This is a genomic window from Pseudomonas sp. NBRC 111132 (assembly GCF_001320565.1).
Classification (GTDB): Bacteria; Pseudomonadota; Gammaproteobacteria; order Pseudomonadales; family Pseudomonadaceae; genus Aquipseudomonas; species Aquipseudomonas putida_P.
The window spans coordinates 1-115,343 of the sequence record NZ_BCBI01000002.1; the positions used below are offsets into that span (position 1 = coordinate 1).

Annotated in this window: 92 protein-coding genes and 5 pseudogenes (1 of these 97 running past the window's edge); 49 read left to right on the forward strand and 48 right to left on the reverse strand. The window is 62.4% G+C overall.

The features are described from left to right. Positions 1 to 171: 171 nt before the first annotated feature. Entirely contained in the window at positions 172 to 429 is a 258-nt protein-coding gene (locus APH35_RS01190) for a hypothetical protein (RefSeq protein ID WP_012272704.1), read from the forward strand. Positions 430 to 597: 168 nt separating this feature from the next. Beyond that, entirely contained in the window at positions 598 to 888 is a 291-nt protein-coding gene (locus tag APH35_RS01195; RefSeq protein ID WP_060514064.1) for a hypothetical protein, read from the forward strand. A gap of 54 nt (positions 889 to 942) precedes the next feature. On the opposite strand, the gene arsH is transcribed toward APH35_RS01195, so the two are convergent. The 11 genes from arsH to APH35_RS01250 form a co-directional block, all read right to left on the reverse strand. Beyond that, positions 943 to 1,644 carry an arsenical resistance protein ArsH gene (gene arsH / locus APH35_RS01200; protein ID WP_060514065.1) on the reverse strand — a complete coding sequence of 234 codons (702 nt, stop codon included), beginning with the start codon at positions 1,642 to 1,644 and terminating at the stop codon, positions 943 to 945. Positions 1,645 to 1,657: 13 nt separating this feature from the next. Next, complete coding sequence (locus tag APH35_RS01205) at positions 1,658 to 2,128, reverse strand: arsenate reductase ArsC (protein ID WP_060514066.1); 471 nt, start codon at positions 2,126 to 2,128, stop codon at positions 1,658 to 1,660. Positions 2,129 to 2,156: 28 nt separating this feature from the next. After that, positions 2,157 to 3,440: an arsenic transporter gene (locus APH35_RS01210; protein WP_060514067.1), complete on the reverse strand. Its 1,284-nt coding sequence runs from the start codon at positions 3,438 to 3,440 to the stop codon at positions 2,157 to 2,159. Positions 3,441 to 3,461: 21 nt separating this feature from the next. After that, positions 3,462 to 3,809 carry a metalloregulator ArsR/SmtB family transcription factor gene (locus APH35_RS01215; protein WP_012272699.1) on the reverse strand — a complete coding sequence of 116 codons (348 nt, stop codon included), beginning with the start codon at positions 3,807 to 3,809 and terminating at the stop codon, positions 3,462 to 3,464. Between the two features lie 120 nt (positions 3,810 to 3,929). Next, positions 3,930 to 5,438: a TolC family protein gene (locus APH35_RS01220; protein WP_012272698.1), complete on the reverse strand. Its 1,509-nt coding sequence runs from the start codon at positions 5,436 to 5,438 to the stop codon at positions 3,930 to 3,932. A gap of 37 nt (positions 5,439 to 5,475) precedes the next feature. Further along, positions 5,476 to 16,002 carry a VCBS domain-containing protein gene (locus APH35_RS01225; RefSeq protein ID WP_060514068.1) on the reverse strand — a complete coding sequence of 3,509 codons (10,527 nt, stop codon included), beginning with the start codon at positions 16,000 to 16,002 and terminating at the stop codon, positions 5,476 to 5,478. Between the two features lie 94 nt (positions 16,003 to 16,096). After that, a complete protein-coding gene (locus tag APH35_RS01230) occupies positions 16,097 to 18,187 on the reverse strand; it encodes an HlyD family efflux transporter periplasmic adaptor subunit (RefSeq protein ID WP_060492486.1) in 2,091 nt (696 codons plus the stop codon). Next, on the reverse strand, positions 18,187 to 19,533 hold the full coding sequence (locus APH35_RS01235; RefSeq protein WP_177335343.1) for an efflux RND transporter periplasmic adaptor subunit: 1,347 nt from the start codon (positions 19,531 to 19,533) through the stop codon (positions 18,187 to 18,189). The genes APH35_RS01230 and APH35_RS01235 overlap by 1 nt, the downstream gene beginning before the upstream one ends. Further along, positions 19,530 to 20,282 carry an efflux RND transporter periplasmic adaptor subunit gene (locus APH35_RS01240; RefSeq protein WP_012272694.1) on the reverse strand — a complete coding sequence of 251 codons (753 nt, stop codon included), beginning with the start codon at positions 20,280 to 20,282 and terminating at the stop codon, positions 19,530 to 19,532. Before APH35_RS01240 ends, APH35_RS01235 begins: the two co-directional genes overlap by 4 nt. 182 nt (positions 20,283 to 20,464) lie before the next feature. Beyond that, a complete protein-coding gene (locus tag APH35_RS01245; protein WP_060514070.1) occupies positions 20,465 to 21,472 on the reverse strand; it encodes a zinc-binding alcohol dehydrogenase family protein in 1,008 nt (335 codons plus the stop codon). Positions 21,473 to 21,622: 150 nt separating this feature from the next. After that, positions 21,623 to 22,420: an SDR family NAD(P)-dependent oxidoreductase gene (locus APH35_RS01250; RefSeq protein WP_060514071.1), complete on the reverse strand. Its 798-nt coding sequence runs from the start codon at positions 22,418 to 22,420 to the stop codon at positions 21,623 to 21,625. Positions 22,421 to 22,528: 108 nt separating this feature from the next. Here APH35_RS01250 and APH35_RS01255 point away from each other — a divergent pair, with 108 nt between their 5' ends. Next, entirely contained in the window at positions 22,529 to 23,479 is a 951-nt protein-coding gene (locus tag APH35_RS01255; protein WP_060514124.1) for a GlxA family transcriptional regulator, read from the forward strand. A gap of 14 nt (positions 23,480 to 23,493) precedes the next feature. On the opposite strand, the gene APH35_RS01260 is transcribed toward APH35_RS01255, so the two are convergent. From APH35_RS01260 to APH35_RS01275, 4 genes are read right to left on the reverse strand one after another with little or no spacing between them, the layout of a single operon-like run. Next, positions 23,494 to 23,961, reverse strand: coding sequence for a DoxX family protein (locus APH35_RS01260; protein WP_012272690.1), 468 nt, complete (start codon positions 23,959 to 23,961; stop codon positions 23,494 to 23,496). Between the two features lie 10 nt (positions 23,962 to 23,971). Continuing rightward, entirely contained in the window at positions 23,972 to 24,727 is a 756-nt protein-coding gene (locus APH35_RS01265) for an HvfC/BufC N-terminal domain-containing protein (protein WP_060514072.1), read from the reverse strand. Next, positions 24,724 to 25,557 (reverse strand): MNIO family bufferin maturase, encoded by an 834-nt coding sequence (bufB, locus tag APH35_RS01270; protein ID WP_060514073.1) that lies wholly within the window; start codon positions 25,555 to 25,557, stop codon positions 24,724 to 24,726. The genes APH35_RS01265 and bufB overlap by 4 nt, the downstream gene beginning before the upstream one ends. 16 nt (positions 25,558 to 25,573) lie before the next feature. After that, positions 25,574 to 25,861: a BufA1 family periplasmic bufferin-type metallophore gene (locus tag APH35_RS01275; protein ID WP_012272687.1), complete on the reverse strand. Its 288-nt coding sequence runs from the start codon at positions 25,859 to 25,861 to the stop codon at positions 25,574 to 25,576. A 186-nt stretch (positions 25,862 to 26,047) separates the two neighbouring features. Here APH35_RS01275 and APH35_RS01280 point away from each other — a divergent pair, with 186 nt between their 5' ends. Then, positions 26,048 to 26,635, forward strand: coding sequence for a sigma-70 family RNA polymerase sigma factor (locus tag APH35_RS01280; RefSeq protein ID WP_041166520.1), 588 nt, complete (start codon positions 26,048 to 26,050; stop codon positions 26,633 to 26,635). Then, positions 26,622 to 27,263 (forward strand): DUF1109 domain-containing protein, encoded by a 642-nt coding sequence (locus APH35_RS01285; protein ID WP_060492488.1) that lies wholly within the window; start codon positions 26,622 to 26,624, stop codon positions 27,261 to 27,263. The genes APH35_RS01280 and APH35_RS01285 overlap by 14 nt, the downstream gene beginning before the upstream one ends. 25 nt (positions 27,264 to 27,288) lie before the next feature. Here the strand turns inward: APH35_RS01285 and APH35_RS01290 are convergent, their stop codons facing one another. Continuing rightward, positions 27,289 to 28,671 (reverse strand): aminotransferase-like domain-containing protein, encoded by a 1,383-nt coding sequence (locus APH35_RS01290; protein ID WP_060514074.1) that lies wholly within the window; start codon positions 28,669 to 28,671, stop codon positions 27,289 to 27,291. Between the two features lie 121 nt (positions 28,672 to 28,792). Between APH35_RS01290 and APH35_RS01295 the strand changes: the two genes are divergently transcribed. The 13 genes from APH35_RS01295 to APH35_RS01355 all read left to right on the forward strand — a co-directional run bounded on the left by APH35_RS01295 (position 28,793) and on the right by APH35_RS01355 (position 45,549). Further along, positions 28,793 to 29,662, forward strand: a complete 870-nt coding sequence (locus APH35_RS01295) for a DMT family transporter (protein ID WP_012272683.1) — start codon at positions 28,793 to 28,795, stop codon at positions 29,660 to 29,662. Continuing rightward, positions 29,663 to 29,875 (forward strand): hypothetical protein, encoded by a 213-nt coding sequence (locus tag APH35_RS01300; protein WP_012272682.1) that lies wholly within the window; start codon positions 29,663 to 29,665, stop codon positions 29,873 to 29,875. Beyond that, a complete protein-coding gene (locus APH35_RS01305; protein WP_060514075.1) occupies positions 29,854 to 32,169 on the forward strand; it encodes a tetratricopeptide repeat protein in 2,316 nt (771 codons plus the stop codon). Before APH35_RS01300 ends, APH35_RS01305 begins: the two co-directional genes overlap by 22 nt. 93 nt (positions 32,170 to 32,262) lie before the next feature. Beyond that, entirely contained in the window at positions 32,263 to 33,237 is a 975-nt protein-coding gene (locus APH35_RS01310) for an AAA family ATPase (RefSeq protein WP_012272680.1), read from the forward strand. A gap of 11 nt (positions 33,238 to 33,248) precedes the next feature. After that, positions 33,249 to 34,199 carry a DUF58 domain-containing protein gene (locus tag APH35_RS01315; protein WP_012272679.1) on the forward strand — a complete coding sequence of 317 codons (951 nt, stop codon included), beginning with the start codon at positions 33,249 to 33,251 and terminating at the stop codon, positions 34,197 to 34,199. After that, entirely contained in the window at positions 34,196 to 34,693 is a 498-nt protein-coding gene (locus APH35_RS01320) for a DUF4381 domain-containing protein (protein ID WP_060492491.1), read from the forward strand. Before APH35_RS01315 ends, APH35_RS01320 begins: the two co-directional genes overlap by 4 nt. After that, the gene (locus tag APH35_RS01325; protein ID WP_012272677.1) at positions 34,680 to 35,654 is read left to right on the forward strand and encodes a vWA domain-containing protein; all 975 of its coding nucleotides are present in this window, start codon (positions 34,680 to 34,682) and stop codon (positions 35,652 to 35,654) included. Before APH35_RS01320 ends, APH35_RS01325 begins: the two co-directional genes overlap by 14 nt. After that, a complete protein-coding gene (locus tag APH35_RS01330) occupies positions 35,651 to 37,252 on the forward strand; it encodes a VWA domain-containing protein (protein ID WP_060514076.1) in 1,602 nt (533 codons plus the stop codon). Before APH35_RS01325 ends, APH35_RS01330 begins: the two co-directional genes overlap by 4 nt. Further along, on the forward strand, positions 37,249 to 38,559 hold the full coding sequence (locus APH35_RS01335; protein ID WP_060514077.1) for a BatD family protein: 1,311 nt from the start codon (positions 37,249 to 37,251) through the stop codon (positions 38,557 to 38,559). Before APH35_RS01330 ends, APH35_RS01335 begins: the two co-directional genes overlap by 4 nt. Before the next feature lie 44 nt (positions 38,560 to 38,603). Beyond that, positions 38,604 to 39,614 carry an HAD family hydrolase gene (locus APH35_RS01340; protein ID WP_060514078.1) on the forward strand — a complete coding sequence of 337 codons (1,011 nt, stop codon included), beginning with the start codon at positions 38,604 to 38,606 and terminating at the stop codon, positions 39,612 to 39,614. Positions 39,615 to 39,698: 84 nt separating this feature from the next. Continuing rightward, the gene (locus tag APH35_RS01345; protein WP_012272673.1) at positions 39,699 to 41,267 is read left to right on the forward strand and encodes an arylsulfatase; all 1,569 of its coding nucleotides are present in this window, start codon (positions 39,699 to 39,701) and stop codon (positions 41,265 to 41,267) included. 81 nt (positions 41,268 to 41,348) lie between these two features. Further along, positions 41,349 to 43,877 (forward strand): fused MFS/spermidine synthase, encoded by a 2,529-nt coding sequence (locus tag APH35_RS01350; protein ID WP_060514079.1) that lies wholly within the window; start codon positions 41,349 to 41,351, stop codon positions 43,875 to 43,877. A 43-nt stretch (positions 43,878 to 43,920) separates the two neighbouring features. After that, entirely contained in the window at positions 43,921 to 45,549 is a 1,629-nt protein-coding gene (locus APH35_RS01355) for a mechanosensitive ion channel family protein (RefSeq protein WP_012272671.1), read from the forward strand. 7 nt (positions 45,550 to 45,556) lie between these two features. Here the strand turns inward: APH35_RS01355 and APH35_RS01360 are convergent, their stop codons facing one another. The 4 genes from APH35_RS01360 to aspT form a co-directional block, all read right to left on the reverse strand. Then, positions 45,557 to 46,570 carry an AraC family transcriptional regulator gene (locus APH35_RS01360; protein WP_041166721.1) on the reverse strand — a complete coding sequence of 338 codons (1,014 nt, stop codon included), beginning with the start codon at positions 46,568 to 46,570 and terminating at the stop codon, positions 45,557 to 45,559. Positions 46,571 to 46,643: 73 nt separating this feature from the next. Further along, a complete protein-coding gene (locus tag APH35_RS01365; protein ID WP_012272669.1) occupies positions 46,644 to 47,312 on the reverse strand; it encodes a DUF3313 domain-containing protein in 669 nt (222 codons plus the stop codon). 50 nt (positions 47,313 to 47,362) lie between these two features. Further along, entirely contained in the window at positions 47,363 to 48,655 is a 1,293-nt protein-coding gene (locus APH35_RS01370; protein ID WP_012272668.1) for an OmpP1/FadL family transporter, read from the reverse strand. 212 nt (positions 48,656 to 48,867) lie between these two features. Continuing rightward, positions 48,868 to 50,550: an aspartate-alanine antiporter gene (aspT, locus tag APH35_RS01375; protein WP_012272667.1), complete on the reverse strand. Its 1,683-nt coding sequence runs from the start codon at positions 50,548 to 50,550 to the stop codon at positions 48,868 to 48,870. A 769-nt stretch (positions 50,551 to 51,319) separates the two neighbouring features. On the opposite strand from aspT, the pseudogene APH35_RS29625 reads away from it, so the two are divergent. Both APH35_RS29625 and APH35_RS29630 read left to right on the forward strand, forming a co-directional pair. After that, positions 51,320 to 51,529, forward strand: a pseudogene (locus tag APH35_RS29625) (PAS domain-containing protein); the annotation flags it as partial. Positions 51,530 to 51,634: 105 nt separating this feature from the next. Beyond that, a pseudogene (locus APH35_RS29630) lies at positions 51,635 to 51,799 on the forward strand (methyl-accepting chemotaxis protein); the annotation flags it as partial. Positions 51,800 to 52,008: 209 nt separating this feature from the next. Here the strand turns inward: APH35_RS29630 and APH35_RS01385 are convergent. The 7 genes from APH35_RS01385 to APH35_RS01415 form a co-directional block, all read right to left on the reverse strand. After that, complete coding sequence (locus tag APH35_RS01385; protein ID WP_060514081.1) at positions 52,009 to 55,155, reverse strand: efflux RND transporter permease subunit; 3,147 nt, start codon at positions 55,153 to 55,155, stop codon at positions 52,009 to 52,011. After that, positions 55,152 to 56,615 carry an efflux RND transporter periplasmic adaptor subunit gene (locus APH35_RS01390; protein ID WP_060514082.1) on the reverse strand — a complete coding sequence of 488 codons (1,464 nt, stop codon included), beginning with the start codon at positions 56,613 to 56,615 and terminating at the stop codon, positions 55,152 to 55,154. Before APH35_RS01390 ends, APH35_RS01385 begins: the two co-directional genes overlap by 4 nt. Continuing rightward, positions 56,612 to 57,865 (reverse strand): TolC family protein, encoded by a 1,254-nt coding sequence (locus APH35_RS01395; protein WP_060514083.1) that lies wholly within the window; start codon positions 57,863 to 57,865, stop codon positions 56,612 to 56,614. The genes APH35_RS01390 and APH35_RS01395 overlap by 4 nt, the downstream gene beginning before the upstream one ends. Positions 57,866 to 57,955: 90 nt before the next feature. Continuing rightward, positions 57,956 to 58,192, reverse strand: a complete 237-nt coding sequence (locus tag APH35_RS01400) for a hypothetical protein (RefSeq protein ID WP_306106069.1) — start codon at positions 58,190 to 58,192, stop codon at positions 57,956 to 57,958. Positions 58,193 to 58,404: 212 nt separating this feature from the next. Continuing rightward, positions 58,405 to 58,878: an OsmC family protein gene (locus APH35_RS01405; RefSeq protein WP_012272661.1), complete on the reverse strand. Its 474-nt coding sequence runs from the start codon at positions 58,876 to 58,878 to the stop codon at positions 58,405 to 58,407. Between the two features lie 401 nt (positions 58,879 to 59,279). Then, positions 59,280 to 60,575: a DUF1254 domain-containing protein gene (locus tag APH35_RS01410; RefSeq protein WP_081336933.1), complete on the reverse strand. Its 1,296-nt coding sequence runs from the start codon at positions 60,573 to 60,575 to the stop codon at positions 59,280 to 59,282. Positions 60,576 to 60,638: 63 nt separating this feature from the next. Then, positions 60,639 to 62,129 carry a DUF1254 domain-containing protein gene (locus APH35_RS01415; RefSeq protein ID WP_082425677.1) on the reverse strand — a complete coding sequence of 497 codons (1,491 nt, stop codon included), beginning with the start codon at positions 62,127 to 62,129 and terminating at the stop codon, positions 60,639 to 60,641. 181 nt (positions 62,130 to 62,310) lie between these two features. On the opposite strand from APH35_RS01415, the pseudogene APH35_RS29635 reads away from it, so the two are divergent. Beyond that, positions 62,311 to 62,400, forward strand: a pseudogene (locus APH35_RS29635) (transporter); the annotation flags it as partial. Between the two features lie 24 nt (positions 62,401 to 62,424). Here the strand turns inward: APH35_RS29635 and APH35_RS01420 are convergent. Together APH35_RS01420 and APH35_RS01425 are read right to left on the reverse strand one after the other, a co-directional pair. Next, positions 62,425 to 62,982, reverse strand: coding sequence for a GNAT family N-acetyltransferase (locus APH35_RS01420; RefSeq protein WP_012272658.1), 558 nt, complete (start codon positions 62,980 to 62,982; stop codon positions 62,425 to 62,427). Positions 62,983 to 63,093: 111 nt separating this feature from the next. Further along, complete coding sequence (locus APH35_RS01425; protein WP_177335344.1) at positions 63,094 to 63,888, reverse strand: aminoglycoside phosphotransferase family protein; 795 nt, start codon at positions 63,886 to 63,888, stop codon at positions 63,094 to 63,096. A 171-nt stretch (positions 63,889 to 64,059) separates the two neighbouring features. Between APH35_RS01425 and APH35_RS01430 the strand changes: the two genes are divergently transcribed. After that, positions 64,060 to 64,680, forward strand: a complete 621-nt coding sequence (locus APH35_RS01430) for a tyrosine-type recombinase/integrase (protein WP_012272656.1) — start codon at positions 64,060 to 64,062, stop codon at positions 64,678 to 64,680. Between the two features lie 153 nt (positions 64,681 to 64,833). On the opposite strand, the gene APH35_RS01435 is transcribed toward APH35_RS01430, so the two are convergent. After that, a complete protein-coding gene (locus tag APH35_RS01435; protein WP_012272655.1) occupies positions 64,834 to 65,235 on the reverse strand; it encodes a MerR family transcriptional regulator in 402 nt (133 codons plus the stop codon). 73 nt (positions 65,236 to 65,308) lie between these two features. On the opposite strand from APH35_RS01435, the gene APH35_RS01440 reads away from it, so the two are divergent. Then, the gene (locus APH35_RS01440) at positions 65,309 to 66,373 is read left to right on the forward strand and encodes an SDR family oxidoreductase (RefSeq protein ID WP_060514085.1); all 1,065 of its coding nucleotides are present in this window, start codon (positions 65,309 to 65,311) and stop codon (positions 66,371 to 66,373) included. Positions 66,374 to 66,493: 120 nt separating this feature from the next. Then, on the forward strand, positions 66,494 to 67,393 hold the full coding sequence (locus APH35_RS01445; RefSeq protein ID WP_060514086.1) for a DMT family transporter: 900 nt from the start codon (positions 66,494 to 66,496) through the stop codon (positions 67,391 to 67,393). A gap of 677 nt (positions 67,394 to 68,070) precedes the next feature. Here the strand turns inward: APH35_RS01445 and APH35_RS01450 are convergent. Then, on the reverse strand, positions 68,071 to 69,003 hold the full coding sequence (locus APH35_RS01450) for a hypothetical protein (protein WP_060514087.1): 933 nt from the start codon (positions 69,001 to 69,003) through the stop codon (positions 68,071 to 68,073). Positions 69,004 to 69,108: 105 nt separating this feature from the next. On the opposite strand from APH35_RS01450, the pseudogene APH35_RS29225 reads away from it, so the two are divergent. Continuing rightward, positions 69,109 to 69,318, forward strand: a pseudogene (locus APH35_RS29225) (hypothetical protein); the annotation flags it as partial. A gap of 334 nt (positions 69,319 to 69,652) precedes the next feature. Here the strand turns inward: APH35_RS29225 and APH35_RS01455 are convergent. The 3 genes from APH35_RS01455 to APH35_RS01465 all read right to left on the reverse strand — a co-directional run bounded on the left by APH35_RS01455 (position 69,653) and on the right by APH35_RS01465 (position 71,276). Continuing rightward, the gene (locus APH35_RS01455) at positions 69,653 to 70,060 is read right to left on the reverse strand and encodes an ACT domain-containing protein (RefSeq protein ID WP_060514088.1); all 408 of its coding nucleotides are present in this window, start codon (positions 70,058 to 70,060) and stop codon (positions 69,653 to 69,655) included. Between the two features lie 266 nt (positions 70,061 to 70,326). Continuing rightward, a complete protein-coding gene (locus APH35_RS01460; protein ID WP_060492518.1) occupies positions 70,327 to 70,686 on the reverse strand; it encodes a cupin domain-containing protein in 360 nt (119 codons plus the stop codon). After that, positions 70,683 to 71,276 carry a GNAT family N-acetyltransferase gene (locus tag APH35_RS01465; RefSeq protein ID WP_012272648.1) on the reverse strand — a complete coding sequence of 198 codons (594 nt, stop codon included), beginning with the start codon at positions 71,274 to 71,276 and terminating at the stop codon, positions 70,683 to 70,685. The genes APH35_RS01460 and APH35_RS01465 overlap by 4 nt, the downstream gene beginning before the upstream one ends. Before the next feature lie 283 nt (positions 71,277 to 71,559). On the opposite strand from APH35_RS01465, the pseudogene APH35_RS28020 reads away from it, so the two are divergent. After that, positions 71,560 to 71,924: pseudogene (locus APH35_RS28020) on the forward strand (EamA family transporter); the annotation flags it as partial. An 8-nt stretch (positions 71,925 to 71,932) separates the two neighbouring features. Here APH35_RS28020 and APH35_RS01475 read toward each other — a convergent pair. After that, positions 71,933 to 73,402, reverse strand: a complete 1,470-nt coding sequence (locus APH35_RS01475; protein WP_060514090.1) for an aldehyde dehydrogenase family protein — start codon at positions 73,400 to 73,402, stop codon at positions 71,933 to 71,935. Between the two features lie 203 nt (positions 73,403 to 73,605). Between APH35_RS01475 and APH35_RS01480 the strand changes: the two genes are divergently transcribed. Further along, positions 73,606 to 74,355: a class II aldolase and adducin N-terminal domain-containing protein gene (locus APH35_RS01480; RefSeq protein ID WP_060514091.1), complete on the forward strand. Its 750-nt coding sequence runs from the start codon at positions 73,606 to 73,608 to the stop codon at positions 74,353 to 74,355. Between the two features lie 55 nt (positions 74,356 to 74,410). Then, positions 74,411 to 75,358: a choline ABC transporter substrate-binding protein gene (locus APH35_RS01485; protein ID WP_060514092.1), complete on the forward strand. Its 948-nt coding sequence runs from the start codon at positions 74,411 to 74,413 to the stop codon at positions 75,356 to 75,358. Between the two features lie 71 nt (positions 75,359 to 75,429). Here the strand turns inward: APH35_RS01485 and APH35_RS01490 are convergent, their stop codons facing one another. The 4 genes from APH35_RS01490 to APH35_RS01510 form a co-directional block, all read right to left on the reverse strand. Next, the gene (locus APH35_RS01490; protein ID WP_049773300.1) at positions 75,430 to 76,479 is read right to left on the reverse strand and encodes a GlxA family transcriptional regulator; all 1,050 of its coding nucleotides are present in this window, start codon (positions 76,477 to 76,479) and stop codon (positions 75,430 to 75,432) included. Positions 76,480 to 76,590: 111 nt separating this feature from the next. After that, a complete protein-coding gene (locus tag APH35_RS01495) occupies positions 76,591 to 78,252 on the reverse strand; it encodes a choline dehydrogenase (RefSeq protein ID WP_060492522.1) in 1,662 nt (553 codons plus the stop codon). A 22-nt stretch (positions 78,253 to 78,274) separates the two neighbouring features. Beyond that, positions 78,275 to 79,438 carry an aromatic ring-hydroxylating oxygenase subunit alpha gene (locus tag APH35_RS01500; RefSeq protein WP_060514093.1) on the reverse strand — a complete coding sequence of 388 codons (1,164 nt, stop codon included), beginning with the start codon at positions 79,436 to 79,438 and terminating at the stop codon, positions 78,275 to 78,277. 344 nt (positions 79,439 to 79,782) lie between these two features. Beyond that, positions 79,783 to 80,697 (reverse strand): LysR family transcriptional regulator, encoded by a 915-nt coding sequence (locus APH35_RS01510; RefSeq protein ID WP_012272580.1) that lies wholly within the window; start codon positions 80,695 to 80,697, stop codon positions 79,783 to 79,785. Between the two features lie 206 nt (positions 80,698 to 80,903). On the opposite strand from APH35_RS01510, the gene APH35_RS01515 reads away from it, so the two are divergent. From APH35_RS01515 to APH35_RS01525, 3 genes are all read left to right on the forward strand, one after another. Further along, positions 80,904 to 81,926 (forward strand): zinc-dependent alcohol dehydrogenase family protein, encoded by a 1,023-nt coding sequence (locus APH35_RS01515; RefSeq protein WP_012272579.1) that lies wholly within the window; start codon positions 80,904 to 80,906, stop codon positions 81,924 to 81,926. A 520-nt stretch (positions 81,927 to 82,446) separates the two neighbouring features. Then, positions 82,447 to 83,832 (forward strand): hypothetical protein, encoded by a 1,386-nt coding sequence (locus APH35_RS01520; protein ID WP_060514095.1) that lies wholly within the window; start codon positions 82,447 to 82,449, stop codon positions 83,830 to 83,832. Then, positions 83,832 to 85,184 carry a GntR family transcriptional regulator gene (locus APH35_RS01525; RefSeq protein ID WP_012272577.1) on the forward strand — a complete coding sequence of 451 codons (1,353 nt, stop codon included), beginning with the start codon at positions 83,832 to 83,834 and terminating at the stop codon, positions 85,182 to 85,184. The genes APH35_RS01520 and APH35_RS01525 overlap by 1 nt, the downstream gene beginning before the upstream one ends. Before the next feature lie 111 nt (positions 85,185 to 85,295). Here the strand turns inward: APH35_RS01525 and APH35_RS01530 are convergent, their stop codons facing one another. Both APH35_RS01530 and APH35_RS01535 read right to left on the reverse strand, forming a co-directional pair. Continuing rightward, positions 85,296 to 86,597, reverse strand: a complete 1,302-nt coding sequence (locus APH35_RS01530; protein WP_012272576.1) for an MFS transporter — start codon at positions 86,595 to 86,597, stop codon at positions 85,296 to 85,298. A gap of 66 nt (positions 86,598 to 86,663) precedes the next feature. After that, positions 86,664 to 87,977, reverse strand: coding sequence for an L-fuconate dehydratase (locus tag APH35_RS01535; protein WP_012272575.1), 1,314 nt, complete (start codon positions 87,975 to 87,977; stop codon positions 86,664 to 86,666). Positions 87,978 to 88,078: 101 nt separating this feature from the next. On the opposite strand from APH35_RS01535, the gene APH35_RS01540 reads away from it, so the two are divergent. The 9 genes from APH35_RS01540 to APH35_RS01580 all read left to right on the forward strand — a co-directional run bounded on the left by APH35_RS01540 (position 88,079) and on the right by APH35_RS01580 (position 100,769). Next, positions 88,079 to 89,026: a LysR family transcriptional regulator gene (locus APH35_RS01540; RefSeq protein ID WP_012272574.1), complete on the forward strand. Its 948-nt coding sequence runs from the start codon at positions 88,079 to 88,081 to the stop codon at positions 89,024 to 89,026. A 27-nt stretch (positions 89,027 to 89,053) separates the two neighbouring features. After that, positions 89,054 to 90,007 (forward strand): LysR family transcriptional regulator, encoded by a 954-nt coding sequence (locus APH35_RS01545; RefSeq protein ID WP_012272573.1) that lies wholly within the window; start codon positions 89,054 to 89,056, stop codon positions 90,005 to 90,007. Between the two features lie 185 nt (positions 90,008 to 90,192). Beyond that, entirely contained in the window at positions 90,193 to 91,734 is a 1,542-nt protein-coding gene (locus APH35_RS01550) for a UxaA family hydrolase (RefSeq protein ID WP_060514096.1), read from the forward strand. 35 nt (positions 91,735 to 91,769) lie between these two features. Beyond that, the gene (locus APH35_RS01555; RefSeq protein ID WP_060514097.1) at positions 91,770 to 92,828 is read left to right on the forward strand and encodes an Ldh family oxidoreductase; all 1,059 of its coding nucleotides are present in this window, start codon (positions 91,770 to 91,772) and stop codon (positions 92,826 to 92,828) included. A gap of 20 nt (positions 92,829 to 92,848) precedes the next feature. After that, the gene (locus APH35_RS01560) at positions 92,849 to 94,066 is read left to right on the forward strand and encodes a fumarylacetoacetate hydrolase family protein (protein ID WP_060514098.1); all 1,218 of its coding nucleotides are present in this window, start codon (positions 92,849 to 92,851) and stop codon (positions 94,064 to 94,066) included. Between the two features lie 99 nt (positions 94,067 to 94,165). Continuing rightward, the gene (locus tag APH35_RS01565; protein WP_049773234.1) at positions 94,166 to 95,467 is read left to right on the forward strand and encodes an MFS transporter; all 1,302 of its coding nucleotides are present in this window, start codon (positions 94,166 to 94,168) and stop codon (positions 95,465 to 95,467) included. A 228-nt stretch (positions 95,468 to 95,695) separates the two neighbouring features. Then, positions 95,696 to 97,345: a VRR-NUC domain-containing protein gene (locus APH35_RS01570; RefSeq protein WP_060514099.1), complete on the forward strand. Its 1,650-nt coding sequence runs from the start codon at positions 95,696 to 95,698 to the stop codon at positions 97,343 to 97,345. Continuing rightward, positions 97,342 to 99,603 carry an ATP-dependent DNA helicase gene (locus tag APH35_RS01575; protein ID WP_060514100.1) on the forward strand — a complete coding sequence of 754 codons (2,262 nt, stop codon included), beginning with the start codon at positions 97,342 to 97,344 and terminating at the stop codon, positions 99,601 to 99,603. The genes APH35_RS01570 and APH35_RS01575 overlap by 4 nt, the downstream gene beginning before the upstream one ends. 134 nt (positions 99,604 to 99,737) lie before the next feature. Then, complete coding sequence (locus APH35_RS01580; RefSeq protein ID WP_256213697.1) at positions 99,738 to 100,769, forward strand: hypothetical protein; 1,032 nt, start codon at positions 99,738 to 99,740, stop codon at positions 100,767 to 100,769. A gap of 31 nt (positions 100,770 to 100,800) precedes the next feature. Here APH35_RS01580 and APH35_RS01585 read toward each other — a convergent pair whose 3' ends face one another. Further along, the gene (locus APH35_RS01585) at positions 100,801 to 101,982 is read right to left on the reverse strand and encodes an NnrS family protein (RefSeq protein ID WP_060514101.1); all 1,182 of its coding nucleotides are present in this window, start codon (positions 101,980 to 101,982) and stop codon (positions 100,801 to 100,803) included. 214 nt (positions 101,983 to 102,196) lie between these two features. Between APH35_RS01585 and APH35_RS01590 the strand changes: the two genes are divergently transcribed. From APH35_RS01590 to ureG, 9 genes are all read left to right on the forward strand, one after another. Then, positions 102,197 to 103,111 (forward strand): site-specific integrase, encoded by a 915-nt coding sequence (locus APH35_RS01590; protein ID WP_012272565.1) that lies wholly within the window; start codon positions 102,197 to 102,199, stop codon positions 103,109 to 103,111. Positions 103,112 to 103,384: 273 nt separating this feature from the next. Next, positions 103,385 to 104,218 (forward strand): urease accessory protein UreD, encoded by an 834-nt coding sequence (locus APH35_RS01595; RefSeq protein ID WP_060493123.1) that lies wholly within the window; start codon positions 103,385 to 103,387, stop codon positions 104,216 to 104,218. 9 nt (positions 104,219 to 104,227) lie between these two features. Further along, entirely contained in the window at positions 104,228 to 104,530 is a 303-nt protein-coding gene (locus tag APH35_RS01600) for an urease subunit gamma (protein ID WP_003253929.1), read from the forward strand. Positions 104,531 to 104,549: 19 nt separating this feature from the next. Beyond that, positions 104,550 to 104,867: an urease subunit beta gene (locus tag APH35_RS01605; RefSeq protein ID WP_012272563.1), complete on the forward strand. Its 318-nt coding sequence runs from the start codon at positions 104,550 to 104,552 to the stop codon at positions 104,865 to 104,867. Then, on the forward strand, positions 104,864 to 106,567 hold the full coding sequence (gene ureC, locus APH35_RS01610; RefSeq protein WP_012272562.1) for an urease subunit alpha: 1,704 nt from the start codon (positions 104,864 to 104,866) through the stop codon (positions 106,565 to 106,567). Before APH35_RS01605 ends, ureC begins: the two co-directional genes overlap by 4 nt. A 10-nt stretch (positions 106,568 to 106,577) precedes the next feature. After that, positions 106,578 to 107,075, forward strand: coding sequence for an urease accessory protein UreE (ureE, locus tag APH35_RS01615; RefSeq protein ID WP_012272561.1), 498 nt, complete (start codon positions 106,578 to 106,580; stop codon positions 107,073 to 107,075). Positions 107,076 to 107,093: 18 nt separating this feature from the next. Next, entirely contained in the window at positions 107,094 to 107,639 is a 546-nt protein-coding gene (locus tag APH35_RS01620) for a HupE/UreJ family protein (RefSeq protein ID WP_012272560.1), read from the forward strand. Next, entirely contained in the window at positions 107,639 to 108,313 is a 675-nt protein-coding gene (locus tag APH35_RS01625) for an urease accessory protein UreF (protein WP_012272559.1), read from the forward strand. Before APH35_RS01620 ends, APH35_RS01625 begins: the two co-directional genes overlap by 1 nt. Positions 108,314 to 108,324: 11 nt before the next feature. After that, the gene (gene ureG / locus APH35_RS01630) at positions 108,325 to 108,948 is read left to right on the forward strand and encodes an urease accessory protein UreG (protein WP_010953755.1); all 624 of its coding nucleotides are present in this window, start codon (positions 108,325 to 108,327) and stop codon (positions 108,946 to 108,948) included. Between the two features lie 18 nt (positions 108,949 to 108,966). On the opposite strand, the gene APH35_RS01635 is transcribed toward ureG, so the two are convergent. From APH35_RS01635 to APH35_RS01660, 6 genes are all read right to left on the reverse strand, one after another. Then, entirely contained in the window at positions 108,967 to 109,695 is a 729-nt protein-coding gene (locus APH35_RS01635; RefSeq protein ID WP_012272558.1) for a DUF899 domain-containing protein, read from the reverse strand. 94 nt (positions 109,696 to 109,789) lie between these two features. Then, a complete protein-coding gene (locus APH35_RS01640) occupies positions 109,790 to 111,991 on the reverse strand; it encodes an LTA synthase family protein (protein WP_060514102.1) in 2,202 nt (733 codons plus the stop codon). Between the two features lie 136 nt (positions 111,992 to 112,127). Further along, complete coding sequence (locus APH35_RS01645; protein ID WP_012272556.1) at positions 112,128 to 113,408, reverse strand: hypothetical protein; 1,281 nt, start codon at positions 113,406 to 113,408, stop codon at positions 112,128 to 112,130. 46 nt (positions 113,409 to 113,454) lie between these two features. Continuing rightward, entirely contained in the window at positions 113,455 to 114,207 is a 753-nt protein-coding gene (locus tag APH35_RS01650; protein WP_012272555.1) for a hypothetical protein, read from the reverse strand. A gap of 45 nt (positions 114,208 to 114,252) precedes the next feature. Then, positions 114,253 to 114,933, reverse strand: coding sequence for a C39 family peptidase (locus APH35_RS01655; protein WP_012272554.1), 681 nt, complete (start codon positions 114,931 to 114,933; stop codon positions 114,253 to 114,255). A gap of 62 nt (positions 114,934 to 114,995) precedes the next feature. Beyond that, on the reverse strand, positions 114,996 to 115,343 hold the end of the coding sequence (locus APH35_RS01660) for a hypothetical protein (RefSeq protein ID WP_060514103.1). The gene runs 1,104 nt beyond the window's last position; 348 of the gene's 1,452 nt are visible here — the last part of the coding sequence; its start codon lies off the right edge, out of view — the gene reads right to left on this strand; the stop codon is at positions 114,996 to 114,998.

The window sequence follows — 115,343 nt, forward strand, 5'->3', positions numbered from 1 at the left end:
GGCCCCGATCGCTTGTCTGGCTTGCGCTCGTTCAAGCCAGAACATCCACGCGGCTACGCCGAAATAGACTACCCTTTCAGCCGAAGCCCGCCGTAATGGGCTTTCATCCTGCTATCGTCGCTCTGGCGATTCACACCGGCGGACCAGATTCGGTCCCAAGAGGGTGCACCGATGGCGACCATCGAAACTCAGGCCCTTGAAAAAGGCCTGCAGCAGGTTGAAGCCTGCTGGCAAACGTATACCTCGTCACAGCGACTTGTCGAAGGCCTGAAGGGGAGTGACCTGAGCGCAGCCGTTGACACGGCCAAGCGAGATTTCACAAGGTTTCAGAACCAATGCCAACTTTTCTACGCCGAGGTGCGCAAGCGGGCAGCGGACGCGGACAAGCTGGAAAGCGACATGGCACGGTATCCCCATCACTACCCGTAGACGCCGGATTCGATCCAGCGGCGCATCGGTATTTAGCGTGGCTCAGTATCAAGTCACTGCATTTGGTATCGCTCATCGGAAACGTCGGGAATAGATGCACCCACGCCAGCAAACCCACAGTCGTACAAACACACAGGCCTTTCTGTGTGTGACTTGAGGTAAGCGATCATGGCTAACAATCAAGACAAGGGCGGCAATCAGGGCAATACCAACACCGGTGCGGGCAACAACACCGCGGGTGCTGGCCAACAAGCTGGTCAAGGCTTGGGTGGCGGTAGCCAAACCGGACAAAAACCTGACGACAAGATGAACAGGGAAGGAGACCGCGCTAGTGATACTGGCAGCAAGGGAGGCAGCCCTGAACACCGCGGGACCGACAAGCAGAATGTGACGGATAAAGACCGCATGGGCGGCCAGCAATCGCAAACCGATAAACCGCAGTGGGACAAAGACCGCTAATCGGTGCTCATGCGCACCGGGGTGGGATAACCACTCCGGTGCGAACGGAACGCGTCAGATTGAGCGCTGATTGACGCGGGCAGATAGCTGCTCGGCGCTTTCCTTGCGCTCCGAATAACGATCCACCAGATACGCCTGGCGGTCGCGCAGCAGTAGGGTGAACTTCACCAGTTCTTCCATCACATCAACCACGCGATCGTAATACGGCGAAGGTTTCATGCGCCCGGCGTCATCGAATTCCAGATAGGCCTTGGGTACCGACGACTGGTTGGGGATGGCGAACATGCGCATCCAACGGCCCAGGACGCGTAGCTGGTTGACTACGTTGAACGACTGCGAACCGCCACACACCTGCATCACGGCCAGGGTCTTGCCTTGGGTTGGGCGCACCGCACCCAGCGCCAGGGGGATCCAGTCGATTTGCGCCTTGAACACGGCGGACATCGCCCCATGACGCTCCGGCGAGCACCACACCTGGCCTTCCGACCACAGCACCAGTTCCCGCAGTGCCTGCACCTTGGGGTGCTCCACGGGCGCATCATCAGGCAACGGCAGGCCTGATGGGTCGAACGTGCGGGTTTCGGCTCCGAAGTGCTCCAGTAGGCGCGCGGCTTCCTCCACCAGCAAGCGACTGAAAGAGCGCTCGCGGGTCGAGCCGTACAGCAGCAGGATGCGTGGTTTGTGTTCGCAGGTTCCGGCTGCCGCTGGCGGCAGGTCGAACAGCGTGAGGTCGAGGTTAGGCAGTTGCTCGGACATGTATTCCTCCTGCTCAGAGCGTGCCGATGCGGTCCAGCTCATGCTTGAGCTGCTCGCGGTCGAGGGTGCCGAAAGGCAGAGCGAAGAAGGCCTGGCAACGGTACTCGATGCGGGCCAGAGTGGCGCGGAAAGCCGCGTCGACCGACGCCTCGTCCCCCTTCACATCGGAGGGGTCTTCCAACCCCCAATGCGCCTTCAGTGCAGGGCCGAAATACACCGGGCAGGCTTCGCCGGCAGCCTTGTCGCACACGGTGATGACGATGTCCGGCGGATTATCTTCGAAAGCATCGTTGCCTTTGCTGGTCAGGCCTTTGGTCGAGATGTTGGCGTGCTGAAGTGTGGTCAGGCTGCGGGGTAAAACCTGCCCCTTGGGAAAGCTGCCGGAGCTGACTGCCTCGAAACCGGGCGGCGCCAGGTGGTTGAACAGCGCTTCGCAAAGGATGCTGCGGCAGCTGTTGGCCGTGCACATGAACAGGACTCGCATGGAGGGTTCCTCGGTTTGATGGCGGACGTCAGAGGCTCAGGCGCAGTGCCAGGGCCGAGAGGGTGATCAGCAAAACCGGCAGGGTCAGCAGGAGGCCGACAGCAAAGTAGTAACCCCAGGTGATGCGCATGCCTTTGCGCTCCAGCACATGCAGCCAAAGCAGCGTGGCGAGGCTGCCTATCGGGGTGATTTTCGGACCGAGGTTGCAGCCGATGACGTTGGCGTAGATCATCGCCTCACGTATCAGGCCCTCTGCGCCGCTGGCCTGGATCGACAAGGCGCCGACCAGAACGCTGGGCATGTTGTTCATCACCGAGGACAGCAGCGCCGAAACAAGGCCGGTGCCGATGGCAGCACTCCATAGGCCTTGTTGCGCAAGCCGGTCGAGCAGGTGAGTGAGCATGTCGGTGAGGCCGGCGTTTTTCAGGCCATACACCACCAGATACATCCCGAGCGAGAAGATCACCACCTGCCACGGGGCCTCTCGCAGCACGCGACGCGTTGAAATACGGTGACCGTAAGCAGCGACGGCGAACAGAGCGGCGGCACAGGCTGCGGCCACCGCACTGATCGGGATACCCAGCGGCTCCAAGGCGAACAGGCCTGTAAGCAGTGCCACCAGTACCCACATTCCGACTTTGAAGGTGGCGCGGTCGACAATCGCCTCGCTCGGTTTCTTCAGCGCATCGAGTGCATACCGCCTTGGGATGTCACGGCGGAAAAACAGAAAAAGCACCACCAGGGTGGCTGCCACGCTGGCGATATTCACCGGCACCATTACCGAGGCATATTCGGTGAAACCCAGGCCGAAGTAATCGGCCGAGACGATGTTGACCAGGTTGGAGACCACCAGCGGCAGGCTCGCCGTGTCGGCAATAAAGCCCGCAGCCATGACAAAGGCCAGTGTCGCAGCAGGCGAGAAGCGCAATGCGAGCAGCATCGACATGACGATTGGCGTAAGAATCAGCGCCGCGCCATCGTTGGCAAACAGCGCCGACACGGCGGCGCCGAGCAACACGCTGAAGGCGAACAGGCGATAGCCGCTGCCGTTTGCCCAGCGCGCAACATGCAGCGCGGCCCATTCGAAGAAGCCGGCTTCATCGAGCAGCAGGCTGATGATGATGACGGCGATGAAGGTGGCGGTAGCGTTCCAGACAATGGCCCACACGGTGGGGATATCGTGCAGGGAAACCGCCCCAGCCAGCAAGGCAATGACGGCACCCAGCGCGGCACTCCAGCCGACGCCAAGCCTCTTTGGCTGCCAGATGACGAGGGTGAGGGTGAGGACGAAGACAGCAATGGCGACCAGCATGAACATCTCGCTTGGTGAGGATCAGCAGCAGGCGGAATCACGAACGGGGCGCCCGTCCATGTTCTTCAAGCGAAGGGAATTGTCTGCCAGCCACTGCGAATTGGCCTGCAGGGTGACCTGCAACATTTCAAGTACCCAGGCGGGCAACTGTGGATTCAGGCGGTAATACACCCACTGGCCCTGGCGGCGATCCAGCAACATGCCGTTGCTGCGCAGTTGCGCCAGGTGGCGACTGATCTTGGGTTGGCTGTCGTCCAGCGCGCACATCAGTTCGCAGACGCACAACTCCCCCAGACTGGCGATCAGCAGGGTGGCACGAGCGCGAGTCTCGTCTGACAGGCTTTTGAAAACTTCAGGTGGAGTGATCATGGCAGCACCAGACATATGGAAAAGCGAATATACGTTTATCCATATGTTTGGTGCAAGCGCAGCTTGGCTGAAGCTCAGGCGAGGGTCACCCACTGGCGCAGGATAACCTGCGCCGGTCGGTCACTTTGCAGCGGATATCAGGTTTTCCTGGCTCTGCTGCTCGACCGTTCGCTGGATCTCCCGCGCCAAGGTCTTCACATCATGCTGCTCGATTTCCTTGGGCATCACTTCAAAGCCAACCGAGTTGTACAACCGCCCCCAGGCGGCCTGTGCATCGGAGTAGGCCGCCTCGCGCTGGTAGCGTGACAGCAGCAGGCGGCCTTCGGCGCGGATCAGTTCCAGCTCGCTACCCAATGCGGCGCTGCGCGAGGAACGGGCGTAGTCCAGCAGGCTTTGATCGACGCGCAGGCTTTCGTCGGCGAAGTCCACTTCCTGGCGGGCCAGCTGGTAGCGCAGCAGGCCCACGCGGACCTGGGTGAGGATGGCCATGGACAACGCCGTGCGGCGCATGTCGTCGGTCTTTTCCTGGCTTTTTTCCGCAGCGGTGATGTCGGGGTATTGCAGCAGGCGCAGCAGGTTCAGCGAGACATTGATGCCGGTCTGGTTCCAGTCGCTGTTGTACAGGTACTTGTTGGAGTCGTACTCGTAGCCGTAGTTGAAGCTCACGTTGGGCCACAACTGGGCCTTGGCGATCTTCAGGTCGTTCATACTCACGCGCTTGCGGTACCACTCTTCCATGATTTCCGGGCGGCGCTCCAACGACAGGCGTTCGAGTTTTTCCATGTTGCCGTTGAGCAGTGGCAGCGGCTGCTCGTTGGTGTCGGCCAGCACCATGCGGGTGTTCGGCGGCAGCGACATCAGCGCGGCCAGTTCGGCGCGGGCGAACTCCAGGTCCTGGCGGCGCACGGTGAGCATGTACACCGAGTCGAGCAGGGCGCGTTGGTAGGCGAGGATGTCCTGGCGCGGCAGCAGGCCACGGCCCTCGGCTTCACGGGCAGAGGTCAGGGCACGGTGGGTACGCATCAGCAGGCCGTCCACTTCCGGCAGCAGGCGTTGCGCACCGAGGGCACGCCAATAGGCGTTGCGCACGTCCTGCAGGACGTTTTGCGCCACCTTTTCCCGGCGTTCCTCGGCCATCAGCATCTGGTCGTTCTTTTGCTGGGTGCGGAAGTAGGCAACACCGAAGTCCAGCAGGCTCCATGACAGGCCGAGGCTGTAAAGCGTGCGGTAGCGCTCCTCGGAGGTGGATGGGCGCAAGCTGACCTGGCGGTCTTCGATGCCGATCGAGGTGCCGCCGGAATCGTTGTTGCGCCCGGCGTAGCCGGCGGAGGCGACCAGGCGCGGCAGCATCTCGTGGCTGGAAACATCGCGCAGGTCCGAGGCCAGGGCGCTCTCCAGCAGTTTCAGGCGATAGTCGAGGTTGTATTTCAGGGCCCGCGCCGACGCTTCGTAGAAGGTAATCGGCCCGTTGACCGGTTCCTGTTCCTTGTACATGCGCGCCTGGTCCTCGATGACCCGCTGACGCATTTCGTCTTCACTGTAGGGCTTGGGCTCGAAGGCCGAGCAGGCGCCGAGCAGCAGGCCGAGGGCTGTGACGGTGCTCAGGCTTTTCAATGTCGATACGGGCATAGGCTGTCCTTGTTCAATCCGTGATGAGACATCGGCGTCATGGTGCGTTGCTACCGCGACGCTGCGCGGCTTCGCGCAATTGTGCGCGGAAGCCGTTCGCCGGCTGCGCGCGTTGTTCAGGCGCCATGTCACGAGGCAGAGGTGCCCACAGTGACGGGTCTGGCAACAGGCCATCGGCACTCAGGCTGATGACGCCCTGGCGGCCGTCGACCCAGTCCTTGTCCTCCTCGCTGGCCAACCGGCTGGCGGCCACTGCCTTGGCGACGAACTGGCCGTTGACCAGGCCAAGCTGGGCGCCGAGGGACTGGCTTTCGATTTCGGGTGTGGCGAACAATTGAACGTTGCTGCCATCGGCTCCCCAGGCCGACAGGGTCAGGGACTGGTTGATCTGTTCCACCACCGGCGTGACGTAGATCGCTGGCGTAACCTCCGGCAGCGGCAAGCCGCCCAACCTTTCCTGGCTGTCGCGGTCCAGGTACGGCCCCGGTGGAATGTAAGGCGTGGAAATATCCAGGGTGATGGTCAGCTGGGCCTGGTCGGTTGCACCGGCCAGGTCGCTGACGGTGTAGGTGAAATAGTCCTGGAGCACTTGCCCCAGGCCCGCCGCCGCCAGCACCTCGCGGTTGCTCAGGTCGATGGTGTAGGTGTAGCTGCCGTCGGCATTGAGCACCAGGGTGCCGTAGCGGCCGGCGATGGGTTGGCCAATGACACCGGCAGTGCCACTGGCGCCTTCCTGGCCGCTGCGGATACCCGTGACGGTCAGGCTATCGCCGCCGTCCACGTCGCTGTCGTTGGGCAGCACGTTACCGCTGGTGTGCGGCGCTGGTACCTGGTCACTGGCAGTGTTGCTGTCATCGCGGGCCACCGGGTTGTCGTTGGCCCCCTGGACGGTCACGCTCAGACGTGCCTCGGAGGTGGCGCCAGCGGTATCGCGCATGCGGTAGGTGAACACTTCGCGTAATGTTTCGTTCGCACTGCGCATGGCCTGCACGATGGGGTTGGTGTTGTCGACCAGGTATTGGTAACTGCCGTCAGCACTGATCAGCAGGGTGCCATACAGGCCTTGCAGCAGCTGGCCTGCGCTGGCGGTCTGGCCGTTTTCGGCGCTGTACTGCAGCACGGTCTTGCTCTCACCGTACTGCACGCCGTCCACGTCGGTGTCGTTGTCCAGCACGTTGCCGCGCGGGTCTACCCCCGCGCCGGTATTGTTCACACCGCCGGCTTCCACGGCGATGGCGGTGTCATCGTGGGCTACCGGGACGTCGTTGCGGCCGTCGATGGTAATGCTCAGCAGGCCGTTGGCGGTGCCGCCCCAGAGGTCGGTGAGCAGGTAGGTGAAGTTGTCCACCAGGGTTTGGCCGCTGACACGCAGTGCCTGCACCGTCGCCAGGCTGTTGTCGAGCACGTAGCTCCAGCTGCCGTCGGCGTTCAGGGTCAGGTCGCCGTACTGGCCGCGCAACGTTTGCCCGACTGCGGTGGGGCTGCCTGGCAATGGCCCGTCGCCGCTCCAGAACGCCAGCACTTCGAGGGTTTCCGGCACGATGATGTTGATGGTGTCGGGGTCGCTGTCGTTTTCCATCACGTTGCCGGACGGGTTGCTGCCGGGGATGGCGTTGTCCAGGCCGCCGGCTTCGATGGCCAGGCCCTGGTCAGGGTTGGCCACCGGTGGCTGGTTTTCACCGCGGATGAGCACGAAGAGGGTCGCGGTGTCGCTCAGGCCGCCGCCGTCGGTGACCTGGTAGGTGTAGCGCTGGATGACGAAGCCCAACGGGCCGAGTGCGATGATGTCCGGGTCGCTGGAGTTGACCACGAAGCGGTAACTGCCGTCGGCATTGAGGGTCAGGGTGCCGTAGTTGGTGGTGACGGTGGCGCTGCCGGTCAGCGGGTCGAGCGTCGGGTTGCTGCTTTCCTCGCCCACACCCACGGCGGTGACGGTCTTGCTGTCATTGGCATCCACGTCAGTGTCGTTGTTCAGCACATTGCCGGTGGGGTTGCGCCCGCCATTGCCATCGTCATCGGTGGCCACCGCGTACGCCAGGTCATCATGGGCCACGGGGGTGTCGTAGCGCCCTTCGATGGTGATGGTGATTTGTGCCTGGGAGCTGGCACCTTCGGTGTCGTGCATGCGGTAGCTGAAGGTTTCAACCAGGCTTTCGCCGGCCTTGAGAGCCTGTACGGCCGCCAGGCTGTCGTTGACGGTGTAGACGTAATTGCCGTTGGCATCGATGCTCAAAGTGCCGTAGCTACCGGCGACCTGCGTGGCGCCCGCGCCAACCTGGACGAACGTACCGCCGGCGGCGAGGGTGCCCAGGTAAACACCATCCAGCGTCTTGCTGTCACCGGCGTCCACATCAAGGTCATTGCCCAGGGCATTGCCGCTGCCGGCCTGGCCTGGCGTGCCGTTGTTCACGCCACCGGCTTCGACGGCGATGGCGCTGTCATTGGCGGCGATCGGCGTGTCATTGCGACCGTGAATGACCACGGTAAAGGTGGCGGTGACGGTCTTGCCGTTACCATCGCTGACGCTGTACTGGAATACCTCGGTGAGCCGGTCGGCATCGGTACGCAGGGCCTGCACGGCGCTGTTGGCGTTGTCTACCACGTAGCGGTAGTTGCCCTGGCTATCCAGGACCAGGCTGCCGTAGTTGCCCGCCAGTGGTTGCCCGAGAATGCCTGTCACCCCCGTTGGGCTGAGCACGCCGCTGATGCTCAGGGTATCGCCGTCGGGGTCGCTGTAGGCAGCACTGATGTTGCCGCTGGGATCGACGCCGGCGATGGCGTTGTTCAGGCCGCCGGCTTCGATGGCGTCGATGCTGACGGCGTTGACCACGGGTGGGTCGTTGACCCCGGTGACGGTGATCACCAGCTGCGCCTGGTCCGTCAGCCCGCCGCTGTCGTGGATCTGGTAGGTAAAGATCACGTCGAGGCTTTGCCCGGCCGCCAAGGCACGTATGGCAGGGTCGGCACTGTTGACGATGAAGGTGTAGGTGCCGTCCTGGTTGAGGATGAGCTGACCGAAGTTGCCGCTGATCAGGCTGTTGTCGGCCAGCCGGGCCACGCTGCCGTCGATGGCTGCGGGGCTGCCGGCGCCGACCGGGGTGAGTGCACCCCCGGTGCTTTCCAGGCCACTGCGCACACCGTCGACCTTGAGCTGGGTGGCGGTCGGCTGGTCAAGGTTGTCGACGTCGGTGTCTGCGCCCACGCCACCGTTGCCGGTGATCACGTTGCCACTGGCATTGACCGGTGCTGGGCTGCCATCGCTGGCACCGGCGGTGGCGGTGCCATGGTCGTCCACGGCCACCGGCGCGTCATTGGCACCCTGGATGGTGATAACCAGCACGCTGATGGAACTGAGGCCATCAGTATCGGCCATCTGGTAGCTGAACTGTTCGACCAGGGTCTGGCCGGGGGACAGCGCCTGGACGGCAGCGTTGTTGTTGTCGACCACGTAGCGGTAACTGCCGTCGGTGTTGAGGGTCAGGGTGCCAAAATTGGCCACCATGGTGGTCGACCCACCGCTGGGCAGGGGGATGATGCGCCCGCCGCCCGGGCCGTCGAAACGTAGGGTGGTGACATGCTTGGTTTCGCCCAGCGCTGGGGAGTCCACGTCAGTGTCGTTGTCCAGCACGTTGCCGACTGCGTCCTGGCCCGGTGTGCTGTTGTTGGTGCCCCCGGCTTCGATGGCAGTGGCGACGTCGCCGTGGGCGATCGGCGTGTCGTTGGCACCGTGGATGTTGATCTGCAGCACCGCGCTGCTGCCCAGGCCGCCGGTGTCGACGATGTCGTAGCTGAAGAACTCGCTGATGAACTGGCCAGCGGTGCGCAGCGCCTGCACAGCGGGGTTGTCGTTGTCGACAATGTACTGGAAGCCCCCATTGGGCCGCATGACCAAGGTGCCGTAGAGGCCCTGCAAGACTGTGACGAGATTGTCGCCCACCGCCACACCCCCTGGCGTGAGGTTGTTGGCAATGCGGGTGACGGTAAGCACGTCGCCGTTGGTCTGGATATCGACGTCGGTGTCATTGAGCAGCACGTTGCCGGTCGGGTTCACGCCCGGGTCGCCGTTGTTGAAACCGCCGGCCTCCACCGCGATCGCCAGGTCGGCGTTGGCGATGGGCGCGTCGTTGACCGGGGTGATGATGATGTTCATCACGTCGGTGTCGGTCAGGGCATCGACCGGGTTTTGCCCAGGAATACCGTCGCCGTTGAGCGGGTGGTCGCCGTAGTTGCCCTGGTCGTTGGTGACCATGGTCAGGGTTTCGGCGGTGCGTGCGGTGTTGAAGTCCTGGTCGCCTTTGTAATAAAGCTGCGCGAGCAGTGCGTTCAACTCGGCCAGGGTGCCAGTCAGTACCAGGCTGCGTCCGGCACCGGCCGGTGGTGTGGCATTGGCTGCCGGTGGGGTGGCGCTTTGCCAGAGCACCCCGTGGAGTACCGACAGGGTAATGGTCATGACCCCGTCGGCATTGCCAGCATTCACGTCCACGTCGCTGATGGCCAGCCCCGTGAGGTGCAGCACCGTGTCTTCCAGCCCCTGTTGGTCGGCCACGGTGTTGACCGGGGCTTCGTTCAGGTGCACGTAGCCGGCATCGGCGGTGCCAGTCGAGCCTTCGCCCAAGGCCAGGTTGATGCCGCCAAGCCCGCTCGCGGCAGTGCCGGTATCGCTGTCGATGCGTAACCGGAAGTTGTTGTTCGCCGCTGCTTGATGGTCTTGCGCCACGGCCACCAGGTAGCTGCCCGAGGGCAATAGGGCGAACTGGTACAAACCGCCATTGGCGGTAACGGTGGTGAAGGTGCGATCGTCAGCGGTGCCGAACTGGCCGTCGTCTCCGGCCCAGGTCAGGGTCACGTCGATGCCGTCCAGGCCTGGGCCATCGGGGGTGACGCTGTCGGTGGCGCTGCGGGTGTCGTCCCATAGCGTGCCTTGGATCACGCCCATGCCAGCCCCTTCGCTGAGCACGTAGTTGTTCAGGCCGTTGGCACCGTCCTGGCCGTTGCGCTCACCGGTGGCGCCACCGGCGATGGCGGGCAGCGAGCCGCCCCAGCCGTTGTTCTCGAAGTCGGTGGGCAGGCTGGTCCAGGTCAGTACCGCAGAACTGGCAGCATTGTCGGCGATGGTGACGTTGGGCAGGGTGACCGTGTAGATCACCTGCACGGTGTCGCCTGGCGCCAGGCGATCGAAGTCCAGTGAAATCCCCGTACCGTCGCTGAAGCTGACGCCTGCCGGCAGGTTGGCCAGGTCCAGGGCCGCGCCGTTTAGCAGAATGCTTTGTACCTGGTAGTTGCTGCCGTTGGGGAACTGGTCGGCCAGGTGAGTGTTGTAGGCGGGCACGTCACCGTTCTGGGTGAAGCTTACCGAAACCGTGGCGTTGGTGGTGCCGTTGCCTGGGCTGACGTCGATGACCGATTTGTCCAGGTTGACGAAGCTGGGCTCGACCACCCGCTCGAACAGGGTGTCGCTCTTGCCCCTGTCCACGCCGCCGTTGAGGCCGACGTGTTCGTGGGCCGACACGCCCAGGTTGGCACCGGCCTGGTTGCTGGCCACGTTGCTGACGCGCACGTTGAATTCCAGCACCACGCCTTCGACATCGGGGTCGTTGATTTCGTTGTTGATCAGGTTGCCCAGGCTGAACGTGACGGTCTGGCTGCCATCTGCATGGGTGGTAATGACCAGCCGCCCATTGTTGATGTCGAACACCCCGGTCGGTACGGCGCCGGACAGATCTGGGTTGATGCCTTGCGCCACATCGCTGAGCTCGTTGCCCGGCATGCTCAAGGTGCCGCTGCTGATCAGGTTGGTGGCATCGGTGGTCAGCCCGGTAGGGGTGTTGGACAGGAAGGCGATGAGGATGTTGTTGAGGCTGGCGGGAATGAACTCCAGGCCTGCGGCGAGTTCGATGCGGATCTGGTAGTCAGGGTTGTCGCCGGTGGGCACCAGCACAGCCACGCGATAGCGCACGATTTCACCGACCACCACAGTCTCGGAAACACCGCTGGTGTCGGTCACGCCGCTGCTGTTGGTGGCGGGGGGCGTGTCGGTGACGCCGCCTACCCGAGAGATGCGCACGCCGTTGCTGACCTGGAAGGTGAGCAACGATGCCAGTCGGTAATCGTTCAGGCTGCCGCCATTGAGCAGGCCATCTTCGCCACTGCGTTCGCCATTGACGGTGTCGATCGCATTGCTGCTGCCGTCAAGGCTGGTCCAGCGCACCTCCACGGCGTTGGCAAAGGCCGCTTCACCGGCTGCCGTGGCGTTCACGGTGCCGGTCAGTTGCAGCACGATGCGACCGCCGTTGGCGATGTCGATATTGGCCCCGCTGACGCTGATCAGTTGGCCACCCTGGATGATGAAGTCCGCGCCGCCATTGTTGGTCGCACCACCGCTGTAGGTAATGCCGGTAATGCTGACGCCAGAGAGTTCGGTGGGCAGGCCGTCGAGCAGGCTGATATCGAAGGCGTTGGTACCCGAAGTGTTGGTGATGACGATCTCGAAGGTGACCACGTCGCCGTCTTCGTAACCTCCGAACACCGGCGTAGAGGTGATCTGTTGCGTCACCGTCAGCGTCGGCTCGACGATGGTGACGCTCGGTTGCTGTGCGCTGACCACGTTGCGCTCTACCGGCGTGGCGCCATTGGGGGTATCGCCGTCGGGGTCGCTGTATACCAGTTGCGCCCCGTTGTTCAGCGTGGTGCCTTGCTGGTTGCCAGTCACGTTGCTGGCCACCAGTACCAGGCGGATGACGAAGCTGTTGTTGCCGGTTACGTTGTCGGCGTTGGCACCGGCACTGCTGAACACCAGTTGCAGGTCGGCACCGTCACTGCCGTCCGGCGTGAGCGGGTTGATACTGACGCTGCCATTGAAGTCTGCGGTCAGCGCCGCGCTGCCGGCCACCGTGGTAATCAGCTGGTAGCCGAGGTTGCCATTGAAGCGTGGGTCCAGGCGCAGGCCGGGCGGGATCAGGTCGTTGAGGCGCAGGTTGCTGGTCACGCCTTCGGGCAAGGTGATGACGATGTCGTAGGTCATGCTTTCGCCGACCACCAGGTTGCTGCCGGTGGTGTGCGCGGCACTGGAATCATCGTCGCTGAGGCTGCCGTTCTGGTAGGTTTTGCTGATGCCAGGGGCGGCGACCTGCTGGTTGGCGACTTCCACCAGGTCGGTTGGGGTGAAGTCCTGGCCGCCATTGACGCTGGCGTAGTTGGTCAGCGCTGCGCTGCTTTGCAGGGTGCTGGAGGCGAGGATCGCGTCGTTGACAGTGACGTCGTAGGTGATGACCACCACGTTGGCACCGGACAAGTCGCTGGCGGTGCCTGCACGGCCAGCCAGGAGGGTGGCCTGGCCATTGGCGTCGAGGAACGTGATGGTGCTGCCGTTGACGCTGTAGTCGGTGCCGGCCACCAGCAAGGTGCCGTCGCCACGGTAGATTTGCAGGTTGGCCGCCGCCAGGCTGCCACCGACAAAGGCAAGCCCGGTGGGCAGGGTGATGCTGGTGCTGACATCGTAGGCACCGCCGCCACCGGTGTTCTTGAGGGCGGTGGCCAGGCGCAGGGTGTCGGCGCCGTCGATGCCACTGACGTTGCCGTCCACCGCCGCCAGGCTGGTGACGCTGCCGCCGAACGGCACGCCGCTGGTGCCGGGTGCGTTCCAGCTGCCCGTGGTGCCGGTGACCGTGCCGTTGCTGCTGGAGACAACCCCGTGCTTGATGTCCAGCACCGGTTCGGCCACCGACTCGATCACCGCCACGTCCGAGGAGACGAGCACGGTTTTGTCCACCGTGGTGGTCTGGCTCGATTGCGCCAGCACGTCGAGTTCACGCTGGTCGGCGAACGGCTGGTCGCCGACCACCATGGTGAAGCGCACTTGCACCGTGCCGCCATTGAGGCCGCCGGAGGCGTAGTTGCCGAAGTCGAAGACGATGGAGTTTCCGGGGCCGGTGGTGACGCTGTCCGGCACGTCCAGAATGGTGTTGCCGCTGCCGATGCTCCATTGCCCGACACCGGTGCCGAAGCTCCAGCTGATGCCGCTGGCATCCAGCAATGGCAGCGGCAGGTAGGCGGTAAGCTTGAAATTCTCGTAGTCGGCTATCAGCAAGTCGTAGCTGATGGTGAAGGTCACCACATCGCCTGGGCGCAGCTCACCGTTGGCGGGCGGGTTACCGCCGTTGACCTGGGTGAGCTCGATATCGACGTTGGAGGTTTCGATGGTGCTGAGGGTGCTGGAACCATCCGTCTGGGTGCCGCCGATGTTCAACGCATCGCGCAGCACAGTAGCGGCCACGATGGCATTGTTGCCCACGCTGTCGCCTTCGTTGAGTTGGTCGTGGGGCGGGTGGTCGGTGGTGTAGGTGGTGTCGACAGTAGCGTCATAGACGATGCGCAGGCCGGTAGCGCCGTTCTGTTCGGTATCGTCGTAGAGGTCACCGAACAAGGCCGCCACGCCGGGGCCGGCGATTGCCTGGCGAATGGATTCGGCAATGTCGAACACCAAAGTGGTGCTGCCGTCGGCGTTCACCGTCTGGGTAAAGACCAGGGCGATGCTCAACGACGTGCCGTTGCCCTGCAGCAGCAGGGTGGGTGGGTTGGCTGAGCTGAACGTCAAACCGTCGCCAAGCTGGTCGGTGACGGTGAACTGGCCTTGCTCGAGGATGTTTTCGCCGAAGGCGAAGAAGTCGGAAATGGCCACGTCCATGGTGTAGCGCAGGGTATCGCCGGGGGTGAGGCCGACGCTGCCGACGTCGTTCTGCAGGTCGACTTGCTTGAGCAAGGTGATCGACTTGGCGACGAAGGTCACGCCCTGGCCATTGCCGGTTTCACTGAACGGGTAGCCGTCCGGGTCCAGCGGGCGGTCGCGCGGGTCGAGTGGGTTCCAGCCGCCTGTGACGCTGGCGGTCCCGAAATTGATGGTGACCGGGTTGCCGGTAGTCGGGTCGAGCACTGGGCGGCCATTGGCGTCGATTTCCGGCACATAGAAGCTGACCTGGGTTTCGCTGGCGGCGCTCAGGCTGTCGTAGTGAATGGCATAGCTGGCCACGAAAGCGTTGGGGTTGGCCAACGCTGCTGCGATCAGTGCGGGGTCGGTCAGCACCGTGCCGTCGTGCAGGGTGACCGACGTCAGTGTGCCACCGGGGCCTGGGGTGATGGCGCTGACATGGACCTGATCGGGCACCGTCTGGGTCACGGTGACGTTGGTCAGGGTCTGGCCGGGGGCCGGGGTCACGGTGACCGTCTGGGTGCGGGTGTAGTTGGGGCCGGTGACGGTTTCGCCTTCGGGCATGTTGACCGTTTGCGTGACCTTGAGCAGGGTGGGGGTGATGATGAAGCTGTGCAGCGAGGCTTCGACCAGGCTTGGGTCCTGAACCGGGTTGTTCAGCGAGTCGTTGCCGTACTCGAAACCGGCCCTGGCATTGATGGTGAGGTTGGGCGCGCCATCGGAGTAACTGGTATCGGCCAGGTTGCTCAACAGCCCGGTTACCTGGATGTCGATGCTGGGCTGGCCATTGGTCACGCTGGCGTAAGGCAGTTGCAGCACCACCATCTGGTCACCGGGCTTCATGCCGACACTGGCGGCATTGATTACCAGTGCATTGCCACTGGCATCCTTGGCCAGCGGGTGGCTGGCATTGCCGTTGGCATCGAAGGTGATCACGAAGCTGTTCACCGCCTGTCCCAGATAGGTAGCGGACACGAATGTGGCGCCATCGTTGCCGTCACGGCCAGTGGCGGGCATGAACAGGTCGAGATAAGGGGCGTAGCCTTCCTGGGTCGAGGGGTTGGTGAAGCTGACGGTAAAGGTGAATTGTTCGCCCAGCTGCACTTCGGCGCCACCGCTGCCAAGGCTTGCGGTGGGGCTGGCATCGGCCAGCAGGCCCTGGAAGCTGGTCAGCGTGGAGGCGGCCAGGGCGATGGTCTTGTCCACGTCGCCGCTGCGCACTTCCAGGCGCCAGTCGCCACCGGCCAATTGGCTGCCGGTGGCATTGTTCGAGGCGCCGACATCGGCGCCGGTCCAGCGCGCCAGTTCGTCAACCAGCGCCTGGCCGCTGCTGCCGGCGCCGACGTCGCAGCCGTACAGCTGGATGTCGGCCCCGGCATTGAGTTCGCCGCGCCATGCGCTGAGGCGCTCGCCCAGTTGCTCGACGGATTGCTGGGTGAACACCTGGTTGCCCAGGGTGAACTGGCCAGCGGCGCCGTGGGAGAACACCTGAATGGAATCGACCTTGCCCAGTTGCGCCAGGGTATTGCTGATGGCCGCGATGGCGTCCTGGCCTGCGTCCACGACCAGTGCGGTGGTGCCGGCCGGCAGGTTGGCGACGAGCTGGTCGCGGTTTTCCACGCGGGCGTCGACCACCACCAGGTTGCGCGGCTGGGCGGCGGGTGCGGCGGTGGTTTGCGCTTCACTGGCGGTGGGGGCGGGGTGGCTGGTGTCCTTGGCCTCGGCGTGACCGGGGTCGCTGTGCTGCTGGTCGACAGCGGCAGCGGCTGCACCGTCGAACAGAATCCGTTGTTCGAGGGCCAGGGTTTGTGACCGGGGGCGCAAGGTAGCGCCGATACCGGCTCTGTTCTTCATGTCCATGATGAATACCTGCTCGCAGAAACGTCACCAGAATCGGGATCTCAGCAAGCGTAGTCGCTTCCCATTCTGGTGCAAGCATGGCCGGTGCGGTCGTTCAGAAGCCGCTTTCGCGCAACACTACCGATGCCAGCCAGGTGCCCAGTTCCCCTAGTACGCTGCGCCGCTGCCCTTCGATCTTCAGCCTGCCACGCATCTCGTGCAGGCTTGCAGGAGGCTCGTCCAGTGCGATCAGTACTTGGAACATGGCGTTGTTGGGCACCAGCGGTTGCGAGCCGGTTGGTACCGGCCCGCCGAAGTGCGAAGACAGCATGCGGTGGGCCAGCTGGCTGGCGCGCGTGCTGCCGATGGCCAGGACCTTGCCGCGCAAAGCGCTGGCCTGCCCCTCGGGATAGAACAGTACGGGGTTGCCGACGGCCAGGTGGTGAACCTGGTCCTGCGCCACATAGGCATCGATCTGCCAACGGCTGGGGTCGATCAGGATGCCCAGGGGCTCCTGGCGACTAACCCACTGGCCGGGGCGCAAGTCCTGGTCGTGGTCCAACCAGGTGCCTGCGAACGGCGCTTGCAGGTTAAGCCGGGCGATTTCGTTGCGTGCGGCACGCGCCTCTTCGTTTTGCACACTCAGGCGTTGCTGGGTGGCCGCGTCCACGCTCAGCCCGGCCGGGTCGGCCAGCAGGCCGGACAGGCGTGCCTGATAACTGCGGGCGGTGGCTTCGCTGCTGCGCAGGCGTGAGTCCAGGTCGGGTTCGTCGAGCACTGCCAGCACTTCGCCGGCCTTGACCGGGCCCTGTTCACGCAGGGTTTGCAGGCGCGCTGGGTAGGGCGTGTAGACCCGCAGTTGATGCTCGGCGCGGGCCACCCCTACGGCATCCACCTGGCTGTGCCAAGGGATCGCCAGCGCCAGCACGGCCAACCCCAGGCCCAGGTAGAACAGTTGCTTGCGCCGCCCCGGGATGCGTGTACGTTGCTGCCACCAATGGTTCAGCTCGCGCTTCACCGGCAAGGCAATGAACCAGGCGATTTCAACCATGAACAGAACGATCCCCAGCAATTTGAAGAAGAACAGGTACACCGCCACGGCGATACCCAGAAACAGCACCAGGCGGTACAACCAGGTGGCGAAGGCGAATGCCACCAGCAACCGACGTTGCCCGACAGGGAACGGCTCTGGCCACGCTTCCTGCAGCCCCAACAGGTTGCGCCGCAGGGCAACCCGTGCCAACGCGGAAGCGCGTTCGTGCAGGTTGGGAAAGTCGAGCAGGTCGCTGAGGATGAAATAGCCGTCGAAGCGCATGAACGGGCTGGCGTTGAGCGCCAGTGACAACACCCAGCTGGTGGTCGCCAGGTACAGCAGGGCATTGCGCAGCGGGCCGTCGTCACATAGCGCCCAGCCCAAGGTTGCAAGGCCCGCCAGGGACAGTTCGGTGGCGATGCCTGCCGAGGCGATCGCCAGTCGCTGGCGGGGACGTTTGAGCTTCCAGCTTTCGCCGGTATCGGTGTACAGCATGGGCCACAGCACGAGAAAGGCCACGCCCATGTGCCCGACCCGCAACCCCAGGCGTGTGGCCACCAATGCATGGCCCAGCTCATGCAAGGTCTTGGCGACGATCAGCGCCAGGGCGAAGCTCAACAGCCCTTCGCTGGAGAACGACTCCACCACCGCATGGGTGAAGCTGTCCCACTGTTGCATCACCAGGATGATGCCCAGCAAGCTCAGCGCGACCACCGACAGGCCGGTCAGTGGGTGGAACAGCCAGCCCAGGGCTTTGGCCAAATGCTGCAGCGCCACTTGCGGGCGCAGCAGCGGGATGCGAAAGAACAGGTAGTGGTGCAGCCACCAGCGCCAGCTTGACCAGGTGCGCGCTTCGCTCTGCGCCTGCAGCCGGCCCAGTTGCTCGCTGCCGGGGCGCAGCAAGTGGTGTTGTTCGAGAAACGCACGCAGCTCCAGCACCTGTTCCACATCCGGGTTCAGTGCGCTGTCGCGTGACACTTGGGCGCTGATCTGGCGGGGCGACTGGCCCCAGCGCAGCAGGCATTCGAATTCCAGCCAACCGATGCGGTAGAAGCGGTTGATGACCGTGTCGTGGATCATCCAGGCAGGCTCGCCGTCGCGGTTGTCGGCCGCTTCGCACAGGCGCAGGTCTTCGCGCAGCGGCGGCAATGGCAGGTCGGCGGGATCGAGCATCACCAGCCGCTCCAAGCCCGCAGGCTGGCCAACGGTCGGCGCAGCAGGTAATAGCCGAGTATCACCCGTTCGCCGTAGAGCTTGGCTGTGCCATGCAGGCCAAGGCGGGCATGCGCGGCATGCTCGTCGATGCTGGCCAGCAGGCGGTAGGCCACTACGCCATCGTCGGCAGGCCTGGCCTGGTAGCTGGTTTCAAGGACTTTGCCCTTGAGCGGGCTGAGCGGGTAGGCGGTGAGGAACAGGGTGACTTCTGCACCCGGCTCCAGGGCGATGGCATCGGCCACGGCGAGTTGAATCTGCATCGCCGGTTGCGCAGGGTCGGCGACTTGCATGATCCGTTCGCCGGTCGAGACAGGTTTGCCGAGCCAGTCGTTGGGGTCACTGAATACCACCACGCCGGCCCGTGGTGCCAGCACCTGGGTACGCTTGAGCTGCGCCTGTACGGCAGCAAGCTCCGCGCGCCGCTGCTGGGCCCGGCCTTGCAGCAAGGTCAGTTCGCCCTTGCTTTGCGGGTTGTCGAAGGCGCGCTGGCTGGCGGCCACAAGCTCGGCATCGGCCACTGCAACTTCTTTGCCGAGCACATCGGCGCGGCTTCGCAGGGTGGTTTCGTCCAGGGCGAACAAGGGTGTACCGGCCTCGACCGGTTGGTTGGGGCGTACCTGTACCTGGTTGATCACCCCATCGATCGGTGAAGTGACGATCTGCGCCTGGCGCGAAACGATTTGCGCCGGCGCCAGTGCAGTCTGGCGCACGGGCACCAGCAGCAGGGCGCCGAACAGCAGCGCGACCAGCAGCACCTGGCGGCGGCTCGGGCGCCAGCGGCCGAGGCGCTGGCGGCGGGTCAGGGCGCTCCAGCAGTAAGCCCAGGTACGGGTCAGACCGTCCAGGTGCTGGTACAGCGCAGCGGGCGGGGCTTCTTCGAGCAACAGCACCAGCACGCCCAGGCGTTCACCTTCTTGCGTATGCAGCGGCACGCAGAGCAGGCCAGACGGCCACCATTCCGACCAGCCTTCGGCAATGTCTGGCGGGGGCGTGGCCGTGGTCTGGGTCAGCCACGCAGGTGTTCGATCGGTCAACTGCTCAGCCAGCCAGCGGCTGGAGCGCTTGAGCCAGACCAGGTAGGGCGAGTCTTCGCTGGGGCGCGCCAGGCCCGATACGCACAGCAGCTCGAGCGCCCCCTTGGCCTGCCTGAATACCAGCGCTTGGTGAAACGGCAGTAGCGGGTAAAGGTCGTTGGCCATACTGAAGGCAAGGGCATTCAACGACTCGGCGGCCATGGCCTTGTCGCGCAAGGCGTCCAGTTGCAGCAACAGCTGCGGGTGGGGCAATGGCTGGTTCATGGTCATGGCGCGAACCGCGCCGTGCCGCTCATGCCCGCCATCAACTCAGGGAACGGCTGGTCGAAGCGTGCTTCCAGTTCTACGGTCTGAGCCACCGCGTCGACCCTGGCGTTGATCACACTGACTTTCGCCGGGTAGGTCTTGCCGGTTTCATGCACCTGCACTTGCAGCGCTTGGCCGGGGCTGAGTGTCTTCAGTTGGCTGGAGGGCACATTCAAGCGCACTTTCAAGGCGCCATCACTGACCAGGTCGAACAGTGGCGTGCCAGCGCTGACCGTCTGGTAAGGCTTGACGTAGACCTTGGCGACATGGCCGGAGAACGGCGCTTGTACCTGGCAGTAACTCATCTGTGCCTCGCCCATGGCCCGCGCCCCGTCGGCTTTCTGCACTTCGGTGTTGGCGGCGGCCACTTCGATATCGCCCACGGCATCCAGCTTGCGCAGCTGCTTCTTGGCCTCCAGGTTCTGCCGGGCCATGGCCAGTTCGGCCACCGCCACCTTGCCCCGTGCCTGGGCTTCGCTGCAGTTGAAGCGGGCCAGGGTCGCGCCCTTGGCCACCCGTTCACCGAAGCTGGTTTTCAATTCGCCCAGCGTGCCGTTCATCTGGCTGGACAGGGTGGTTTCCAGCTCGGCGGCGAGCAGTACACGGATCGGCTGTGTGCCCTCGGCCGGTATCTCCTGTTCGGCATAGGCACAAAGGCTGGTCAGGGCCAGCAGCATGGGCAGGCAATGACGGGCAACGACGGGTATGGGCATTCTCGGTTCCTTGTCGAGAGGCGTCGGGACACGCAACAACAATGCTGCAACGCCTTCATACTAGAAAGGAAACCGATTTTTGCCCAATTGCCTCCAACGTTTTTGCAGGGCGCAGCCGATCAGCACAGGGTACGCAGCGGCAAACCGGCTGGCAGGTTCAAGCAAGGTGAGTCAACACACGATCAGAAGCCTTCCAGAACGATCTTGCCACGTGCTTTTCCACTCTCGATCATGGCGTGGGCACGTTTGAGGTGCTCGGCGCTGATCGTGCCGTAGTGCTCGCCGAGGGTCGTCTTCAGCACGCCCTCATCGACCAGCTGCGAAACGCGCTCGAGCAGTTGATGCTGCTTGATCATGTCCTCGGTCTTGTACAGCGAGCGCGTGAACATCAGCTCCCAGTGCAGGGACAGCGACTTGCGCTTGAGCGGCACCACATCCAGTTGCGCCGGGTCGTCGATCAGTGCCAGCTTGCCTTGTGGGCGAAGCACTTCGATCAGCTGGGTGAGGTAGGTGTCGGTGTGCGTCAGGCTGATCACATGGTCGACCGGGTCAAGCTTGAGCGTTTCCAGTTGCAGGGGGATCGATTCGGTGTGGTCGATGACATGATGAGCCCCCAGTGCTTTGACCCACGCTTGGGTTTCAGGCCTTGAAGCGGTGCCGATGACGGTCACCTGGGTGAGCTTGCTGGCGAGCTGCACCAGGATCGAGCCAACCCCGCCAGCGGCACCGATCACCAAAAGGCTTTGGCCCTGGCCGCCGTTTTCTTCAACGCCCAGGCGGTCGAACAGCAGCTCCCAGGCGGTAATGGAGGTCAGGGGCAGGGCAGCGGCACTGGCGTTGTCCAGGCTGCGGGGCTTGTGCCCGACGATACGCTCGTCCACCACATGGAATTCGCTGTAGCTGCCAGGGCGGTCGATGGCGCCGGCATAGAAAACTTCGTCGCCGGGCCGGAACAACGTTACTTCTGGGCCGACTTCGCGGACAACGCCGACCGCATCCCAGCCGAGGACCTGTGGTTGCTCTCCACCACGGCTTGCACGGATCTTGGTATCGACCGGGTTGACGGCGATGGCCCTGACTTCAACCAGAAGGTCTCGGGCGCCAGGTTTCGGTGTGGGCAGTTGTGTGTCGTACAGCGACTGTGGGTCCTGGATCGGCAACCCAGGCTGGGTGTAAACGACGGCCTTCATTGGCGCTACCTCATTGGGGATTGGAAAGTGGGTTCAGGCTATGCGTTTTGATTGAGTCGATAAACAGCTTGAATAGCGCAAGACTTTCTCTCTTGAAATGAAAGTTGCATGAAGCGCTGGCGGCAAGGTCCCAGCGCTCCACGCCAGCCCTTACTCAACGCTGTAACGCGGCGCCAACTGGTTGCTGGACAGCAAGCCGAACAGGGCCTGTCGGCCAGCTTCGTACTGGTCGAAGGCTTGCAGGTCGTGCAGTGATGGAAGGGAGATCAGCACGCCGTTGTCGAAGTCCTGCAGCGCGCCGTCCACCAGGTCCTGGGCCGACATCACGATGGCGGGGTCGAGGTTTTCGACCGGCAAGCCGCCGATTTGCCAGAAATCAGTGGCGGTGGCCCCAGGCAGTACCGCCTGTACCTTCACACCCTTGCCCGCCAGTTCCTTGTTCAACGCTTGGGTAAAGGCGGTGACATAGGCCTTGCTGCCGCCGTAGACGCCGTTGAGCAGCTCTGGCGCCAGGCTGACGACGGACGAGATGTTGATGACCGCACCTTGCCCGCGAGCGACAAAACCAGGTACAGCCGCATAGGTCAGGCGGGTGAGGGCGGTAACGTTGAGGGTGATCATTTCGGCCATGCGCTCGACATCGCTGTCCAGCAGGCTGGTATGGGTGCCGATGCCGGCATTGTTTATCAGCACGCTGATGCTGGCGTCTTCGCGCAACTTGCGTTCGACCTTGGCCAGGTCATCGGCATTGGCCAGGTCTGCCGGGAGCACTTCCACGTTCTGTCGGGTTTCGCTGGTGAGCCGGCCGGCCAATGCGTTCAGGCGCTCCCGGTTGCGTGCCACCAGCACCAGGTCATAGCCGCGGCGTGCCAGCCGCTCTGCGTAAATCGAACCGATGCCGGTGGAGGCGCCTGTGATGAGCGCGGTGCCTTTGAATACCTGTGTCATGGTGATACTCCGTTGTTTGGGTATGTGTGGCCATGATGCAGAAGGCGCTGATTGTCTTAAACGACGTATATGGTAGTGTTTCAGGACATTGCGCAGAGGGCTTCCACCATGCACCGGGTCGGCTATTTGATCACCGAAGGCTTCCAGATCATGTCACTGGCCACGCAAACCGTGTTCGAGCTCGCCAACATCGTCGTGGGCAGCGCGGTTTACCGGATCGAGAATTTTTCCATCGAAGGCGGCATGGTGCGCTCCTCGCTGGGGATGCATATCGACACGCTACCCATGGCCGCCCCGGGCCTGGCGGACACCTGGATGGTCACTGGCACGTTGACGCCCTGGACGCCGCCCGGTGCAGAGGTACTGGCCTGCGTGCGGGGCTTCGTCGATGCTGCGCGGCGCACAGCAGGGCTTTGCACCGGCTGTTTCGTGCTGGCGCAGGCAGGCGTGCTGGATGGGCGACGCGCAACGACCCACTGGGCCTATGCGCCCAAGCTGCGTGAATTGCACCCCAAGATCGATGTCGAGGAAGACCGGATTTTCATCGTCGATGGAAACATATGGACGTCTGCCGGCATGACCGCCGCCCTGGACATGGCGTTGGGCATGGTGGAAAAGGACCTGGGCGCCGAGATGGCCAGGTCGGTTGCGCACAAGATGGTCATGCACCAACGCCGTTCCGGCGGGCAGTCCCAGCACTCCGAACTGTTGTCGCTTGCGCCCAAGTCGGACCGTATCCAGAGCGCGCTGGACTACGCACGCAAACACCTAAGCCGCCCATTGAGCGTGGAGGAGCTTGCCGAAGTGGTGCACCTGAGCCCGCGCCAATTCACCCGTGTGTTCACCGCCGAGACCGGGCAGTCACCGGCCAAGGCCATCGAGAGCCTGCGCCTGGAGGCTGCCCGGCTGATGATCGAGCAGAGTCGGCACAGCCTGGATGTGGTGGCCAAGGAGGCTGGCTTCAGGGACCGTCGCCATATGCGCGAGGTGTTCATCCGTGGGTTTGGTGTACCCCCTCAAGCCGTGCGAAGAGATGCTCGGCAGGTGCCGGCCCTCTGACAGGGAAGGCCACCTCAACGCAGCCCCAGTCGGCGATCGAGCGACAGGGCACCCGCTCCACGCCCGATCAGCAGCAGCAACAGGCCGGCCCAGGACAAATGGGTCGGCCAGGCATCGGGGTAGACGAACACCTCGATCACTGTGGTCATACCCAGCAGCGCGAACGCCGAAAGCCGTGTGAACAGGCCGAGCACCAGCAGCAGCGGGAACAGGTGTTCAGCGTAGGTGGCCAGGTGGGCTGCCAGCCAGGGCGATACCAGCGGCAGGGCGAACTCGCCTTGGAACAAGTCGTATGTAGAGGGAGTGATGGTCAGCAAGCCCTCGACTTTGGTGCGGCCAGAGAGAAAGAAGATCGAGGCGATGGCAACGCGCGCCACCAGGCACAGCAGGGTGTCGCTCAACAGCGGCTGCACCCGGTCGGCAAGGTGGTTCCAGCGCTGGCGCAGGCCATTGCCGGGGTGGGAGAGGTGAGTGGTGTCCATGACGCCTCCTTCAGGCGAATGACAGGGGACGAAAGACCTGTGCCGCCAGCAAGCGGCTGAGTAGCTGTGTGAAGTCCAGGTCGGGCTGGGCCGACAGTGCGGCCTGTGAGGCTTGTTCCAGGGGCAGGCCTTGGGCGCAGGCATCCAGGAAGGCGCAGCCGCCGACTTCCAGTGTTTGTTTGGCGACACCTTCTGCCGTGCCGCTCAACAGCGCGCCCTCTGCGATCCAGGGCTGCTCTGGCGGCCAGGCCAGGCCCTCGCGGCTGTAGTGCCACAGGGTGAAAACCGGGTGCTGTGCGAACCAGTGCCAACGCACGCTGCTTCGTGGTACCAGGCAGCTGTTTGCCAGGTCTGCGGCGGTCATCCCAGCCAGGTCGGTCAATACAAGGCAGGGCTCCAGGGGCGCTGCAAATGCTTCGCACCAGGCAAAATCCAGGCGGGCGACATCGGCCAGGTAAGGCATGTCGTAGTGGCGCTGCAGCGGTTCGAGAAAGTCGGCGAAGGCCGCGCCATAGTGGATCAGCCGTGGGTCGTCTGGCGGCATTCGTTGTGCGTAGGCCGCGGCGACCTCCTGCATCCAGGCCTGGCCGACCAGCGCTTCGACGCTGGGGAAGTTGCCGCGCAGGGCTTCGACAGCACCTGCCAGCACGCTGTTGCGGTACACCGAGAATGCAGCTTGGCCCGCCAGTGCGGCCAGTTGGGGGGCAGGGCGGTGATACAGCGCGTCGATGAAAGCGTCCTGAAACTGGCCAAGGGAAAGTGTCATGGTCGTGTACCTGCCTGATCGAGCAGCGCCTGGGCGGCGTCACGCTCTGCCAGCAACTCATCGAACGCAGGCAGGTTGCCGTCGCGCTCGACCAACGTCGGGCGGGGGCCGATACGGGCGATCAACTGCTGATACAAGGCCCAGACTGGCGCGGTAATGGCGGCGTCATGAGAGTCGATCAGCAGGCTGCCCTCGGAGTCGTGGCTGTGGCCGGCCAGGTGTATTTCGCTGATGGCCGCAGCCGGAAAACGTTCAAGGTACGCTGCCGCGCTGAACCCGAGGTTGTGGGCACTGACGTATACATTGTTGACATCCAGCAACAGGCTGCAGCCAGTGCGACGCACCAGTTCGTTGAGAAAGCCGATTTCATCCCAGTCATGCCCCTCCAGTCGCAGGTAGTGGCTGGGGTTCTCCAGGGCGATGCAACGCCCCAGGGCATCCTGGGTGCGCGAGATGTTGTCGCTGATGCGGGCCAGGGCCTCGTTGCTGCGGGGGAAGGGCAGCAGGTCGGGGTGGTACAGCCCGCGCCAGGTCGACCAGGCCAGGTGCTCCGACACCAGCGTCGGCTGCACCTCATCGACCAGCGCCCGCAGGCGTTGCAGGTGTGCCGCATCCGGTGCGGCGTCCGCCGCCAGCGATAGCGCGACACCGTGCAGCGACAGCGGGTGGCGCTCGGCGAAGCGTTGCAGCCAAGCCCTGCGCGGGCCGCCGACCATGTAGTTCTCCGGGTGCACTTCGAACCACAGCCCACTGGCCTGGCACGGCAGGGCGTCGGTGTAGTGCTCGGCCTTCAGCCCGAGCCCGGCGCCCAGAGGCGCGATGCTATTCATGGTCGGCGGCCTGCGCTCAGGACTTGATCGGGGTCAGCGAGCCCATGCCGCTGGGTGTCTTGATGGACGTGCAGGTGCCTGCGGGCACGTTTTTCCAGTGCATGCCGTCGTAGTCCTTCTTGGCACTGCCGGCACAGGTGGTGCCGGCACCAGCCTTGCAGTCGTTCTTGCCGGCCATGGCGACGCCGTAGCATTTCTCCATGGCAGCGCCAGCGCTGGTGGTGTTGGCCGGGTCAGCGGCCAGCGCAGCACCGGCCAGCGAAGCCAGGGCGAGGGCGGCGGTGGCGAGGGCGAGGGTTTTCATGATGCGGTCTCCGGAAGATGGGGCCGCGGCGTTGTACCGGCGGCTCATGGAGTAGTTCGCCCGCTGGGCCGAACCGGTTACAGCACCTTGAAAAAAAAGTGCGGCCGCGTGACAGTCGCCTACCGTATGAAGGCGGCAGGTTTTACGCGACAAAAACTTCCACGGTGGGTGTAACCCGGGTGGCCGATGCAACGAACTATTACTCAGGAGGCACTTGGCGCACGCGAGGCCCAGTTGCAGGCGTTGCTGCTGCAAGGGCTGACCGGCGATGCGGCGGCCTATCGGATGTTCCTGGCGGCGTTGGCCGTGCACGTGCGCAGTTTTTTGTCACGGCGCCTTGCTCAACGCCCCTGCGAAGTCGAAGACCTGCTGCAAGAGGTGTTGTTGGCCGTGCACAACGCCCGCCACACCTACCAGGCGCAGCAACCGCTGACCGCCTGGGTGCAGGCCATTGCCCGCTATAAACTGGCGGACCACTATCGCAGTTACGCCCGCCACGATGCGTTGCACGAAGGGCTGGAGGATGACAGCGACCTGTTTGCCGCCAGCGAGCAAGAGGCGGCTCAAGCCACTCGGGACCTGGCCAAGCTGTTGGCGCAATTGCCAGAGCGCCAGCGCTTGCCCATCGTCCATGTCAAGCTGGAGGGGCTTTCGGTGGAAGAAACCGCGCGCATGACCGGCCTGTCCAGCTCGGCTGTGAAAGTGGGCATTCACCGGGGCCTGAAGGCATTGGCCAAGCTGATGGGAGGCAAGGGCGACGATGAAGACCGATGACCTGATAGCCCTGCTGGCCGCCGGCGAAGGGCCGGTGCAACGCCATGCGCTGGCCCGACGCCTGGCGCTGGCGGTGCTGGGCGGTGCGTTGGGTGCGGTACTGATGACTGTGGCCTTGTACGGTGTGCGCGCCGACCTGGCATTGGTGGCGCACACCCCGCTGTTCTGGGCCAAGCTTGCCTTGCCCGGTAGCGTGGCGCTGCTGGCGCTGTGGCTGACCCAGCGGTTGGCCAGGCCTGGAGTGAAAGGCGGCGCGCTATGGGGGCTGCTTGGTTTACCGCTGCTGTTGGTCTGGCTGGGGGCTGCGACGAGCTTGCTCGGTGCCCCAGAGGGTGCCCGTGCCGAGTTGATCCTGGGGCGCACCTGGCGCACCTGCGCCTTGAACATCGCCTTGCTGTCGGTACCCACCCTGATTGCCATTGGCTGGGCGCTGCGTGGCCTGGCACCCATTCACCTGCGTCAGGCGGGCGCGGCGGGCGGTCTGCTGGCAGGTGCCACGGCTACCCTTGCCTATTGCCTGCATTGCCCGGAAATGGAGGCGCCGTTTTGGGGGCTCTGGTATGTGCTGGGCATGCTGGTGCCGGCTTTGGCGGGCACCTTGCTCGGGCCACGCCTGCTGCGCTGGTGACCGAGGCAGCTTTGTGGCCTTGCGGCTAAGCACCCAGGGCCCGTTTCAACACGTCGTAAACTCTGGCGTCACCTGATTGAGCAACGTTGAAACGAAGGAAGTCGCCTGCCGTCATGGACTGGCTAAAAGCATTTCCGGGCGCAAGCACTACACCGTAATTCAAACAGGTTCTCGCCAGCGTTGCTGCGTCCTTGCCTTGTGGGAGCTGGCACCACACGTACATACCTGCCTGGGGCGTTATCCAGGGTTTGATACCAATGGCCTGAAGCCTGGCCACTGTTACGTCCATTTGCTCGGCCAACCGGAGGCGAACGCTTTCCATGTGTTTGCGGTACCCGCTATCGGTAATAGCGTGATGGATGATGTCCGCGGCCAAGCGCCCACCGCCGAAGGTTGTCGCAATCTTGAGGTCGACCAGGCTGTCGATCCATTCACCACGCGCAGCGATATAGCCGCAGCGGACAGAGGCGGAGATAGTCTTGGAAAAGCTGCCGATCTGGATGACGCGAGAGAGGCCATCGAAGGCAGACAGGCGTGGCGCGGGCGTATGTTCGAAGTCGGCGAAGATATCGTCCTCCACGATCACCAGGCTGGAGTTGTCGGCCAGCTTGAGCAGGCGGTGCGCCGTGACCGGAGAGAGGGTGGCCCCTGTTGGGTTGTGGATGCCGGAATTGGTGATGTACAACCGGGGGGCGTGCTCGAGCAGGGCAGTGCCGAACGCCTCGATGTCTGGGCCCGTTGCCGTGTAGGGTACGCCTACGATGTTTACCCTGTGCGCTTTCAGAAGTGCGTGAAAGTTGAAATAGCAGGGGTCGTCCACCAGCACCGTGTCGCCCGGTTCCAGCAGAAAACGGCAAATCAGGTCGATGGCGTGCGTGCCCGATTCGGTGAGCATGATCTGTTCAAGAGGGGCTTCGATCCCGATGCCAGCCAGCCGCCGTGACAAAAACTGCCTGAGCGGCGGATGCCCAAGCGGAGAAGCGTATTCAGTCAGTTTGGCCGTGTCTGAACGGGCAACGACCCGAAGCGCTTTACGCATGCCCGCTTCGAACATCCAGGAGGGCGGTAGCCAGCCGCATCCCGGTTTCAGCGCATCGCTGGAGGTTTCCAGAGACTGGCGCGAGATCCACAACGGGTCGACCTCAAGATCAAGTTTTGGGCCAAGTTCGGTGAGTGCCAATGGCGCCACCGGCCCGGCTACGTAAAAGCCCGAACCAGGGCGCGAGCTAAGTACACCCTCTGCCATTAACCGCTCGTAGGCCTCAAGGACGGTAGAAACCGAAAACTGCATTGTCTGAGCCATTGCGCGGACCGAAGGAACTCTCGCACCCGGTGTGTAGGCCCGAGAGGCTATCCTGGACTGGATCTCACCCATGACCGTTCGAATTCGCGTGCCATTGCGCTTCATCGCATCCTCAACTGTGCTGGATTAATGTGCATAACAGTTCTGTTGAATTGTATTGGATTGTACGTGGCCTTGGTGAGCCTGTCAGTGATGTACTGAGCCCTGACTTATCGAGGGCTTACCGATGGAAAGAACAACAAGCGGGTGGATCAACGGCTTCATTGGCGTCGCGATCTTTGCGGGCTCGTTGCCCGCCACCCGTGTGGCAGTGGCGGCCTTCGAACCTACGTTTCTGACCTGTGCCAGGGCAACGATTGCCGCCACGGTGGCTGCGTTGTTTTTGATCGTGCTACGGCAGCCGCGACCTAAACGTGGTGATGTGTCCTCCTTGGTGGTTACCGCGCTGGGTGTTGTTATCGGTTTTCCGCTACTGACGGCGCTGGCCCTCCAGCACATCACCTCGGCACATTCCATTGTTTTTGTCGGGCTGCTGCCACTGTGTACCGCAGCGTTTGCCGTTTTGCGGGGCGGTGAACGACCTCGGCCACTGTTCTGGCTGTTCTCGTTGACCGGTGCTGGGCTGGTCGTTGGCTATGCGTTGATGAATGGCGCAGAGGCGTCGGTGGTGGGCGATTTGCTGATGATGGCTGCTGTAGTCGTTTGTGGCTTGGGGTATGCCGAAGGGGCGCGTCTTTCGCGAACATTGGGCGGGTGGCAGGTGATTAGCTGGGCGCTGCTTGTAGCCTTGCCGTTCATGTTGCTGCTGACTATCGCCAATTTTCCAGCACCTGATGCCTTTGCCAAGGTAAGCGGCCCTGCGTGGTTCAGCTTCGGCTACGTTTCACTGTTCAGCATGCTGATTGGCTTTGTGTTCTGGTACCGAGGGCTGGTCCAGGGTGGCATCGCGGCAGTGGGTCAGCTGCAACTCTTTCAGCCGTTCATGGGGCTTGGGCTGGCCGCATTGCTTCTGCACGAGCACGTCAGCTGGCTGATGCTTGTGGTAACGCTGGGTGCGGTTATCTGTGTTGCCGGGGCCAAGAAATACGCGCAGTAAATGGCTGACGCCGTTTTCATCCAGACGATACCGGGGCGCAATTTTCTTGCGGCGCTGCGCCTGTACGGCAGTGAAGATGCCTTCTACGATCAGACCTGGAAGTCGGACGCCGTCGCGAACGTCAGACAAGGGGCACGACACGCGACAGCACTGAAAACAGCCCGGGACAGGGCGGAGCGTGGAGCTGATGAATGGGATGGCGTGCACAGGTGATGCAGGGCGGTTGGGTGGCGCTCTGCCTGGGGGTCCTATTACTCATTGCAAGTGGTGTCAGCCTTGGCGCGGCAGCTGTTGGTGAAGGCCAACTACCTGCCTTGGCCAAGGACCGCGAGGGCTACGCCGATGCCGACAGTTGCCAGGGCTGCCATGCCCAGCAGGCCGGGCAGTGGCAGCATTCCGACCATGCCTGGGCGCTGCGCGACGCCAGCGCGGCGAATGTGCTGGGCGATTTCAACGATGTGCACTATGACCAGGACGGGGTCAAGGCACACTTCTATCGCAAGGGTGGCGGGTACTTCGTCAACATCGAGGGCGAGGATGGCAAGCCTGCGGACTTCCAGGTGCTGCATACCTTTGGCTACGCGCCGCTGCAACAGTACCTCGTTGCCTTGTCGCGCGGCCGCCTGCAGGCGCTGACCATTGCCTGGGACAGCCGGCCAGCGGAGCAGGGTGGGCAACGCTGGTTCTCGCTGTACCCCGGGCAGCGCTTTGCACCGGGCGATCCGCTGCACTGGACCGGCCGCTACCAGAACTGGAACGGCATGTGCGCCGATTGCCATTCGACGCGGCTGGTCAAGCATTACGACGATGCCAAGGACAGTTTTGCCAGTACCTGGCAGGAGAAGACCGTTGGCTGCCAGGCTTGCCATGGCCCAAGCCAGGCCCATGTCGACTGGGCCCGCGAGCATCCCGGCGCTTCGCCAGCCCAAGGGCTGAGCGTGGACGTCAAGGCGTTGGGCAGCAGAGGCCAAGTGGAGCAATGCGCCTACTGCCACAGCCGTCGGCAGAGCCTGGGCACTGGCCAGATGCCTGGCCACCCGCAGTTGGACCAGAGTTTGCCGGCCACACTGCGCACCGGCTTGTACCATGACGACGGGCAGATCGACGGCGAGGTCTACGAGTACGGGTCCTTCACCCAGAGCAAGATGTTTGCCGCCGGGGTCGGTTGCACCGATTGCCATGATCCCCATACCACCCAGGTGCGTATCGAAGGCAACGGCTTGTGCCTGCAATGCCACAACGCTCAACCCAACACCGCGCGCTTCGCCGGCCTGCAGGCCAAGGACTACGACAGCCCCGCACACCATCACCATGCCGCCGGCTCACCTGGGGCGCAGTGCGTGAACTGTCACATGCCAAGCAAGGATTACATGGTGATCGACCCTCGGCGTGACCACAGCTTGCGCATCCCTCGGCCTGACCTGGCTGCCCAGGGCATTGGCCCGGATGCTTGTACCACCTGCCATCAGGGCCGCGAGCCGGCGTGGGCTGCCAGTGCGATCGATAGCTGGTTCACCGCACCCAAGCGCGCGGCCCATTACGGGCAAGCGTTCCATGGCGTTCGTCAAGACCCAGGCACCAGCCTCAGCCGGCTGGGCTACCTCCTCGCGGACAAGCACAACCCTGCGATGGTGCGGGCAACGGCTGCCCAGCAACTGGCCGATCTTGGGCCTGCGGCCGCCAGCAATCTGCGCTGGGCGTTGCAGGACAGTGACGCGCTGGTACGGGCCTATGCCGTGGGCAGCTTTACCCGTTTGCCGGCTGAACAGCGTATTGCGCCGTTGCTGCCGCTGTTGCAGGACCCCGCCCTGGCGGTACGCGATGAAGCCGTGCGGGCCTTGGCCGATGTACCCGCCGCACAGCTTCCCGAAGCCAGCCGCGCAGCGTTCACCACTTCGCTTGCCGACTACGAGCAGCGCTTGCGGGGTAATGCCGACCTGCCTGGTGGGCGGCTCAACCTGGCGGTGCTGATGCAGCGCCAGGGCCATGACGCGCAGGCCATGGAGCAGTACCGCCAGGCGTTGCACATGGACCCGTATTTCACACCGGCCAGGGTCAACCTGGTGACCCTGGCCAGCAGCAGCCAACGTCTGGATGACGCCGAAACACTGCTGCGCGAAGGCGTTGCGCTGGACAAGATGCCGGCAACGGACCGTGGCAACCTGGCGTACATGCTGGCCCTGTTACTGGTCGAGCGGAGCAAGCCGCAAGAAGCGGTCGACTGGATGGAGCAGGCAGCTGTGGCGCTGCCGGGCAATTCGCGTATTCGCTACAACCAGGGCCTGTTGCTGTCCCGCATGAACCGCCGCGACGAAGCGCTGCAGGCCTTGCGCAGCGGCCTGCAGCAAGCGCCTGAAGATGCCGACTTGCTGTATACGCTGATCTACCTGCATGCCTTGGCCGGTGAGCGTGAACAGGCCTACCCGTATGTGCGGCGAATGCGCGAGGCCGCGCCCGACGATCCACGGTTGCAGGCGATCGAACCTTACTGGCGCAACAACCCGTGAGTGCTGCCATGTTCTCTTCACGACACCCCATTGCAGCCTTGCCGTGCGCGTCTAGATTTACCACACCGCTCATCCCATCGAAGGACCGTTGCCGTGAATACCCACGAACACGTCCAGGCACTGGAAGCATCGGTCGCGGAAAAGGTCCTCGGCCAGGCTGATACCATTCGCCATGTCCTGTTAGGCCTGCTGGCCAACGGTCATGTCCTGCTCGAGAGCCTCCCAGGCCTGGCCAAGACCCGCACGGTCAAGGCACTGGCGACGCACCTGGACGCGCAGATGCGGCGCATTCAGTTCACCCCCGACCTGTTGCCCTCGGACATCACCGGTGGCGAGGTGCTGCAGCAGACGGCCGAGGGCAACACGATCAGCTTTCAGCCTGGCCCGTTGTTCGGCAATGTGATCCTGGCCGACGAAATCAACCGTGCTCCGGCCAAGGTCCAGGCAGCCTTGCTCGAGGCCATGGAAGAGCGCCAGATCACGGTGGCCGGGCAGAGTTACCCGATGTCTGGGCTATTCATGGTGCTGGCGACCCAGAACCCGATCGAACAGGAAGGCACCTACCCGTTGCCCGAAGCGCAGATGGACCGCTTTCTCATGAAGCTGCAACTCGATTATCCACGCCCTGAAGATGAAACCCAGGTACTGCGCTTGGTGCGGGAAGAGGACCAGGCCGGTCATGAGGCGGCGGCGCAACCTGCGCGCCTGGCCCAGCAGGTGATCTTCGATGCCCGTCGCGAGGTGGCGCGGGTGCACGTATCGCAGGCCATCGACCGATACCTGGTCGACCTGATCAATGCCACGCGCTATCCCGCCACGCATGACCCTGACCTGGCGCGCTGGATCAGGATCGGTGCCAGCCCGCGCGGCGGCATCAGCCTTGACCGGGTGTCGCGCGCGCATGCCTGGCTCAACGGCCAGGATTTCGTTTCGCCCGACAATGTGCGTGCCGTGGTGCACCCGGTACTGCGCCATCGCCTGCAGCTTTCCTATGATGCGATCACCGATGGCGTGGCGGCCGACCAAGTCATCGACCGGTTGTTGGACAAGGTGGCCATTCCCGCCTGACGGACTTGCCCATGGATGCGAACATGGTAGTGCCGGATGGTTTCGCCTATGCCTCGCTTGCCGAGTTGATGGCGCTGGAGGCCCGTGCCCAGGGGTTGAGCTTTGTCGCGCGCCAGCCGCTTGCGAGCATCCTTTCCGGCAACCATGCCTCACGCCTGCGAGGCAGGGGCTTGAGTTTCGACGAGCTGCGCCGCTACCTGCCCGGCGATGACCTGCGTCACCTCGACTGGCGCGCGTCGTTGCGCTATGGCAAGCCCTTCGTGCGCACCTTCACCGAGGAACGTGACAGGCCCACCCTGGTGCTGGTCGACCAGCGCATGAGCATGTACTTCGGCTCGCAGCGTTACTTCAAGTCGGTCAGCGCCGCGCAGTTGGCGGCGATCTGTGGCTGGGTGGCCTTTCACGCCGGTGACCGGGTGGGTGGCATGGTCTTCGATGGCCAACGGGTAGAGTATGTAAGGCCCCTGCGCAGCCGAGCACGGGTTGAAGCGTTGTGCAGCGCAGTGGTCAAAGCCAATCATCGGCTGTCAGCCTATGCCGCTGATCAGGAAAACGATGCACAGCTGGACAAGGTGTTGCGTAGCTGCGCCGCCAGTGCCGGTCACGACCACCTGATCTGCATCATCAGCGATTTTGCCGGCACTACGGCCGAAACCTTGCCGTTGTTGCGCCGGCTGAGCCTGCACAATGATGTGATCGCCATCCAGGTCTATGACCCGATTGCCCTGCAGGTGCCGGACAAGGGGCGGTTGAATGTCACCCAAGGCGCCGAGCAGGTCGAACTGGCGGTGGGCCAGCGGCGTATCAACCGGCCGTTGGCCGAGTTTCTTGCCGGGCGCCTGCAGGGTGTGGCCGAACTGCTGCGCCGTAGCCAGGTGCCATTGATGCGGGTCAGCACCGCCGATGACAGCCTGCAGCAACTGCGCCGCGAGCTGGGCCGCCTGGCTCAGGTGCCGCGATGAACGCTGCCGCCCCCTCCATCGACCAGTTGCGCGAGCTGACGCCGGGTGTGCCGCCGTTCAGCTACCTGCCGCAGACCTGGGCCTGGTGGGTGCTTGGCGTACTGGTGCTGTTGCTGGCCTGCCTTTGTGGGGCGCTGCGCTGGCACCGTTGGCGGCGCGACCGGTACCGCCGTGAAGCGCTGGCCCGGCTTGATGAGCTGGCAGCGAGTGAGGGTGAACAACGGCTTGTGGCGTTGCGTGAACTGCCCGAATTGCTCAAGCGTGTGGCGCTGTCGATGCCGGATGCGCCGCCCGTGGCGAGCTTGGCCGGCGCGCAATGGCAGTGCTTCCTCGACCAGCGCGCCCGCCGGCCGCTGCCATCGGGCTTTGCCGACACCCTGCAGTTGCTTGCCTACGCGCCGGACGCGACCTTGCGCCGGCTGGACACGCAGCAGGCGAACGCGTTGTTCGGTGCCAGCCGTGGCTGGATCGAGGGGCACCATGTGGCGCTTTGACTACCCGTGGGTGTTCCTGCTGTTGCCGCTGGCGTGGTTGGCCTATCGTGCGCTCAGCCCGTACCAGGAAGGCCGTAGCGCGTTGCGGGTACCCTTCTTCGCAGCCATGAGCCGCGCTGTCGGCAAGCAGCCCGGGAGGGCCAGCAGCGGGCAAGGGCATGTACTGCTGAACCTGCTGGTGTGGTGCCTGTTGGTGGCCGCTTGCGCAAGGCCTGTGCTGGTGGAAAAGCCGATCCAGCGCGAGCAGCCAATCCGTGACCTGATGCTGGCCATCGACATTTCCCAGTCGATGGAAGCGACCGACTATACCGACGCCAATGGCGCTAAAAGCGACCGCCTTAGCGCGGTGAAGTCCGTGGTGCGCGACTTCATCGCCCGGCGCAAGGATGACCGCATTGGCCTGATCGTGTTTGGTACCGGTGCCTATCCGCAGGCGCCGTTGACCCTCGACCATGCCAGCCTGTTGCTGTTGCTCGATGAGGTGGGGATCGGCATGGCTGGGCCAAACACCGCGCTGGGCGACGCCATCGGCTTGACCATCAAAGCCTTGGAGAAGACCCCAGAGCAGGAGAAAGTGCTGATCCTGCTGACCGATGGCAATGACACCAGCAGTGCCATTACCCCTGACCATGCGGCCCACCTGGCCCAGGCCAACGGTATCGTGGTACATACCATTGGTATCGGCGACCCGCAGGCGACTGGTGACGCCAAGGTCGACCTGACGACCTTGCAGGCAATCGCCCGCACCACCGGCGGGCAATTCTTCCGCGCCGACGACCGCCAGGCGCTGCAACAGGTGTATGCCACCCTCGACCGCCTGACCCCGCACAAGGTGCAGACCTTCAGCCACCAGCCCAAGCGTGACTTGTTCGTCTGGCCATTGGGTATGGCAGCCGGTTTGCTACTGGCGGGGCAACTGCTGGCCCTGGTCCGGGCACGGCTTGCGCAGGTGCAGGCATGACCATCGACCTTGCGGCCTTTCACTTCCTTCGCCCCTGGTGGTTGCTGCTGATCGTGCCGGGTGTTGTGCTGCCCTTGGTGTGGTTGCGCCGACACGATCTGCGGCATCAGTTGAGCGGCATCATCGCTCCACACCTGATCAAGCACCTGATGATCACCCCGGCCCACGCGCGGCGGCTGCGCCCGGTCCACCTGCTGGGGGCGGCACTGGTGTTGAGTGCCATTGCCGCTGCCGGGCCGACCTGGCAGCAGGACACACCTGATTTTCTCGACGACCGCGCACCGCTGATCGTTGCCGTGGACCTGTCGCCCTCGATGGATGCCGACGATGTGCCGCCCAGCCGGTTGGCCGCAGCCCGACATACCTTGCACGACCTGGTCATGCGCCGTGGCGGCGCGCGTACCGGCCTGATCGCCTATGCCGGCAGTGCGCATCTGGTGCTGCCTTGCACTGAAGACCCAGGCTTGCTGGATACCTTTATCCAAGCCTTGTCGACCGACTTGATGAGCGCGCCCGGCAAGAATGTATTGGGCGTGATCGACGAGGCCTTGAAGCTGCTGGGGGCGGAAAAGTCCCCTGGAACCTTGCTGCTGTTGACCGATGGCGCCGATGCCAGCCAGTTCGACGCCATCGCCAAGCGGCTGGCCGGCACGCAGTTGCAAGTGTTGGTGCTGGCTGTCGGCAGCCAGTCCACCGGCCCCCTGCGCAACGCCCAGGGCATGCCGCGCCTGGATACCCTGGGCCGGCCGGTGCTAGGGGGCTTTGACGTTCAGGGCCTCAAGGGCCTGGCCAAGGCTGCCAGTGCGCCCTTGGGCAGTTTATCGCTGAACGATGACGACCTGGATTGGGTCGAGTTGCATGCCCAGCGGCACTTCAAGGCCGCCAGTGCCGAAGCCGACCAGGTGCACTGGAAAGATGCCGGTTACTGGCTGTGCTGGCCGTTGTTGCTGGTGGTGCTGTTCAGCGTGCGACGTGGCTGGCGGGTGAACTGGCTGCCGGGGCTTTTGTTGGCCGTGCTGCTGGGGACAGGCGCTGAGCCCGTCAGGGCCGGGGGATTGGCCGATGCGTTTTTCACGGCTGACCAGCAAGGGCGCTGGGCATTCGAGCATGGCCGTTACCCGCAGGCCGCCGCGCACTTTCGCGACCCTTACTGGAAGGGCGTTGCCGCCTACGAAGCGGCCGACTACCCGGCCGCGCTGGCGAACCTGGGCAAGCTGGACACGGCACCGGCCTGGTTCTATCAGGGCAACAGCTATGTACGGCTTTTCAAGTTCCCGCAGGCAATAGCGGCATATCGCCAGGCGCTGCGCCTGCAACCTGACTTTGCCGAGGCCAAGGCCAACCTGGCGCTGGCCGAGGCGTTGCTCAAGGACTATGAGGGCCAGCAGCAAGCCGGCACGCCTGACGAAAAGGCCGACAAGGTGGTGGAGGATCAGACACCCGCCGCCGGCGACCAGCAACAACAGCAGAAAACGCCGCAGGCGGCCTCCGACCAGCTGTGGCTGAACAACCTCACCACGTCCCCTGCGCAGTTTCTCAAGCGCAAGTTCTCGATCCAGGATGCCGCCGCGCAGCAAGCGGCCAAGGAGGCGCCATGATCCGCCTGGTGGTGCTGGTGCTGGCTGGCCTGGCAACCGTTGCCATCGCCGCCGAGCCCGAGGTACGGGTGCAGGCGCGCTTGGTGCCGGATACAACGGTCATGGTCGGGGCCAGTGTGACACTCGAGGTCGATTTGCTGGTCGACACCTGGTTCACCGCGCCGCCGGAGCTGCCGGTGTTGCAGTTGGCCGGTGCCGTGGTCAGCCCGCCCGGTGGCGAGGCTGAGCACCTCAATCAGCGGCTCGATGGCAAAGCCTTCTTCGGCCTGCGCTACCGCTATCAGATCACACCGAGCGTGGCGCAGTCGTTCACGGTTCCGGCACTGACAATCCGTGTCCATCCTGGCCAGGCCAGCGCTGCGCAGACAGTGCAAAGCCAACCCTTGTCGTTTGCCGCCAAAGGGCAGGCCGGTGGCGATGGCGAACAGCGCTTGGTGGCACAGGCGCTCGACGTCAGCCAGGCCATCGAGCGCTCGCACACGCCGCTGCGCGCCGGGGACAGTATCACCCGCCGTTTGCACATCGTGGCCCGCGGGGGCCAGGCAATGCTGATTCCGCCGCCGATCTTTGCCGAGGTCGATGGCCTCAAGCGCTACGTGCAGACCCCAATCGTGTCACCGGTCAGCGACGGGCGCGGTGGCACCCTGGGCGGCCAGCGCGAGGACAGCGTGACCTATGTGGCCGCTGCCGCTGGGCACTATCGGCTGCCTGCCATCGAAGTGACGTGGGTGGACGCTGCGAGTGGTGAACCGCGCACGGCCTCGGTGCCAGCGCTGAACATGGAGGTGGGCAAGGGCAGTTACCAGGCACCGTTCTCCTTGAGCGAAGATTTGCGCGCACTTGGCCGAGGCGCGCAAATCAGCATCGCCAGCCATTGGGTAGTGCTGGTGCTGCTGGCGTTGCTGGTGGGCGGGGTGGGCTGGGCCGGTCGCGCTTGGGGGCAGGGCGCCTTGTTGCACTTCAAGCGCTGGCGGGCTGGCCGCCAGCAGGCCTGGCTGAATTCACCGAACTACGCCTGGCGTCAGGCTCGTCGACAGTGCGCCAGCGAGCCGGCACGGCTGGATGCCATGTATCTGTGGCTGCGTCGGGCCACAGGCCAGCGCACGCTGTCGTCAAGTGAACATCTTCGTGGCAGGCAAAGCGAAGGGGCTTTGCTAGCCTTTTTGCAGGATTTCTATGCTGCCGGGCGCCTTCGGCCACCCCCCGCCGATGCCAGGCTGAGCCTGTTGTACAGCCTGCGGCAACAGGTTGAGGCGCACCCAGCCAAGCCTGTCGGCAAGCACGCGCTCAAGCAACTCAATCCCTGACAGCCTAGCTGTCAGGTCGGCAACTCAAGCAGGGATGATTGGCCATGCGCAAGGTCCTGGTGAGCACCGCTTCCGTTCGTGCGCTGTTATGTGTCTTGCTGCTGGTGCCGGCCCTGCAGGTGCTGGCCGCTGAGCCGTTGGCCTCTTGGCGTGACGGGCCGTCGCGCCAGGCCATCGAGGCTTTTGTTGGCGCGGTCACCCAGCAAGGTGGCCCCGACTATGTCGCCCCGGCCGAGCGCATCGCGGTGTTCGACAACGATGGCACGCTGTGGAGCGAGCAACCGTTGTATTTTGAAGTGCTGTTCGCCATGGATGAGGTCAAGCGCCTGGCGCCGCAGCACCCGCAGTGGCGTAATCAGCAGCCGTTCAAAGCGGTACTGGAGAACGATCACCAGGCGCTGGCGGCGCAAGGCATGGACGGCATGCTCAAGATCGTCGCGGCCACTCATTCGGGGATGAGCAGTGAGGACTTCATTGCCCGCAGCCGCAGTTGGTTGGCCAGTGCCCGTCACCCACGCACCGGCAAGCCGTACACCGAGATGGTGTTCCAGCCGATGCTCGAACTGCTGGGCTACCTGCGTGACAACGGCTTCAAGACCTACATCGTGTCAGGTGGCGAGGTCGCCTTCATGCGCGCTTTTGCCGACGAGGTGTATGGCATCCCGCCGGAGCAGGTGATCGGCACGACCCTGGAGGCTTCGTTTCAGGACCAACAGGGCAAGCTGAGCATCCAGCGCTTGCCCAAGGTGGTGCACAACGACGACGGCCCGGGCAAGCCGGTGAGCATCGATTCGATCATTGGTCGCCGGCCACTTCTGGCGTTCGGTAATTCCGACGGCGACCTGCAGATGCTGCAGTGGACTAAAGCGGGCAAGGGCCGACGCTTTGCCGGGCTGGTCCACCACACCGATGCCCACCGCGAGTGGGCGTATGACCGCAAGAGTTCGGTCGGTCGCTTGGACAAAGCGCTGGACCAAGCCACGGCCAAGGGCTGGACCGTGGTCGATATGGCCACTGAATGGCGCCGTGTCTACCCCTTTGAAACACCGCAATGATTCATCAACCAGCCGCAGCAGCACGGTGATCGCCGTGCCAGCAGTCGTGGACGACAGCAGTGACGTGAAACGGAGAGCGTAGCTATGAAGTCCAGTAGAGCATGGTTGTCGGCGGCCGCCCTCGCGGCAACGGCAACGTTCGGGGCGGGGCTGGCCAGTGCGGCGGACAAGCCGAACATCCTGGTCATCTTCGGTGACGACATCGGCCAGACCAATATCAGTGCCTATGGCAAGGGCGTGGTCGGCTACCAGACGCCGAACATCGACCGCATTGCCAAGGAAGGCATGATGTTCACCGACTATTACGCGGAAAATAGCTGCACCGCCGGCCGGTCGACGTTCATCACCGGTCAGTCGGCATTGCGCACCGGCCTGTCCAAGGTCGGTATGCCTGGCGTACCGGTGGGCCTGCAAGCACGCGACGTTACCATCGCTCAAGCGCTCAAGGCACATGGCTATGCCACTGGCCAGTTCGGCAAGAACCACCTGGGGGACAAGGACGAGTACTTGCCGACCAACCATGGCTTCGACGAGTTCTTTGGCAACCTGTACCACTTGAACGCCGAGGAGGAACCGGAGCGCCCTTACTGGCCCAAGGATGATGCCGAATTCGTCAAGGCCGCTTCACCACGCGGTGTGATCAAGTCCAGCGCCGACGGCAAGATCGAAGACACCGGTGCGTTGAACAAGAAACGCATGGAAACCATCGACGACGAGACCACCCAGGCGGCGATCAACTTTATCGACAAACAGGTCAAGGCCGACAAGCCTTTCTTCGTGTGGATGAACACCACGCGCATGCATGCCTTTACCCATGTGCGCGAGTCGATGCAGGGCCAGAGCGGCATGGTGGGTAACGAGTATGCCGACGGCATGCTTGAGCATGATGGCGACGTGGGCAAGCTTTTGAAAACCCTCGACGACCTCAAGGTGGCTGACAACACTATCGTGGTCTACACCACTGACAACGGCCCGAACCAGTGGTCCTGGCCGGATGCGGCGACTACACCGTTCCGCAACGAGAAGAACTCCAACTGGGAAGGGGCCTTCCGTGTACCGGCTATGATTCGCTGGCCAAACCATGTCAAGGCGGACACCGTCTCCACCCAGATGATGTCGGGGCTGGACTGGTTCCCGACGCTGCTTGCGGCCATTGGTGACACTGATATCAAGGACCGCTTGCTCAAAGGGGCCGATGTCGGTGGCAAGAACTTCAAGGTGCATCTGGACGGCTACAACCAACTCGACTACCTCACCGGCAAGAGCGACAAGAGTGCACGAAACGAGTTCTTCTACTTCAGTGACGACGGCGACCTGGTAGCGATGCGCTACGACAACTGGAAGATCGTTTTCTGCGAGCAGCGTGCGCCAGGTGGTCTGAAGGTATGGAGCGAACCGTTCACCTGCCTGCGGGTGCCGAAGCTGTTCAATCTGCGGATGGACCCATACGAGCGGGCAGACGTAGTGTCTGACCAGTACTACGACTGGCTGACCAAAAACGACTATCTGATATTCAACGGCGTGAAGAAATCGGCGCAATTCCTGCAAACCTTTGTCGAGTACCCACCTAGCCAGCGGCCGGCCAGCTTCAGCATCGACCAGATCCGCGCTGACGTGGACAAGAAAATTGAAGAAAAGATGAACAAACAGTGAGGTCTACACTGTAGTGCCATGACCGCAGGGGCGGGCGTGCTCGCTCCTGCATCTTTACCCGCATGCACAAGGCGCTCATTCATGGCATCACCTGCAGCATCTTCCGCTGTTTCCCGTGAGCCTCGCACCCAGTCCCGTCCACTGCTCGCATTGCCTGCCACGCTGCTGTTCCTCTCCGGTGCTGCCGGTCTTGTCTACCAAGTGCTGTGGATCAAGCAACTGTCATTGGTCGTGGGCGTGGAAGTGCATGCCGTCGCCACCGGTATCAGTGCCTTTTTTGCTGGGCTTGCCTTTGGCGGCCTGCTGTTCGGGCGTTGGGCCGACCGCCTGCAACGCCCAGTGCACCTGTACGTTTATCTTGAGCTCGCCGTTGCGCTGCTGGGGCTCGGCGCCACCCTTGGCCTGGCCCATGCCGCCGGACCGTTCGCCCGCCTCGAGGCCAGTGCCGGCCTGCTGGCCTGGGCACTGCCCTTCGTGCTGGTGGGCGTACCGGCCTTGCTCATGGGCGGTACCTTGCCCGTACTGGTGCGCGCGCTGGCGCCTGTCACCGGGCAGTTGGCAGAGGCGGGTGGGCGCTTGTACGCGGCGAACACTGCTGGCGCGATTGCCGGCACGCTAGCGGCGGCCTTCGTACTGTTGCCGCGCCTTGGCGTTACAGGCAGCGCCTGCGCAGCTGCCAGCCTGAACCTGCTGGCAGCATTGGGTGCCTGGCTTTCTTACCGGCGAGAAGTGAGCTTGCCGCCGCTTGCCAATGCCTCGTCGACATCACGCTCGCCGCAGGCACGCCTGGCCATCGCCCTGTATTGCATCGCCGGGGGAGTGGCGCTGGGCTACGAGGTGGTGTGGAGCCAGTCGATCGTGCCCTTCATGAGCACCCGGTCCTATGCCTTTGCCGTGGTGCTGGCCACTTACCTGGCCGGGCTGCTGGCCGGTAGTGCGCTGTATGCCAGGCGTGCCGACCGAATTCGTGATCCTTGGGGTGTGTTCGGGCTGTTGATTGCCATTGCCGGGCTGCTTGCCCTGTTGCAGCTTGCCGGGCTGGGCCGCTGGCTGGTGCAGGCCCAGACGCAGGCCGAACTGTTCGCCCTGCAGCTGACTGGCAACGAACTGCTCGGCATGTGCGCGCGTTTCGCGGTGGCGGCCGCGTGCATGGTGTTGCTTCCAACCACATTGCTGGGCGCCGCATTTCCACTGGCCTTGCGCCTGGTGGTGGACAGCGGTCATGTGGGGCGGGATGTGGGCGCGGTGGTGGCGCTCAACACCCTGGGTGGCATCGCCGGCGTGCTGCTCACGGGGTTCGTACTGGTGCCGCAATTGGGCCTGGTACGTGCCTTGGGGGCGCTTGCCGCAATGGCCGTGCTGGTAGGGTTGGTGGCGGTGTGGCGTGGCCAGGGTGTACGTCGCCCTGCTGCGTTGGCCGTGTGCCTGGTGGCCCCTGCAACCGTGCTGGTGGTGCTGTTGATGCCGCCGCAGCGCCTGGCCGAGCTGCTGCCAGGCGCACGCAACGGGCAACTCACCTACTACCATGAGGGCAAGGGCGGCACGGTGGCAGTGGTCACCCAAGGGCGCCAGGGGCAAACCTTCAGCCGCCTTTACATCCAGGGTGTTTCCAATACCGGCGACGCCATGCCATCGCTGCGCTACATGCGCTTGCAAGCCTTGCTGCCGTTGCTGATCCACAATGGCGAGCCGCGCTCGGCCTTGGTGATCGGCTTTGGCACCGGTATCACCGCCGGGGCGATGCTACGTTACCCTGGACTGGAGCGCCCGGTGGTGGCCGAATTGCTGCCTGAAGTCTTGCAGGCGGCGCCCCGTTTCAAAGGCAACTATGCCGCGGTGGCGGACCCACGCCTGGACATTCGCTTGCGCGATGGTCGCCGTGAGTTGCTGCGCAGTGAGGAGCGCTACGATTTGATCACCCTGGAACCACCGCCACCCTCGGCGGCCGGCGTGGTCAACCTGTACTCGCGCAACTTCTATCAGCTGGCCGCCGCCCGCTTGCAACCTGCTGGCCTGGTCGCGCAGTGGCTGCCCTTGCCGACCCAGAACGACGAAGACAGCCGCTCGCTGGTGCGCAGCTTCATCGATGTCTTCCCCCATGCCACGCTGTGGACCACTGAGTTCCACGAAATGCTGCTGATCGGCTCATTGCAGCCATTGCAGTTGGATGTACCGCGTATCCGCCAGCGCCTGGCGCAAGCGAGCGTGGCCCAGACGCTGGCCGAGGTGGGTGTCGCTTCGCCAGAGGCCTTGCTGGCCACCTGGATTACCGACCGTGCCGGGCTTGAACGTTACGCCGGCAATGCATTGCCAGTGACCGACGATCAGCCACGCATCGAGTACGCGCCGTGGGTGCGCCCCCGGGAAATCACCCGTGTGCTGCCAGCCTTGCTGGCCCTGCGCAGCACGCCACCGCTGCAGGGCGCGGAACCAGGCTTCGCCAGCGCGGTGAGTGACCAGTGGCGCAGCCTGGCACTTTTCTACAGCCTCAGCTTGCATGCCTACAACGGCAACCGCCAGGCCTGGGCGCGGGAAGCCCGCGAACTGGCCCGCAGCGACGGCGGCAACCCGTATTATCGCTGGTTCCTTGGCCCCAGTACCGGCCAGTGAAGCCTGTGCTATCACTACAGGACTATCGGCCAGGGAGTGAGCAATGAACCGTCTGTTGACTGCGCTGTTGATGCTGTGTGCCTTGCTGCCGCTGGCGGGGCATGGCAAGGATGCGGTGGGTAGCGCGACCGATGGCGTGCCGGGTGAACCGGCAGAACTGCGCATCGCCAACCGCAGCATCTTCACCTTCCACGCCACCTTGCTCGGCGAGACCCCGGCCGCGCGCGCGCAGCGGGCGACGGCGGTGATCGATGAGGCATTGCGCGGCACCGACGAGCTGAAAGTCAGCGTCGACCCCATCGTCAACAGCCACCTGGTGCTGCTAGGTGGGCGGCGGGCCTTCATCGTCGCCCCGCAGGACCTGGGCGTGGAGGGTGGCGACACCCGGGAGGCGGCCGAGCAGGCTGCGGCCACGTTGCGTCAGGTCGTGGATGAAACCGGCGAGGCGCGCAGCCTGCGTTTTCTGCTCAAGGCGCTGGGCTTTTCCGCCGTCGCGACACTGGTGTTCGTGCTGCTGATCAAGGCTGCCAACCTGGGCCGACGCAGACTGCGCGGCCGTTTGCCGCAATTGATGCGAGAACGAGCCCGGCAGATCAAGGTAGGCCAACTGCCGCTGTTCGACATGCAGTATGTGTACTTTGTGATCGACCGGCTGCTGCGCCTGATGTACTGGGTGATCGTCTTGCTGCTTGGCTACCAGTGGCTGAGCTTCGTGCTGTCGCAATTCCCCTATACCCGGCCGTGGGGCGAAAGCCTCAACGTGCATCTGCTCGACCTGCTGCGCTACCTGCTCGACGGCATTCTGCATGCCATTCCCGGTATTGCCGTGGCCGTCATGATCTTTTTCATCGCCCGCGGCATCAGCGGCTTCAGCCGCCGCGTGCTGGAGCGCATGGCCCGCCCGGGTACGCTGAAGTGGTTGACCGAAGAAACCTTGCAGCCCACCACCCGGCTAACTTCACTGGCGATCTGGCTGTTTGCCCTGGTGATGGCTTACCCGTACCTGCCGGGCTCTGGTACCGATGCCTTCAAAGGGCTTTCGGTGCTGTTGGGCCTGATGATTTCGCTGGGTGCCTCCAGCGTGGTCGGGCAGGCTGCGGCGGGGCTGATCCTGACGTATTCGCGCACACTGAAGGCCGGTGAATACGTGCGGGTAGGGGATAACGAAGGCACGGTGACCGAGGTGGGCATGTTCAACACCACCATCCGCACCGGTTTGGGCGAGGTGTTGACGCTGCCCAACTCGATGATCACCGGGTCGGTGACGCGCAACTATTCACGGGTGGTGCAGGGCCAGGGGTACATCGTCGATACGGTGGTCACCATCGGCTATGACACGCCCTGGCGCCAGGTCGAGGCGATGCTGGTGGAGGCCGCGCAGCGCACCGAGGGCATTCTTGCCAAACCCAGGCCGCAGGTGTTCCAGACCGGGCTCTCGGACTTTTACCCCGAATACCGCCTGGTGGGCCAAGCGGTGCCCAGCGAGCCACGGCCGCGCGCCGAGCTGTTGAGCCTGTTGCACGCCAACATCCAGGATGTATTCAATGAATACGGCGTGCAGATCATGTCGCCGCATTACCTGGGCGACCCGGCTCAGGAGAAGTGGGTGCCGCGTGAGAAGTGGTTTGCCGCGCCGGCGCGGGAGCCAGGTGGCGATGGCAAGGACGCCTGAGCGTTACTCAAAGTGCGGCAATCACCGGGTCGCCGTATTGCCGTCGATGCTCAAGCGGCGTGATATCGAACCAGCGCAAATGCGCACGGCAGAACGAGGTGGTACGACGATAGCCCAGCTCGTTGGCGATCTGCCCGACAGACAAGGTGGTCTTGCGTAGCATCTGTTGTGCCTGGCAGCGGCGAATACCGTCCAGATAGCCTTCGAATTCGATACCATCGCTGGCCAGGTGCCGTTGCAAGGTGCGTGAATTCATGTTCAAGGCCAGCGCCACCTGTTCCAGGGTGCAGCGTTGGGCGGGCAGCAGCATCTGGATCTTGCGCTCTACCGAGGCCAACAGGCTGTCGCAAGGGACGGCCTGGTTCTCCAGGAAGTGGCGGACGATGGCATGCAGGTCGGCGTCATGGTGCACGCAGGCTTCTTGCAGTACGTCAGCCCCCAGCACCAGGCTGTTGTGGGCCTGGCCGAACAGCACCGGGCAGTCAAAGTAACGTGTGTAGCCCGAGGCATCGCCCAGCGCGGCGTGGCGCAAGGTCACCGCCCGTGGCCGCAGTGGCGCGCCGCGCAGCTCGCCAATCAGCAGCCGCGCCCCCATCACTGATTTCTCGACAATTTGCGGCGTCTGTTCGGAACTCGGCAGGCCGTTGTCGAAAAACAGCATGGCTTGCCCGGCGCGGTGTTCCAGGCGAAAGTGGATAGCCGGGCTGTAGTGGCGCATGTAACGGATTACCGCCACCAGGGCGTGGCCTACGGTGGGGGCGGAGTTGGCCAGGTGGCGCAGCGGGCCGACCAGGGTCGAGCCTTGGCGCAACGCCAGCTCCAGGCCGAAGCGGGGCAGGCTCAGGGCGTGCGCGCTGCCTTCGAACAGTTGCACCAGGCTCAGGTAGGGTAGGTGCTTGCCGTAGTTGCCGACCACATCCGGGGCAATGTGCAGCGGGGCCAGAAAGTCCCGCTGCGCAGCACCGTGTTCGACCAGTAGCTGGTCATATTGCAGCAATGCGCTGCCGCGAATGCTGTCCATGGAATCGCGCCTCATCAGTGACCGGGGGCGGGCCTGCACGCTCCTGGGCAGGGCCGTGCTTGAGGGAAGCGGCCTATTTCCGCAATGCCTGGAAGGAGCCGACCATGTCCTTGGCCCAGCCATCGAGTACGGCTTTGGCGTCTTTTGCCTGCATGACCTGGGATGAGTCATCCAGCTCGGTACCTGCACCTTTGCGCACCACTTCGGCCACCACCTGGTTGCTGTCACCATCAAGGAACGCCGCTTCGGTGGCGATGCTGGTGTCCTGGTCACGGATACCGGTGGCGGTGCTGATGCCTGCGGCGATCAACGCAATCGGAATGACTTCATAAGGGCGCAGGCTTTTGGTCTGGGCGCTCACCGCCGTTATCGCCGGGCGCACCACCAGTACGCGCGGACCAGGGCTGGTGGCCAGCGGTAATACCTGGGAGAAGTGGTTCTTCAGGGTCTGGTCGTAGTACTGGGTGATCCCCGTCAAGGTCGATTGCGGCACTTTGTCGGTCGGTTGCGGTTTGGGGTAGAGCTGGCTTGGCTCTATATACACGCTGGTGTAGCGCTTGGCATCGACCCCGGGCTTGATCCAGCGCATGACTGGCGCGCCGGACGGCGACTTGTCTTCCTTGAGGATGCTGTAGTCCTTCAGGAACCCTGAATACTGGTCGGACTCCACGTACTTGCTGGCGCACCCCTGCAGCATGAGGGTTGCAAGGCACAGCGATGCAGCCAATGTCTTGGTGTTCATGCAGCTTCTCCTTCGTTGCGTTGATCAATGCCCACCGCTTTGCCGGGGCGTCAGAAGCGCCAGGTGGCGCCACCGCCGATGATGTGCAAAGCGCTGTTGTCATAGCTGCCTGACAGCGTGTTGCCCGAGCGCGCCTTGGTCTGCTCGACGTCCATGTCGCCGAGCCACACCAAGGTGTAGGCCAGGTGCAGCTCCAGGCCCTCATCGACCTGGTAGTTGACCCCGGTAGCCAACCGCCAGGCCTCGCCCATGGGGTTGTCGACCGTGCGGTCCTTATCGTCCACGGCCGAGCTGTCGTAACCCAGGCCGACGCTCCAGCGCCATTGTCGGGTGGCCTGGTACTGTGCGCCCACGGAGGCATGCCAGGTGTCCTTGTATTGGCGGTCGACGGTGCGGCTGGTGCCGCCAGCGTCGCTGTCCACCTCCACGCCGACGTCGCCAAAGTCGCTCCAGTCCTGCCAGTTGAGGCTGCCGAGCAGGGTCCACTGGTCGTCCAGCTCGTGGGCGATGCTGAAGGTGACGGTTTGCGGCACGTTGAGGTCGAGCTCCAGCGAATCTACGTCGAGGCGGCGCAGGGCGACGTTGAGCAGCGGGTTGTCGATGTCCTTGAGGTGCGGCTTGTCCTCGAACTCCAGCTTGACCTTGCTGGTGTAGGCCAGGCCCACACGGGTGCGGGCATCAAGCTGGTACAACAGGCCCAGGTTGACGCCTACGCCGACATCGGTGTCCTTGTACTCCAGCTGGCCATCGGGCCGGTCGGCCAGGCCCAGCAGGTTATTGTTGATGGCCATCTCGGTGCGGTAGTAGCCGACCATGATGCGCGGGCCAACCCCGATGGACAGGTCGTCGGTGAACTTGTAGGCCCAGGTCGGTTGCATCGAAACGCCAATCACTGCGGCCTCCTGGGTGAAATAGCGGCCGGCCCAGTCGTCGTCGTAGTCCAGCGCCAGGCCAAAGTTGCCATACATGCCGAAACCGATGGCAGAGCGCTCGTCGAGCTGGTGGCTGATGAACAGGCTGGTACCGGGCAGGTATTGCAGCGCATTGCCGCCTTCGTTGCCGTCGAACTGGTTGCCGGCGTCGCGGGAAAAACGCAGGTCGCCAAGAATGACCTGGGCGTTGGCGCTAATTTGAGTGCCTTTAAGCCGGGTGATGCCCGCCGGGTTGCTCATCAGCACGCTGGGGTCGGTGGCCAGTGCGGCAGACCCGGCATTGGCCAGGCCGTTGCCCTCCTGGCCGGCTTCATAGATGAGGATGCCACCAGCCCAGGCCGCATTGCCGAACAAGGATGCCGTGCAAAGCAACAGGGCTGCTGAGCGGCGCAGGCAGTACAACGATTCCATCAGACGCTCCTTGTGACTGAAGCGCTGTACCGTTTTATGGCAACTACCAGCGAACGTTGAGGCGTAGTAGAAGCAGGGTAGCCATGTTGAAATCAGGCAGCTGGCGCCGGGCACACTCTTTTCACGACAATTTCACATTCTGAATGAGAAGCAGCTGCTGGCACTGTGAGTCAGTACTTTAGACGACACTTGCCGGCGGGCAAGTCGAGGCGTCAGGCAAAGGCGATGATGATCGGGCCACATACTGCGAGCAGCACATTGGAGACGGCATAGCAGACGGTGAAACCGATGACTGGGGTATTGCTTCCCGACTGCTCGATGATCTTGTTCATCGAGGCCGCTTCGGTCTGTGCTCCGGCCAGCGCGCCCAACAGGATCATCGGATGCAAGCGCAGCACGTAGCGGCCAACGTAGAGTGTGACCAGCGGCGGAATGAGGGTCACCAGTGCGCCTGCCAGCAACAGTGCCATGCCTTGTTCCCTGACCGCCGTCAGCGCCGCCGGCCCGGCCAGCAAGCCCACGACCGCGCCGAAGGCGGTCAGGCCAAACTCGGAAAACGCCCACTGTGCGGCAGGTGGCAGGGCGCCGAGATCGGGATGTCGCGAGTTGTACCAACCGATCAACAGCCCGGCTAGCAACACGCCACCGCCGATGCCGAGTTCCACTGGAATCATGCCGATGTGAGTAGACAGCAGCCCCACCAGTGAACCGGCAACCAGGCCCAGCGCATGGATGGCGATATCGCTGCGGTAGCTGGCGTGTCGGATCCGGCCCAGTTGCGCGGCCAATGCGTCAACACTGCTGGCTCGCCCAGTAAGGCTGATGACATCGCCCCGACGCAGAATGGTTTCCGGCAAAAGGGGCAGGGGCAGGCCTTGACGGGTGATGCCCGTGAGAAAGCAACCCATGCGCTCGGAACCGGTAAGTGCGGCCTTCACCTGATGCAGGCTGCGACCGGCCAGGTGGCGGCTGGTCAGCACGATGTCGGCGCTGCGGGTGGCGAACGACAGGCTTTGCGGGTGATCCACTTCCGGGCCTATCCAGCCGTGCAGATCGCTCACAGCATCGCGCAGGGCGTATATGCCCAGGATGTCGTCACGTTCAAGGCGCAATGCCGGGTCGCGCTCCAGGTGTTGCCCGGCGCGGGTGACGCGTTCGATGCTCAGCGCCGGGTGCAGCGCCTCCACATCGGCGATGGTTGTGCCGGCTGCATGGGCGGCCGTGAGCCGATGGGCGCGCACGACGATGCGGGTATAAGGGATGCTGATGGCGTCTTCATTGCGTTCAATGCCCAGTTCACGCTCCAGCGCCTGGGCGCTGCTGCGCAAGTCCACCCCGAGCAGGCGTGGCGCCAGGCTGCCGACGAAGACGATCAGCCCGACGGTGCCGAATACATAGGTGATCGCATAGGCTACAGCCATGTGGCTGTTGAGCTCGGCCTTGGCTGCCGCGTCCAGCGGTAATTGGGCGATCGCGCTGCTGGCCGTGCCCATGATCGCCGTGTCCGTCAGGGCGCCGGCGCCCAGGCCTGCGGTAAAGCCTGCATCGAAGCCGTACAGCGCGTTCATCGCCAGAATCACTGCCAGGGCAGTGCCGCACAGCACCAGCGAGAGAATGACCAGCTTGAACGTGCCGCGGTTGAGGCTGCCGAAGAATTCCGGCCCACTCTTGAAGCCGACCGCATAGATGAACAAGGCGAAGAATACCGATTTCAGTTCGTGGGGCACTTGCAGGCCGATCTGACCAATCAGCAGCCCCATCAGCAGTGCGCCAGCGACAGAACCCAGATGGAAACTGCCCAGCTTGATACGGCCGAGCAGGATGCCCAGGGCAATGGCGAGAAATACAGCGATTTCGGGATTGTCTCGCAGTGCATCCATGACCCGGTCAAGCATGGTGGCAACCTCCTGAAGCGGCGATGGCGGACATGTCTTCATGAGTATGCGTGCAATTAGCTGATGCACGGTGCATGTCGCCAAATGCGCATGCTCTGGTGGACCGCATGAAAGTCACGCAGGGACAAGCTGGCTGGCAGGTTCAAGCAAGCAATAGGGGCTGGCAGTAGAGGATAGTGGCGCTGCCTCACCAGGCGATCTCTTACTTCATACGTACTGCATTTGAGCGCCGGCCTCCCGCCGGCGTTTTTTTGTATGACGTCCAGAGCGCGTACGCCTGTACGTCGAAAACCACAGCAGGAGCGGGTGCATGTTTTTCAGGAAAGTCCACTGGATGCAGGCGTTTTCCCAGGCACTGGCCCAGGCCCAAGCGGGGCAGGTGCCACAGCGCTTTGATTACCCGCTGCTCGCGCGTTGTCCCGAGGTGCTGCAAGGTTTGAGCGAGGTGGTTGCGCAGCGCCAGCAGAGTGCTTTGGCGTTGCGCCGGCTGGAAGTGTCGCTGGGAGCCCGAGAGGTAGAACTGGAGGCCGCTCGCGCTAGCTTGCGAGCAGCGGAGCTGCGTGAAGCTGGCCTTGTCGAGCGCAATCGTGAACTGGACGCACGACGTGTCGAGCTTGCGCAGCAGGCGCAGGTATTACTGGATCAACAGCAGCTTTGGGCGTTGTTGCAGACCACGCTTACCGAAGGGGTGTGGGATATCTCGGTAGCCCATGGCGATGTCGGGCACCCGTCCAGTCACATGCGGTTTTCCGACCAGTTCCGCTGCCTGATGGGCTATACATCCGAAGAGTTGCCTGATGGCTGGCAATCTCAGGTCGACATCACTCATCCAGACGACCTGCCGGGCATCATGAGCGTCTTCGATGCCGCGATCATCGCGCCGGTTGAGGCGGCGGAGTACGTGTTCGAATACCGCATGCGCCACAAGCAGCGGGGTTATATCTGGTGCCGCGAGCGAGGGCGCGCAGTGCGAAACGAGCAAGGGCGGCTGGTGCGCGTGATCGGGGCTGTGCGGGATATCAGCGATGAGCGCAGTGTCCAGGCCAGCCAAGCGCAGATGCGCCAGCAGAATCAAGCCAGCTACGAGCGTATCGCACAGATGATCAGCGTCATTCGAAGTATCGCCGAGCAGACCAACCTTCTGGCGTTGAATGCGGCCATCGAGGCCGCCAGGGCGGGCGAGGTGGGGCGAGGGTTTTCGGTGGTTGCCGATGAAGTGAAGAAACTCGCGCAAAGTACCCGCCAGGCGACGCAACAGGTTCAGGACATGCTCAATGGGCTTTCCTAGCCGGTTGCCAGGCCGTGCAGATGACCGACACCTGCGTGGACTGCACCCAAAGGTCACTTGAAACTCATCCTGTTTGCTGGGTTCTGGCAAACAGGATGAGCAACCGGAGGGTTAGTGCTTGCGGATGTCTTCGATCGTCGCAGCGCTCCCCTCCATAGGGAAATCGAACCTCACCTTGCCCCTACCTTCAAGCCGTCAACCTGTCGGCGTCGGATCATCCAGTACGCTGCGGGGATGACGAACAGCGAGAGCAAGGGTGCAGTCAGCATGCCGCCCACCATCGGTACAGCGATTCGCGCCATCACTTCGCTGCCGGTGCCGTCGCTCCAGAGAATCGGCAGCAGCCCTGCGACAATTACCGCCACGGTCATGGCTTTGGGGCGAATACGATGCACGGCACCCTCGCCAATCGCGTCCAGCAGCGCTGCTTGCGTGTGCTCGCCTTTGGCTAGGCGCTCGGCCCAGGCGTTGTTCAGGTAGAGCAGCATGATGACGCCGAACTCCGCGGCCACCCCTGCCAAGGCGATGAAGCCGACACCCGTGGCCACCGACAGGTTGAAACCCATCAGATAAAGCAACCACACACCACCGGTGAGGGCGAAGGGCAAGGTACCCATGATCAGCAGCGCTTCTTCCATACGGCCGAAGGTGAGGTAAAGCAGAACGAAAATGATCGCCAGCGTTGCCGGTACCACCCACGTCAGGCGAGCATTGGCACGCTCCAGATACTCGAACTGGCCGGAGTAGCTGAGGCTCATGCCGGGTTCAAGCTTCACCTCGCGCTCTACCACTTGGCGCAGGTCGGCCACCACGGACGACAGATCACGACCGCGTACGTCGATGTAAACCCAGCCCGAAGGGCGGGCGTTCTCGCTCTTGAGCATCGGTGGACCATCGGTGATGCGCACCTGTGCGACGGTACCAAGGGTGATCTGCCCGCCCTGGGCTGTGTAGATCGGCAACTGACGCAGTGCATCGGCGGAGTCTCGCCATTCCCGTGGGTACCTTACGCTGATGGGATAGCGCGCCAACCCTTCAACCGTTTCGCCAATGGTTTCACCACCGATGGCTCCGGCAACAATGGCTTGCACGTCTGCGATGTTCAGGCCGTGGCGCGCTGCCGCCTGACGGTCGATATCGAGGTCGATGTAGCGCCCGCCAGTCAAGCGCTCAGCCAATGCCGAGGTCACGCCGGGCACCGTTTTCGCTGCCCGCTCGACGGCCAGTGTCACGCGATCGATCAGCCCGGGGTCGCTGCCAGCCACTTTCACGCCAATGGGGCTCTTGATGCCGGTAGCCAACATGTCGATCCGGTTTCGTATGGGCGGAATCCAGATGTTGGTCAGCCCTGGTACCTGAACTGTCCGGTCGAGCTCTTCAATCAGCTTCTCGCTGGTCATACCCGGTCGCCACTGGTCTTTCGGCTTCAGGCGCACGATGGTTTCGAACATCTCCAGCGGCGCGGGGTCGGTCGCCGATTCGGCGCGCCCGGCTTTGCCAAATACGCTGGCCACCTCGGGCACGGTCCGAATCAGCTGGTCGGTGCGCTGCAGCAACTGTGAAGCTTTTTGGGTGGATAACCCAGGAAGCGCAGAGGGCATGTACAGCAGGTCGCCCTCGTCCAACGGCGGTAGAAACTCCCCGCCTAAATGGTTCAATGGCCACAGGCTGCTGAGGAGGATCAGCAGTGCACCCATCAGCGTCATGCCTGGTCGGCGTAACACAACCTCCAGCGCGGGGCGATACAGCCGAATCAGCCCGCGGTTAAGCGGGTTGCGCGCCTCCGCTGGCAGCGGGCCGCGAATCCAGTAGCCCATCAGCACCGGTACCAGCGTCACCGCCAGCCCTGCGGCAGCAGCCATGGCGTAGGTCTTGGTGAACGCCAACGGTGCGAACAACCGTCCTTCCTGGGCCTGCAAGGTAAAGACCGGAACGAACGACAGTGTGATGATCATCAGGCTGAAGAACAGGGCCGGCCCCACCTCGACTGCCGCCTCGGTCATGACCTTCCAGTGTTGTTCGCCCTGCAGCTGGCCCCCCGGGTTGCGGGCATGCCAGGCCTCGACATGCTTGTGTGCGTTTTCGATCATTACCACTGCCGCGTCGACCATTGCACCGATAGCGATAGCGATGCCGCCAAGTGACATGATGTTGGCGTTCATCCCCTGATGGCGCATGACGATCAGTGCAATCAGCACCCCCACTGGCAGGGAGACGATCGCCACCAGTGATGAACGCAGGTGCCAGAGAAACGCCGCGCACACCAGTGCGACCACGATGAACTCTTCGAGCAGTTTTTGGCTCAGGTTGTCCACGGCGCGGTCGATCAATTGGCTGCGATCATAGGTGGTGACCAGCTCCACCCCGGCGGGCAGGCCCTTCTTCAACGCTTCGAGTTTTTCCTTGACGCGGGCAATGGCTTCCCTTGCGTTTTTGCCACTGCGCAAAATGACCACACCACCCACGGCCTCGCCCTGGCCATCCAGTTCACCAATCCCTCTGCGCGCCTCTGGCCCAAGCTGTACGGTGGCGACATCGCCAAGCGTTACTGGTGCGCCATTGGTGGCCAGACGCAGGGGGATGGCGCGCAAATCATCGAGTGTCTTCAGGTAACCCGAAGCACGAACCATGAATTGCGCCTCACCTTGCTCAAGGACACCCCCGCCGGTTTCCTGGTTGGCCTTGGCGATGGCATCCGTCACCTGCGCTTGGGTAATGCCAAGCGTGGCCAGGCGCAACGGGTCGAGCACCACTTGGTACTGCTTGACCATGCCGCCGATACTCGCCACTTCGGCGACATCAGGCAGGGTCTTGAGCTCGAAGCGCAAGAACCAATCCTGCAGGCTGCGCAGTTGCGCCAGGTCATGACCACCACGGCGGTCGACCAGCGCGTATTGATAAATCCAGCCCACACCTGTGGCATCTGGCCCGAGTATGGGTTTGGCCGACGCAGGCAGGCGCGATTGCACCTGGCTCAGATACTCCAGGACCCGCGAGCGTGCCCAGTAGAGGTCGGTGCCATCCTCGAACAACACGTAGACGAAGCTGTCGCCAAAGGCCGAGAAGCCGCGCACTGTCTTGGCGCCAGGCACTGAGAGCATGGTGGTGGTCAGTGGGTAGGTCACCTGGTTTTCCACAATCTGTGGCGCTTGCCCAGGGTAGGAGGTGCGAATGATGACTTGCACGTCCGACAAGTCCGGCAACGCGTCGATTGGCAGGCTACGCACCGAGAGCACGCCCCAGGCCACCAAAAACAACGTGGCGAATAGAACCAGCACCCGGTTGCCCACCGACCAGCGTATCAGTTGCGCAATCATGGCTGACTCTCCTGCGCATCGATCTGCTCGATCACCATGCCTTCGTCACGTTCGCGGATACCAAAGTGAATGCGACTACCCACTTTCAGCCCGGCGAGCATCACGGAGTCGGCCACCGGGAAGGTCATGGTCATTCCAGGCATGCCCAAGGTGATGAAAGGGCCATGGGCGATGGTGAGCTGCTTGCCGTCTATCTGCACAATTTGCCCGTCTGCCTCGTGCAGTGGCGGTTGTGCAGGTACCAGTGGGGTCTCTTGCGCAGTTGCAGCCTCGATGCCCTTGAGGCTGGCCTCGGAGTCAATTAGAAATTGCCCCGACGCCACTACCCGCTGGCCTGCCTGCAGCCCTTGCAGCACGGCGACCTGGCCACCGCTTTCCTGGCCCAGCACCACTTCGATCGGGCGGAAGTGGCTTTGATCTTCGGCAAGCATCACCACATTGCGTTTACCGGTACGGATCACGGCCTCGGCAGGTATCAGCAAGCTGTCATCGGCTTGCCCAACCGGATGCAGGGTGACCTGGGCGGTCATGCCAGGGCGCAATCGACCCTCGAGGTTGGGCAGCTCGATGCGCAGCCGCAAGGTACGGCTTTGCAGGTCCGCATCAGCCAGCAGCGCTGTCAGCTTGCCGGTCAATGCATGGCCGGGATAGGCGGGCAGTTCGGCTTGCACTGCCAAGCCTTCACGCAAGCCCTGAGCCTGAGCTTCAGGTACTGCTGCCTCAAGCCAGACGTTGGTCACACCGTTGATGCGCGCCAGGGTAGCGCCAGGTAGTACGGTCATGCCTGGGCGTAGCTCCAGCGCCTGGATGACACCGGCGGTGGGGGCAACCAATGTCACCAGGGCCTGCACCTTGCCGCTGCGTGCGACCCGGTCAATCAACGTCGCCGGCATTCCCGCCAGCAACAGGCGCTGGCGGGCGGCTGCCTGCAGGCCGGCATCACCCGAACGACGCAGCGCCAGAAACTCTTCTTGCAACCCTACCCATTCTGGCGCAAGTACATCGGCCAGCGGTGCCCCCTTGGTCACTGCATCACCTGTGGCGCGCCCGTAAGTGCGTTCGACGAACCCTGCGGTTCGCGCTTGCAGCACACTGAAGTCGCGCTCGTCGAAGGCCAGTACACCGCTGACCTGCAGTGTGCGCTCAAGGCGACCCTGGGTAACTGTCGCCAGCCTGACCCCAAGGTTCTGCTGGATACCCGGCGTAATCTGCACAGCGGGCCGTGTGTCATCCGGGGTGCCTCCCGCGTATTTCGGCACCAGCTGCATATCCATGAAGGGCGACTTGCCTGGTGCGGAAAAGTGTTGCTGCGGGTACATCGGGTCGTACCAGTAAAGTGCCTTTTGCTCCTCTGAACTCGGCGCCTTGGCACTTTGCCCGCGTGCTGCCAACCAATAGCCCGCACCGCCACCCAGAGCCAATGCAACGGCTGCGATCAGACCGATAGACGTACTTTTCATGCCCGCACCTCGCCGTACGCGAAATGCAAACGTGCCGCTGTCGCTGCCAGTTGGCCTTGCAGGTCTAAGTCCTGTAACCGCGCGTCTACCCGCTGCCGCCGCGCCGCGAGCACTTCACTCAAGGCCGATTTGCCTGCTCGGTAATCTGCCAATGCCAAACGCACGCGTGCCTCGGCGAGCGGTAGCAGGGTGTCTCGGCTTCGCGCCACTGCACGCTGCAGGCGCTGGTATTCAGCCATGTCTGCCTCCAGCTGCGCGGTATGCTCCCGCAGGGCCGCGTCTTGCTCGTCCTCCAGCTGGCGCACCTGTGCACGCCGGGCGGCGATCATCGGGTCTTGCCGAGAGCCTGCGAACAAGGGCAATTGAAAACTGACCTGCACACTCACCATGTTGCTGAATGCCGGCCCGCGCCGTTGGTAGTCCAGTTGCCAACCCCAGTCAGACTTCTTCTCGGCTTGCGCCTGATGCACCTGGGCTTCGGCTTCTCGGCTCATGGCGCCATAAACCGCCAGCGCAGGGTGGGCGTGTAGCGCATGCAGGTAGTCAGTTGCATTTACCGCCCACTGAGGAAATGCGCGTGCTTGCACATCTGCGTCCTGGCCGGTCCAGCGTTTGAGGGCGGCTCGCGCCTGGCTCGCCTGGCTTAGCAGCAGGTCTTTCTGCGCGTCCAACTGAGCCATTTCCTGGTTTGGAGCAAGTGCATCGGTTGCTGCACCGCCTCCGCCGGCCAGGCGGGCGTGGACGGCCGAAGTCAGCAGCTGATTCTCTTTGTAGAATTCGTCGAATTGCTGCAGCTTTCGCTGCACCGTGTAGGCCGCCAGCCACGCCTGTGCCGTCGCTGCGCGTACGTTTTGACGCTCCAGGACCGCCTCGGCATCGGCGCGTTCAACCGCTGCCCGCGCGGTTTCGACCCGTGCCTTGCGTTTGTCTCTGTTGGGCACGTCCTGGGACAGGCCAACCACCTGCATGGTCATGAAGTCTCGGCTTGTGCTCCAGCGATCACTGCCGTCCACCGGCAGGTTCTGCAGCCCGAGATTCAGCCGAGGGTCGGGCAGTTCACCCGCAGGCAGGATCGCGCTGCGTGTCGCCGACACCTGCTCCTGGCGTGCCTGAAGCGAAGGGGCATTGCGCTCTGCCAGTTGCAGCGCATCGTCCAATGAAAATGAAGCGGCCTGCGCCGATAGCGTCGGCAGCAGGATTACCAGGCCGAGCGCAAGCGTCCGTCCTGAATGCAAACGTAGGGGAGTCATGAGCATGATTCCTCGAAAAAACCAGCGCGCACGCGCATGCCATCGTTCGGCCGCCAAGGCAGAACAATCGTGTGAGGTTTTACGAAGGAATCAGGCCCGAGGAGGGCGCCAGTGGTCAGGCGGGGCGCTGGCTACCAGGCTTTCGGTATAGGTATCGGCAGGGTGCGAGGTAGCGAAGGTCAACACAGGCTCCAGCATGCTGACCTGGAGCGCAGTCGCCGTTCGACATTCCTGGCCGACCTTGCAGGTTTTGGTGTCGTGATGGGAGGACTTGCCCTGATCTTGCTCCTGGCAGCAGTCGTGCTCCATGCCGGCCATCATTTGCATACCCATGGCCTGCATGGGGCACGGTTCTATAGGTGAGTCGATACCCGCCATCCCGTTGAAAGGAAGCGCGATAACCAGCAAGAAGAGGGTAACCAGTCGCAAGAAGCGGTTCATGCGGCGAGTGTAAGCGAAGTCGATTAGCGCTGCATTAACGTTGCTTGGCGCGATACCGGGCACGGTGGCATGCGCCAGCTTGCTGACCCACTGGGAATCTAGCGCTGATGGTGAATGACAGCCCTGCATTTGATGGGGAAGTTGACCGAGTTGGCAATGAAGCACTCATGATGAGCATCGTCATGCAGACGCATCGCGAGGTCGATATCCGATTGGCTGCTGATGACGATCTGAGGCCGCAACTCTGCGTCCTTGAAATGCCCCTTTTGCTGTGCATCGCCCTCAACCATCCGGGCCACTGGGTAGTCGACGTACTCCAGCACGTTCACATTGTTGACCGCACACAAATGGAGATACCACAGTTTATGGCAGGCCGAGATCGAGGCCAGCAACATGTCTTCTGGGTTCCAACGATTGGAATTGCCGCGAAAGGCCGGGTCGGCGCAGCCGAGGATTTGTGGCTTGCCCAGGCCTTCTACAGTGAAGTCCCTCTGGTAGGACGTATAGCTGGAAGTACCTTCACCCGTGTTTCCCGTCCAGTTTACGGTAACAGCGTATGCGTGTTCTTTCATCGTAGCGCCTGTGTTGTAAAAGCTGCCCGGAAGATAATGTTGGCCCCTGCCTGTGCTGAAAGTATCTTGCACGCGCTAGGTGGCTTCGCACCAGCACCTGATGATTGCAGTGGTGCATGCTCTTGCGGTGCGTACGCACAGCGTCTTCCAGCGTTCTGGCCTGTTGCTATCCTTGCTGACCGGCAGCTCTGGGTTGATAACGGCTAACCCTGATCACACAAGACGCCTCCAGCAGTCAGCTGGGGCGGGGGTTAATTTGCGTGTTTAGAAAAAGTTTCTTTTGCGTCAAGGGAGCAATCAAGGTGTGAAAGGGCCAGGCCCGAAGACGTCTGCGTAACTCAACGGCTCCTGAGCGCACCCTCAGAAGCCTTTACCAGAGAATGCAATACCCTCCGCACGAATCAGTGCGAGGTCACTTCGACGGGCGGGAACTTGTACCCGCCGCCTTGCACTGCCTTGCTCGGGCCATACAACCTCAAGACAATGTAGGCATCCTTTTCCGGAATTGGCAGGTAATTGGGGTTGCTCTCTTCACCCTTGGCGCTCAGCTCAATGGTGTATTCGCCATTGGCATCCGGTTTGAGTGTGCGGTCGCCGCGGCTATGGCGATTGATGGCGTTGTGGGCCATCAGGCGGTTGTCTGAGGCGTAGACGGTAAAGGACCAGAACTGGCTGACCTCGGGCGCCTTGAAGTGCATGGCGTACGACTTACCATTGGCACCATTGATCGGCTTACCGTCGGCAGCGGTCTCGGTGCGCAGGTAGATACTTTCATCTGGGGGCAGCCCCCACTGGCCGATGTAGGTGCCCTCGGCGAACAGGTCACGGGGGCCGTCACCCAACTGCTCGCGGGTGCCCAGCAGCTTGCCGGCGTCGGTCATCTTCGGAGCGAGGTCCTTGATGTGCTTCATGCCCAGTTCCTCACCCTTCTTCGCAGCTGCCAGCTGCTCCTTGGTGAAGTTTTCTTTGCAGGGTTCGACGCCGACTGACTTGTACTGGTCGAGCCATTTCTTGTCGGCCTGGCCCATGTTGCCGTCACACAGCACGAAGTTCACCCGTTGCAGCCAATTGGTCTTGGCTGGGTCGGGGTAAGTGCGCTGCTTGGCTTTTGGGCCGGGCTCGCCCAGGTAGGCCGAAAGCGTACGGACGTTCCAGTCATCCATGTAGGCAAGCGCCTTTTTCTGGTCCTCAGGCCCGGTGGACATGATCCTGCCCATCAATTTAACCAGGTTGGACTCGACACGGATCACTTCGGTGACACTATCGGGCACCGTGCCCTTCCACTGGGGTGAGGCGAACATGAAGTGGCCGCCTTTGGTGTCCCGCGTGCGGGAGCCGATCATGGACGTCGTGTAATGGCCCATGTCCATGGTGTGCAGGATCCAGTAACGACCTTTTTCCATGTCCGGAACGCTGACGATCACGGGTTCTGCGGCGATATCCAGCCAGCCCATCAAGTGCAGCGTGTCATTGTTGATGGTCGGGTGATCGACGTAGGTGTCATCGGCCAGGTGGCGGATGTTCTGAAAGCGATTGAGCGGCGTGTTGGTCTTGACTGCCGTCTCATAGAAGAACTTGTAGGCCTCGTCCATGGAGTAACCATAGATGTAGGCATCTTCCGCCAGCTTGTCGGGGATCTGTGCGAAGGCCGGCACGGCAAGCGAAAGCAGGGCTGCTCCAAGCACCATGGGTTTCATCAAGTCTCCTTGGGCCAGCGGGCCAGCCCCTTTGGTTTGGTTTTTCAAGGTTGTAGGCAGTGCTCAGGGGATTACCCGTTCGAAGTCGGGCAACTTGAAAGTCTTGTTGTTGAACGCTTCGGTGGGACCGTAGAAGCGCATGGCCGGCAATGGGCGCTTGCCGGAGGTGGGAATCCAGTTGGCTTCCTCGCCTTGCGGGGCCGTCGGCCCGACATAGATCGTCACGCCGCCATCGGCATTCTTCTTCATCTTGTCAACGTCGAACGACGACAACGTGGTGCGGTTGCTGTCGCTGTAGATGAACGAGAACGTGGCGCGGTCATATACGGTCAGCGCCCAGAACTGCTTGACCGGCATGTCCTTGGGTACATCGAGCTTGTAGAGCTGGCCGGCTTCCAGTGGTTTGCCGTCCTTGTCGGCCATCGCCATCTGGTACGACGTCGCCGGCGAGGCGCTGAGGACTTTAGGCATGTAGGTGCACCAGAAGTACTCCGCTGCCCGTTCGAGCAGGTCGATGCGATCATCGTAGATGAACGTGAACTTGTGGTTGGCATCCGGCTGCAACAGCGAGACGTAGTGCCGATCCGGCCAGTACACGCGCTTGGACATCTCGGTGTCGAACCATTGCTGGAGGAAGAACCAGGCATCGATGGCGGCCTGGTGCATGGCCTTCTTGGCGGTTTCGTCCGGTGCGAAAGGTTTGCCCTTGACGATGCCCAGGGACGACAGCATGCCCATCATGACCTTGTCGTGTTCGCGCACTGGCTCCACGCTCATGATCGCGTGCATGTCTTCGAAGTGACGTTCGTCGTAGAACGGCAGCGTCGGGTAGCGCTCATGGGCTGGGTCGATGAACTTCTGCTGCGGTGGCGACTTGGCTTCAGCCAGGTAATACATGCGCAGGCGCTTGGCGTATTCGTAGGCGTCCTTGGCGGTCTTGCCCGCGGGCGGCACCGAGCGAAACGCCAGGGCGATACGGTAGTTAGGCGAGGCCACATGGATATAACCCTTGGGTACCTCACCCTTGTAATCAGGTGCCGTGAACAGGTACTTGCCACCTTTGCCTTTGTCGAGCCCTGCCGGGCCTACATCGGCGATGGTGAGTTGCCAGGCATCCACCACCTGGCCATAAAGGCTACCGTCCGCAGAGGCTGCCGGGATTTCCAGCACCACAGGGCCTTTGCGCAGGTCCGTGTAGGCTGCGATGTAAGGCGTGGTGCTATTGGCAGTAATGGCTTCAAGTTGTGGGCTAGCCGTTGCCGAGTAGGCAATGATGTCATTGTCCTTGTAGCCAAGATCCTTTTCGGCAGCACGGCGGAAGGAATAGATGGCAATCGCCGGCATGTTCCAGAGGATGGCTTCGAACGCACGCTGGTACTTGATCTGGTAGTCGAAGTCCTTCACCGAAGGGGTGGCTCCCGCTGGGGGTTGCCCGCCCAAGGGTTCGGTTGCTGCCTGCGCGGTGACGACAGTACAAGCGGCAATGGCTGTGACTAGCAGGCAAGGCTTCAGACAGGTGACCATCCGAGTCATCAATCCCTCAATGGCATCCATGAGGATCTCCTGTGGGCAAGAGACTGCCGGTAGCCCGCTGCTTTGCAGCATGGCCGCCTTCATCGAACTTGAAGCAGTGTAGGTGAGGTTTTCTGGACAATCGGGAAAATGCTTACGTTTTGAACCCGTTCTTTAACGCCGCTGCGGTGGCACGGGTTGCATCACTCGCCAAGGCTGCACCACCACTTATGGCATCACGGAATCGACCTATGACTGGCATTCGCGCGAGTGGTCTATCCCCATCAATCTGACCGTCACCCAACTGCTCAGATGGCGGCGACTGAGTGCATAAAAACTAGCGGCCGGCAATTGACCTTTCTAACCAGTCAGCACGAGTCATCTCCCATATTTCGACCTCCATCAGTCCAGATACAAATTCTCCTGCCCGCACGTCTACCAAGCGCATACCCTCATGTTTCGAGACCCTGCGAGATGCGTCGTTGGCAACAGCTTTGGGAACCTGCATGACCGGACGCGACAGTGTCTCGAACCAATAGGCATTGATAATCCGGCATGCCTCACGCATGTAGCCCTTTCCCCACCACTGTGGTGCGAGCCAGAAGCCTCTGTTGTTTCCAGGCTGATCATACAAACTGATGCTACCCAGGGTGCAGCCAGCATCGTTGCGCATGCGGATCATCCAGTGCCTTTCACGACCTGCTGCCATAGCAGGCAGGGCGATATCTCGGACATAAACCAGCGCCCCGTCTTCTGGATACGGCCATGGGACACGACGATCCAGGTAGCGAACCACCTCCCAGCAGGGGAATAGCTCCTGAATGATGGGTGAATCCTCCAATTGGAGAGGGGTGAGAACCAGCCGATCGGTGATCAGCGTCGGAAGACAGTCCATGACATTCGTTCCCGGGCATCCCTGTGAGACGTTGATTATCAGTACAGGGCTTGCCTGTGTCGAACGCTCTCTGATTTGTGAAACGTCACTGGCCTCGCCCTACCGTAAAACTCACAAACTGAGCGCCAACGCTGCAAGCTTCGCCACCTCAAGGGGTACATTCGGATCAATGTCGTCCTCGAGCATCCAGGCTGCTGACAACCCGGTCCAGGCGAGCACCCATTGCAACAACCTGCGGCGATCAATTTCGGAAGCTTGTGCCACGACCCCTATACGGCGCTCGAAACAACCTGGAGCCAAAGCGCTTTTGATATCCGGATTGCAGAAAATATTCGCGTAATCGAAGCCGCGCTCACCGTACAGTCCCTTAGGATCGATAGCGAGCCATCCCTTGGGGCCAAAGTCCAAGACATTTCCGTGATGGATATCGCCATGCAGTACCGTGACTTCGCGAGGGCACCTAAAAAGTTGGCGGGCGGTTTCTGCGCTTTGTTCAAATACACCTCTGTGCGTTGCCGCTGCGCTCCATAAGGCTTCGAACCGTTTAACCAGGGGGACCAAAGCAGGTAGCGGTTTTGTACGAGGGATGTGGAGGCGGCGGACCACCGCACAGATAATACGAGTAGCCTCGTCGTCCTGGCCGCAGCTTACCATGTGCCCAAGGGAGACCGAGCCGTTCGCCCGCTCCATGAGTAAGGCCTCACCGTCATGTGCCAGCACGGGAGCTGCTCCTTCACCGTCCCACCAAGCCATAAGCAGGTTGCCTGCTTGCTCTTCTAGCGCTTGCGAGATTTTGAGCATGGCTGGCAGGCCGTGGTGGCGAACGGGCAGTAGATGTCCATTCAGCGAGGCGAAAGCATCACCGTCGATGGTCAGCTCCCATCGTTTCAAGTATTGATCAAACATAAATTTATTAACTTTCGCATTTTCCAGAGCAGCATCATGAATGATTGAGACATAAGACGAAATGTCTGCTCAGGTCAGCACTGCTGACTTGTCCCTCGGGTAGCTTTGGGTCGGTTAGCGCCCCTGGATCGGGATGACCATCCTTGTCCTCCCTCACGTGGAGGACAAGCCATGAACACCATTACGACCGGCAGCCATCAACCTTGGAACAAAGGAAAATTGGTCGGGCAGAAAGCCCCGCTCCGACTCAAAGATATCTGGGCCATTCGGGTAAGGCTCCAAATCGCGGAGGAAACTCGTGATTTAGCTCTCTTCGATCTGGCCATCGACAGCAAGCTACGAGCCTGCGATTTGACCAAGCTTCGTGTACGCGACGTTGCGCATGGGGAGCACGTGTCATCGCGAGCAATAGTGATGCAGCAGAAAACCCAGCGCCCCGTGCAGTTTGAGATTACTGAGCAAACGCGGGTGGCTCTGGAGGCCTGGATACATCAAGCCCATCTCCATAGCGAGGATTGCCTTTTTCCAAGCCGGCTACACGCCTCACTGCACCTCTCTACCCGGCAATACGCCCGAATCGTCAAAGCTTGGGTAAAAGCTATTGGCCTTGATCCAGCCATGTATGGCACCCACACGATGAGACGTACGAAGGCATCGCTGATCTATCGCAGGACGAAGAATCTGAGAGCAGTTCAGCTCCTGCTAGGCCATACGAAGCTTGAGAGCACGGTGCGATACCTGGGCATTGAGGTCGATGACGCATTGGAGATGGCGGAGCAGACGGAGGTCTGACAACTTACAGCGGCGGTCGAGGTATGACCGTCGCTATCCGACCCATAGCGACCATTCGACACCGGCAGTAATTGGCTGATTGGCCGCAAGGTTTCCCGGCAGGCCTGTGAAGGCCTGGAAGCAACTGGTCTTGCGAATGGCCTTGCCGGGAGGTTATGGCGTAGAGGCATGCAGATGTGCAGCTAAGGGAGTAATCAGACCGTTGGCAATGGCACTGGCTTCAAGCTTCGCATGCTCTGCGTTCAGAAAGACATAAGCGGCTTGAAGGGTGGCGATTTTCGCTTGAATTTCGACCATCTTGCTGGCAACTAAAGCTGCGCCTTGCGCGCAATCGATCTTATTGCCTCGCTTGGCTGCAAGAATTTCTCCAATCTCAGCGAGGGAAAAACCGCCACTCTGGGCGCTCTGAATAAAGGCCAGGTCAACAACCGTCTGATCGCTGTAACTGCGGTAATTGTTGGCTTGTCGTTGTGCCACGATAAGCCCGAGCTGTTCGTAATAGCGCAATGTATGCCGACCGACGCCACTGCGGCGCTCTAATTCTCCAACGTTCATACTAAAAACTCCTTGACTGTAGAGCGTGCTCTACACCTTAGCCTGCACCCATTATCCAAACAAGGGATCAGGCATGAGCGTGGAATGCTTCGTCACAGGCGGCAGTGGATTTGTGGGGCAACATTTACTGGCCCGTCTTACTGCTGCAGGGTACAAGACCTGGGTGCTTATGCGCACCCCTGGCAACATTGAGCGTCTTAGAAAACAGGTAGGTCAACTGGGTGGTAATCCCGCCTATATCCATGCCGTTGAGGGCGATATCAGCATAGAGGGGCTTGGGCTCAGCGAAGCGGACAAGCAGTGCGTGTCATCGACCTCTGTGATCTTCCACCTCGCAGCGGAGTTTTCCTGGGGGCTGACAATGGAGCGCGCCCAATCAGTCAATGTGCTTGGGGCGCTGAGGGTCGCCAAGCTTGCGGCGAGCCAGAGCATCCGATTGCTGATGGTGGGCGGCTTTATGCTGAAAAACCTTAACCACCTTGCCAGTATCGGTGTTGATATAGAGTGCCCTGAAAACACAAGTTGGCACAAAGTCTACGGCCGTGTAGGTGGTTACGAAGGAAGCAAGATCGAGTCACATTTTGCAGTCATCCGTTATATGCAGGATGCGGGCGCGGACTACACGATCGTTCATCCTGCTACGGTGTGTGGCCACAGCGAGAGTGGGCACATACTGGAGGGACAACCTCTGGTCGCACTCATTCGAAATCTGGCACAAGGTCGGTTCAAAGCGGTCCCCGGTTCCCCCAGGCACTGGTTGCCATTAGTCAGCGTTGACTACCTGGTGGCGATGATGACCTATGTGGCGTTCGATCCCTCGATGGCCAACCGGCAGGCGCTGGCGCTCTATGAATACACATTGAGCCTGCAGGGGATGCTTGAGCAGATCGCAAAAACGCTGGAGGTCAAGGCGCCCCGCCGGCATGTACCGATAAGGTTGCTCAGGTGGCTTTTGACGATTCCCGGGCTGGCAGCACGATTTGCGATCAGCGACGAGTCATTGGACTTCATCCAGACGCAGCGCTTCGACATGAGTGATAGCGAGCAATTGGAACGCCAGTATCAGTTAACTCATCCCGATATGGCGCGCACGTTGGAGAAGACGGTGCACTACGTCAAGGATCAGTTTCTCCACTAAAGCAGGCCGGCCGTAATGGCTCAAGAAATACGTAAAACAGCGAGCTCGCGTTCGAAGCGCGTGGCCCTATGTCAGCAAGACCTCTCCGTACTCTAAAGACCCGTGACAAGGAATGTACTAATGCAATCCTATTTTGGCAAAGGCGTCCTCTTTGCACTCTGCGCCGCGGCCCTGAATGCGACAATCGGCGTACTTAGCAAGGTGTTGATGAACAGTGGGTTCAACTCCAGCAGCATCGCCTTAATTAAGACAGTTCTCGGCTGCCTGCTACTGTCAGTCCTGCTCCTGTTTCTCAAGCGACCCGCGACCACTGCCAAGTGGTTTCACGCAGCCATTTGTGCCTTTCTCGGCATTTTCGTGTTGTTCCACTTTGAAACCTCGGCCTATAGCCATTACGCGGCGGCGGGCGTCGTCGTCATTCTGATGGCGAGCGCCTCCATATCGTCGATTCTCTTTGGACGCATGGTCCTTCATGACCCCATTACCGCCAACGCAATGGTTGGCGCCGGCTTGGCCATCGCCGGTATTACGGTGATTTTTGGCGCCGACCTGGGACAAGGCTTCACGCTGCAAGGCGCAGTGCTTGCTTCGATTGGTGGATGTGGCTACGGGGCCTTTTCGGTTGCCATGAAAAGGATGGGGGTATCGGGAGGGCTGCATTTCACCCGACAATTGTTGTTCTTTGGCAGCCTGTACCTGCTGATGCCGGCTGCGGCCGATGGTTTCGTGACAGGAGAGCTGTCGCTGCTGGCGATCGCTGTACTGCTGGCGCTGGCCACGCTGCCGACAGTCCTGGGTTTCTTCTGCACCACCAAGGCCATCGAGTATCTCAAACCATCACAAGTGCAGGCGCTGGAGCTGACCGAACCCCTGTTCGCCGCGCTGCTGGCATTTGTGGTGCTCAATGAGGTACCGCGCGAAAGCCTGTACGTGGGAGCGGCACTGATCATCATCGGACTGTGCTTCTCCAATGAACTAATCCGCTTGGGCGGCAAAGTATCTGCCCCTTCGACCGAATGAGTTTTTTCGGACCCTGATAACTTCAACAATCAGTTATTTGAAGTGGCTCAGGAGGCTGGCCGTTGCTGGCCGAAAGTGGACATCCTCCGGGCTACCCAACCTCCAGGTGCTGGCTATCGGCCAAGTTGCTGTCGAGTGACAGGGGAATGGTTGGTCGCTGCCAGGTGGTTTGCAGTGCCGGTGTTCGCGGCTAAACCTACTCCCACGAAGATTGCTGATGAGCTCTGTGTCAGCTTTGGGTCGAAAGTGGTCTGTCGTGACCGGCTGCTTTCGACCCATAGGAGACGCTCAGCAGTGTTCAGGGAGTCCGGGGCGATTCGAGGTAAAGCCGTCATATAGCCAGGCTTTTCACCTCCGTCAGCTCTGGACTTGCCGCAAGGTTATCGATGTGCAACTGGTCGTTTTATCCAGGTTTCAGTCAGGACCCGATAGCGCTCCATGTTGCGATAGACCATGAAAGCAATCGACGTCAATTATCCAGGCTTTGCTGCCGCAGGCGGCGGCGTCCAAGTGCTTAGCCCTAGTTTTCGGCCTGAAGCGGAGCTCACCCCCGGAAATTGAACCTTCCTACGTTTTCGGTAGCTCCCGAAATACCACGGACAGCGGCGCTCGCCTGTACCGATCTGCACTGGCGAGCGCCGCTGGGGGGGGCATATGCCAGGAGCGGGGCTAATCCCTCAGGAATGCTCAGGCTTCTTCGCTAGATTTGAAGCTGCGTCTATTGCCTTATCCAATAGCTTACTGGCTGCTCCAGAAATCGCTGGATCTACAGCACCTGCTTCTGCTTTCGAGAACGCACTTTGTCCGCTTATGTTCCAATGGGCGAATGCCTCTTTAACTTGCTCCCACTCTGCGTTAGCACCATAAGTGTCCAAGTAGAACTCACCAAAGCGGATTGCGTGAGCGCGCTCTCCAACTTTTAAAGATTCATGCATATAAGAATTGCTAAACACAAATGCATATCGAGATAGCACACCGCAAAGCCCTACAACCACCAAACCTCTGAAGAGATGGAAGAAATAGTAAGAAAGGCTAGCTCCGGGTGCTTGATGATAGCTATCTGAACTGCTAATCATAGTAACAACAGCGATGATGACACCAGCCAAAAGCGACAAGGCGCCAGCGATTGCCCAGACAACTGATATCACATGAAATCTATCCTCCTTGTCTCCCAACAGAGAAAGTGCGGACTTAACGAATTTCTTGGAGTTATCTTGCAGAGTCTGCTGAGCATCTTCGGTGAGTCTTTGTTTCTCTATCTCTAAAGTCCGCCGAAAATCGTCCAAGCTCTGCATTTGCTGCAGATACTCTTGGCGCCTTTTTATTGTTTCGTTACGTTCCTCAGCAAGCTTTCGCTCTAGTTCCTCTTGGCGAAGAGCGATGGATTGCTCCTGCTCTGCAAGGTTTTGAACACGCTTCTCGACTGAGTCGAAAAGTTCCTTTTCCCGCCGCTCAAGCTGACGCTTATCATCGAGTAATCGCTTCTCAATTATTGCCTCACGCCGGGCTAATTGATCACGCATTGCGTCCAGCTCTTGCATCTTCTCATAGAGCAATTTCTGCTGCGCACGCCGATCTTCTTCTTCCTTACCCAAATCACGAACGGCCATATCTAATCCTTGAGTCGGGGCTTTCTGATGGGAGAGATGTTACTTGAATAGTGCCGTACTGAGCAACGCCTAGAGCGCCAAGCCCACGGTGTCAAGTAGGCCTAAGCCGCTGGCAAATATCAGGGCCGGCCGATCGATGAAAATCTTCACAGTCGCGTTACGAAACTGCTCCGTGCAGGCCTTGGCATTCCCGCAAAAGCCGGACACGGAAATTGCTCTACTACCACATCCCTGAGGATCAGGGACCTGAAAGACCTTTTCATCCCCAAGTTGCCCCCAGATTGCTCAGGTAAAACGGAGACTCTAAGCGTATAGATGTTTGGTATTTCGCCCGAACATGCGCAAAGCCTAGAAGCAGAAGCCTTAATTGGAATTGATTCCTAGGGGGAATGTAGATGGCTTGGAAAGGTGAAAGCAACAGTGCGAGCGGTTGTGACTACATGTATCAATGTCGGGGCAGTTAAAAGTTCTTCAATAGAGCGTCGGCGGTTCAGGTCTAGCGAAGCATCACGCCATTTTGCTGCCTCGCCATTTCTGGCAGCTATGGGTCGATTGCGGCCACTCGCGACCGTCTGCTTTCGATCCAAGGCGGGCGCTCACCATTGGCACATTTCGCCAATAGGCAGACTTGAAGCATCTTGGCTAGGGGCTAACTGGATTCGCCTGCGCGAGATAAAGCTTGGAGGACATCGATGGCTTTAGCGGCATCATCCTTGGCCACGAAAATGTGATCATGGTAGAACGCGGCGATCACGTTGCAACTGATGCCAGCCTTTCCGAGTGCGGTCGCGAATGCGGCCGTCAAACCCACCGCATCAAGCGCTGAGTGGATCGTGAGCGTGATCCAAGCCGCCACAAAATTGTACTCAAGGCCCAGTGCATCAGCGCGTTCGCGCTCAATGATGACAGTGAAGCCTTCTTTTTCGCGGAATGTACCAAGTACATCGGTACCCAGAAGCGCGGACGCGTCCGCCACTGTGCAGAATACAAAGTCGCCTTCATTGAGGACTGGGCTCATGCCGCGGAGCAGGGCTGAGATGGATTTTTCGCCTGACATAGGGTTACTCCCGCTTGAAAGGCAGTAGTGTGCATTTCAGCGGGTCATTAGTTTAATCAATTCTACTCATTATCGATTAGTTCTACTTATGCAAGATCCCGCCCAAGTCACCTTTCGTTCACCAGGCTAGACCAGGTCTGCCAGACGCGAGTGGCGCCATGCAGTAGAGGGCTGTTGTAGCCTCCTGTGTAGAGCATTCGAGCGCCGCCAGTAGGCAAGCATGCAAACTGTCCTTGCGCTGCGCTCGATGAAACGCAACCCCGTGCCTAGTTCGTGGGCAAGAGGATCACGAAGTTCTTTTTCATATCTTCCAGCACGGTCCATTTCCCCTTGGCGCCCGGCTCGATAATGAACGTGTCGCCAGCGGCCAGTGTGAGGGGGGCGCAACCTTCAAGTTCAATGACGCAGCATCCACTCAGGACATGGCAGAACTCCCAAACTTTGTAGTCGATGCGCCACGCTCCGGTGCTGGCTTCCCATTCTCCAGAAATGCGACCTTGCTGTTCATCGTGATAGTACTTGGACGTCAGCGTATGAGGGGCGCCTTCCACGACCTCTTCAAAAAAAGGCAGGTCGCGCACCGGTTGGATATCCAGTTCGCGGAACACGGTCAGTTTCTTGTTCATGGTTTTTTCTCGAGCACGTTGTGGGTAGGGCGATACATCAAATAGGCTTCGCCGGTTACGCTCAGCATGGGGTGCGGAACGATCTGGCAGGTTTTAACAATTTGAAAACCGTGACGTTCATAGAAGCGGCGTGCACCGTGGTTTTCTGCATAATCGATCAGGCATAGCCCATCCAGGCCAGCGTCGTCGGCGCGCTGCTGGGCGTGGCGAAGAAACTGGACGCCCAGCCCCTGGCTGCGCCAGGCCTCATCTAACGCCAGGCTGGATATGTATAAGGTGGCGGGTATTTCCATGTCGGAATAAGGCGCGAGGACCGGGTCTGTCTCGACAGGCCTGTCAGGGGTCTCGCGCAAGGCATAGCTATGCATCATGCCGATGACGCGCCCTTCGAAAGTGGCCATCAAGCAGTTCTTGTAGGAAAAGTCACCCTGTTCCCTGGCATAGCGAGACGCACCAACACTCAGCAATGCTTCTCCTGGCACGGCAAGCTTGCTCCATATGTAATCGGCCATGCCCTCCGATGTCAGTTGAAAGAAGCGCGCAATATCGTGCGCGTCCGCGGCTTGAGCGGGTCTGAATTCGATAGACATGTACGGTGCTCCCATGGGATCGGGTAGTTCGTTTTCAAGGATTACGCCTTTGACAGGGTGGCAGGGTAGGCGGGTTTAACGCTTCCCATCATGCTCTGGGCGAACACCGTCAGCATGGTGTGCGACGCTATCCCACGATCAAAGGCTCGTGGCCGTCTAATGGCTCAAGCCTGGGAAATCGATCGATCAGTTGCCGGAGGTGGTGAGGCGAGAAGCAGGGCAACGTGTACTTCCATGGCGGGATGGCAGGATTCAGCGCGGGTTTGCCTCCTAGTGGGGGCGTCTAGGGGCCGCACTGGCTATCGCTGGGATTTCGGTAATCTTCGGTGGCGACCTGCAGCCGGTTTTAGCCTGCAAGGTGCTGCGCTCACCTCCATTGCCGGCACCGGCTATGGGGCCTTTTCGGTTGCCATGAAACGTATGGAGGTATCGGGAGGGCTGCACTTCACCCGACTGTTGTTGCTCTTCGGCAGCCTGTATCTGCTGATGCCGGCTGCCGCCGAAGGTTTCGTGATCGGCGAGTTGTCGCCGCTGCTGGCGCTGGCTACGCTGCCGACAATCCTCGGTTTATTCTGCACCACCAAGGCCATCGAGTACCTTAAGCCATCCCACGTCCAAGCGTTGGAGCTTACGGAGCCACTGTTCGCCAGAAGTCGTCATGTGAACCAGTTCAACGCCCGAGGCTCGCAATTGAGTAGCACGTGTTTGAGTTCACTGAATTCCTCCAGGCCCGTCGCCGATAGCTCGCGGCCGATGCCGCTGGCCTTGAAACCACCCCAGGGCGCCTGGGGAAATGCCAGGTTGTAATCGTTCACCCACAGTGTCCCAACCCGCAGCCGCCGGGCCATGCGATTGGCGCAGCCCAGGTCGCCGGTCCAGACCCCGGCCGCCAGGCCATAGGGCGTATCGTTGGCCAACCGCACGGCATGTGCCTCGTCGGTGAAGCGTTCGACGGTGATTACCGGGCCGAAGATTTCTTCGCGAGCAATGCGCATGTCGGCCTGCACGTCACTGAGCAGGGTAGGGCGTAACCAGAACCCCTTTTCCAGGTGCGCATCCGTGGGGCGCTGGCCGCCGGCGCGCAGGCGAGCGCCTTCGCCTTGTGCCGCCTGGATCAGCGACAGCACGCGATTCCGCTGGGCCGCCGATATCAGAGGCCCCATGCGCGTGCGGCTGTCGAAGCCATCGCCGAGAACAATAGCGTCGATGCGTTCGACCAGGCGCGCGACGAAGCGATCATGCACGGAGGCTTGCAACAGCAGGCGCGAGCCGGCCGAGCACACCTGCCCTGCGTTGAAGAACACGGCGTTGAGCGCCTGGTCCAGGGCCACGTCGAGGTCGGCATCAGCAAACACGATATTTGGGTTTTTGCCACCGAGCTCCAGCGCCAGGCGCTTGAAGTTGCCACTGGCGGCCTGCATCACCTTGGCACCGGCTTGGGCGCCACCGGTGAACGACACCATGTCCACCCGGTCGCTGAGCGCCATGTGGTGGCCTACGGTGCCATCGCCGCAGACCAGGTTGAACACCCCGGCTGGCAGCGCCAGGGCGGCCAGCAAAGCCGTCAGGTGCAAGGCACTTAGCGGCGTCAGTTCGCTGGGCTTGAGAATCACCGTGTTGCCCGCAGCCAAGGCGGGGGCGAGCTTCCAGGCGGTTTGCAGCAGAGGGTAGTTCCACGGCACGATCAACGCGCAGACACCTACCGGCTCATGGCGTGTGACGCTGATGACGTGGTCGGGGGCATGCGGGTGAGCGCGATCGGTGCGCGCTTCAAGCAGCCCTGCGTAGTAGCGGAAGGTGGCCACCACGCAGGCCATATCGGCCTCGCTCTCGCACAGGGTCTTGCCGGTGTTGAGGGTTTCCAGGCGCGCCAGTTGCGCGGCATCGGCTTCGATGGCTGCCGCGATGCGCTGCAGCCAGGCGCTGCGCTCACTCGGTGGCAACTGCGGCCAAGGGCCGTGGTCGAAGGCGTGACGGGCGGCGTCGATCGCGGCGTCGACATCCTGGGCGCCGGCTTCTGGCGCCAAGGCCAGCAAGGACTCGTTGGCGGGGTTGAGGATTTCCCGATAGCGGCCGCTGTGTGGCTCACGCCATTGCCCTGCGATGAATAGCGATTGATGGGACACACTGAGTCTCCTGGCTTGCCTATGTATGGGCACACCATAGACAGGCAGCAGGGTGCGAACTTGACGAAATACGACAGGGCCAGTGCTGCGCTCGTTCGCGACAAGGCAGGTCGCATCGCATCAAGTCAAAAGCGTCGCCATCCCTAGACTCGAAGGGTATGAACGCGCCCCCGAGGGGCGCGCCTGCCGCCCGAGGAGCTGCCATGCACAACTCATCCATCGCTGTTCTAGACGCCCATGCCCAGGCCCGCGTCGAGCTCGCCTGCGCATTTCGCTGGACCGCCCGCCTAGGGATGCACGAGGCGATTGCCAACCATTTCAGCCTGGCTGTTTCCGAGGATGGCCGGCGTTTTCTGATCAATCCCTATGGCCGGCATTTTTCCAGGATCCGCGCCAGCGACTTGCTGCTGCTCGATGCCGACGACCCCTCGGCGTTGCAACGCCCCGGGGCGCCGGACATCACTGCCTGGGCCCTGCATGGCGCCTTGCACCGGCGGCATCCGCATGCGCGCTGCATCCTGCATGTGCATTCGAAGTACGCCACCGCCTTGGCCTGTTTGGCCGACTCGCGCCTGCCACCGATCGAGCAGAACGCCATGCGCTTCTTCGAGCGCGTGGCCATCGACGAGGGGTTCGACGGCATGGGGCTGGGGGATGAAGCCGAGCGGGTAAGCCGCCAGTTGGGCGACAAGCCGATTCTGCTGATGGGCAACCACGGTGTGCTGGTGGCGGCCCCAAGCGTGGCCCAGGCCTTCGACGACCTCTACTACTTCGAGCGGGCCTGCGAGCTTTACCTCACCGCGCTTGCCAGCGGCCGCCCTCTGCGTATCGCCAGCGATGCCGTGGCGCGCAGGACAGCCCGGCAATGGCTTGATTATCCGGATTTCGCCGCCCGCCATTTCGCTGCGCTGCAGGAAATCCTCGATGAGCAGGAGCCGGACTATCGCAGCTGAGTGCATACGCCCGTGCATTGTCACGCCCACCCTGAACCGTTCTGGAGTCGCTCGCATGCCAAAGAAAACATCAGTGCCCGTGCTTGCCGCATCGCTGCTCGTCGCGTCCATCGCCACCGCCCAGGCCAGTGACCCCGCTGCCTGCCAGACAGTCAACTTCGCGGAGGTCGGCTGGGCTGACATCGCCGCCACCACTGGGCTCGCGACTACCGTCTTGCAAGGCCTGGGTTACAAGACCAAGACCCAGATGCTGTCGATCCCGATGGCGTACCAGGCCATGGAAATGAAGAGCATCGACGTCTACCTTGGCGCCTGGATGCCGTCGATGGCGGCAATTTCCACGCCTTTTCTGGAAAAAGGCAGCGTCGAGCGGGTACGCACCAACCTGACCGGTGCCAAATACACCCTGGCCGTGCCGGACTATGCCTACGAGGCCGGGCTCAAGCGCTTCGAGGACATCGCCCGGTTCAGGGACGAGTTGCAAGGGCGCATCTACGGCATCGAGGCCGGCAATGATGGCAACCAGATCATCCAGGGCCTGATCGACAAGGACAGCTATGGCCTCAAGGGTTTCCGCCTGGTCGACTCAAGCGAGGCCGGCATGTTGGTGGAAGTACGCCGGGCGGTGCGCTCGAAAAAGCCGATCGTGTTCCTGGGGTGGGAGCCGCACCCAATGAACAGCCAGCTGTCGATGCGTTATCTGAGTGGTGGCGACGCTGAGTTCGGCCCGAACTACGGGGCTGCAGTGGTCGACACCCATACGCGCAAAGGCTTCGGCCAGGAATGCCCGAACGTAGGTGCGTTATTGTCTCGGATGGCGTTTGAGCTGGGGATGGAAAGCCAGATCATGGGGGCCATTCTCAACGACAAACAAAAGCCTGCGCTGGCATCACGGGAGTGGCTCAAGCGCAACCCACAGGTGCTGGAGAACTGGCTGGCGGGGGTGACGACGTTCGATGGCCAGCCAGGGGCATCGGCGGTGCGCAGTTACCTTGGGCTTTAACCTATGGCCCTGGGGCGCTTTGCGCCCCAGGGCGGCGATGCATCTGTGCAAGCCCGCGCAATGCACCGAGATCAGATCGCCAACGGCTGCCGGTCATGCCCCAACGGCTGGCGCATGACCGGGGCGCTCAAACTCTGCGAACGGTCGTTGCTCGGTGCACAGCCGAATTTGGCGCGGTAGGCACGGGAGAAGTGTTCCAGCGAGCCGAAACCTGCACTGGCTGCAACCTGGGCAACGCTCATGCGGGTTTGCTGCAACAGGTTGTGGGCGCGCGCCAGGCGCAGGCTGAGGTAGTACTTCAGCGGCGTAAGGCCGGTGTGCTGCATGAACTGGCGCTCCAGTTGGCGACGCGACAGTGCCACACGCTCGGCGATGGCCTCGCAGCTCAGCGGTTCTTCCAGGTGCTGTTCCATCAACTCGATGGCCCGCCCCATCTTGCCGGCCTGGGCATGCAGGTTGCGGCGATAGCCTTCGGCTTGCTGGACCTGCGGCTCGCGTACCTGCTCGATGAGCATGTGCATGGCCACTTCGCGTGCCAGGTTGCCACCGGCCAGCCGGTCCAGCCAGCTGAGCACCATGTCCAGCACGGCAGTGGCGCCTGCGCAGGTCAGGCGCTTGCGGCCCAACGAGTAGAGCTGCGCGCAGGCTTGCACCCTAGGGTAGCTTTCCTGGAAACCTTGCAGGTTGTCCCAATGGACGGCGGCCGGGTGGCCGTCGAGCACACCTGCCGCAGCCAGCAGCTCGGTGCCGGTTTCGATCCCTACCATGACTGCGCCGAAGGCCGCCTGGCGCTTGATCCAGGCCTTGAGGGCCGGGTTGCGCGCGTGGCGGTGCACATCGAAGCTGGCGATCACCACGCAGGCATCGAATTCGCTGTGCTCGCCGATGCCCGCCTGGGCACCGGCGAGCAGGCCGTTGCTGGCGGGCACCGGCTGGCCGTCTACCGAGAGCAGGGTCCACTGGAACAGGTTGCACTGGGCCAGCCAGTTGGCGATCGAAAGCGGCTCGATCAGCGAGGCCAGGCCGAAGTTGGAAAACGAAGGCAGCAACAGGATGCCGATGCGCAGCGGAGGGCTGGCAGGGCCCTGCCACTGAAGGTCAAGGGTTTCGGATCGTTTCATGGTTGCACCAGGCTCGGCAATGGGCGCCGGCTGCATTGGCCGGCACCTCGTTCACAGGAAAGGCCCGCTGCGCCTATGCAAGCGCAGTGGGCCGGCTTTGGCAAGTACCCCTCAACGCTGGCATTCGCGCCAGCGTGGGTGAACCCACACAGGTGCATCGCTTGCGGTAAGCGCGGTGAGGCCACGGATCAGGTCGCTGGCCTTCTCGGCGATCATCACCGTGGGCGCGTTGGTGTTGCCGCTGACGATCTGCGGCATGATCGAGGCATCGACCACCCGCAGCCCGCGAAGACCGTGCACGCGCAATTGTGGGTCGACCACTGCTTCGGGGTCGCTGGGCGGGCCCATCTTGCAGGTGCCGCTGGCGTGGTAGCCAGTCTCGGTGATGCGTCGCGCCCAAGCGTCGAGCTGCGCATCGCTCACCTGGTCGGCACCGGGTACCAGCTCGTCACCGGCATAGGCGCGCATGGCCGGCTGGGCGAGGATCTCGCGTACCAGGCGGGCGCCTGCACGCATGTCGGCGCGGTCGCGCTCGGTGGTCAGGTAGTTGAAGAGGATGCGCGGCGCCAGGTGCGGATCGGTGCTGACCAGGCTGACGCTGCCCAGGCTGGTGGGGCGCATCAGGTCGATGTGCACCTGGAAGGCGTGCTCGGGCACCAGGTCTACGCTGCCTGGCTGGACCGCCAGCGGCATGAACGTCAGTTGCAGGTCGGGAAACTCCACCCCGGCCCGCGAGCGGATGAACGCGCCCGCCTCGAAATGGTTGCTAGCCGCCAGGCCATCGTGGCTGGCGAACCAGCGCGCGCCGATCAGCCATTTGCCCGGTGCACGTGTCCAGGGGTAGAGCGACACCGGCTGCTTGCAGCGGTACTGCACGACGGTATCGGGATGGTCGTTCAGGCGCTGGCCTACTCCCGGCAGGTCGCGTACCAGGGGGATGCCCAGGCGCCGCAGATGCTGGGCCGGGCCGACGCCAGAAAGCATCAGCAGTTGCGGTGAGTTGATGGCGCCAGCACTCAGTAGCACCTCTTGGCGCACACGCACCTGGTGCACCACGCCGTCCATTTCGAACTCCACCCCGTAGGCTTGTTCGCCGTCGAAGAGAATCCGCCGGCTCAGCGCCGAGGTGGCGATGGTGACGTTGCCGCCTTTGAGTGCTTCAGCCAGGTAGCCGCGCGCGGTGCTCCAGCGCTTGCCGTCGCGGGTGGTGCGGTCGACCGGGCCAAAGCCTTCCTGGCGGTGGCCATTGAGGTCGCTGCTCACGCCATAGCCGGCTTGCTGGCCGGCCTCGATGAAGGCCTGGCACAGTGGCGGCGAGGTATCGCCTGGTGTGACGTGAAGCAGCCCGGTTGCGCCGCGGTAGGTGTTGGCGCCGTCCCGATGGTTTTGCGCCCGCATGAAGTAGGGCAGCACCTCCCGATAGCTCCAGCCTTCGCAGCCTTGTGCAGCCCAGCCGTCGTAGTCGCGGGCATGGCCACGAATGTAGACCATGCCGTTGATCGACGACGAGCCGCCCAGGGTGCGCCCGCGTGGTGTGCCGATGCGTCGGCCGTCCAGGCCCGGCTCCGGTTCGCTGGTGTAGCTCCAGTTGAAGCGGGTGCCGCCTACCACGATGCCCACTGCCGAGGGCATGTCGATGGTCCAGCTGGCGTCCGGCGGGCCGGACTCCAGCACCAGGATGCGCAGGGCCGGGTTCTCTCCCAAGCGCTTGGCCAGCACGCAGCCGGCCGAGCCGGCACCAATGATCACATAGTCGTATTCATGCCCGAGCATAAAGGCTCCCCCATGACAGTGGTCAGCGGCGTGCGCCGATGCCGTCGAACACCAGCTTGTGGAAGTGATGCACCAAATGCTCGCTTTCGTTGCTGCGCTCGGCGTCGATCATGTAGCGGCCCTGGTCGTAGCCGAGCGAACGCAGGCCTTTCTGCACGCTGATGTTGAGCTCGATGTCCTCGGGGCCGAGGTCCTCGTTCATCCACTTCATGCAGGCGTGGGAAACCTCCGGGACCTGCTCGTGGGGGCTGTAGTAGCCAAAACGCAGCAGTGAGCGCTCGGCGTCCAGCGGGATCATGATGAACGTGCCGAGAAACGCCGAGAAGGGGAAGGTATAGAAGGTGTTGTTCGGCCACAGCCCGATGTTGAAGAAGCGCTCGTCGGGGTTGCGTGGCCCGCTCAGCTTGACGCCGTAGGCTTCCTCGGCCTGCTGGTTGGCCGGTGCGATGTACGTCCACCAGTTGTCGCGCTTGGTCAGGCGGTAGCCCTTGAAGTCGATCAGCTTGGCCAGGTCGATATGGCAGGGCCCGGACAACTTGAAATGGTACCCCTCGATGGAGTTGTCCATGATCACCTTCCAGTTGGCCGGTACGATCACGTCCTGCTCTTCGATCAGGCGCATCTTGCCAAGGTCGGGAAAGACCGCGCGCATTTCCTCGTCGGCACCTGGGAACAGCTCCGCCAGCGACGGCGCGTCTGCATCAAAGTTGAAGTAGACGAAACCGCCGAGTTCTTCGACGCGGACCTTGGGAATGTTGAATTGCTGCTTGTCGAAGGCTATCAGCCGTTCGCTGCGTGGCGCACTGCGCAGGCTGCCGTCCATTTCGTAGCACCAGGAGTGGTAGGCGCAGCGCAGCACTCGGGTGTCGTTACCACGACGCACATCCAGCAGGCGATTGCCACGGTGCTGGCAGACATTGTGGAAGGCATTGATCTTGCCATCGTTGCCACAGGCCACCACCACGCTCTGGTCGAACATGTCGCACACCACGAACTGACCAGGCTCGGCGAACTCGTTGCGATGGCCGGCCAGGTGCCAGGCACTCATGAAGATACGGTCGCGTTCGGCAGCGAAGATCTGCTCGTCGAAAAAGTACCGCGAGGGCAAGGTGAAGGCGTGTTCCGGGCGCTGCTCGGCCCAATCTGCAATGGAAGTGCTGTGTTTGAACTGCTCGACGGATTGCATGGCTGGTCTCCTCCAGACACTGCCCCTGGGGTTCGATCAGGGGCTCGCTCGGGAGTTAATCTAGGGGAGGGTGAGGGGCTGCTCTTGATGGAAAGCGACAACATACGCCGATGTGCGCGGTGTCGAGGCCAAGCCTGAGCAGCACAGGCCTTGAGCAGGGGCAATGGGCGTCAGAGGATGGCTGTGCCTTGCGCATCAAGGGCACCGGCAGCGTGACGACGGTGAAGCACGCCATGATCACGCAGGGAATGCGTCGGCGTAGGTCAGGCTTTGTGCTTCGCGTGAACAAGCCCGACGCGAGCTTCAAGCGTGCTGGATGTGAAGACCCACGTTAGGGGTGCGAATCAAAGGCTGTCCGGATCCCCGAAGAACATCTGTATCCGCGACCGCAGCCACCGCTCCGCCGGGTCGTTGTCCTGCGCCCCGCGCCAGGCCATGTGCAGTTCGAAACTGCGCACGGGTATGGGCAAGTCCTCGGCGCGCAACCCGCCCGCCGCCGTCAACGCCTCTGCGGTGTAGTCCGGCACCGTGGCGACGATATCGGTGCCCGCCAGCAAGCTCCCCAGCCCGTTGAACTGCGGCACCGCCAGCACGACATGCCGCTTGCGGCCAAGTTCTTCCAGGGCTTCATCGATGAAGCCAGACAGGTCCCCGGCAAACGACACCAGTGCATGCGGCCGTGCGCAGAAGTCGTCCAGGGTGATGTTGCCGGGTACGCTGTCGGCCCGCAGCAGTTTAGGCATGCTGCGGCGCAGCACCTTGCGCTTTGCATTGGCCGGCAGTTCGCTGGTGTAGCTGACACCCACCGAAATCTCGCCCGAGGCCAGCAGCGTGGGCATCAGCAGGTAGTTGACCCGTCGCACCACCAGCACGATACCAGGGGCTTCGGCGCGAATACGCTTGAGCAGTTGCGGCAGCAAGGCGAACTCGGCGTCATCCGAGAGGCCGATGCGGAACACTGCGTTGCTGGTGGCTGGGTCGAATTCGGCGGCGCGGCTGACCGCCGTGGAAATCGAATCCAGCGCCGGCGACAGCAGGGCGAAGATCTCGTGGGCCCGTGCCGATGGCTCCATGCTGCGGCCGGTGCGCACGAACAGCGGGTCGTCGAACAGGTTGCGCAAGCGCGACAAGGCTGCGCTGATGGCCGGTTGGCCGAGGAACAGTTTTTCCGCGGCACGGGTCACGCTGCGCTCGTGCATCAGCGTTTCGAACACGATCAGCAGGTTGAGGTCTACGCGACGCAGGTCGTTTCGATTCATCGGTGTGCTTCGCCTAAAGTGGGGCAGGGGTGAATCTTAAGGCCAAAGGCTGTTACCCTGCACGGGTTTAGGGGGACCAATCGCAGGGAAAGTCAGGTGCCCAATCGATGACAAGCATGTCGACTATTAATGACCACTGATGGTCTAACGAGCAAAGCCCGGATAAAGTCAGTGGTAATTAGAGGTTCACAAAGGCGAGGTATGCGATGTCCCGCATGATCCGTTTCCACAAGTTCGGCGCTGCCGATGTGCTCCGTTGCGAGGAGCAGGCCGAACCGTCACCCGCTGTCGACGAGGTACAGATCCGCGTCGAGGCGATTGGCGTCAGCTGGTATGACGTGCTTTGGCGCCAGAACCTGGCACCATCCCAGGCACGCCTGCCAGCGGGGATCGGCCACGAAATGGCTGGGGTGGTGACTGCGGTCGGTGAAGGGGTCGAAGACATTGCCGTCGGTGATCGGGTTGCCAGCTTCCCGGCCACCAGTGCCAACGACCACCCGGTGTATGGTGATGTCATCGTGCTGCCGCGCACTGCCATTACCCGCTACCCGGATGTACTCACCCCCATTGAGGCCAGCGTGCACTATACGCCGCTGCTGATCGCCTATTTCGCCTACGTCGACCTGGCGCGGGCCAAGGCGGGTCAGACTGCGTTGGTCACCGATGCCAGCCATTGCGCCGGCCCTGCTTTCGTGCAACTGGGCAAGGCACTGGGGCTGAAAGTGTTCGCCGCCACCAAGGAAGCGGAGCAGCGTGAGTACCTGCTGGGCCTGGGTGCCGACAAAGTGATCGTTACCGAAGAGCAGGACCTGCTGCTGCAGATTGGCAAGTACACCGATGGCCGTGGCGTGGACATGGTCCTCGATGGCATGGGTGGGCCGCAGATGTCGCTGCTGGGTGATGTGCTGGCACCGCGTGGCAGCCTGGTGCTGTATGGCCTGCAAGGCGGCAACCAGACGCCGTTCCCGGCCTGTGCGGCATTTCAGAAGAACATTCAGTTCTATGTCCACTGCATCGGCAACTTCACCGGCAAACCAGAACTTGGTATCAGCCAGGATCAGGTGGCACTGCAGCGTGCCTTGCGCGATATCAACCAGTTCACTGCCGACCAGTTGCTGACACCGCAGATCATCAAGGTGTACCCGTTCGAGCAGGTGGTGGACGCGCATCGCTATATGGACCAATGCCCGTGTGGCGGACGTGTGGTGCTGGACATGGCACAACACTGACGGTTCTTTGTGTTATCGGAAAGCCCGGGCAGCGTCCCGGGTTTTTTTATGCGTGGGGTAAAATGATTTAAGTCTTAAAAAGTAGGAGCGTTCCTACAATTAAATACGACATGGACTACATTCTGGTCGATGACTTTCGGGGTGTTGGAAATATTGCGCCAAGTATTCAGGCTTGAACTCTTTTTCTCTGGGGTGCAATGTGGGATCGCACTTTTGCTGAATGGTTTTTTTACCGTGAACTGTGTCTTCAATTCGCTCTGAATTCCTCTCGATAATGGCCCAATGATAGTTTGCGCAAGGAGCGTGGAATGAGCATGGCTATGCCTGGAGTAGGGCGGTGTGTGGCAGCGGCTGGCCGTCGCAGTGGTGGTTATTTTTCGATGGCTTGGCGACAGTGAAGGGTTACGTCATTACTTTCATTTTGTTGTAGGAAATTTCTTCTGGAAAAGTTCAGGGTATGTCGAAGCGCCAGTGTTTGGCTCGGCATTCGCTGGCCGCATGAAGTTGATGAGGTGATTTCGTGACTGCTATTCACGACCAGGCAATGCATTATATCTACCAGCAAGTGCTCGAACGCTTGCTGAGCCACATGTCCCAGGCACAACGTGCTTCCCTGCAGTTGCTGATACAACGGCTGCTGGTTGCTGCCGGCGGGCCCGAATACATCGGTACCTTCCGTTTGCAGGTATTGCAAGGCAGTGATCCCCAGGGCACCCGGCTGCTGGCCATGCTGCGTGCCGCGCAACTGAGTATTGCCCTGCGTGCCCCGGAAACCTTCCAGTTGCGGGTGCTGGTGGTCAGCCTGCCGGTTGTCGATGGTGCCACGCTGGGGGCTCACGAGCGCAGTTTCAGCGCCTTGTTCATGCAGGATGACCCGCGGGTGCAATTGCAGATGATCGAGGGGTGCACGGTTGTGCCGTTCAGCCGTCGGCCCTCGGCAACGCCCGAGCATTGGCTACTGGCAAAGGACGCCATGTTGATGTTCGGCCACCTGATCGATGCCAGGCCCGAAGCCCTGCTGGGTAGCCGCTTGCACCTGGAACTGGCGGGTGCCGTTGGTTTTGCGCTGCTGGCAGAGGCGCCCGCCGATGCATTGGTCACGGCTATACCCGCCTTTCAGCGCCGTCGATACCTGGCGTGGGCGAGGCGTAGCCTGCGCCTTGCCGGGGAGCGCGGTCCGTATGCGGTACACCAGTGCCTGGCGGCGCTGGTGAATGGCTTGGGCCGGTTACATGGCGCTGCCGGTGGCGCGCAGGGTAGCCTGGCAGAGCCGGCATTGGGTGCTGCACCGGAAGGGGCGACGGTGCGGCTGTTAGCCCTTGATGACTTGCTGCCGCACTTGCTTGAAGAGCAGCCGCTTGATGCCATGCTGGGGTGTGGTTTCGAGGCCGTCCCGGATGCTTTGCCACTGTCGGAATTCGTCGACTCGCTAACCATGGCACAGTTGCACCAACTGCGTGCGCGCAGTCTGGAGCCACAGGCTGGTCGTCCAGCGCTGCGGCTGGCAGGGCAGGTGGCCGGTAGCAAACAGCGTGAGGCACATCAGTTGCAACTCGGCAAAGCCTACGGCATCAATCAGACCCAATTGGTGTGCTTGCTGTTCAGCCCCTTTGCCAGGCAGGGGAAAAACCTCGAGCGGTTCTTGCAGTGTCGGCATGCCGACATGCTGGTAGCGTTGCCGTACCTGCACAGGGCCTTGCAAGGCAAACCCTGCCCCGATGCGGTAAAAGCCTGGTTGGTGAACACAAGTGGCATGCCGCTGGGCCAATTGCGGGCGATTTATGCCGGGCAGTTGCCGCTGACTGCCTGGCGTCTGCTTAACTATCTGGCCCGCCGCGATGTGCACCTGAGGTTGTTGCCGCGGCAGGCGTCGGGGCGGCGGCGCGGCTTTGTGGGGCTGCCTTGATGGGGCGAGCGACCGCCGGCGAGTTCGCGTATCGCAAGGTGTATCGCTACCTGGAAGCATTGATCGATCAGGCTGCTGGCGATGGCCCATGCCGGTTACCGTCATTGCGTGCGCTGTCCCGGCGGCTGCGGGTGTCGTTGGCCACGGTACAGAATGCCTATAGCCTGCTGGAAGAAGAGGGCCGCGTGCACTGCCGGCCGAGGTCGGGCTATTACGTGGATAACGCTGGCAAAGAACAGGCCGTGGCTACGCACAGGCAGCCTCCCTTGCCGGCGCAGCCGCTGTTGGAGCGCATTCTGCTAGGCCACGAGCGGCGCCTGGCCCGCCAACGTGACTGCAGCGTTGCACCCTGGGATGCGCTTGGCAGCACCCGATTGCGCAATGCCATTGCTGAACGCTATACCCGCTCCTCCAGCCAGTACTGGCGTGCCGATGATGTGCAACTGGCCCCCGATGTGCTGGCGTTGATCGAGACACTGCTCGCGGCGCTGGCCTTGCATGGCGGTACTGTGCTGGTACATTCGCCCTGTTGCTGGCAGGTTTTACGCGCCTTGGCGCGTGCTGGCATGCGCGTATTGGAGGTGCCACTGGATGCTCAGGGCAACCCAGACCTGCCTGCCTTGGCCAGGTTGCTGGGGAGCGAGCCGGTAAACATGCTGGTCATGCCATCGTGCCTGGGCATGCCACAAGGGCGGCTGCTTTCACCGTACTATCAGCAGCAGCTTGGTCTATTGCTTGGCCAGTACCCTGTGTGGTTGCTGGAAAACGACCTGGACAGCGAACTCTGTTACAGCGGGCCACCGAACAAACGCTTGCGCGACTGGGTGGACCCGCGTTGGCTGTTGGTGATGGGCACGTTCGAGGCTGCGGTGGGGCCCGAAGCGCCGTATGCCTATTTACTGAGCCGTGACGCCGAGTTGGCCAAGGCGTTCGCCGAGCGAGCATTTCGGCTGGCGCCGCTACGCTTGCAGGCGCTTGCGCACATGCTGGGCAAGGGGGAAATCGAGACGCAATGGGTACAGTTACGCCTGGACCTGCAAAGGCGCACGCAATGCCTGGCGCGTGTGCTGGCGTTGCAATTCGGCCAGCGGGTGGTGCTGGAGATGCCGCAAGGCGGGCAGATGCTGTGGGTGCGCTTTCGTCAGCCGCTGGTGTGGGAGGGTATTAACGCAGCGTTGGCAGGCTCACCGTTGCATGTGCTGTCCGGCGAGCAGTTCAGCCTGCAGGGGCGCTACACGCAATACCTGGCATTGATGTGGTTGGGGGGGCACCCGGATGATCTGCAACAGGCGGTAACGCGCTTGGCACAGGCGTTGGAGCCGCGTTGCGGGCGTCGTACTCGCAACCTGTAGCAGTAGCCTTGTGCTGCGAAAGGGTCGGCATGCCAAATAACTGCATGAGGCATTCATGGCTTTTTCGTAACACAAGGCTGCTCCTGGCAGGGGCGTGAAATTGCGTACTACTTAGTGTTGTTCCTGCCCTTGGCGCAAACGGGTACTGACCAGTGCCGCCAATACGAGCAATGCTGCAATGATCCATAGACCATGGCGGGTGCTACCGGTGGTCTGCTCGATCAACCCCATCACCGACGGCCCGACGAAGCCACCCAACAGGCCACAGGTGGTGACGAAGGCCAGGCCCGCCGCCAGTGCGTTACCGCTCAGACGGCTGGAGGGGAAGACAAAGATGATCGACTGCACCACGAACAACATCAGTGCGGTAAGGGAAAAACCGATCAGGCCAATGAAGGAGCTGCTCAGCGATGCCAGCAGCAACCCGGTGGCCATGGTCAACAGGCCGAAGAACAGCAGCGTGCGGCAGCGGCGCGGTGAGGTGGCCAGGCGTGGGAAGGTGGCGGCGCCTATGGCAGCGGCAATCCAGGGCACTGCTGTCAGCAGGCCGACCTGGAAGGGTGATAGGGCAGCGTAGGTGCTGATGATGCCGGGCAGGAAGAAAATCACCGTGTAGATGGTGATCTGGTGCACGAAGTACACCCCGATCGCCAGCCAGATCTGCCGGTCGCGGAACATCTGCCCCAGCTTGCTCTGCTGCGGTGCGGCAGCCCGTTCGGCGGCCAGGCGGCGTTCGATGTCCTGGGCGTCGGCGGCCGACAGCCAGGGCGCCGAGGCCGGGCCGTCCGGCAGCTTTTTCCACACCACGAAGGCCAAGGCCACGGCAGGCAGGCCCTCGAGCACGAACAGCCACTGCCAGCCGTGCCAGCCCAGCACACCATCCATTTCCAGCAGGGCACCGCCCAGCGGGCCACTGAGGATGTTGGCCAGGCACACGCCCAGCAGGAAGTAACCGGTGGCGCGGGCGCGCTGTTCGCGGTCGAACCAGTAGGTCAGGTACAACATTACACCGGGGAACAGGCCCGCTTCTGCCACCCCCAGCAACAGGCGCATGATGTAGAACGACGTTTCACCCTGGACGAAGGCCATGCCCGCCGAGAGCAGGCCCCAGGTAATCATGATGCGGGTGATCCAGAAGCGCGCGCCCACCCGGTGCATGATCAGGTTGCTGGGCACTTCGGCCAGGGCATAGGTGAGAAAGAACAAGCCAGCGCCCAGGCCATAGGCTGCTGCCGAAAGGCCCAGGTCGATGCCCATGCTGGCTTTCGCCAGGGCGATGTTGGTGCGGTCAAGAAAGCTCATCACGTAGACGACGATGAGCAGTGGCATCAATCTGCGTAGCAGCAAGCTGTTCAGGCGCTGTTCGTTCGTGGCGGCAGGGGCCGAAGCCGCTGCGCGGGTGAGGGTTGTCATTGTTTTTTTCCCCATGAAAAGTGCTGGTGGCGTGCCGTGTGGCCACGGCACACCCAGGTCTGTGGGTCAGGAGCGGTTGATGTCGAGCCACACTGCGCCATTGGGGTACTGGTAGCGCTCCAGGGTCTCGGCGTGCATTTCAATGCTGTAACCGGGGCGTTGTGGCGGCATGTAGCGCCCGCGTCGGATCACCACCGGGTCGATGAAGTGCTCGTGCAGGTGGTCGACATACTCCAGCACCCGGTTGTGCAACGAGGCCGACACCGCGATGTAGTCGAACAAGGCAATGTTCTGCACATATTCGCACAGCCCGACGCCACCGCCGTGCGGGCACACCGGCACGTCGTACTTGGCCGCCATCAGCAGTACGATCAGCACTTCGTTCAGGCCACCCAGGCGGGCTGCGTCCAGCTGGCAGAAGTCCAGCGCACCGGCCTGGAACATCTGCTTGAACATCACCCGGTTATGGCAATGCTCACCGGTGGCCACGCCAATCGGCGCGATGCGCTGGCGTATGGTGGCGTGGCCGAGGATGTCGTCGGGGCTGGTCGGCTCTTCGATCCACAGTGGTTCGAAGGCAGCCAGGCGGCGCATGTTGGCAATAGACTGCTCCACGCTCCACACCTGGTTGGCGTCCATCATCAAGGTGCGGTCCCAGCCAATTTCTTCGCGCAGGATGCTGGCGCGGCGGATGTCCTCTTCCAGGTCGGCACCGATCTTCTGCTTGATATGGGTCCAACCGTCTGCCACGGCCTCGCGGGCCAGCGTGCGCATTTTCTCTTCGCTGTAGCCCAGCCAGCCCGGTGCAGTGGTGTAGCCTGGGTAGCCTTCACGCAGCATCTGCGCCTCGCGCTGGGCTTTGCCCGGTGCCTGACGGCGCAGCAGGGCGATGGCTTCTTCGGGTGTGAGCACATCGGTGACGTAGCTGAAGTCCAGGCAGTGCACCAGCTGTTCGGGTGTCATGTCGGCCAGCAGCTTCCAGACGGGCTTGCCCTCGTGCTTGGCCCACAGGTCCCATACGGCATTGATGATGGCGGCAGTGGCCAGGTGGATCACGCCCTTTTCCGGGCCCAGCCAGCGCAGCTGGCTGTCGCTGACGGTAAAGCGATGCCAGAAAGCGCCCATGTCGGCGGTGATTTCTTCAAGGGTAAGGCCGACGATAAGGGGGGCCAGCGACTGCACCGCTGCCGCGCAAATCTCGTTGCCACGGCCGATGGTGAAGGTCAGGCCGTGGCCTTCAAGGGCTGCTGCGTCAGTGTGCAGCACCACGTAGGCCGCCGAATAGTCGGGGGCGCTGTTCATGGCGTCGGAGCCATCCAGCGACAGCGAAGTGGGGAAACGGATGTCACGAACGCTCAGGTGGGTAATACGTATGCTCATGGTCGGCTCTTGTTCTGTTCAAGCACTGGGAGCGCTGACTGTAGGTTGTCGAGCGATACAGGCATAATCGCCAAATCTTAACCAGCGATACCGGATTCGATATGTCTCGCTCGTCAACCGACAACACCCAGGTGCCTGCCAGCCTCGGCGCACTGAAGATCTCCAGCCGGCAGATCACGTTGCTCAATGCCTTGGGCGAATTCGGCAACCTGCGCCGTGCGGCGGCCGCGATGCACACCACGCAACCGGCTGCCAGCCTGTTGCTGCAGCAGCTCGAGGAGCGCCTGGGGGTGCGTTTGTTCGAACGCCTGCCACGGGGTATGCAAGCGACGCTGTATGGCGAGGTGATGATCCGCTATGCGCAGAACGCGTTGCATGAGTTCGAGCATGCCCAGGCGCAAATTGCCGAACTGGCGCGCGGGGCTTCGGGCCTGGTGCGGGTGGGCAGCGTCATGGGCCCGGTACCGGGTGTGCTGACCAAGGCGGTGCTGGCCTACAAACGCGACCACCCCAACGTGCGCATCGCCCTGGAAGTAGGCACCAGCGATACTTTGCTGCCCGCCTTGCTGCGTGGCGACTTCGACATGGTGGTGGGGCGCCTGCCGGACCAGAGCGACAGCCAGGCGTTGAACATCGAGCTGTTCGAAGGCGGTGAGCAAATGCGCGTGATTGCCCGCGCAGGCCATCCCTTGGCTACAGTCGCCTGTCTGCAGCTAGCCGACCTGGTGCACTTGACCTGGATTCTGCACCCCATCGGCAGCCCGATGCGCCGCCGCGTCGAAAGCGCATTGCAGGCCGGGGGCATGGTGCAGTCGCTGGATATCGTCGAAACCGCCTCGATCCTGGCGACCACTGCCATGCTCGAAGCGTCTGAAATGATCGCGGTGGTGCCCAATGACGTGGCCCAGCACTATGCCCGCTATGGCATGGTCGCCATCCTGCCCGTGGAACTTCCTCTGGCCATGGCCAACCTTGGCGTGCTGACCCTGCGTTCGCGGCCCAACTCGGTTGCCCTCGATACCTTGCTGGGCTATTTGCGCGCTCAATAACTTTCACCCGCACGAGGCCCTGCGTCTATGCCGCCGGACATGACCCATTCCAGTTTTTGCAACTGGATCCGCTACAAGCACCTGGTGCTGATCGATACCCTGGCGCGCACGCGCAACATGCACGCTACTGCCACACGCATGAACCTCAGCCAACCAGCACTCAGCAAGATGCTGCGTGACCTTGAGGAGCAGTTCGGCTTTGCCCTGTTCGAACGCCTGCCACGCAGCATGCCGCCCACCGAGCTGGGTGAATACGTGGTGCGTTACGCCCAGGGTGCGCTGGCCGAGTCGCAACAGTTTGTCGACCAGGTCAACCGCCTGCGTAACGGCGGGCATGGCTTTATCCGCGTTGGTGGGATCTTTGCCGCAACCGCCTTGGTGCTGCCGCAGGCCATCGCCGCCATCAAGGCACGCAGCCCATTGCTGTCGATTGAAGTGGTGGAGCATTCCAGTGATCACCTGCTGACCATGCTTGAGCAGAACAAGCTGGACATCATGATTGGCCGTTTCACCGAAGAGCGTTTCAGCCAACTGTTCGACTTCCAGCCGCTGGAGCCCGAGCCCTTCAGCCTGGTAGTGAACAGCGAGCACCCGCTCAACCAGCTCGACAGCACGCCACTGGAAGCACTCGGCGACTGGCCGTGGGTGCTGTACCCGGTGGGCACGCCGATCCGCAACCGCCTGGAGCAGGCGTTTCGGGTGGCCGGTATCGCAACGCCCGCCGACAGCGTGGAGACCATCTCCATGCCGATGTTCCTGCAACTGCTGCAATCAGCCCCGATGATCGCCATGTTACCGCGCTCGATGGTTGCTGCGCAGTTGGCCAGCGGGCAGTTCAAGGAGCTGCACAGCCCCTTGCATGTGCCGGCGCTGGAGTATGGTGTGGTCACCCGCAAGGATGAACCGCTGAGTGCTTCGGCCCGCGCGTTTGTCGAGATCTTGCTGGAGGGCGCACAACGTCGCAGGGCAGCGCTAGCATAGGAAGCGGGGGGCTGCTGCACGACCCAATGGCCCCCATAGTCGATTGAAGATTTCGCACCGATATCTTGTTGCGATAACGCCAGGTTATCGTTCGATCGGATCATCTCATTGGGAATGTTGCGCAAGGCTTCTTACAGTGGCGACAGCCATAACAAGAAGTCAGCCGCACCGCCCTGAGAGGTCCCATGCAACTGATTGCCAAATCCGGTGACCCAGCCGTCATCCGCCTCAACCCGCTGGACAATGTGCTCATTGCTCGCCAGGCCCTGCCGCAAGGGCTGCGCCTGGATGCCGAGGCGATCACCGTGCGCCAGCCAATTCCCTCGGGCCACAAGCTCGCCACCGAGCGTGTGGAGCAGGGCCAGCCGCTGCGCCGTTATGGGCAGATCATCGGCTTCGCTTCGCAGGCTATCGACGCTGGCGACCATGTCCATGTGCACAACGTGCAGATGGGCGATTTTGCCCGTGACTATGCCTTTGGTGTCGATACCCGCACTCAGCCGGGCAGCACCGCACAGTTTCAGGGCATCGTGCGCGCCGATGGCCGGGTCGCTACCCGCAACTACATCGGCATTCTTACCTCGGTGAACTGCTCGGCGACCGTGGCCCGCGCCGTGGCCGACCATTTTCGCCGTGACATCCATCCCGAGGTGCTGGCCGACTATCCGAACATCGACGGCGTGGTGGCCCTGACCCACGGTGCCGGTTGCGCAGTGGACCCCAGCGGCGAAGCCCTTGGCCTGCTGCGCCGCACCTTGGCCGGGTATGCCGTTCACCCCAACTTCGCTGCCGTGCTGATCATTGGTTTGGGCTGCGAAACCAACCAGATCGAAAGCCTGCTGGAAACCCAGGGCCTGCAGGCCAGCGCGCAACTGCGCGCATTCACCATCCAGGGGATTGGTGGCACGTCGAAAACCGTCGCAGCCGGTATCGCACAGGTCAAGACGCTGCTGGCCGAGGCCAATCAGGTGCGGCGTCAGCCGGTCAGTGCCCGGCACCTGGTGGTCGGCCTGCAGTGTGGCGGCTCCGATGGTTACTCGGGGATTACCGCCAACCCGGCATTGGGCAATGCTGTCGACCGCCTGGTGGCAGCCGGTGGCACCGCGATCCTCTCCGAGACCCCGGAAATCTACGGTGCCGAGCACTTGCTGACGCGCCGCGCGGTAAGCCGTGAGGTGGGCGAAAAGCTGGTGGCGCGCATCCGCTGGTGGGAAGACTACTGCCAGCGCATGAACGCCGAACTGAACAACAACCCCTCGGCCGGCAACAAGGCAGGGGGGCTGACCACCATCCTCGAGAAGTCCCTGGGGGCGGTGGCCAAGGCTGGCTCCAGCAACCTGGTCGATGTGTACCAGTACGCGGAAGCCGTGCGTGCCCAGGGCCTGGTGTTCATGGACACCCCTGGCTACGACCCGGTATCGGCCACCGGTCAGGTGGCCGGGGGGGCCAACCTGATCGCCTTCACCACCGGCCGTGGTTCGGCCTACGGCTGTGCCCCGGCACCGTCGATCAAGCTGGCGACCAACAACCGGGTGTTCGAGCACCAGCAAGAGGACATGGACGTCAATTGCGGTGGCATCGCCGACGGCTCTACCAGTATCGAGGAGCGCGGCGCATTCATCTTCGAACAGATGCTGCGCATTGCCTCTGGAGCACGCAGCAAGAGCGAACAGCACGGCTATGGACAGAACGAATTCGTGCCCTGGCAGATTGGGGCAGTGACCTGATCGACCGCTCCCGTCCCCTTTTCGAGGTAACTGCCATGACTCAAAACACGCAGTACGACGCGCAAGCACTGACCACGTTTGTCGAGCGACTGTTCACCAAAGCCGGTGCCGATGCCGATGTCGCCCAGGCGGTGACCCGGGTGCTGCTCGAAGGCGAATTGCTCGGCCATCGTACCCATGGCCTGAACCTGGTCAGCCGCTACATCGACGGTATGCTCAGCGGGCACGTCAAGGCCCGCGCGCAGGCGCTGGAACAGGTCGCGGACAGTGGCATTTCCAGCTTGTTCGACGGCCATTATGTGTTGGGGCCGTATTGCGTCAGCCGGGCCCTGGACTGTGCGGCCAAGGGCGCGACCGCACAGGGCATCGGTATTGCAGTGGTGCGCCGTGCGGCGCATATCGGCTGCCTGGCTGCCTACCTCAAGCCCTACACCGACCAGGGCTTGGTGGCCATGGTTTACTCTTCGGACCCTTCGTTGGGGCTGGTTTGCGCCCATGGCGGCATTGACCCGGTGTACACCCCCAACCCGATTGCTGCCGGTATCCCGACCCAGGGCGAGCCGATTCTGCTCGATGTCAGCATGTCCACCGTCACCCTCGGCCTGGTCGGCCAATGCCGCGATGCCGGCAGCCGCCTGCCGCACCCGGTAGTGGTGAGCAATGAGGGGCAACTGAGCGACGACCCAGGTGATTTCTTCACTCGCCCGCAAGGCAGCATCCTGCCCTTGGGTGGCCAGGCCTTTGGCCACAAAGGATTCGCCCTGGCGCTGCTGGTTGAAGCCCTGACGTCGGGCTTGGGCGGCCACGGGCGCAAGGATGCACCAGAGCAGTGGGGTGCCTCGGCTACTGCCGTGGTCATCGACCCGCGCTTCTTTGGCGGCCTGGAAGCGTTCACCGATGAAACCAGCTTCCTGGGCCGACTGGTACTTGCCAGCCGCCCGCTCGACCCCGAGCGCCCGGTGCGTTTGCCTGGGCAAGCTGGCCTTGCCCTGCGTCGCCAGGCCCTGGAGCAGGGCGTGAATCTTTCGCCTCAGGTGGTGGCCGACCTTGACCGCCTGGCCGGGCAGTTGCAACTGCCGGCACTTTCCCATTGATGCACATTAAGGGTACACCGATGACTGAACGATCGAACGCCAATCAACCGCTGACGCTAAAACATGATGCCAGCGTGTTCGATAACGGCAGCTGGGTAGGGCGGGTCTGGTTGCCGGACCAAGGGCCGGCGGTGGTGCTGGTGAAAGCCGGTGCCGTCTACGATATCAGCACCCACGTGGCGACTGTATCGGCCCTGCTGGAAGTGGCCGACCCGGTGGCCTACCTGCGTGCCTTGCCGTTGGCCGAACCCTTGATTGCGTTGCCGGCATTGCTGGGCAACAGCGACCCCGCCCAGCGCGACCCACGCCAACCCTGGCTGCTGGCGCCGATCGACCTGCAAGCGGTAAAGGCCGCAGGCGTGACCTTCGCCACCAGCCTGCTGGAGCGTGTGGTGGAAGAACAGGCCAAGGGCGACCCGGCCAAGGCTGACGCTATCCGTGACACCCTGGCCAGCCGCATCGGGGCCGATTTGTCGCAGATCGTACCTGGCTCGGCCCAGGCCGAAGCGCTACGCAAGGTGCTGGTAGAGCAGGGCCTGTGGTCGCAGTACCTGGAGGTGGGCATCGGCCCGGATGCCGAAGTGTTCACCAAGGCCCAGCCGCTGTCGGCCGTTGGTCACGGCGCCGACATTGGCATCCACCCCAAGTCCAGCTGGAACAACCCAGAGCCCGAAGTGGTACTGGCGGTGTCGAGCGATGGCAGCATCAAGGGCGCCATGCTCGGCAACGACGTCAACCTGCGTGACTTCGAAGGGCGCAGCGCCTTGCTGCTGTCCAAGGCCAAGGACAACAACGCGTCCACTGCACTGGGCCCGCTGCTGCGGCTGTTTGACGAAAGCTTTGGTCTGGACGATGTGCGCGCCGCCGAGGTGGACCTGCGGGTCGAAGGCATGGACGGTTTCATCCTGTCCGGGCGTAGCTCAATGCGGCAGATCAGCCGTGACCCGCAAGACCTGGTGCAGCAAACCCTCAACGAGAATCACCAATACCCCGACGGCCTGGTGCTGTTCCTCGGTACCCTGTTCGCTCCCAAGCAGGACCGCGATCAGCCGGGTAACGGCTTTACCCACAAACCGGGTGACGTGGTGAGCATCAGCAACCCGCAACTGGGTACTCTGTGCAACCGCGTGACCACCAGCGATCTGGCACCGCAGTGGGCCTTTGGCCTGCGCGCGCTGATCGACAACCTTGGCCAACGTGGCCTGTTGGAGGTTGCAGCCACCGCGCGCCAGTTTTGAACGACACGCTGCGTCAGGGAGGGGCGCAGCAGCATCGAGGGATCGTCAAGGCGCTGATAGCGCGGCAACAATAATAAGAAAGGTCATCACATGAACCCTATGAAGAAGTACCAGCGCATCACCGTCGTGTTCCTGCTGCTGATCGGCATCGTCAACTACCTGGACCGTAGTGCGCTGTCGATTGCCAACACCTCCATCCAGAAAGACATGATGATCAGCCCGTCGCAGATGGGCATTCTGTTGTCGGCGTTTTCCATTGCCTATGCCTTTGCCCAATTGCCCATGGGCATGATCATCGACCGCCTGGGCAGCAAGATCGCCTTGGGTGCCTCGTTGCTGGGCTGGTCGGTAGCCCAGGCAGCGTTTGGCATGGTCAATAGTTTTGCCGGATTCATGGGCCTGCGGGTATTGCTGGGGATTGGCGAGGCGCCGATGTTCCCATCGGCGGCCAAAGCCTTGTCGGAGTGGTTCGACGCCAACGAACGCGGCACCCCGACCGGCGTGGTCTGGTCGTCGACGTGCCTGGGCCCATGCCTGGCGCCACCCTTGCTGACGCTGTTCATGGTCAACTTCGGCTGGCGCGGCATGTTCATCATTACCGGTGTGATCGGCGTGGTACTGGCGGTGTGCTGGCTGACCTTCTACAAGAGCAAGGCCCGTTACCTGGCAGAGCTTGCGGCCGAAGGCAAGCCATTGCCGGGCGAGCACCAGGCGCCGGTAACCGCTGCAGCCACGCCGAAGGCATCCTACTTCGCCGGCTGGCTCGACCTGTTCAAGCACCGCAGTACCTGGGGCGCGGTGCTGGGTTTCATGGGGGTGATCTACATGCTCTGGTTGCACCTGACCTGGCTGCCAGGCTACTTCGAGCGTGAACATGGGCTGGACCTGTACAAGACCGCCTGGGTCGTGTCGCTGGCCTACGGTTTTGGTGCCGCGGGTACCATCGTTGCCGGGCGCTTCTGTGACTGGCTGGTAAAGCGTGGCATGAGCGTGCTGGGTGGCCGCAAGTTCAGTGTCATCACCGGCCTGGTGCTGGCCGCGCTGTTCACCTTGCCCCTGTCCTTCGTCACCGGCCTGACCGGCTGCATCATCCTGCTGTGCCTGGCGCTGTTCAGCATCAACATGGCCAGTGCCACCGCCTGGATGATCGTCAACACCATTGTCGACAGCCAGCGCGTGGCGTCGTTTGGCTCGATCCAGAACTTTGGTGGTTACATCGCCGGTTCCGTGGCACCGATCGTGACCGGGTTCAGCATCCAGTATTCGGGCTCGTTCACCACGGCGTTCATGATCAGCGCGGTGGTGGCGTTGTGCTCGGCAGTGGCGTACTTCCTGCTGCTGCAGGCGCCGATCGGCAGTGCCAAGGTCGAGGCAGAGGGGATGGTTCCAGCAACCAAGTAGTTTGATACGTCACGCAACCCCTGTAGGAGCGGCCTTGTGTCGCGAAAGGGCCGCCAAGCGGCCTCAGTGATATTGGCGTTGTTCTCGATATCCGGGGGCTGCTGCGCAGCCCATCGCGACACAAGGCCGCTCCTACACAAAGCACCATCGAGCTGACCCACGGCGCTTGTCAGGCATGCTTGTCTGTATGTATAACCAGTGCCTGTTACCACAAACTGACCTTAGCCCGTGATCGCCCATTCCGTCGACGACCCGTTCTACTACCTGTACAACTTCCGCCAGGTTGTGCTGTGGGTCGAACAGCGCTACCAGGACCTGCTCGAAGACCAGGAACTGGCTTTCATCCGCGCATTCAGCCAACTGCAAGCACCAGCCCAAGCCTTGATGGTGCGTATGGTCATGCGCAAAGGCGAGTTGTTTCGCAGCGACCGGCTCGACTACGCCGAAATCGGCGACACTGCGCTGGCGCTGCAGCCATTGCAGGCCCTGGGCTGGGTGCGGGAACCCGAGCAACTGGAACTGGAGCAGCTGTTCGCCTTGCTACGCAAGGACGAACTGGCCCGTTGTTTCGCCCGACAACTGAGCCGCCCGCGTGCCGCCAAGCATGAGCTGTTGGCACAGCTGAAGCCACTGGAGCTACGGGCCCGGCCTTTGGCCGAATGGTTTCCCGACAGCGAGGTGCGCATCCTTCAGTGGTGCTTGCAGCCTCTGTGCGACCGGGTGCGTTTGTTGTTCTTCGGCAACCTGTACCAGGACTGGTCAGACTTCGTCCTCGCCGACCTTGGCCTGCTGCGCTACGAGCAGGTGCCGTTCAGCAGCGATTCCCGAGCCTTGCAACGGCGTGACGAGCTCGACCTGGCCATGGCGTTGCACCAGTGCGCCGAGCGCCTGGAGCAGGGTGGCGACCCAGTGTCGATCCTCGCGACCCTGCAAGGGCTGAACAGTGAAAACCCTTGGCTGGCCCGGCGCCATGCGCGGCTGCAATTCGCCTTGGGCCAACAATGCGAGCGCCAGGGTGACTGGGATCTGGCCATGGCCGTGTACGCGCAGTGCGACCATGCCCAGGCACGCATTCGCCAGGTGCGGGTACTGGAGCGCAGCGAACAGTGGCCCCAGGCCCATGCACTGGCGCTACAGCTGGCTGCGGCACCGGCCAATGCGCTGGAAGTGCAGGCCCTGGAACGCATGCTGCCACGCCTGGCGCGCAAGCTTGGCGGCCCGCCACAGCGGCGCCAGCGTGTCGCGCCGCTGGAGCTGATCGAACTTGAACTGCCCCGCGAGCACGCGGCACTGGGCGTGGAAGAAGCCGTGCGTCAGCACCTGGCGCTAGAGGGGGGGCAGGCACATTATGTGGAGAACACGTTGTTCAACAGCCTGTTTGGCCTGTTGTGCTGGGAGGCCATCTTCGCCCCGGTGCCCGGCGCATTCTTCAACCCGTTCCAGGCTGCGCCACAGGACCTGCACGACAGCGACTTCCAGCAACGGCGCAGTGCACTGTTCCAGCGCTGCCTCGGGCGGCTCGATGACGGCAGCCATCACCAGGCGATTCTCGACTGCTACAAGGGCAAGCAGGGCCTGCAGTCGCCGTTCGTGTTCTGGTCCATGCTCAGCGAAGACCTGCTGCAACAGGCTTTGGCTTGCCTGCCGGCCGCCCAACTGAAGCAGTGCTTTCTGCGCCTGCTGCAGGACATTCGCAGCAACCGCGCCGGCATGCCGGACCTGATCCAGTTCTGGCCCGAGCAGGGCCGTTATCGCATGGTCGAGGTCAAGGGGCCCGGTGACCGTCTGCAGGACAACCAACTGCGCTGGCTGGAGTTCTGCAGGCAACACGGCCTGCCCGTCGCGGTGTGCCATGTGCGCTGGAGCGAAACGCCTTGAGCTACAGCGTGGCAGTGCGTGCCTTGTGCGAGTTCAGCGCCAAGGTCGGTGACCTGGACCTGCGTTTCACGCCGTCGCCCACCGCCCAGGAAGGCATTGAAGGGCATCAGCGGGTAGTGGCCCGGCGAGCTGCGGGCTACGAGTCCGAAATCACCCTCGAAGGCCAATTCGAAACCCTCAAGGTGCGGGGCCGCGCAGACGGTTATGACCCTGGCAGCAATCGCCTGGAAGAGATCAAGACGCACCGAGGCGACCTGGCGCGTCAGCCGGCCAATCACCGCCAGTTGCACTGGGCACAGGCCAAGGTCTATGGCTGGCTGATGTGCCAGGCACGCCAACTGCCGAGCATCGAGGTGGCGCTGGTGTACCTGGACGTGGACAGCGATGGCCAAACGCTGTTCAGCGAGCACTACACGGCTGCCGAGTTGCGGGAGTTCTTCGAAATCCAATGCCAGCGCTTTCTCGGCTGGGCCCACTATCAGCATCGACGCCTGGGTGATCGTGATCAAGGCCTGCAGGCACTGAGCTTCCCCTATCCACAATTCCGCCAGGGCCAACGGCAGCTGGCTGAAACCTTGTACAAGGCGGTGAGCACCGGCCGTTGCCTGATGGCCCAGGCCAGCACTGGCATTGGCAAGACCCTAGGCACCTTGTTCCCGCTACTGAAGGCCATGGTGCCGCAACAGCTGGACAAACTGTTCTTCCTCACCGCCAAGACCCCAGGCCGGGCGTTGGCCCTGGACGCCATCCGTCAGATCACCGATGCCACGCCGCAACCTGCCTTGCGCACACTGGAGTTGATCGCCCGCGACAAAGCCTGTGAGTACCCGGACAAGGCTTGCCATGGCGAATCCTGCCCATTGGCTGCGGGTTTCTATGACCGTTTGGCGGCAGCACGCGAGGCTGCGGCCGCACAGCCGTTGCTCGACCGCGCCAACCTGCGCGAAGTGGCGTTGGCACACCAGGTATGCCCGTACTACCTGGGCCAGGAGATGGCGCGCTGGGCCGACGTGCTGGTTGCCGACTACAACTACTACTTCGACGCGCATGCCTTGCTGTTTGGGCTGACCCAGCTCAACCAGTGGCGCGTAGCGGTGCTGGTGGACGAAGCGCACAACCTGGTCGAGCGTGGGCGCGGCATGTACAGCGCCAGCCTTGACCAAGGGCAACTGCTGGCCTTGCGCCAGAGCAAACCGCCCGGGCTGGTCAGTGCGCTGGACCGCCTAAACCGGTACTGGAACGCGCTGTATAAAGAGCAGCGTGCGCCGTACCACGCCAGCGAGTCGCTGCCCGACGGGCTGTTGCGTGCTTTGCAGCAGTGCATCGGGCTGATTCAGGAGCAAATGAACCAAGCGCCGGCACACGTGGACCCGCAGGTATTGCAGTTCTTCTATCAGGCCTTGCAGTTCAGCCGGGTTGCCGAACTGTTCGATGAGCACTTCCTGTTCGACATCAGCCAGCGCCAGGGCCCGCGCAAACGGCGGCTGGCCACACTGTGCCTGCGCAACGTCACCCCGGCGCGCCTGCTGGCCCCACGTATGCAGGCGGCGCGCAGTGTGACGCTGTTTTCCGCCACGTTGAGCCCACGGCACTTCTACAGCGACCTGCTAGGGATGCCCGCTGACACCGCCTGGCTCGAAGTGTCCGCGCCGTTTCGCGCCGAACAGCTGGAAGTACGCATTGCCAGCCAGGTGTCCACCCGCTACCAGCAGCGCCAAGCCTCCCTGGCACCTATCGTCGAGCTGATTGCCCGACAGTATGAGCGCGTGCCGGGCAACTACCTGGCGTTCTTCAGCAGTTTCGAGTACCTGCAACAGGTGGCCCGGCTGTTGGCCGAGCAGCATGGCCAGATTCCACTGTGGGCTCAGGAACCGGGCATGGACGAGGCGGCCCGCCAGGCATTCCTCGATCGCTTTGTCACCGATGGCCGAGGTGTGGGCTTCGCCGTATTGGGCGGTGCTTTCGGCGAAGGGGTGGACTTGCCAGGCACGCGGTTGATCGGCGCGTTTGTCGCCACCTTGGGGTTGCCCCAGGTCAACCCGGTCAACGAACAGTTCAAGCAGCGCCTTGGGCGGCAGTTTGGCGCGGGGTTCGACTATGCCTATCTCTACCCGGGCGTGCGCAAGGTGATCCAGGCGGCTGGCCGGGTTATCCGTGGCGACCAGGACCGCGGGGTGTTGGTGCTTATTGACGAACGTTTCGCTGAGCCCAGGGTTCAGCAGATGTTCCCTGGGTGGTGGCCGGCGGCTATCGTCTAGCGGTTTCTTGCCTTGGGCGATCACTCGCAATTCGACTGACTTGTAGGACGTATCTGAATTTCAACGGGTGACGATTACAACTCCCTTGCTGATGTTAGGTTTTCCAACCTGGACCATGCACAGGGAGTTTGTTTATGCGAGCCAATCTGGAAGGACAAGGTCAGGCAGTCGACGCATTGCCTGGTACGCTGGAGCCTGGCTTTTACGTGGTTCCTCGACGCATGTCGTTCCCCCAGGTGCTGCTGCAACTGGCCGAGCACGCTGCCACGTTGCCGATTTCCCTGTTACAGCGGCTCAACCCGACGTTCGAACAAGGGTTCAAGGCAGGTGAAATCTTCGTCATGGGTGACCCTGACAACGAACATGCCTGCGCGCGCGAGGAGCGAGAACTGATGGCAGCTGCACAGCACGCGCGGTGCGCGCTGAAGGTGCTCGATTTCGCTGAAGCGGACTTCATGATGCAGCACCAGGCCGATATCGCCGGTTTGCTCGGCAACGCCAGCCTGTCCATGGGCGTGGGGAGGGACAAGCTGGATCAAGGCTTGGAGCGGGTCAGTCATACATTGATGGGTATCGAGCAATTGCACATCAACTACAGCCCGGCTTTCTTTGCCGAACGCCGGCAGTTACTACAGCAGTTGGATGGTCAGCTGAAGGCGGCATTCCTTAACAAGCAGTTGAATCTGGGGCGCTATGAACGGCTGAAGAATCGTTTGAATATTTCGACCAAGTGCCTGGTGCACCATTGGTCGAAAGCGGGAGGCCCGGGGCAGATTGCGGGGTATGCGACGCATTTGGATAAGGTGGCGCGGCTCGGTAAGTACCTTAAAGAGGGTGGGCATGCTGCAATTGGGCTCGGAGGTACTTCGTCTTGCATGAACATTCAGAAGGTTTGCCGGGCCGGTGAGACGCAGGTGTGCAAAAAGACCCGAATGACAGAGGCAGTTAGTTTTGCCGGAAGCCTTGGGTTAAGTGCGCTCGTTTCCACTGGCGCTGGATTGGCCGCCGGTACGTTATGCGCGGCTTTTGCGGTTGGGGCTGGCGGCATCAGCGTTCCAGTGTGTGGGATTCTACGGGTCGGAGCTGAAGGGGCTGTTGGCGGCCTCGAGAGGGAAGTGCTTGGTGAGAAGGTAGGTGAATTCATCTACGCGGCTACAAGCGATTGACGTTAACGACTGGCCCATCTCGGCGAGCCCGTTAGCCCGGCATGCCGTCTGTCCTCGGCTGCAACAGGATGGGGAGATAATGGCGCAGGAATAGCAGCAGTGCCAGGCACCAGCACAGTGCCGAAAGGCTAACCCCCAGCGATGAGAACAGCGGCAGAACCACCCGCGCCAAGGTCGCCAGTTGCATCAGGGCAAAAGCCCACGCCATGCTGGTTGGCACCTGCAATGGCCTGCCGGTGTGGCCCAGGCTGACCCGCGCCATCATGGCCAGGATCAGCCCGGTCATGGCCCCGACCGTCAGGGCATGGGTCACCAGGCTAGGGTTCAGTGCCACCCCGGCGTGCCACAGTGCCATGCCCAGGCAGGCGAGGGCGATCCAGGCGTAGGCCAGGTGCAGCGACCACAGCAGCGGTACGTGCCACAGGCCACGGTCGTGCCACAGCACCAGGCGGGCCGAGTGCAGCGTGAACAGTGCAAAGAACAGCACCGCCAGGCTGGCACGCGGTGTATCGGCAAGGCCACTGGTAAACGCCAAAGGTACGGCCACGCTGAACAACAAGCAGGCCCGGTCCAGCCATGGGCGGGCAGGGGCCGCGCTCATGTTGCCCAGGCCTCGGCGGGTAAAGAACGGAATGACCCGGCCGCCGAGCACGGTCATCATCGCCGCCACCAGCCACAACCCGGCAAACACGCCCCGGCGTTGCCACAGTTCGTCCTGGCGCAGCCAGCCGGCCAAGGTTAGCCACTGGCAGGCGGCGATCAACATTACGAGGCCGACGATCGGGTAATTGTTGCGCAGGCGCCGTTGCACGATCGGTCGCGCCAGGCTAAGCGCCACCAGCGGAAGGAAGCTGCCTTCGATCAGCACAAGCAAGCCACCCGGTAACGGCAGGAACCAACTTGCCCGGCCCAGCAGCCAAAGCAGGAACACACCCTGCAGCGCCCGCCCGCTCAAGCCAGGGATGCCACTCCAGTTCTGCACGGCGGTCAGCAGGAAACCCGCGATAACGGCAGCGGCGAAGCCGTAAAGCATTTCGTGGCGGTGCCAGGCGAGCATGCCGCCCGGCGGGGCAGGGGCCAGCGCCCCGGTCAGTACACCGACCCACAACAACAAGGCGACCAGCGCAAATAAACTGCCCCCCAGGAAGAACGGGCGAAAACCCAGGCCCCAGACGGCCTGGCGTGGGCGTGAAGCGATCGGTTGCACGAGCATGGGCGGTCCTTGGTTCGTTCAGTAGGCTTCAATTGGGGTAAGATCACGATCCGTGCCAATTGCAAAGCCCTTGAATATCAAGGTGATGGCACTGCTCAGGGTCCGAATGACATGCGCGTTTCGCGGTCATTGGGACTTGCATGTATGTCGTTTTGACTTGCTTCAGGGTTTGCCGGTTTGCTCCCGGCTGACGCTTCGCTACAGGATTCACGCTTTGTCCGACCTCTCGAAAAATCCGCTGCTGCAGTACATGGCCCGCCTGGCCCCATCCAGCCAGCAAACCATGCGCTACATCCTTCAGGACGCCGCCGATCGGCTCGGCTTTGTCGACTGCAACATCGTCGATGTGCCCTGGCATCGGCTCGAGCCCGGCCATGTGATCGCGCTGGTGGCGGCGCTGCGGGCCGACGGTTACGCGCCCAACAGCTCATCGCTGTATGTCAACGCGATTCGCGGGGTGATGAACGAGGCCTGGCGCCAAGGCCTGATCGACCATGAGCTGCTGTTGCGCATTCGCGAGGTCAAACCGGCCACGGGCACCCGCCTGCCGCCAGGGCGCAACCTGCGGCGCAGCCTGATTCGCGAGTTGATGGACGTGTGCGCGGCCGACCCCAGGCCACAGGGGGTGCGTGACGCGGCGATCATTGCCTTGCTGTACGGCACAGGCATGCGCAAGTCGGAGTCGGTCGACATCGACCTCGACCAGGTCGACTTCCAAGCGCGCAGCTTGCAGGTGGTGGGCAAGGGCAACCACCAGTTGGTCAAGTACGCACCGCCGTGGGCGTTCGAGAAGTTGCAAGCCTGGCTTGACCTGCGCCGCCAGGACCTGCCTGCCGGGGCGGAAGATGACCCGTTCCTGTTCAACCGCATCCGTCGTGGCAGCCACATCACCCGAGCGCGAATCACCAAGCATGCGATCTACTACATCGCCCGCCAGCGCGGCGCGCAGGTGGGGGTGAAGATCATGCCGCACGACTTCCGCCGGGCGTTCATTACCCGTGTGATCGAAGAGCACGACCTGTCGATCGCGCAGAAGCTGGCGCACCATGCCAATATCCAGACCACGGCCATCTATGACCGGCGTGATGACAACGAGCGCCGGCGTGCGGTGGACCGCTTCGACTACTGAGCTTTGATTGTTTGGGCTGCAGAGCAGCCCCATCTGCACGTATAGCACCGAAACAGGGCCCAAGCGCGCCCCCGCTTTGTGCGCCATCTCCTGTATGCCCGATGCCAGAGCGGTCGCGGCAAAAGTTTCATCATCGTTCACCTGCGAAGTTGGCCCGCAACCTGCTATATCCAGCCTGCGAATTTGATCGAGTGGTCAGGCCGTGCGCGCTAGCAGCCGCCCGCGCCGTACCCTCTAAACGGCCAGCAGGCCACGTATTTCAGGGGCCGCAGGATGTCGCTCGCGGAGCAGATCGAACAACAACAAGGCGATGCGGGCTGGAGCGCTCACTTGCAACTGCGCTTTGTCCAGCGTGGCGACGTGACCCGCCTTGGTGCGTGGAAACATTTCGGACCTCTTTTGGTGCAGCGGCCTTTCTATCCCGAAGGTTTGCCGTGCCATGTCTATGTATTGCACCCACCGGGAGGCATCGTCGCCGGCGACCGCCTGGAGCTGAACATTCACCTGGAGCCGGGCAGCCACGCGCTGCTGACCATGCCCGGCGCCAGCAAGTTCTACCGCAGCATCGGCCCGACCGCGCGGCTGACCCAACGCTTTCACCTGGCCGCTGGCAGCACCCTGGAGTGGTTGCCGCAGGACAGCATCTTCTTCTCGGGCGCCCGCGCCAGCCTTGCCAGCCGTTTCAGCCTTGAGCCGGGCGCCCGCCTGCTGGCCTGGGAAACCCTGTGCCTGGGCCGCCCGGTCATGCACGAGCGTTTCGACCACGGCACCCTGGACAGCCTGTTGCACATCGAACTGCCCGGCGAGGTTGGCCTGCATGAGCGCCTGCGTATCGCCGGCGGGCATCTGGACAAGCTTGGCGGGCATCCGCTGCTTGCCACCTTCTGTGCCGCACCGGCCGATCAGGCCGTGCTGGAGCAGGTCCGCTCATTGCTCGACGAACTGGGCAACCCGGCTGGCGCGACCCTGCTCGGGTCGCTGCTGGTGATCCGCCTGCTCGACCACGACAACCAACACCTGCAACGCACCCTGCAACGCCTGTGGCATGTACTGCGCCCGGCCATCCTCGGCCTGCCAGCCTGCCCACCGCGTATCTGGGCCACCTGAGAGAGCCCCATGGAGCTTACCCCGAGAGAGAAAGACAAACTGCTGCTGTTCACTGCCGCGCTGCTGGCCGAGCGTCGCCTGGCCCGTGGCCTGAAGCTCAACTACCCGGAAGCGGTGGCGCTGATCAGTGCCGCTGTGCTCGAAGGTGCCCGCGATGGCCGGACGGTCGCCGAGCTGATGAGCCTGGGGCGCGAGGTGCTGACCCGTGAGCAGGTGATGCCCGGTATCGCCGAAATGCTCCACGACGTGCAGGTCGAAGCGACCTTCCCGGATGGCACCAAGCTGGTGACCGTACATGACCCCATCGTCTGAAACTACCAATGAGGGCAGCATGATCCCAGGTGAAGTCCAGGTCGCCGCAGGCGACATCGAGTTGAACAGTGGCCGTGAAACGGTCAGTGCAACGGTGGCCAACCATGGTGACCGACCGGTGCAGGTCGGCTCGCACTACCACTTCTTTGAAGTCAACGAGGCGCTGGTGTTCGACCGTGCGCCAACCTTGGGCTTTCGCCTGGATATACCGGCCGGCACGGCCGTGCGCTTCGAGCCGGGCCAGGCACGCACCGTGCAACTGGTGGCCTATGCCGGAAAACGTGAGGTGTACGGCTTTCAGGGCAAGGTGATGGGCGCGCTGGAGGGCAGGGCATGAGCCGTATTTCCCGCCAGGCCTATGCCGACATGTTCGGCCCTACCGTGGGCGACCGCGTGCGTCTGGCCGATACCGCACTGTGGGTTGAGGTAGAGAAGGACTTCACGGTTTATGGCGAAGAGGTGAAGTTCGGCGGCGGCAAGGTCATCCGCGATGGCATGGGGCAGGGCCAGATGCTGGCTGCCGAGGCCATGGACCTGGTGCTGACCAATGCCCTGATCATCGACCACTGGGGCATCGTCAAAGCCGACATCGGTATCAAGCACGGGCGCATCGCGGTGATCGGCAAGGCCGGCAACCCCGATGTGCAGCCAGGGGTGAACGTGCCGGTCGGGCCGGGGACCGAAGTAATCGCGGCCGAGGGCAAGATCGTCACCGCCGGTGGGGTGGACTCGCATATCCACTTCATTTGCCCGCAGCAGGTGGACGAGGCCCTGAACAGCGGTGTCACCACGTTCATCGGCGGCGGCACCGGGCCTGCCACCGGCACCAATGCCACCACTTGCACACCGGGCCCCTGGTACCTGGCGCGCATGCTGCAGGCCGCCGACAGCCTGCCGATCAACATCGGTTTGCTCGGCAAGGGCAACGCCTCGCGGCCTGAAGCGCTGCGAGAACAGATCGCGGCCGGTGCAGTTGGCCTCAAGCTGCACGAGGACTGGGGCTCGACGCCAGCGGCCATCGACTGCTGCCTGGGTGTGGCCGAGGAAATGGACATCCAGGTCGCGATTCACACCGACACCCTCAATGAGTCGGGCTGCATCGAAGACACCTTGGCGGCCATTGGCGACCGCACCATCCACACCTTTCACACCGAGGGGGCCGGTGGCGGCCATGCACCGGACATCATCCGCGCGGCGGGGCAGGCCAACGTGCTGCCGTCCTCGACCAACCCGACCCTGCCGTACACGATCAACACCGTGGACGAGCACCTGGACATGCTCATGGTGTGCCATCACCTGGACCCGAGCATCGCCGAGGACGTGGCCTTTGCCGAATCGCGCATCCGCCGCGAGACCATCGCCGCCGAGGACATCCTCCACGACATGGGCGCCTTTGCCATGACCTCGTCCGACTCCCAGGCCATGGGCCGGGTTGGCGAAGTGGTGCTGCGCACCTGGCAGGTCGCGCACCAGATGAAACTACGCCGTGGGCCGTTGGCACCGGACACCTATTACAGCGACAACTTCCGGGTCAAACGCTACATCGCCAAGTACACCATCAACCCGGCACTCACCCATGGCATCGGCCACGAAGTGGGCTCGGTGGAGGTGGGCAAGCTGGCCGACCTGGTGCTGTGGTCGCCGGCTTTCTTCGCGGTCAAACCGGCCCTGGTGCTCAAGGGCGGGATGATTGTCACGGCGCCGATGGGCGACATCAACGGCTCCATTCCAACGCCACAGCCGGTGCACTACCGGCCGATGTTCGGCGCGTTGGGCGCGGCACGCCATGCCACGCGCATGACCTTTCTGCCCCAGGCTGCCATGGACCGTGGCCTGGCCGAGGAACTGAACCTGCGCAGCCTGATTGGCGTGGTCAACGGCTGCCGTCGGGTACGCAAGCCCGACATGGTCCACAACACCCTGCAGCCCCTGATAGAAGTCGATGCGCAGACCTACCAGGTGCGTGCCGATGGTGAGCTGCTGGTGTGCGAGCCGGCCAGCGAACTGCCGCTGGCCCAGCGTTACTTTCTGTTCTGAAGGAGCACCGATGATTGTCTTGACCCGCCGTATCAGCGACCCCGGCACGCTTGCTGTGAGTGGCACCGTCACCCTCGATGTGGACAGTCGCATCAAGAGTCGTTTGCGGTTAACCCTGGACGATGGCCGCGAGGCCGGCTTGATGCTCGAACGCGGCCACCTGTTGCGCGGCGGTGAACTGCTGGCCGATGCCGATGGCACCCACCTGATCCGCGTGTTGGCGGCGCCCGAGGCAGTGTCCACGGTGCGCTGCGCCGACCCGCACTTGCTGGCCCGCGCCGCCTACCACCTGGGTAACCGCCATGTGCCGCTGCAGATCGAACCCGGCCTGCTGCGCTTTCAGCACGACCATGTGCTGGACGACATGCTGCGTGGCCTGGGCCTGACGGTCGAGGCCGAACAGGCCCCGTTCGAGCCGGAAGCGGGCGCTTACCAAAGTGCACCCCATGGCCACAGCCATGCTCATGGCCACGATCACCCGTTCGTACGCCTGCCTGCCCATTCCTGAACTGCCCTGGAGCAACCGATGAAAAAGACTTTTGCCCTGTTTCTGCTGATGCTGGCGCTGCCAGCCTTTGCCCACCCTGGTCATGACAGCAACCCGCTGCAGGACGGCCTGTTGCACCCGCTTACCGGGCTCGATCACTTGCTGATGCTGCTGGGCACTGGGGTGCTTGCCGCGTTGACTCGGCGCAGCCTGACGTTGCCCCTGGCTACGCTGGCTGCAATGTTCGCAGGCGCTGTGTGCGGGCACCTGTTCGGCGATGTGCTGGGCATGGAAGCCCTGATTGCCGCGTCGCTGCTGGTGGCTGCCGGGGCGGTGCTGCTGCCGAGCCGCCAGTTGCTGCTGGCAATGGCCATGCCGGTGTTTGCCTTGTTCCATGGCTGGGCCCACGGTGTAGAAGCCACGCCAAGCGCGTTCTGGCAGTTCAGTGCTGGCTTCGTCACCGTCAGCGGTCTGCTGCTGGCGGCCGGCTTCGCGGTCGGTTGCCTGCTGCGCCGCCACAGCGGCCTGCAAAAGGCTTTTGGCGGTGGCCTGCTGGCCGGCGCCGCGTTGGTACTGGCCGGTTGATGAACAGCGACCTGGCGTTGCTGCGCCTGCTGCAGCTGGCCAGCCCCGGCTTGCCGGTGGGCGGCTTCACCTACTCGCAAGGCCTGGAGTGGGCGGTCGAGGCCGGCTGGGTGCGTGGCGTGGACGGCTTCGTTGCCTGGCAACGCGAGCAGGTTCACGACACCCTGGCTTGCCTCGACTGGCCGGTTCTGGCGCGCTTGTACCACGCATGCCAGGCCGAAGATGCCGCAGCGTTCGGCCATTGGAGCCGGTTCTTGCTGGCCAACCGTGAAACGGCCGAGCTGCGGCTGGAAGAACAGCAGCGCGGTGCGGCATTGGCGCGGTTGCTCGACGGCTGGCAATTGGGCCAGGCACCGGCCTGGCGCGCCAGCCTTGAGTTAAGCCAGCTGGGCGGGATGGCCTGGCTGGCCGCGCACTGGGCCATCCCGCTGCGCCAATTGGCATTGGGCCATGGTTTTGCCTGGCTGGAGGGCGCGGTCATGGCCGGGGTCAAGCTGGTACCGTTCGGCCAGCAGGCTGCCCAGACCTTGCTGCGCGACCTCGGCAACGAATTGCCCGCTGCGCTCGACCAGGCACTGGGCCTGGGCGACGACCAGCTCGGCGGTGGCCTGCCACTGCTGGCCATTGCTTCATCGCGTCACGAAACCCAATACACCCGTTTGTTCCGTTCCTGAGGACTGCCTGCATGCAAAGCTATCAACAACCCCTGCGCGTCGGTGTCGGCGGCCCGGTCGGCTCTGGCAAGACCGCGCTGCTGGAAGCGCTGTGCAAGGCCATGCGTGATCACTACCAGATTGCCGTGGTGACCAACGATATCTACACCAAGGAAGACCAGCGCATCCTCACCGAGGCCGGCGCCCTGGAGCCTGAGCGCATCGTTGGCGTGGAAACCGGCGGCTGCCCACATACGGCTATTCGGGAAGACGCTTCGATGAACCTGGCGGCGGTCGAAGCGCTGGCACGCAAGTTCGGTAACCTCGAAGTCATCTTCGTGGAAAGCGGCGGTGACAACCTCAGCGCTACGTTCAGCCCGGAGCTGGCTGACTTGACCATCTACGTGATCGACGTGGCCGAGGGCGAAAAGATCCCCCGCAAGGGCGGGCCGGGCATTACCAAGTCGGACTTCCTGGTGATCAACAAGACCGACTTGGCGCCTTATGTAGGGGCTTCATTGGAAGTGATGGAGCGCGACACCCAGCGCATGCGGCCGCAGCGGCCCTGGACCTTCAGCAACCTGAAGAAGGGCGAAGGGCTGCAGGCGGTGATCGACTTCATCGTCGAGCGCGGGATGCTGGGTGTGCGTGGCTGACATCGTGCGGCCCCTGTATCAGTTGTGACAGCAGTGTGCCTTGTCTGGCTGCCCTTCATAGCGGTCATGGTGCCGCACCCAGTCCATGGTCCCGCCTTCATTGCGTCCCAGTGGCGCAATGTCGAGGAAGTTGTAGGTATTGACCAGGATGTCCAGCCCGCGGGCGTAGGTTGAGTAGGTGTGGTACACGCTGCCGTCCGCTTCGCGGTAGAACGCACTCAAGCCAGGCAGCTCGCTTTCACTGCCGTTATACGGCTCATAGTTGTACTGCCGTTCACCCTCGTTGCCGACACTTACGCCAAAGTCTTCGTTGAAACCGCTGCCGTGTGACGAGTACCACGGGAACTGCCAGCCCATGCGCCGACGGAACGCCTGGAACTCGGCATACGGTGCCCGCGATACCGCAACCAGGGACACGTCGTGGTGTGCAAGGTGCAAGTTGGCACCGTCAAAATGGTCAGCCAGGAACGAGCAACCGGGGCAGCCCTCGCTCCAGCCCTCGGCGAACATGAAATGGTAAAGCAGCAATTGGCTGCGACCCGCGAACAGGTCGGCCAGGCTCAATTCGCCGTCCGGCCCGTTGAAACGATAGTCGTGTTCGACTTTGACCCAAGGTAGGGCGCGACGGGCTGCAGCCAGCGCGTCGCGGTGGTGGGTAAAGGCTTTTTCGTGCAGCCAGAGTTGCCGGCGAGCTGCCAGCCACTGGCTGCGAGAAACCACCGGGTGCCTGCTGTCGCTAGTGCTCATGGTGCTGTCTCCACGCTGGGGATTCACACCTTAGTCGAGCACGCCCAGGTCGAATCGACAGGCACCGGTGGCCGGGCGATGAGCGGTACCTTGCTCAGCCCGAGTGGGCGATATGCCCCTCGGCAAGCTCATCGGCGCCGTCATCCTCGCCAGGCAGGGCGGTGATCACGCTGAAATCGCTGACTTCCACCTTGCCGCCGCCATAGCCCAGCAAATGGAAGGAAAACGCCTTGCGCTCGGTCGGGTTGTCGAAGCTGAACTCCATCTCCAGCGGCTCGTCGGCGGTGACCTTTACCTCGTGTGGCAGGCCCAAGGGTACGTCCTGCTCCAACTGCTTGGCCTTGAGCTGGATATAGGCCGCACGTTTAGGGTCCAGCGAGCGTACCTTGACCCGCACACGGGTGTGCGAGCCTTCCGGCATTTCCAGGTACTGTGCGCCAATCAGGTTGTCGGCCCAGTCATCGTGGATGCGCTTGCGCAACTTGATCGGCGAAGGGCCGCCGAATTGGTAGCGCAGGTTGAGCGGGGTTTGCAGCAGGGATTGGTCGAGCACCCCGGCCAGGGCGCCGATCTGCTGGCCCAGCAGGCTGTCGCCTGGCCCAAGATAGCGGGCCTGGTCGGCGATGAAGCCCTCGCTGGCATAACGCCGGCAGCGCTGCTGGAAGTCACATTCGGTGAACACGCCCTGGCCGTTGTGGTAGCGCAGCATGCCATTGGTGTAGGAGATCATCTCGCGGCCGGTGTCGTAGTCACGGTACAGCGAGCGACCGCCAAGCGCGACAGGAATGGGCAGTGCGAAGTAGTCGAGCAACGAGGTGGCCAGGTCGATGTGGCCGTAGGTGCCGCGCTTGATGGTCGGTAGCTGGGCCTGCTCCGGCGCCAGGGTAAGGTTGAAGCCCCAGGACGAAGCCAGGCGCACGCCATCGATGCCATGGGACTCGTCGGACGTCAGCACCACCAGCGTGTCCTTGAGTACGCCCTGGCGTTCGAGGTTGTCGAGAAATGCCCCGACGGCGTCGTCCAGGTAGGCGACCGCTGCCTGTTTCGGCGTGTCGTAGCGCTCGAGGTATTCGGCCGGCGCCGAGTAGGGCTGGTGGGTGCCCACGGTGAGCAGGGTCAGCATCCATGGCTTGTCCTGCTTCTGCAACTGGCCGACGTAGCCCAGGGCACCCTCGAAGAAGGCGCGGTCATCCTTGCCCCATGGGAAGTCCAGGTAGTTCTTGTTGCGGAACCACTCCAGGCCATGCACCGAATCGAAACCGATGTGCGGCATGATGCGGTCCTTGGCCATGAAGCGCAGGCCCGCGCCTTGCAGGTAGTGGGTAGTGAAACCGGCCTGGCGCAACTGTGCTGGCAGGCAAGCCTGGTTGCGCTCGTTCTGGGTCAGCAGCTCCACGCCCTTGGGCGTGCCATTGGCCAGCTTGTCGTAGTCGCCGCACAGCATCGCGTACAGGCCGCGGATGGTCTGGTGGGTGTGCAGCACGTAGTCCGGGGTGTTCATGCCGCGCTCGGCCCACTTGCTGAGCTTGGGCATCAGGTCTTCGTCGAAACGACTGTTCAGCGCCTGGCGGTTGGGCCGCAGGTAAGCGCCGGGGATGCCTTCCATGGTGATGACCAGCAGGTTGCGGGCAGTTCCCGGGCCGGTAAACAGCCTTTGCCCATGCAGGTCGGATTGGGTCAAGCCGCTGCTGGCCAGCGGGGTGAAGGGTTGCGTACGGCCAAGCCAGCCTTCGACCTGGCGTTGCATGTTGCCAGCCCCGGCAGACATCAGCTGGTGGGTGAGGTTGTATTGCCGCCACTGGTCGGCATCGGAAGGCACCAGTTGCTGGCTGCCCCAGTGGGCGCCAAACAGCAGTACGGGGATGGCCCAGGCCTTGCGCGGCAGTGGCTGGCTACGCTGTGCGCGGCTGCGCCAGGCACAGGCCAGCCAGGCCAGCAGAGCACTGCCCAGCACCCAAGGCAGCCAGGCATGGGCCAGGCCGCCACCGGTGGAGTTCTCCATGAACTGCGGGTCGAGCAGGTAGGTCAGGTCGGCGCTGGTGGGCAACCGGCCCACCGCGCTTACGAGTTCGGCCGAGGCTACCCACAGGGCCGCCCAGGCCAGCAGCACGGGCAGTGCCAGCCACCACGGCCGGCGGTGCAGCAACAGCACCAGCAGGCTGCCGAGGGCGAGGTCGGACAGGTAACCGAGCGGGTTGGACCAACCCAGCATGGCGCGCGTACCCAGTGGGATCACCAACACCAAGGCTGCCAAAGCGGCAAGCCGGGTGCGTGGGTGGTCTGACAGGTTCTTCACAAAAACTTCCCTTTTGCCATTAAATCGTCATGCATCTGTGCTTGATGATAACAGGCCGGGGCAGAGAAGGCGGGCGGTTACAAGGCTGGTAACCAAAAGCCGGGCCCGTTCGCACGGGCTCGGCCGATGGCAAGTCTCAGAAGTAGTAAGGGAATTTCAGGCTGAAGGAGAAGTCTGGGGCATCGTCGGTCAGACCAATGGACAGGTTGGGCACGATGGTCAGGTTGTTGGTGGCGGCGAAGGTCAGGCCGATGTTGAAGTTGGCGGCGTTGTAGTCACTGTTGGAGATCGATTGCCAGTCACCGCCATCGGGTTTGATCTTGCTCTTGCGGGCGAACTGGTCGGACACCGAGAACGACATGCTCATCTTCTCGTTCAGGGCAAAGGCGATACCGCCGCCGATCTGCCACGAGTCGCCGAGCTTGACGTCACCCGGCACCTTGCTGTTGACCTGCGGGCTGATGTCGCTGAACGAGTCCTGCATGTTGTAGGTGTAGGACAGGCTGCCGAACAGCACAGCCGGGTCGAAGGTCTTGACCAGCGAGATACCCGGTGTGATCGACCATACGCCGTTGCCGGTGGGCAGGCTTTCCGGCACCGACAGGTTGCTGTTGCCGTCTACCTCGCGCAGCTTGATGCCATACGGGTCCTTGCCGGTCGGCGCCTTGACCCGCAGGGTGGCGACGGCGTCAGGCCAGGTTTCGTCCTCGTCGAGGAACTTGTAGGCCACTCCAACGTTGACATCGCCAATTTCCGGGTCGCGAGTGACGGTTGCATCGGAGGTACTGGCCCCGGCGCCACCGGCGCCGCCAGACGAGTAGGTGGACTCGCGGTACACCACGGGCACGTTGATATCGAACTGCCAACGCTGCGCCAGGTTGTAGCGCGCAGTCATGTCCAGGGTCCAGTTGTCGGCCTTGATCCGGTCAAGGTTGATGCTGCCCAGAAAGATCGAGTCCAGCGCCAGGAAGCCATTGAGCGTAAGCGCCCGGGTATCGTAATGGGTATACGTGACGCCTGTTTCGAAGCTGAACTTGCCGCCGCCAAAGAACCCGCTGGCTTCGTCATAGAGGTTGGAAACGCTTTGCGCCGGTTCGGAATCGGCCGTCAGCGCCTGCCCGTACGAGCTACCAGTGGTGCCAGGCGTGCCAGAAGCGACAGTCTGCGCACCCTTCACCCCCTCGGCGGGGGACTTGACCAGGCGTTTGGGCGGCGCCGCTGCAGGGGCCTCCTCAACCTGGCGCACGCGTTGCTCCAGCACCATCAGTGCCTGTTGCTGTGCCTCGTACCGACGTTTGAGTTCGATCAGTTCCTGTTTCAGCGCTTCGACCTGAGGGTCGGCGGCTGCGTAAAGTGCTGTGGCGGGGGCCAGGGTAGCGAAACACACAAAAGCTCTAAGCGTAAAAGATCGGTACATGGAGTTGCCGTCCCTTCCAACTACTTTTGATGAGACTGAGCGTAGATCAGTATCCGAAGGTGCGAAGACCTTTGAGCTGGTCAAGGCTGCCGTTGAGCGAAGCCGCGGTCGGCACGCTCTCACGCATCACGACATTCAATGATGTGACGTTGCTGACCAGGTTGCCGTTGCCGAGCAGTGTCGAGTTCTGCATCAGGCCGCCTTGGGCCAGCCGCTGCATGCTGCTGCCTTGGTTATTGCTGGCATTGATGTTGAGTTGCACGCCCACACCGCTGGAAGACACACTGAGCGCACCAGCGCCGTTCTCCCCAACCAGGGTCTGGCCGGCGGCCAGTACCTGCCCTTGCTGTTGTACGGCGGGAGCCTGGTTGGCCTTGGTCACGTTGATGTCGACGTTGTTGTAGGCGGCATTGTTGTCGCCGGCCGCGCGTACCACCTGGGTCACACCCTCGGTGGTGGCAAGGCCGTTGCCACCTGTGACCACGCCAGTCCCGGCGGCGGAAGCACCGCTCGGTGCCGTGCCGGTGCCTTTTTCATCAATCATCGAGACATAGAACTGAGGCTTGATGGTCGACTGCTGAACCTGCAGCGTTGACGTTGCCCCGATCACATCGCCCTTGGCATTTTGCCAGGTGCTGGACATGACGATGCCGAAGCTCACGATTCGTCCGGGCATCACGTAACGGCCGCGCAGGTTCGCCAGCTCCTGGTCCTTCAGTTCGATGGGTTTGAACGCCTCTGCGTGGCTGGGCAAGCTGGCTGCCAGGCAGGCCATGGCCAGCCACAATGAAGTCTTCATGAAATGCTCCCTGGAGCATCATGCTCCTTGTCATTAGAACAGTCGTTAGAAGAAGTCGCTTTTGATGAAGCCGAAGTCCAGTAGCTCGGTGTCCTTCACTGGTGTGAAGTTGTTCACCCGGCCCTTGGCGGTCAGTGGCAGGGGCGGGTCGAGCAGGACGTTGTTCTTGTCGTAACCTTGGCCGATCACGGCGAAGATGATGCCGTTCCAGCCTTTGAGGAAATCGTCGATCTTGTAGCGCCTGTGGCCCAGCACCGGGTCACCGACGTACACCCAGCCTTTGTCGACCTTCTGCATGACCACGAAGTGCTTGTAGCCGCGCACATCCATCAGCACCACGACCGGAATGCGCACGCTGTGCAGGGTGTCGGGGGCCACCCGGTAACCGCGGGCACGCATCCCCAGGCTCTCGACGTAGCGTTTCATGTCGAGCATCGAGAAGCCTTGTGTGCGCACCAGGTCCTGGTCGGCGTGGGCCAGCATGCCTTCGATGATCTGGTGTTCGTCCACATCCAGCCAGTAGGCCTGGCGCAGGATGGTCGCCAGCGCGGCGGCGCCGCAGCTGAAGTCGGTCTTTTGTTGCACCAGGTCGGCGAACTTGCGCTCGCGAACGCTCTGGATTGGTTTGAACACCACAGCACCGCCCGGCAGGACGGACAGCGGCATTTGTGCAGCTTCGCTCACGCTGGCCAGGCACAGCAGAAACGCCAGGGCGATAATGCGCATGATCGGATGCCTTCCGGTTCTGTTGAAGAAAGGCCCCCCGAAGGGGGCCTCAAGCACAACGGTCAGAACGAGGTGTTGGAGATGGCCAGCGAGTTGCTCTGCTGGTTGCCCACACCGGCTGCCACGTTCACGCCCAGGTTGCCGCTGCCACCGTTCACCGAACCGCTAAGGGTTGCAGTGTTGGTAACAGGGTTGGCCCAGCCGGTCGGGGTCAGCACTTGGAAGGACACGGTATTGCTCAAGTCGTAAGCACTGCTTTCGCTGTAGCTCTTCGACACGTCGTTCGAGGATTGTTTCGATTTTTCGCCAGACTTCGAGAAGTCAGACGCCGAAGCATTCTCGTACGAAGAATCGTGAGACTTGGTGTACGAAGAATCCTTGGACTTCTCGTACGACGATTGATGCGACTT

What these genes read in the sequence shown, in the direction of transcription:
- APH35_RS01190 (WP_012272704.1), top strand. Translation starts at nt 172, where the DNA reads ATGGCGACCATCGAAACTCAGGCCCTTGAAAAAGGCCTGCAGCAGGTT.
- APH35_RS01195 (WP_060514064.1), top strand. Translation starts at nt 598, where the DNA reads ATGGCTAACAATCAAGACAAGGGCGGCAATCAGGGCAATACCAACACC.
- arsH (WP_060514065.1), bottom strand. Translation starts at nt 1,644, where the DNA reads ATGTCCGAGCAACTGCCTAACCTCGACCTCACGCTGTTCGACCTGCCG.
- APH35_RS01205 (WP_060514066.1), bottom strand. Translation starts at nt 2,128, where the DNA reads ATGCGAGTCCTGTTCATGTGCACGGCCAACAGCTGCCGCAGCATCCTT.
- APH35_RS01210 (WP_060514067.1), bottom strand. Translation starts at nt 3,440, where the DNA reads ATGCTGGTCGCCATTGCTGTCTTCGTCCTCACCCTCACCCTCGTCATC.
- APH35_RS01215 (WP_012272699.1), bottom strand. Translation starts at nt 3,809, where the DNA reads ATGATCACTCCACCTGAAGTTTTCAAAAGCCTGTCAGACGAGACTCGC.
- APH35_RS01220 (WP_012272698.1), bottom strand. Translation starts at nt 5,438, where the DNA reads ATGCCCGTATCGACATTGAAAAGCCTGAGCACCGTCACAGCCCTCGGC.
- APH35_RS01225 (WP_060514068.1), bottom strand. Translation starts at nt 16,002, where the DNA reads ATGGACATGAAGAACAGAGCCGGTATCGGCGCTACCTTGCGCCCCCGG.
- APH35_RS01230 (WP_060492486.1), bottom strand. Translation starts at nt 18,187, where the DNA reads ATGCTCGATCCCGCCGACCTGCCATTGCCGCCGCTGCGCGAAGACCTG.
- APH35_RS01235 (WP_177335343.1), bottom strand. Translation starts at nt 19,533, where the DNA reads ATGACCATGAACCAGCCATTGCCCCACCCGCAGCTGTTGCTGCAACTG.
- APH35_RS01240 (WP_012272694.1), bottom strand. Translation starts at nt 20,282, where the DNA reads ATGCCCATACCCGTCGTTGCCCGTCATTGCCTGCCCATGCTGCTGGCC.
- APH35_RS01245 (WP_060514070.1), bottom strand. Translation starts at nt 21,472, where the DNA reads ATGAAGGCCGTCGTTTACACCCAGCCTGGGTTGCCGATCCAGGACCCA.
- APH35_RS01250 (WP_060514071.1), bottom strand. Translation starts at nt 22,420, where the DNA reads ATGACACAGGTATTCAAAGGCACCGCGCTCATCACAGGCGCCTCCACC.
- APH35_RS01255 (WP_060514124.1), top strand. Translation starts at nt 22,529, where the DNA reads ATGCACCGGGTCGGCTATTTGATCACCGAAGGCTTCCAGATCATGTCA.
- APH35_RS01260 (WP_012272690.1), bottom strand. Translation starts at nt 23,961, where the DNA reads ATGGACACCACTCACCTCTCCCACCCCGGCAATGGCCTGCGCCAGCGC.
- APH35_RS01265 (WP_060514072.1), bottom strand. Translation starts at nt 24,727, where the DNA reads ATGACACTTTCCCTTGGCCAGTTTCAGGACGCTTTCATCGACGCGCTG.
- bufB (WP_060514073.1), bottom strand. Translation starts at nt 25,557, where the DNA reads ATGAATAGCATCGCGCCTCTGGGCGCCGGGCTCGGGCTGAAGGCCGAG.
- APH35_RS01275 (WP_012272687.1), bottom strand. Translation starts at nt 25,861, where the DNA reads ATGAAAACCCTCGCCCTCGCCACCGCCGCCCTCGCCCTGGCTTCGCTG.
- APH35_RS01280 (WP_041166520.1), top strand. Translation starts at nt 26,048, where the DNA reads ATGCAACGAACTATTACTCAGGAGGCACTTGGCGCACGCGAGGCCCAG.
- APH35_RS01285 (WP_060492488.1), top strand. Translation starts at nt 26,622, where the DNA reads ATGAAGACCGATGACCTGATAGCCCTGCTGGCCGCCGGCGAAGGGCCG.
- APH35_RS01290 (WP_060514074.1), bottom strand. Translation starts at nt 28,671, where the DNA reads ATGAAGCGCAATGGCACGCGAATTCGAACGGTCATGGGTGAGATCCAG.
- APH35_RS01295 (WP_012272683.1), top strand. Translation starts at nt 28,793, where the DNA reads ATGGAAAGAACAACAAGCGGGTGGATCAACGGCTTCATTGGCGTCGCG.
- APH35_RS01300 (WP_012272682.1), top strand. Translation starts at nt 29,663, where the DNA reads ATGGCTGACGCCGTTTTCATCCAGACGATACCGGGGCGCAATTTTCTT.
- APH35_RS01305 (WP_060514075.1), top strand. Translation starts at nt 29,854, where the DNA reads ATGGGATGGCGTGCACAGGTGATGCAGGGCGGTTGGGTGGCGCTCTGC.
- APH35_RS01315 (WP_012272679.1), top strand. Translation starts at nt 33,249, where the DNA reads ATGGATGCGAACATGGTAGTGCCGGATGGTTTCGCCTATGCCTCGCTT.
- APH35_RS01320 (WP_060492491.1), top strand. Translation starts at nt 34,196, where the DNA reads ATGAACGCTGCCGCCCCCTCCATCGACCAGTTGCGCGAGCTGACGCCG.
- APH35_RS01325 (WP_012272677.1), top strand. Translation starts at nt 34,680, where the DNA reads ATGTGGCGCTTTGACTACCCGTGGGTGTTCCTGCTGTTGCCGCTGGCG.
- APH35_RS01330 (WP_060514076.1), top strand. Translation starts at nt 35,651, where the DNA reads ATGACCATCGACCTTGCGGCCTTTCACTTCCTTCGCCCCTGGTGGTTG.
- APH35_RS01335 (WP_060514077.1), top strand. Translation starts at nt 37,249, where the DNA reads ATGATCCGCCTGGTGGTGCTGGTGCTGGCTGGCCTGGCAACCGTTGCC.
- APH35_RS01340 (WP_060514078.1), top strand. Translation starts at nt 38,604, where the DNA reads ATGCGCAAGGTCCTGGTGAGCACCGCTTCCGTTCGTGCGCTGTTATGT.
- APH35_RS01345 (WP_012272673.1), top strand. Translation starts at nt 39,699, where the DNA reads ATGAAGTCCAGTAGAGCATGGTTGTCGGCGGCCGCCCTCGCGGCAACG.
- APH35_RS01350 (WP_060514079.1), top strand. Translation starts at nt 41,349, where the DNA reads ATGGCATCACCTGCAGCATCTTCCGCTGTTTCCCGTGAGCCTCGCACC.
- APH35_RS01355 (WP_012272671.1), top strand. Translation starts at nt 43,921, where the DNA reads ATGAACCGTCTGTTGACTGCGCTGTTGATGCTGTGTGCCTTGCTGCCG.
- APH35_RS01360 (WP_041166721.1), bottom strand. Translation starts at nt 46,570, where the DNA reads ATGGACAGCATTCGCGGCAGCGCATTGCTGCAATATGACCAGCTACTG.
- APH35_RS01365 (WP_012272669.1), bottom strand. Translation starts at nt 47,312, where the DNA reads ATGAACACCAAGACATTGGCTGCATCGCTGTGCCTTGCAACCCTCATG.
- APH35_RS01370 (WP_012272668.1), bottom strand. Translation starts at nt 48,655, where the DNA reads ATGGAATCGTTGTACTGCCTGCGCCGCTCAGCAGCCCTGTTGCTTTGC.
- aspT (WP_012272667.1), bottom strand. Translation starts at nt 50,550, where the DNA reads ATGCTTGACCGGGTCATGGATGCACTGCGAGACAATCCCGAAATCGCT.
- APH35_RS01385 (WP_060514081.1), bottom strand. Translation starts at nt 55,155, where the DNA reads ATGATTGCGCAACTGATACGCTGGTCGGTGGGCAACCGGGTGCTGGTT.
- APH35_RS01390 (WP_060514082.1), bottom strand. Translation starts at nt 56,615, where the DNA reads ATGAAAAGTACGTCTATCGGTCTGATCGCAGCCGTTGCATTGGCTCTG.
- APH35_RS01395 (WP_060514083.1), bottom strand. Translation starts at nt 57,865, where the DNA reads ATGACTCCCCTACGTTTGCATTCAGGACGGACGCTTGCGCTCGGCCTG.
- APH35_RS01400 (WP_306106069.1), bottom strand. Translation starts at nt 58,192, where the DNA reads ATGCAAATGATGGCCGGCATGGAGCACGACTGCTGCCAGGAGCAAGAT.
- APH35_RS01405 (WP_012272661.1), bottom strand. Translation starts at nt 58,878, where the DNA reads ATGAAAGAACACGCATACGCTGTTACCGTAAACTGGACGGGAAACACG.
- APH35_RS01410 (WP_081336933.1), bottom strand. Translation starts at nt 60,575, where the DNA reads ATGAAACCCATGGTGCTTGGAGCAGCCCTGCTTTCGCTTGCCGTGCCG.
- APH35_RS01415 (WP_082425677.1), bottom strand. Translation starts at nt 62,129, where the DNA reads ATGGATGCCATTGAGGGATTGATGACTCGGATGGTCACCTGTCTGAAG.
- APH35_RS01420 (WP_012272658.1), bottom strand. Translation starts at nt 62,982, where the DNA reads ATGGACTGTCTTCCGACGCTGATCACCGATCGGCTGGTTCTCACCCCT.
- APH35_RS01425 (WP_177335344.1), bottom strand. Translation starts at nt 63,888, where the DNA reads ATGTTTGATCAATACTTGAAACGATGGGAGCTGACCATCGACGGTGAT.
- APH35_RS01430 (WP_012272656.1), top strand. Translation starts at nt 64,060, where the DNA reads ATGAACACCATTACGACCGGCAGCCATCAACCTTGGAACAAAGGAAAA.
- APH35_RS01435 (WP_012272655.1), bottom strand. Translation starts at nt 65,235, where the DNA reads ATGAACGTTGGAGAATTAGAGCGCCGCAGTGGCGTCGGTCGGCATACA.
- APH35_RS01440 (WP_060514085.1), top strand. Translation starts at nt 65,309, where the DNA reads ATGAGCGTGGAATGCTTCGTCACAGGCGGCAGTGGATTTGTGGGGCAA.
- APH35_RS01445 (WP_060514086.1), top strand. Translation starts at nt 66,494, where the DNA reads ATGCAATCCTATTTTGGCAAAGGCGTCCTCTTTGCACTCTGCGCCGCG.
- APH35_RS01450 (WP_060514087.1), bottom strand. Translation starts at nt 69,003, where the DNA reads ATGGCCGTTCGTGATTTGGGTAAGGAAGAAGAAGATCGGCGTGCGCAG.
- APH35_RS01455 (WP_060514088.1), bottom strand. Translation starts at nt 70,060, where the DNA reads ATGTCAGGCGAAAAATCCATCTCAGCCCTGCTCCGCGGCATGAGCCCA.
- APH35_RS01460 (WP_060492518.1), bottom strand. Translation starts at nt 70,686, where the DNA reads ATGAACAAGAAACTGACCGTGTTCCGCGAACTGGATATCCAACCGGTG.
- APH35_RS01465 (WP_012272648.1), bottom strand. Translation starts at nt 71,276, where the DNA reads ATGTCTATCGAATTCAGACCCGCTCAAGCCGCGGACGCGCACGATATT.
- APH35_RS01480 (WP_060514091.1), top strand. Translation starts at nt 73,606, where the DNA reads ATGCACAACTCATCCATCGCTGTTCTAGACGCCCATGCCCAGGCCCGC.
- APH35_RS01485 (WP_060514092.1), top strand. Translation starts at nt 74,411, where the DNA reads ATGCCAAAGAAAACATCAGTGCCCGTGCTTGCCGCATCGCTGCTCGTC.
- APH35_RS01490 (WP_049773300.1), bottom strand. Translation starts at nt 76,479, where the DNA reads ATGAAACGATCCGAAACCCTTGACCTTCAGTGGCAGGGCCCTGCCAGC.
- APH35_RS01495 (WP_060492522.1), bottom strand. Translation starts at nt 78,252, where the DNA reads ATGCTCGGGCATGAATACGACTATGTGATCATTGGTGCCGGCTCGGCC.
- APH35_RS01500 (WP_060514093.1), bottom strand. Translation starts at nt 79,438, where the DNA reads ATGCAATCCGTCGAGCAGTTCAAACACAGCACTTCCATTGCAGATTGG.
- APH35_RS01510 (WP_012272580.1), bottom strand. Translation starts at nt 80,697, where the DNA reads ATGAATCGAAACGACCTGCGTCGCGTAGACCTCAACCTGCTGATCGTG.
- APH35_RS01515 (WP_012272579.1), top strand. Translation starts at nt 80,904, where the DNA reads ATGTCCCGCATGATCCGTTTCCACAAGTTCGGCGCTGCCGATGTGCTC.
- APH35_RS01525 (WP_012272577.1), top strand. Translation starts at nt 83,832, where the DNA reads ATGGGGCGAGCGACCGCCGGCGAGTTCGCGTATCGCAAGGTGTATCGC.
- APH35_RS01530 (WP_012272576.1), bottom strand. Translation starts at nt 86,597, where the DNA reads ATGACAACCCTCACCCGCGCAGCGGCTTCGGCCCCTGCCGCCACGAAC.
- APH35_RS01535 (WP_012272575.1), bottom strand. Translation starts at nt 87,977, where the DNA reads ATGAGCATACGTATTACCCACCTGAGCGTTCGTGACATCCGTTTCCCC.
- APH35_RS01540 (WP_012272574.1), top strand. Translation starts at nt 88,079, where the DNA reads ATGTCTCGCTCGTCAACCGACAACACCCAGGTGCCTGCCAGCCTCGGC.
- APH35_RS01545 (WP_012272573.1), top strand. Translation starts at nt 89,054, where the DNA reads ATGCCGCCGGACATGACCCATTCCAGTTTTTGCAACTGGATCCGCTAC.
- APH35_RS01550 (WP_060514096.1), top strand. Translation starts at nt 90,193, where the DNA reads ATGCAACTGATTGCCAAATCCGGTGACCCAGCCGTCATCCGCCTCAAC.
- APH35_RS01555 (WP_060514097.1), top strand. Translation starts at nt 91,770, where the DNA reads ATGACTCAAAACACGCAGTACGACGCGCAAGCACTGACCACGTTTGTC.
- APH35_RS01560 (WP_060514098.1), top strand. Translation starts at nt 92,849, where the DNA reads ATGACTGAACGATCGAACGCCAATCAACCGCTGACGCTAAAACATGAT.
- APH35_RS01565 (WP_049773234.1), top strand. Translation starts at nt 94,166, where the DNA reads ATGAAGAAGTACCAGCGCATCACCGTCGTGTTCCTGCTGCTGATCGGC.
- APH35_RS01580 (WP_256213697.1), top strand. Translation starts at nt 99,738, where the DNA reads ATGCGAGCCAATCTGGAAGGACAAGGTCAGGCAGTCGACGCATTGCCT.
- APH35_RS01585 (WP_060514101.1), bottom strand. Translation starts at nt 101,982, where the DNA reads ATGCTCGTGCAACCGATCGCTTCACGCCCACGCCAGGCCGTCTGGGGC.
- APH35_RS01595 (WP_060493123.1), top strand. Translation starts at nt 103,385, where the DNA reads ATGTCGCTCGCGGAGCAGATCGAACAACAACAAGGCGATGCGGGCTGG.
- APH35_RS01600 (WP_003253929.1), top strand. Translation starts at nt 104,228, where the DNA reads ATGGAGCTTACCCCGAGAGAGAAAGACAAACTGCTGCTGTTCACTGCC.
- APH35_RS01605 (WP_012272563.1), top strand. Translation starts at nt 104,550, where the DNA reads ATGATCCCAGGTGAAGTCCAGGTCGCCGCAGGCGACATCGAGTTGAAC.
- ureC (WP_012272562.1), top strand. Translation starts at nt 104,864, where the DNA reads ATGAGCCGTATTTCCCGCCAGGCCTATGCCGACATGTTCGGCCCTACC.
- ureE (WP_012272561.1), top strand. Translation starts at nt 106,578, where the DNA reads ATGATTGTCTTGACCCGCCGTATCAGCGACCCCGGCACGCTTGCTGTG.
- APH35_RS01620 (WP_012272560.1), top strand. Translation starts at nt 107,094, where the DNA reads ATGAAAAAGACTTTTGCCCTGTTTCTGCTGATGCTGGCGCTGCCAGCC.
- APH35_RS01625 (WP_012272559.1), top strand. Translation starts at nt 107,639, where the DNA reads ATGAACAGCGACCTGGCGTTGCTGCGCCTGCTGCAGCTGGCCAGCCCC.
- ureG (WP_010953755.1), top strand. Translation starts at nt 108,325, where the DNA reads ATGCAAAGCTATCAACAACCCCTGCGCGTCGGTGTCGGCGGCCCGGTC.
- APH35_RS01635 (WP_012272558.1), bottom strand. Translation starts at nt 109,695, where the DNA reads ATGAGCACTAGCGACAGCAGGCACCCGGTGGTTTCTCGCAGCCAGTGG.
- APH35_RS01645 (WP_012272556.1), bottom strand. Translation starts at nt 113,408, where the DNA reads ATGTACCGATCTTTTACGCTTAGAGCTTTTGTGTGTTTCGCTACCCTG.
- APH35_RS01650 (WP_012272555.1), bottom strand. Translation starts at nt 114,207, where the DNA reads ATGAAGACTTCATTGTGGCTGGCCATGGCCTGCCTGGCAGCCAGCTTG.
- APH35_RS01655 (WP_012272554.1), bottom strand. Translation starts at nt 114,933, where the DNA reads ATGCGCATTATCGCCCTGGCGTTTCTGCTGTGCCTGGCCAGCGTGAGC.